This is a genomic window from Bacteroides sp. D1, from assembly GCF_000157095.2.
Lineage (GTDB): Bacteria > Bacteroidota > Bacteroidia > Bacteroidales > Bacteroidaceae > Bacteroides > Bacteroides xylanisolvens.
The window spans coordinates 259,879-346,906 of sequence record NZ_JH114339.1 but is presented as its reverse complement, the minus strand read 5'-3'; the positions used below and the strand labels follow the sequence as shown (position 1 = coordinate 346,906).

At 43.4% G+C, this 87,028-nt stretch carries 83 protein-coding genes and 4 pseudogenes; 57 read left to right on the top strand and 30 right to left on the bottom strand.

What is annotated here, in order from left to right:
• The 14 genes and pseudogenes from BSAG_RS24235 to BSAG_RS13060 all read left to right on the top strand — a co-directional run.
• Nucleotides 1-181, top strand: a pseudogene (locus tag BSAG_RS24235) (TraG family conjugative transposon ATPase); the annotation flags it as partial.
• Between the two features lie 546 nt (nt 182-727).
• Complete coding sequence (locus tag BSAG_RS13000; RefSeq protein WP_004318718.1) at nt 728-2,539, top strand: reverse transcriptase/maturase family protein; 1,812 nt, start codon at nt 728-730, stop codon at nt 2,537-2,539.
• Between the two features lie 92 nt (nt 2,540-2,631).
• Nucleotides 2,632-3,162, top strand: coding sequence for a TraG family conjugative transposon ATPase (locus tag BSAG_RS13005; protein WP_255344462.1), 531 nt, complete (start codon nt 2,632-2,634; stop codon nt 3,160-3,162).
• A complete protein-coding gene (locus BSAG_RS13010) occupies nt 3,159-5,684 on the top strand; it encodes a hypothetical protein (protein WP_008771402.1) in 2,526 nt (841 codons plus the stop codon). Before BSAG_RS13005 ends, BSAG_RS13010 begins: the two co-directional genes overlap by 4 nt.
• The gene (locus BSAG_RS13015; RefSeq protein WP_008771401.1) at nt 5,681-6,412 is read left to right on the top strand and encodes a hypothetical protein; all 732 of its coding nucleotides are present in this window, start codon (nt 5,681-5,683) and stop codon (nt 6,410-6,412) included. The genes BSAG_RS13010 and BSAG_RS13015 overlap by 4 nt, the downstream gene beginning before the upstream one ends.
• 20 nt (nt 6,413-6,432) lie before the next feature.
• On the top strand, nt 6,433-7,188 hold the full coding sequence (locus tag BSAG_RS13020) for a DUF5045 domain-containing protein (RefSeq protein WP_008771400.1): 756 nt from the start codon (nt 6,433-6,435) through the stop codon (nt 7,186-7,188).
• An 18-nt stretch (nt 7,189-7,206) separates the two neighbouring features.
• A complete protein-coding gene (locus BSAG_RS13025; RefSeq protein WP_008771399.1) occupies nt 7,207-8,340 on the top strand; it encodes a membrane protein in 1,134 nt (377 codons plus the stop codon).
• Between the two features lie 27 nt (nt 8,341-8,367).
• The gene (gene traK / locus BSAG_RS13030) at nt 8,368-8,982 is read left to right on the top strand and encodes a conjugative transposon protein TraK (protein WP_008771398.1); all 615 of its coding nucleotides are present in this window, start codon (nt 8,368-8,370) and stop codon (nt 8,980-8,982) included.
• Between the two features lie 11 nt (nt 8,983-8,993).
• Nucleotides 8,994-9,359, top strand: coding sequence for a hypothetical protein (locus tag BSAG_RS13035; protein WP_008771397.1), 366 nt, complete (start codon nt 8,994-8,996; stop codon nt 9,357-9,359).
• Nucleotides 9,356-10,516 (top strand): conjugative transposon protein TraM, encoded by a 1,161-nt coding sequence (traM, locus tag BSAG_RS13040; protein WP_008771396.1) that lies wholly within the window; start codon nt 9,356-9,358, stop codon nt 10,514-10,516. The genes BSAG_RS13035 and traM overlap by 4 nt, the downstream gene beginning before the upstream one ends.
• A gap of 24 nt (nt 10,517-10,540) precedes the next feature.
• A complete protein-coding gene (gene traN / locus BSAG_RS13045; protein ID WP_008771395.1) occupies nt 10,541-11,386 on the top strand; it encodes a conjugative transposon protein TraN in 846 nt (281 codons plus the stop codon).
• Nucleotides 11,383-11,892 carry a hypothetical protein gene (locus BSAG_RS13050; RefSeq protein ID WP_008771394.1) on the top strand — a complete coding sequence of 170 codons (510 nt, stop codon included), beginning with the start codon at nt 11,383-11,385 and terminating at the stop codon, nt 11,890-11,892. The genes traN and BSAG_RS13050 overlap by 4 nt, the downstream gene beginning before the upstream one ends.
• Before the next feature lie 6 nt (nt 11,893-11,898).
• Nucleotides 11,899-12,570: a DUF1566 domain-containing protein gene (locus tag BSAG_RS13055; RefSeq protein ID WP_008771393.1), complete on the top strand. Its 672-nt coding sequence runs from the start codon at nt 11,899-11,901 to the stop codon at nt 12,568-12,570.
• A gap of 41 nt (nt 12,571-12,611) precedes the next feature.
• Complete coding sequence (locus BSAG_RS13060; RefSeq protein ID WP_008771392.1) at nt 12,612-14,792, top strand: type IV secretory system conjugative DNA transfer family protein; 2,181 nt, start codon at nt 12,612-12,614, stop codon at nt 14,790-14,792.
• A 59-nt stretch (nt 14,793-14,851) separates the two neighbouring features.
• On the opposite strand, the gene BSAG_RS13065 is transcribed toward BSAG_RS13060, so the two are convergent.
• Complete coding sequence (locus tag BSAG_RS13065) at nt 14,852-18,820, bottom strand: NACHT domain-containing protein (RefSeq protein ID WP_008775161.1); 3,969 nt, start codon at nt 18,818-18,820, stop codon at nt 14,852-14,854.
• A 189-nt stretch (nt 18,821-19,009) separates the two neighbouring features.
• Between BSAG_RS13065 and BSAG_RS13070 the strand changes: the two genes are divergently transcribed.
• From BSAG_RS13070 to BSAG_RS13115, 10 genes are read left to right on the top strand one after another with little or no spacing between them, the layout of a single operon-like run.
• The gene (locus tag BSAG_RS13070) at nt 19,010-19,252 is read left to right on the top strand and encodes a helix-turn-helix transcriptional regulator (protein ID WP_008771390.1); all 243 of its coding nucleotides are present in this window, start codon (nt 19,010-19,012) and stop codon (nt 19,250-19,252) included.
• Between the two features lie 12 nt (nt 19,253-19,264).
• Entirely contained in the window at nt 19,265-21,097 is a 1,833-nt protein-coding gene (locus tag BSAG_RS13075) for a site-specific DNA-methyltransferase (RefSeq protein WP_008771389.1), read from the top strand.
• Complete coding sequence (locus BSAG_RS13080) at nt 21,094-22,113, top strand: virulence RhuM family protein (RefSeq protein ID WP_008771388.1); 1,020 nt, start codon at nt 21,094-21,096, stop codon at nt 22,111-22,113. Before BSAG_RS13075 ends, BSAG_RS13080 begins: the two co-directional genes overlap by 4 nt.
• Nucleotides 22,114-22,123: 10 nt before the next feature.
• Nucleotides 22,124-24,484, top strand: a complete 2,361-nt coding sequence (locus tag BSAG_RS13085; protein ID WP_008771387.1) for a DEAD/DEAH box helicase — start codon at nt 22,124-22,126, stop codon at nt 24,482-24,484.
• 5 nt (nt 24,485-24,489) lie between these two features.
• The gene (locus BSAG_RS13090) at nt 24,490-24,708 is read left to right on the top strand and encodes a DNA modification system-associated small protein (protein WP_008771386.1); all 219 of its coding nucleotides are present in this window, start codon (nt 24,490-24,492) and stop codon (nt 24,706-24,708) included.
• 12 nt (nt 24,709-24,720) lie between these two features.
• Nucleotides 24,721-26,721, top strand: a complete 2,001-nt coding sequence (locus BSAG_RS13095) for an AAA family ATPase (protein WP_008771385.1) — start codon at nt 24,721-24,723, stop codon at nt 26,719-26,721.
• 7 nt (nt 26,722-26,728) lie between these two features.
• Complete coding sequence (locus BSAG_RS13100) at nt 26,729-28,315, top strand: ATP-binding protein (RefSeq protein ID WP_008771384.1); 1,587 nt, start codon at nt 26,729-26,731, stop codon at nt 28,313-28,315.
• 13 nt (nt 28,316-28,328) lie between these two features.
• The gene (locus BSAG_RS13105; protein WP_008771383.1) at nt 28,329-31,577 is read left to right on the top strand and encodes a DEAD/DEAH box helicase; all 3,249 of its coding nucleotides are present in this window, start codon (nt 28,329-28,331) and stop codon (nt 31,575-31,577) included.
• A gap of 26 nt (nt 31,578-31,603) precedes the next feature.
• The gene (locus BSAG_RS13110; RefSeq protein ID WP_008771382.1) at nt 31,604-32,002 is read left to right on the top strand and encodes a hypothetical protein; all 399 of its coding nucleotides are present in this window, start codon (nt 31,604-31,606) and stop codon (nt 32,000-32,002) included.
• Between the two features lies 1 nt (nt 32,003).
• Nucleotides 32,004-32,531, top strand: a complete 528-nt coding sequence (locus BSAG_RS13115; RefSeq protein ID WP_008997482.1) for a hypothetical protein — start codon at nt 32,004-32,006, stop codon at nt 32,529-32,531.
• A gap of 1 nt (nt 32,532) precedes the next feature.
• Here BSAG_RS13115 and BSAG_RS13120 read toward each other — a convergent pair whose 3' ends face one another.
• Entirely contained in the window at nt 32,533-33,207 is a 675-nt protein-coding gene (locus BSAG_RS13120; protein ID WP_008771380.1) for a M23 family metallopeptidase, read from the bottom strand.
• A 220-nt stretch (nt 33,208-33,427) separates the two neighbouring features.
• Here BSAG_RS13120 and BSAG_RS13125 point away from each other — a divergent pair, with 220 nt between their 5' ends.
• The 19 genes from BSAG_RS13125 to BSAG_RS13205 all read left to right on the top strand — a co-directional run bounded on the left by BSAG_RS13125 (nt 33,428) and on the right by BSAG_RS13205 (nt 51,826).
• Entirely contained in the window at nt 33,428-34,186 is a 759-nt protein-coding gene (locus BSAG_RS13125; protein WP_008771379.1) for a DUF4099 domain-containing protein, read from the top strand.
• Between the two features lie 21 nt (nt 34,187-34,207).
• Entirely contained in the window at nt 34,208-34,432 is a 225-nt protein-coding gene (locus tag BSAG_RS13130; protein ID WP_008771378.1) for a hypothetical protein, read from the top strand.
• A 9-nt stretch (nt 34,433-34,441) separates the two neighbouring features.
• The gene (locus BSAG_RS13135; RefSeq protein ID WP_008997480.1) at nt 34,442-36,061 is read left to right on the top strand and encodes a hypothetical protein; all 1,620 of its coding nucleotides are present in this window, start codon (nt 34,442-34,444) and stop codon (nt 36,059-36,061) included.
• Nucleotides 36,062-36,081: 20 nt separating this feature from the next.
• A complete protein-coding gene (locus tag BSAG_RS13140) occupies nt 36,082-37,254 on the top strand; it encodes a toprim domain-containing protein (RefSeq protein WP_008771376.1) in 1,173 nt (390 codons plus the stop codon).
• A gap of 5 nt (nt 37,255-37,259) precedes the next feature.
• Nucleotides 37,260-37,745 carry a PH domain-containing protein gene (locus tag BSAG_RS13145; protein WP_008771375.1) on the top strand — a complete coding sequence of 162 codons (486 nt, stop codon included), beginning with the start codon at nt 37,260-37,262 and terminating at the stop codon, nt 37,743-37,745.
• Nucleotides 37,726-38,415, top strand: a complete 690-nt coding sequence (locus BSAG_RS13150; protein WP_008771374.1) for a hypothetical protein — start codon at nt 37,726-37,728, stop codon at nt 38,413-38,415. Before BSAG_RS13145 ends, BSAG_RS13150 begins: the two co-directional genes overlap by 20 nt.
• A gap of 20 nt (nt 38,416-38,435) precedes the next feature.
• Entirely contained in the window at nt 38,436-39,116 is a 681-nt protein-coding gene (locus tag BSAG_RS13155) for a hypothetical protein (protein ID WP_008771373.1), read from the top strand.
• Between the two features lie 28 nt (nt 39,117-39,144).
• The gene (locus BSAG_RS13160) at nt 39,145-39,801 is read left to right on the top strand and encodes a hypothetical protein (protein WP_008771372.1); all 657 of its coding nucleotides are present in this window, start codon (nt 39,145-39,147) and stop codon (nt 39,799-39,801) included.
• 29 nt (nt 39,802-39,830) lie between these two features.
• A complete protein-coding gene (locus BSAG_RS13165) occupies nt 39,831-40,661 on the top strand; it encodes a M23 family metallopeptidase (RefSeq protein WP_008771371.1) in 831 nt (276 codons plus the stop codon).
• Between the two features lie 23 nt (nt 40,662-40,684).
• Nucleotides 40,685-40,966 (top strand): hypothetical protein, encoded by a 282-nt coding sequence (locus BSAG_RS0223140; RefSeq protein ID WP_008771370.1) that lies wholly within the window; start codon nt 40,685-40,687, stop codon nt 40,964-40,966.
• A 3-nt stretch (nt 40,967-40,969) separates the two neighbouring features.
• The gene (locus BSAG_RS13170; protein WP_008771369.1) at nt 40,970-42,802 is read left to right on the top strand and encodes a hypothetical protein; all 1,833 of its coding nucleotides are present in this window, start codon (nt 40,970-40,972) and stop codon (nt 42,800-42,802) included.
• Between the two features lie 13 nt (nt 42,803-42,815).
• Nucleotides 42,816-44,816, top strand: a complete 2,001-nt coding sequence (locus BSAG_RS13175; protein WP_008771368.1) for a zincin-like metallopeptidase domain-containing protein — start codon at nt 42,816-42,818, stop codon at nt 44,814-44,816.
• A gap of 12 nt (nt 44,817-44,828) precedes the next feature.
• Complete coding sequence (locus BSAG_RS26055) at nt 44,829-46,367, top strand: glucosaminidase domain-containing protein (RefSeq protein ID WP_008771367.1); 1,539 nt, start codon at nt 44,829-44,831, stop codon at nt 46,365-46,367.
• Entirely contained in the window at nt 46,367-46,540 is a 174-nt protein-coding gene (locus BSAG_RS25250; RefSeq protein ID WP_008771366.1) for a hypothetical protein, read from the top strand. The genes BSAG_RS26055 and BSAG_RS25250 overlap by 1 nt, the downstream gene beginning before the upstream one ends.
• 83 nt (nt 46,541-46,623) lie before the next feature.
• Nucleotides 46,624-47,235 (top strand): hypothetical protein, encoded by a 612-nt coding sequence (locus BSAG_RS13185; protein WP_008771365.1) that lies wholly within the window; start codon nt 46,624-46,626, stop codon nt 47,233-47,235.
• 5 nt (nt 47,236-47,240) lie between these two features.
• Nucleotides 47,241-48,953, top strand: coding sequence for a zincin-like metallopeptidase domain-containing protein (locus tag BSAG_RS13190; protein ID WP_008771364.1), 1,713 nt, complete (start codon nt 47,241-47,243; stop codon nt 48,951-48,953).
• A gap of 200 nt (nt 48,954-49,153) precedes the next feature.
• Nucleotides 49,154-49,876, top strand: a complete 723-nt coding sequence (locus BSAG_RS13195) for a DUF6577 family protein (protein WP_008771363.1) — start codon at nt 49,154-49,156, stop codon at nt 49,874-49,876.
• Entirely contained in the window at nt 49,873-50,946 is a 1,074-nt protein-coding gene (locus tag BSAG_RS13200) for a nucleotidyl transferase AbiEii/AbiGii toxin family protein (RefSeq protein ID WP_008771362.1), read from the top strand. The genes BSAG_RS13195 and BSAG_RS13200 overlap by 4 nt, the downstream gene beginning before the upstream one ends.
• Before the next feature lie 49 nt (nt 50,947-50,995).
• Nucleotides 50,996-51,826: a phosphoribosyltransferase gene (locus BSAG_RS13205; protein WP_008771361.1), complete on the top strand. Its 831-nt coding sequence runs from the start codon at nt 50,996-50,998 to the stop codon at nt 51,824-51,826.
• Nucleotides 51,827-51,863: 37 nt separating this feature from the next.
• Here the strand turns inward: BSAG_RS13205 and BSAG_RS13210 are convergent, their stop codons facing one another.
• From BSAG_RS13210 to BSAG_RS0223135, 7 genes and pseudogenes are all read right to left on the bottom strand, one after another.
• Complete coding sequence (locus tag BSAG_RS13210) at nt 51,864-52,490, bottom strand: hypothetical protein (protein WP_008771360.1); 627 nt, start codon at nt 52,488-52,490, stop codon at nt 51,864-51,866.
• A gap of 8 nt (nt 52,491-52,498) precedes the next feature.
• Entirely contained in the window at nt 52,499-52,726 is a 228-nt protein-coding gene (locus tag BSAG_RS13215; protein ID WP_008771359.1) for a hypothetical protein, read from the bottom strand.
• Nucleotides 52,720-52,971 (bottom strand): hypothetical protein, encoded by a 252-nt coding sequence (locus BSAG_RS13220; protein ID WP_008997478.1) that lies wholly within the window; start codon nt 52,969-52,971, stop codon nt 52,720-52,722. The genes BSAG_RS13215 and BSAG_RS13220 overlap by 7 nt, the downstream gene beginning before the upstream one ends.
• Nucleotides 52,972-52,982: 11 nt before the next feature.
• The gene (locus BSAG_RS13225) at nt 52,983-53,345 is read right to left on the bottom strand and encodes a hypothetical protein (RefSeq protein WP_008771357.1); all 363 of its coding nucleotides are present in this window, start codon (nt 53,343-53,345) and stop codon (nt 52,983-52,985) included.
• Between the two features lie 48 nt (nt 53,346-53,393).
• On the bottom strand, nt 53,394-53,726 hold the full coding sequence (locus tag BSAG_RS13230) for a hypothetical protein (protein WP_008771356.1): 333 nt from the start codon (nt 53,724-53,726) through the stop codon (nt 53,394-53,396).
• Between the two features lie 5 nt (nt 53,727-53,731).
• Nucleotides 53,732-54,043: a hypothetical protein gene (locus tag BSAG_RS13235; protein WP_007850547.1), complete on the bottom strand. Its 312-nt coding sequence runs from the start codon at nt 54,041-54,043 to the stop codon at nt 53,732-53,734.
• A gap of 837 nt (nt 54,044-54,880) precedes the next feature.
• Nucleotides 54,881-55,772: pseudogene (locus BSAG_RS0223135) on the bottom strand (IS982 family transposase).
• Between the two features lie 106 nt (nt 55,773-55,878).
• On the opposite strand from BSAG_RS0223135, the gene erm reads away from it, so the two are divergent.
• Nucleotides 55,879-56,679 (top strand): 23S ribosomal RNA methyltransferase Erm, encoded by an 801-nt coding sequence (gene erm, locus BSAG_RS13245; RefSeq protein WP_008771354.1) that lies wholly within the window; start codon nt 55,879-55,881, stop codon nt 56,677-56,679.
• Between the two features lie 191 nt (nt 56,680-56,870).
• On the opposite strand, the gene BSAG_RS13250 is transcribed toward erm, so the two are convergent.
• From BSAG_RS13250 to BSAG_RS13265, 6 genes are all read right to left on the bottom strand, one after another.
• On the bottom strand, nt 56,871-58,136 hold the full coding sequence (locus BSAG_RS13250) for a PcfJ domain-containing protein (RefSeq protein WP_008771353.1): 1,266 nt from the start codon (nt 58,134-58,136) through the stop codon (nt 56,871-56,873).
• Nucleotides 58,133-58,573 carry a PcfK-like family protein gene (locus tag BSAG_RS13255; RefSeq protein ID WP_008771352.1) on the bottom strand — a complete coding sequence of 147 codons (441 nt, stop codon included), beginning with the start codon at nt 58,571-58,573 and terminating at the stop codon, nt 58,133-58,135. Before BSAG_RS13255 ends, BSAG_RS13250 begins: the two co-directional genes overlap by 4 nt.
• 8 nt (nt 58,574-58,581) lie before the next feature.
• A complete protein-coding gene (locus tag BSAG_RS25630; RefSeq protein WP_008771351.1) occupies nt 58,582-58,773 on the bottom strand; it encodes a hypothetical protein in 192 nt (63 codons plus the stop codon).
• A 5-nt stretch (nt 58,774-58,778) separates the two neighbouring features.
• Nucleotides 58,779-59,264, bottom strand: coding sequence for a hypothetical protein (locus BSAG_RS13260; RefSeq protein ID WP_008771350.1), 486 nt, complete (start codon nt 59,262-59,264; stop codon nt 58,779-58,781).
• Nucleotides 59,265-59,309: 45 nt separating this feature from the next.
• Nucleotides 59,310-59,663 (bottom strand): hypothetical protein, encoded by a 354-nt coding sequence (locus BSAG_RS24950; protein ID WP_008997476.1) that lies wholly within the window; start codon nt 59,661-59,663, stop codon nt 59,310-59,312.
• 104 nt (nt 59,664-59,767) lie between these two features.
• Complete coding sequence (locus BSAG_RS13265; RefSeq protein WP_008771349.1) at nt 59,768-60,052, bottom strand: LPD11 domain-containing protein; 285 nt, start codon at nt 60,050-60,052, stop codon at nt 59,768-59,770.
• Nucleotides 60,053-60,651: 599 nt separating this feature from the next.
• Here BSAG_RS13265 and BSAG_RS13270 point away from each other — a divergent pair.
• On the top strand, nt 60,652-61,290 hold the full coding sequence (locus BSAG_RS13270; protein ID WP_227035359.1) for a DUF6577 family protein: 639 nt from the start codon (nt 60,652-60,654) through the stop codon (nt 61,288-61,290).
• Nucleotides 61,287-62,351, top strand: coding sequence for a nucleotidyl transferase AbiEii/AbiGii toxin family protein (locus tag BSAG_RS13275; protein WP_008771346.1), 1,065 nt, complete (start codon nt 61,287-61,289; stop codon nt 62,349-62,351). The genes BSAG_RS13270 and BSAG_RS13275 overlap by 4 nt, the downstream gene beginning before the upstream one ends.
• A 106-nt stretch (nt 62,352-62,457) precedes the next feature.
• On the opposite strand, the gene BSAG_RS13280 is transcribed toward BSAG_RS13275, so the two are convergent.
• The 7 genes from BSAG_RS13280 to BSAG_RS13310 form a co-directional block, all read right to left on the bottom strand.
• A complete protein-coding gene (locus BSAG_RS13280; protein ID WP_008771345.1) occupies nt 62,458-63,954 on the bottom strand; it encodes an OmpA family protein in 1,497 nt (498 codons plus the stop codon).
• Between the two features lie 54 nt (nt 63,955-64,008).
• Nucleotides 64,009-65,472: a MobV family relaxase gene (gene mobV / locus BSAG_RS13285; RefSeq protein WP_008771344.1), complete on the bottom strand. Its 1,464-nt coding sequence runs from the start codon at nt 65,470-65,472 to the stop codon at nt 64,009-64,011.
• Between the two features lie 227 nt (nt 65,473-65,699).
• On the bottom strand, nt 65,700-66,551 hold the full coding sequence (locus tag BSAG_RS13290) for a MarR family transcriptional regulator (RefSeq protein WP_008771343.1): 852 nt from the start codon (nt 66,549-66,551) through the stop codon (nt 65,700-65,702).
• Nucleotides 66,552-66,634: 83 nt separating this feature from the next.
• The gene (locus BSAG_RS13295; RefSeq protein WP_008775664.1) at nt 66,635-67,129 is read right to left on the bottom strand and encodes a hypothetical protein; all 495 of its coding nucleotides are present in this window, start codon (nt 67,127-67,129) and stop codon (nt 66,635-66,637) included.
• A gap of 20 nt (nt 67,130-67,149) precedes the next feature.
• Nucleotides 67,150-67,530 carry a hypothetical protein gene (locus BSAG_RS13300; protein ID WP_008771341.1) on the bottom strand — a complete coding sequence of 127 codons (381 nt, stop codon included), beginning with the start codon at nt 67,528-67,530 and terminating at the stop codon, nt 67,150-67,152.
• On the bottom strand, nt 67,527-67,973 hold the full coding sequence (locus BSAG_RS13305) for a hypothetical protein (RefSeq protein ID WP_008775663.1): 447 nt from the start codon (nt 67,971-67,973) through the stop codon (nt 67,527-67,529). The genes BSAG_RS13300 and BSAG_RS13305 overlap by 4 nt, the downstream gene beginning before the upstream one ends.
• A 29-nt stretch (nt 67,974-68,002) precedes the next feature.
• On the bottom strand, nt 68,003-69,067 hold the full coding sequence (locus BSAG_RS13310) for a hypothetical protein (protein WP_227035318.1): 1,065 nt from the start codon (nt 69,065-69,067) through the stop codon (nt 68,003-68,005).
• A gap of 270 nt (nt 69,068-69,337) precedes the next feature.
• Here BSAG_RS13310 and BSAG_RS13315 point away from each other — a divergent pair, with 270 nt between their 5' ends.
• From BSAG_RS13315 to BSAG_RS13340, 6 genes are read left to right on the top strand one after another with little or no spacing between them, the layout of a single operon-like run.
• Nucleotides 69,338-69,964: a recombinase family protein gene (locus BSAG_RS13315; RefSeq protein WP_008775662.1), complete on the top strand. Its 627-nt coding sequence runs from the start codon at nt 69,338-69,340 to the stop codon at nt 69,962-69,964.
• A 2-nt stretch (nt 69,965-69,966) separates the two neighbouring features.
• Nucleotides 69,967-70,725: a hypothetical protein gene (locus BSAG_RS13320; RefSeq protein WP_008771337.1), complete on the top strand. Its 759-nt coding sequence runs from the start codon at nt 69,967-69,969 to the stop codon at nt 70,723-70,725.
• Nucleotides 70,726-70,770: 45 nt separating this feature from the next.
• Complete coding sequence (locus tag BSAG_RS13325) at nt 70,771-72,075, top strand: DUF262 domain-containing protein (protein WP_008771336.1); 1,305 nt, start codon at nt 70,771-70,773, stop codon at nt 72,073-72,075.
• A 1-nt stretch (nt 72,076) separates the two neighbouring features.
• Nucleotides 72,077-73,966 carry a DUF262 domain-containing protein gene (locus tag BSAG_RS13330; RefSeq protein WP_008771335.1) on the top strand — a complete coding sequence of 630 codons (1,890 nt, stop codon included), beginning with the start codon at nt 72,077-72,079 and terminating at the stop codon, nt 73,964-73,966.
• A 10-nt stretch (nt 73,967-73,976) separates the two neighbouring features.
• Nucleotides 73,977-74,519, top strand: a complete 543-nt coding sequence (locus BSAG_RS13335) for a GNAT family N-acetyltransferase (RefSeq protein ID WP_008771334.1) — start codon at nt 73,977-73,979, stop codon at nt 74,517-74,519.
• Nucleotide 74,520: 1 nt separating this feature from the next.
• Nucleotides 74,521-74,919, top strand: coding sequence for an FKBP-type peptidyl-prolyl cis-trans isomerase (locus BSAG_RS13340; RefSeq protein ID WP_008771333.1), 399 nt, complete (start codon nt 74,521-74,523; stop codon nt 74,917-74,919).
• Nucleotides 74,920-75,572: 653 nt separating this feature from the next.
• Here the strand turns inward: BSAG_RS13340 and BSAG_RS13345 are convergent.
• From BSAG_RS13345 to BSAG_RS13365, 6 genes are all read right to left on the bottom strand, one after another.
• Nucleotides 75,573-75,953 carry a single-stranded DNA-binding protein gene (locus BSAG_RS13345; protein WP_008771331.1) on the bottom strand — a complete coding sequence of 127 codons (381 nt, stop codon included), beginning with the start codon at nt 75,951-75,953 and terminating at the stop codon, nt 75,573-75,575.
• 107 nt (nt 75,954-76,060) lie between these two features.
• On the bottom strand, nt 76,061-76,303 hold the full coding sequence (locus BSAG_RS24945) for a hypothetical protein (RefSeq protein WP_139016494.1): 243 nt from the start codon (nt 76,301-76,303) through the stop codon (nt 76,061-76,063).
• A gap of 441 nt (nt 76,304-76,744) precedes the next feature.
• Nucleotides 76,745-77,032: an LPD28 domain-containing protein gene (locus BSAG_RS13350; protein WP_008771330.1), complete on the bottom strand. Its 288-nt coding sequence runs from the start codon at nt 77,030-77,032 to the stop codon at nt 76,745-76,747.
• A gap of 10 nt (nt 77,033-77,042) precedes the next feature.
• On the bottom strand, nt 77,043-77,375 hold the full coding sequence (locus BSAG_RS13355; RefSeq protein WP_008771329.1) for a hypothetical protein: 333 nt from the start codon (nt 77,373-77,375) through the stop codon (nt 77,043-77,045).
• 17 nt (nt 77,376-77,392) lie between these two features.
• Nucleotides 77,393-77,572 (bottom strand): hypothetical protein, encoded by a 180-nt coding sequence (locus BSAG_RS13360; protein ID WP_008771328.1) that lies wholly within the window; start codon nt 77,570-77,572, stop codon nt 77,393-77,395.
• A 20-nt stretch (nt 77,573-77,592) separates the two neighbouring features.
• Entirely contained in the window at nt 77,593-77,886 is a 294-nt protein-coding gene (locus tag BSAG_RS13365) for a hypothetical protein (RefSeq protein ID WP_008771327.1), read from the bottom strand.
• A 951-nt stretch (nt 77,887-78,837) separates the two neighbouring features.
• On the opposite strand from BSAG_RS13365, the gene BSAG_RS13370 reads away from it, so the two are divergent.
• The gene (locus BSAG_RS13370; protein ID WP_004316532.1) at nt 78,838-79,641 is read left to right on the top strand and encodes a TrmH family RNA methyltransferase; all 804 of its coding nucleotides are present in this window, start codon (nt 78,838-78,840) and stop codon (nt 79,639-79,641) included.
• Nucleotides 79,642-79,694: 53 nt separating this feature from the next.
• Here the strand turns inward: BSAG_RS13370 and BSAG_RS13375 are convergent, their stop codons facing one another.
• Nucleotides 79,695-80,171: a low molecular weight phosphatase family protein gene (locus tag BSAG_RS13375; protein WP_004316534.1), complete on the bottom strand. Its 477-nt coding sequence runs from the start codon at nt 80,169-80,171 to the stop codon at nt 79,695-79,697.
• 20 nt (nt 80,172-80,191) lie between these two features.
• Entirely contained in the window at nt 80,192-81,232 is a 1,041-nt protein-coding gene (locus BSAG_RS13380; protein ID WP_085929036.1) for an alcohol dehydrogenase, read from the bottom strand.
• A gap of 249 nt (nt 81,233-81,481) precedes the next feature.
• On the opposite strand from BSAG_RS13380, the gene BSAG_RS13385 reads away from it, so the two are divergent.
• The 4 genes and pseudogenes from BSAG_RS13385 to BSAG_RS25625 form a co-directional block, all read left to right on the top strand.
• Nucleotides 81,482-84,259 (top strand): AAA domain-containing protein, encoded by a 2,778-nt coding sequence (locus BSAG_RS13385; protein WP_004316537.1) that lies wholly within the window; start codon nt 81,482-81,484, stop codon nt 84,257-84,259.
• Between the two features lie 465 nt (nt 84,260-84,724).
• Nucleotides 84,725-85,801, top strand: a complete 1,077-nt coding sequence (locus BSAG_RS13395; RefSeq protein WP_004316539.1) for a YhcG family protein — start codon at nt 84,725-84,727, stop codon at nt 85,799-85,801.
• Nucleotides 85,802-85,833: 32 nt separating this feature from the next.
• A pseudogene (locus BSAG_RS13400) lies at nt 85,834-86,118 on the top strand (type I restriction enzyme endonuclease domain-containing protein); the annotation flags it as partial.
• Nucleotides 86,115-87,028 (top strand): annotated as a pseudogene (locus tag BSAG_RS25625) (restriction endonuclease); the annotation flags it as partial. The pseudogenes BSAG_RS13400 and BSAG_RS25625, both read left to right, overlap by 4 nt.

Genomic DNA, 87,028 nt, shown 5'->3' with positions numbered 1-87,028 from the left:
GCATAAAATTCTTTTTCCGGTAGTCACTGTCATCATTATGGAGGCTTTCATAAACAAAATGAGACGTTTGCATGGGGTGCGAAAGATGATAGTTGTAGAGGAGGCTTGGAAGGCAATCGCACGTGAAGGCATGGCTGACTATATAAAGTTTTTATGTGCGCCCGTAAAGGTTGCATCGTAAATATCTCTTTGGCAAGAGATTAGGAAAGTGTTCTTTGAAAATGACCTATCATCAGCCGACTTATCTGTTTCGGGAAAACTTAACCGAGCAGGGAGTGTAGCATGTCGGAAAAGTCATAAGTCAGTTAGTTACCAAACTGCGACTGAATGGCGAGATGAAAAGATAGATATGAGGATAAAGTCCGAATTGATTGAACGATAGTCCGAATGGTCCCCCTTGAGGCTATGGCGTAAGGTAACTATCAATCGCCATATCGTGATACTACTTCAGTGTATAGGAATGAAGGTAGCAAGAACTTATCACGACACAACCGCAGTAAGCGAGTAAAGGACGGAAGTCGTATCCGACAATCTATCATGCCAACAGTTACGATGTAATAAACGGGGATTACCTATCCCGAAGTGCCGAAAGGCTATTAGGTTCGACCTATGAAAATTCGGAGTGGTAACGGAGCTTCCATAGTAGTTTGAGCAAGGTAACGCCTTGTACATGGCGAAGGGAAGCAGCTAATTATTAATACAATTAACGGAAAATGTGAGAGACATTATGAGAAGTCCAGAAAGAGTATTAAACAGTCTATCAGAACACAGTAAGGATGCAAGCTATAAGTTTGAACGTCTTTACAGAATTTTGTTCAATGAGGAAATGTTCTACGTTGCCTATCAGCGTATCTACGCTAAAGAGGGTAACATGACTAAAGGTTCAGACGGTCAGACCATTGACAACATGAGCCTGAAACGAATTGAAAAGTTGATTGATACGTTAAAAGATGAAACGTACCAGCCCCAACCGTCAAAGAGGGTGTACATACCGAAGAAAAACGGTAAGAAAAGACCTCTTGGCGTGCCGACTTTCAATGACAAGTTGATACAAGAAGTAGTAAGAATGGTACTGGAAGCCATATACGAGGGAAATTTTGAATACACCTCGCATGGTTTCCGTCCCAATCGAAGCTGCCATACTGCATTAACTCATATCCAAAAGGAGTTTAATGGTGCAAAATGGTTTGTGGAGGGAGACATAAAAGGCTTCTTTGATAATATAAACCATGATGTATTGATAAACATTCTCTTGGAGCGTATTGCGGATGAACGCTTCATCCGATTGATACGCAAGTTTATGAAAGCGGGATATATCGAAGACTGGCAATTCCACAATACTTACAGTGGCACACCGCAAGGGGGTATCATCAGCCCGATATTGGCTAATATATACCTTGACAAGCTGGATAAGTATATAAAGGAATACACAGCCAAATTCGACAAAGGGAAGAAACGAAAATTCAGTAGAGAAAGTATGGACTTTGGCAATGCAAGAAAACGTATTGTGCGAAGATTGAAGTTCGTAAAAGACGAAAGGCAAAGGACAAAGCTAATCCTTGAACTGAAAGCAATAGAACAAGGACGGGCTAAATATCCCAACGGCGAAGAAATGGATGCCGATTACAGAAGAATGAAATATGCAAGATATGCAGATGATTTTCTTGTGGGAATTATCGGAAGCAAGCAGGATGCGCAACAGATAAAAGAAGATATTAAAAACTTCCTTGCTGACAGACTGGCATTGGAGCTGTCCGATGAAAAGACACTTGTCACTCACACGGAAAGACCGGCCAAGTTTCTCGGATATGAAATCACTGTAAGAAAGTCCAATGACCAAAGACGGGATAAACGGGGTAGATTGAGAAGAACCTATGGTAAAAGGGTCTGCTTGAATGTCAGTACGGAAACAGTCCGTAAAAAACTTTTCGATTGGGGAGTATTGGAACTGACAAACCGTAACGGAAAGGAAATATGGAAACCGAAATGTAAATCGGGACTGATATTCAATGACGACCTTGAAATCCTTGATAGTTATAATCGGGAAATCGTGGGGTTCTATAATTACTACTCCATAGCCAACAACTGCGCCCATGCCTTGAATAATTTCAAGTACATCATGGAATACAGCATGTACAAAACGTTTGCAGGCAAATATAAGTGCCGAACACGTAAGGTAAACAAGAAATATCGTAAGAACGGTAGGTTTATCGTAACGCACATGACTAAAACTGGTGTAAAGGAAAGATACTTTTACGACGGTGGCTTCAAACGAAAGAAGCCCACCTATAAATCGGAATGTGACATTATGCCACGAACAATTTATACTGCGGGGCGGACAAGCCTTGTTGAAAGGCTGAAAGCCCGTGAGTGTGAATTATGTGGAGCGACAGACGACCTTGTTATGCACCATGTAAGGAAACTAAAGAACTTGCAGGGAAAGGAAAGCTGGGAACGACACATGATTGCCCGTAAACGCAAGACGATTGCCGTGTGCAGGAGTTGTCACAAGAAGATACATGACGGAAAGATAGACTGAAATTAGTGGAGAGCCGGATACGCTGAGAGGTGTAAGTCCGGTTCGGGGGCGAGCATTTGGAAACCTACCATAGAAATATGATAAGGCGCTGGGTGCTTAGCCTACATAAGACCGCCCGAAAGTTCTGGGCTTCAGTGGGCGTGGTCACACAAGAGATTCAGGACATCATCGGGTCTGAGATTGTAAAGGAGGCTATCATCAACAACTCCGATGTGGTAATGCTGCTTGACCAAAGCAAGTTCCGTGAACGCTTTGATACCATCAAGGCTATTCTCGGTCTGACAGACGTGGACTGCAAGAAAATCTTTACCATCAACCGGCTGGAGAATAAAGAGGGGCGTTCGTTCTTTCGTGAGGTCTTTATCCGCCGTGGCACTACCAGCGGTGTGTATGGTGTGGAGGAACCGCATGAGTGTTACATGACCTATACCACGGAACGGGCCGAGAAAGAAGCCTTGAAACTCTACAAGGCTGAACTGCAATGCAGCCACAAGGAAGCCATCGAGCGTTATTGCGCTGACTGGGATGCTTCCGGAATAAGCAAGTCCCTGCCGTTTGCCCAAAAAGTGAATGCTGCCGGGAAGGTATTGAATCTTCATCAACCAAAGACAAAACAACAATGAAACGATTCGCTCTCATAATAATGACAATAGCCACGATTTTCGCCCAACAAGTTCATGCCCAGTATTACAGCGTGAACTTCGATGCGAAAACCGTTGCCGCTATGGTTGCCGCCTACGGTACTGGAACCGTTGCAGAAGCGTATTATGACGAGCAGGTGCAGAATATACTGAAACACTACAAGGCTTCGGAAGTGGCCACTGCCGGAATATTTGCCAGCAAGTTCCTGGAGAGGAAGGCACTCACTGATTTGGGCATCTGGAGCAGTGCCACCGAAAATTACTACTACCGCAGGATTTATCACTTGGTGGCGCACAAGATTATCCCGAAGACATGGATTGTCGCCAAGCTGATGCTCCGTTCTCCACAAACCGCACTCCATTGGTGCAGTTATCTGATGAAAGTGTGCGATGACACCAAATCCCTCTGTATGCAGTTCGAGAGCGTTGTCACCAACAGCACACTGTCTTTCTCCGATATCGCCTTTCTGGAAATCAATGAGGAAATCGCCTCCATCTTAAAACTTTCCGAGATTGGCAACGTGGACTGGCAACGGCTCTTTGATGACATATCCAAAATACCGGGCAACTTCACCAAGGAAAACCTGAAAGCCGATTTGGACAAACTTTACCGGATGGGAGCCGGTCTTGCCACTTCGGGAATCACCAATATCGGGAACGCCTTGTTGCAACAGAACTCGTTTCACGAGCTGATGAACGGGAAGGTCAGCAAGGTCATTGACATCTACGAGCATTACAACGGACTTTTCGAGCAACTGGAGAACAATGCCGGACAGACCATACTGGGTATCGTGGGTAGTGAAGAAAATGTGGCAGGATTGTTCAAGTTCAGCGACTACAACCTCACTTCGTGGATTACCGATTATTTGGACGAAACAGCCGGGAATTACTACACCCAGCGATGGTACATCGCGAGGCGTGACCGTGGCAGTGTCTCCCTCTGCGACTATTATCCCCCGACAGATGACAAGAGCATCCTTGAAGGTGGTGAATGGACCCGCTTCAAGACAAGCTATCCGAACTTCTATCCCAACGCATCGCAAAAGGAACAGGCCCTTTCCAATTCGGAACGCTACGCCGGATGGTCAAGGAACAGAGTGCAACAGCTTAACAACGCCAATGACGGCTTCAGTTACACCATCAATTATTACCAGTCCAGCTATATCATTAAAAAAGGAAAGAAGCAGACCAAGAAGGCATACGCCTACGAAATCCATGTCACGAAAAGCTGGAACAACGAGGAAATAGTCTATGAAGACGTGTTCGATTCCTATTCGATGGATTTGAACACATTCAAGGCACAACTTAATGCACATCTGTCTGAGTTTAACGACAACGAAGACGGCTATGTCTATTATATCGCTTCCGACAGCCGGAACTATTACCAGGCAACCAATGAAGAGAAACTGAAAGGATGCGAAACGGTAACAATCAGTGTCACCTGTTCGGACGGTGCGACACTTGGGCAGGGAACAACCCAGTACAAGTGCCGGAAATGCGGAAGTACGCTCAACGCACATTCCAAAGAGTGCGCGATGAAGACTACAGCTGAAAGCGAGGAACTGGATTTGTCTGAACTCGATGCCATGCAGCGGGAAGCGGACAACAAGGTTTACGCGCTCCAGTCACAAATATCCGCATTGGAAACGGAAAACGAATCGCTTATCAAACAGATTGCCAATGCCAGTGTGGAGGATGCCGTTCCTCTCCGTCAGAAATACAATGAGAACAAAGCGGAGATAGACAGGTTGAAACCTGAACTTGCCGCCTGGCAGCAGAAGCAAGAGGAAATCGCACAGGCAAAAGAAGAAGCCAAAAGCGACAACGATGTGCAGACCGATGACTATTACCGGATACCGGCTATCATGCAAGACTGCAAGACGGCTTACAATATCACCTGGCAGGACAACGGTTCCTGGAACGGCTACACCTATGTCCGAAAAGGCACAATCCCGAATATCAACGGCATCATCACATTCAAGGCGACACTGAAAATCGCCCGAAAGCCCAAATACTTCCTTGGCATCAAGATACACAGGGCTATCCTGCAAATCTCCTGGGACTTGGCAACGGAGTATTCGGATACCCATGTGGTGGAAGTGATTACGCTTGACCCCGATATGAGCGACAAGGAAAAGACAAAACTGGTCAATGACCGCATAGCGGAAATCGCGAAAGAATATCCGAAGTGCAAGATAACGACTGAATACGCCCGTACTGCACCGCAGGAGGACACGAAAACAAACGATATGTATCACCTGCTTTGGTCAAGCGACCGGCTGGAGATAGCCCGTGAAGTGGATTCCCGGCTCACGAAGATTTACGCCGACTTGGTATCATTGGAAAAGATGATGCACTACAGGCGCAGTATCATTGACGTGCTGAAAGATGTTCTGCCACCCGTTGACGATGATCAGGGGCGCAGACTTTCCCTTGTGGAGGAATGTCACGACCGTTGGATGGAAAACGCACGAAACAGAAAGACTAAGGAGGGCAAGCGATGAAAAGAGGCAGGACATATATACTCGGACTGTTGATAATGCTGCTGGCACCCCTGTCCGCAAATGCGCAATGGAGTTTTGATGTGGGGACGGTTGAAGCCTATATCAATGACCACAAGCAACAGCGAAGCCTCTTGCTGGCTCGCTCCACCTTGGAACACAGCAATAAACTGTTGCATGAGTACAGCCGCAAGGAAATGGTGGGTTATAAGGAACTGAACGTGGATCTGGACAAGTACACCAGAGCTTTCGATGTAATTGACGTGATGTACCAGTCCCTGCGCACGGCATTGAATGTACATTCCACCTACAAAGGGGTCAGCGAAAGAATATCCGACTACAAGGCGATGCTTGAAGATTTCAGTGAGAAGGTCATCAAGCGAAAGCACATAGAGTTGGCGGACACGCTGATATTATCCATCAATGCCGGAGCCATACGGATGATAGCCCAGGAAGGAGAATACCTATATAAATCCGTGAGCGATTTGGTTCTGTACGCCACAGGTGCGGCGGCCTGTTCCACTTCGGACTTGCTGATGGTGCTGAACAGCATCAACTGTTCTCTTGACAATATCGAGAAGCATTTGAACCGTGCCTATTTCGAGACCTGGCGGTACATACAGGTTCGTATCGGCTATTGGAAAGAGAAAGTCTATCGTACCAAAACCAAACGGGAACTTATTGACGATGCTTTCGGACGGTGGAGACAATCAGGTAAACAGGATTATTGATAACTAAAAATAGAGAAATTATGAAATGGATTTTTACAACGATGCTGTTCGTGGCAACCATTGCGGCAAACGCCCAATATGTCACCTACAACCACGATTCGCCCAAGATGAACCAAATCACGGTGGAAGAAACCGGAGCCGGTGCGCTCAAACCGGAACTTTATTACACGTTGCTGCACAACAAATACAAGAAAACGGCAGCGGTCAAGAACAAACTCACATTCCGCACGGCGGCAGGCGTGGCTTCCTATCAGCAGGTAGATGAAGCGGAAGCCATAGATTCCGCACTCACAAGCAGAGCCAAGATTGAAGCCTTGAATGTGGCAGACCGACAAGTGGATCTGGCCTGGCTTGCGGAAAAGGACAAGATAGAATCCCAGATGCGGCAGTTTCAGAAGAACATTGACCGCATAATGATGACAGGCGGCTCGCCAAAAGAAAAAGAACGGTGGAACGACTATTACCGTGTCTATCAATGCGCAATCAAGGCAACAAGGGATGCCTATATGCCCAATGCGCAGCGTAAGAAAGAGTATCTGCAAATCTATGCCGATGTCTCCCGGCAAAACGATGTACTGGTGAAATATCTCGTCCAGTTGAGCAACCGCAATGCCACGAAGAATCTCCTTTCGGCAACGGAGAACCGCCAGATAGACAAAAGAAGCATTATCAGCAATGCCATGAGTCGCTGGAACGAATCCCGGTCAGCAGTGCGAGGGTCGCAGAATGATGACGGAAGCGAAGACGGAGACGGTAATGAGAGTGTGAACAGATAAAATTAAATGGAAAAATAGATGGCAAGCGGAGATATACTTTCAGATTTCGGCATCAATCTGCTTGAAGAAGAGATTGATGATGTGATTTTTCAGACCAACGAGTTCCTGACGGATGCCACCTTCACAGGTTCACAAGGCCCGTTTTGGTGGATTCTCCAGATGTGTATGGCACTCGCGGCCTTGTTTGCAATCGTCATGGCAGCAGGTATGGCGTACAAGATGATGGTCAAGAATGAACCGCTGGATATCATGAAGTTGTTCAAGCCATTGGCAATTTCAATTATCCTATGCTGGTGGTATCCTCCGGCTGACACGGGTATGGTAAACAGCGGAAGCAACTGGTGTGTGTTGGATTTCCTATCCTATATCCCAAACTGTATCGGCTCTTACACTCATGACCTGTACCAGGCAGAAGCCACACAGATAGAGGATAAATTTCAGGAGGTGCAGCAACTCATCTATGCAAGAGATACGATGTACACCAGCCTGCAAGCACAGGCGGATGTGGCACACAGCGGAACTTCCGACCCTAATCTGATAGAAGCCACTATGGAACAGACCGGGGTGGACGAAGTGACCAATATGGAAAAGGATGCAGCCAAACTTTGGTTCACTTCACTTACTTCCGGGATTGTTGTAGGAATAGATAAAATCGTGATGCTCATAGCTTTAATTGTATTTCGCATAGGCTGGTGGGCTACGATTTACTGCCAGCAAATCCTGCTCGGAATGCTCACGATTTTCGGACCGATACAATGGGCTTTCAGCCTCTTGCCCAAATGGGAAGGAGCTTGGGCCAAATGGCTGACAAGGTATCTGACGGTACATTTTTATGGTGCGATGCTCTACTTCGTCGGATTTTATGTCCTGCTTCTGTTCGACATTGTGCTTTGCATACAGGTGGAAAACCTGACGGCAATCACGGTAAGTGAGCAGACAATGGCTGCTTATCTGCAAAACTCCTTTTTCTCGGCAGGCTACCTTATGGCTGCAAGTATCGTGGCATTGAAATGCCTGAACCTTGTTCCGGACTTGGCGGCATGGATGATTCCAGAAGGCGACACGGCATTCTCAACCCGAAACTTCGGTGAAGGTGTGGCTCAACAGGCGAAAATGACAGCGACCGGTGCAATCGGCACCATGATGCGATAATCGTAAACTCATAATCAAGAATATACAATGGTAATCAGAAATTTAGAAAACAAAATCAAGTTAGTGGGAATCATCTGCTCGTTCTTCCTTGTCGGCTGCATCATCATCAGCGTAAGCAGCATTTGGACGGCACGGACAATGGTGACAGATGCACAGAAGAAAGTCTATGTGCTGGACGGCAACGTGCCAATATTGGTCAACCGTACCACGATGGACGAAACCCTTGATGTGGAAGCCAAAAGTCATGTGGAAATGTTCCACCACTTCTTTTTCACGCTTCCTCCCGATGACAAGTACATCAAATACACGATGGAAAAGGCGATGTACCTGGTGGACGAGACCGGACTTGCACAGTACAACACGCTCAAAGAGAAAGGCTTTTACTCCAACATCTTGGGAACGAGTGCCGTATTCTCCATTTACTGCGACAGTGTGCGGTTTGACAAAAGCAATATGGAGTTCACTTATTACGGACGGCAGCGTATCGAGCGCAGAAGCAATATCCTGATGCGTGAACTGGTGACGGCAGGGCAACTTAAACGAGTACCGAGAACCGAGAACAATCCGCACGGACTGCTTATCGTAAATTGGCGTACCCTCCTCAATAAAGACATCGAACAGAAAACGAAAGCAACCTATTAAAATTTACAGATATGAACACCAAAGGATTCCGCAGGATGCTGTTCGGCGAAAAGATGCCGGACAAGAACGATCCACAATACAAAGAGAGATACGAGCGTGATGTGAATGCCGGTCGCAAATTCGCCCAGGCGACACGTCTTGACAAACTGGCCGCCAAGATACAGGGCTTTGCCAACAGGAACAAGATACTGTTCCTTGTCATGGTATTCGGTTTCGTAATCGGCACATTCACCTTCAACATTTATCGGCTGACCAAAGCTTATCGGCATGGTCAGGAGATAAGAAGTGCTACAGAAATGCAGGACAGCCTGCTCAGAGAACGCCACAAGGAGCCGGTTGCTCCCATTGTTGAACCCACCCAAACCAGACAACAATGAAAAGGATATTCGAGAAAATCAATTTCAGGCAGCCCAAATATATGCTTCCTGCCATATTGTATATTCCGCTGTTGGGCGCGTCCTATTTCATCTTTGACCTCTTCAATGCAGAAAAGGCAGAGATAGCCGACAAGACACTCCAGACCACGGAGTTCCTGAATCCCGACCTGCCCGATGCCACCATCAAGGGCGGCGACGGCATAGGAAGCAAATACGAGAACATGGCAAAGTCGTGGGGCAAGATTGCCGACTACACGGCTGTGGATAACATAGAACGAGACGAACCCGATGATGACAAGGAAAAATACGAATCACAGTACAGCCAGGACGAAGTTGCCTTCTTGGGTGAACTGGAACAGCAGAAATTACAGGCAGAGGACGCTGCCGATGCCAAAGCGAGAGAGCAGGAAGCCCTCAAAGAACTGGAGCGTGCCCTCGCGGAAGCACGACTAAAGGCGCAGGCACAGGTGGAACCTGTTGAACCGCTTGCAGAAGACAGTCTCGAACAACGCACGGAAACCGGAGTGTCCGCAAGCGGAACAATCAATGAAGACAGCCGGGCGGTAAACGCTCCTTCCGAAAACGAAGAACCGGGTGAAATGATCAAGAAAGTAAAAGTGACCTCCGACTATTTCAACACCATTGCCCAAAACGAGCATGAGCCTAATCTGATCAAGGCGATTATAGACGAGGATGTCAAGGCCGTGAACGGAAGCCGTGTCAGGCTTCGGCTTTTGGATGATGTGGAAATCAATGAGACGGTGGTCAAAAGCGGTTCTTATCTCTATGCCATCATGAGCGGTTTTTCCTCGCAGCGGGTCAAGGGAACCATTAACAGCGTACTGGTGAATGATGAAATCATCAAGGTCAGCCTTTCGCTCTATGATACCGACGGACTGGAGGGACTGTATGTGCCGTCAAGTTCATTCAGGGAAACCGCCAAAGATGTGGCAAGCGGAGCGTTCAACAGCAACATGAACATGAATACCGGCAGTAATGGCAACAGCCTTACCCAATGGGGAATGCAGGCTATTCAGGATGCCTACCAGAAGACGAGCAACGCCATCAGCAAGAACATCAAAAAGAACAAGGTCAACCTGAAATACGGTACGTTTGTCTATATCATCAACAGCAAGGAAAAAAGAAATGCAAAGTAAATAACCATTCAAAGAATCATAGATATGAAGATTATCAAGACTATCTGTATCGGAGTAACGGCGGCATTGTCGAGCCTGCCTACATTCGCCCAGCAGACTTACGAGGAACTGGAGCAACTGACCGTCAACGAGCAAGTGACCACGGTCATTACCGCTTCCGAACCTATACGCTTCGTGGATATTTCCACGGACAAAGTAGTCGGTGACCAACCGATAAACAACACGATCCGTCTGAAACCAAAGGAGACGGGATACGAGGACGGTGAGATACTGGCCATCGTCACCATTGTCACGGAACGCTATCGTACCCAGTATGCGTTGCTCTATACCACAAGGATGCAGGAAGCCGTGACGGACAAGGAAATCGAGTTCCGGGAACGTAACGCCTATAACAATCCTGCCGTGAGTATGTCACAGGCGGATATGACACAGTTTGCGAGGCGTATATGGAACTCTCCTGCCAAATACCGCAACGTGAGAAGCCGGGAACACCGCATGACGATGAGATTGAACAACATCTACGCGGTCGGTGATTATTTTTTCATTGACTTCTCCATTGAGAACAAGACAAACATCCGTTTTGACATTGACGAGATCCGGGTAAAACTCGCGGACAAGAAGTTGTCCAAGGCGACCAACGCCCAAATCATAGAGCTGGCTCCCGCATTGGTACTTGAACAGGCAAAGTCATTCCGTCATGGCTACCGCAATGTCATCGTGTTGAAGAAGATGACCTTCCCCAACGACAAGGTACTGACCATTGAAATGACCGAGAAACAGATAAGCGGCAGGAACATACATCTGAATATAGACTACGAGGATGTGCTTTCAGCCGATTCGTTTAACCGTGTATTATTGGAGGAGGAATGATGAAAAAGATATTATTGGTATTGGTCACGGTAATGACATTTGCCATGAACGGTAAAGCGCAAAGCAACAGCGACCGTCTTTCGTTGGGTGTCGGTTGCCTGTATCAAAACGGGCTGGACATCACCCTCTCATACGAACATGAGGGCAAGTACCACCACACATGGGAGTTTTTTGCCAATGGTTATCTCAAATGGGACGAATGCGCATCCTGCGGTCATATCTGTCCGGAATCATTCTGGAGGAATTACAGGAGTTACGGATTCGGAGTAGCCTACAAGCCTTGTGTGGCGCGTGGTCGCAACCATTACGGCAATGTCCGTATCGGGGCATCGGCCGGGAGTGACACAAAACGGTTCTTGGGCGGCATCCACCTCGGCTATGAACACAATTACGTACTTCGAGGTGGCTGGAGACTTTTCTGCCAGGTGAAAACCGATTTGATGATAAAAGGAGAAGACCTGTTCCGCACGGGCATTGTCTTAGGTGTAAAATTACCTCTAAACTAAGGGAAAATGAAAAAGAAATTATACATAAACGCTTGCAGGCTATTCAGTCTGTCGGCCATCGTCATGTTATTCGTGGCCTGTGACGCACACCGGGATTTCCCGGACACGGCAATGAAGCCCTGTCATATCCTGTGTACGGACGGCAAAGTGTTGTCGGTATCAGACTTCAAGCAATCCGAAAAACAGCCCATTGCCGTGGTGTTCCATGTCAATCACGATGAAGCCATTGAAGGCAACGGCTATGCGGTTTACCTGTGGGACTTGGCTCCGGAGGCTTTTGCAGATAGCATAGGGGTAAACCAACGCACATCTACTGACATCACGGCACTGGACGGCAACGAAAACACCTTTGCAATCTACGACACCAGAGAAACCACCTCGCCTATGGCAGAAGCAGTCTTCGCCCTGTGGCGGTACGGACAGTCGTCCTATATCCCATCCGTGGCACAGATGCGGATGCTCTATAATGCCAAGAGCCAGATAAACCCCATCATCAGGATGTGCGGTGGCGACGAACTGCCCGATGCAGCCGATGACTGCTGGTACTGGACGAGTACGGAAGTGGCCGGGCAGGAAAAGGCGAAAGCGTGGCTCTATTCCATGGGAAGCGGCTCGATGCAGGAAACACCCAAGACACAGGCGCACAAGGTACGAGCAATCATTACCTTGAGAGATTAAGAATCAGAATATACAAGAATTAGCGAATAACTGGAAACGAAATGGAAGAAAGCAAAGAGTTACAAGGTTTTTACAAGATATTCCGTTCGATCATCTATGTCTCCATTCTGCTGGAGTTTTTCGAGTATGCCATTGACCCGGCCATGCTTGACCATTGGGGCGGCATACTCTGCGACATACACGGGCGTATCAAGCGGTGGGTAATCTACAATGACGGGAATCTCGCGTATAGCAAGTTAGCCACATTCCTGCTTATATGCATCACCTGTATAGGGACAAGGAACAAGAAGAAACTGGAGTTCAATGCACGGAAACAAGTTCTTTATCCTATTATAATAGGTATGGGGCTGGTTGTATTGTCTGTTTGGTTGTTCGGATATCCGATGGAAACAAGGCTTTACACTTTACGGTTGAACATCTGGCTTTATATGCTTGCCTCAATAATCGGTGTGGTACTGGTACACATTGCCCTTGACAACATTTCCAAGTTCCTCAAAGAGGGATTACTGAAAGACCGTTTCAATTTTGAGAATGAGAGTTTTGAGCAGTGCCGGGAGTTGCAGGAGAACAAGTATTCGGTCAATATCCCCATGCGCTACTATTACAAGGGGAAGTTCCGCAAAGGTTGGGTGAACATCAGCAATCCTTTCCGAGGCACATGGGTGGTCGGCACACCGGGTTCCGGCAAGACTTTCTCCATTATCGAACCGTTTATCCGGCAACACTCGGCAAAAGGCTTTGCCTTAGTCGTTTACGATTATAAGTTTCCGACCTTGGCTACCAAATTATACTATCATTACAAGAAAAACCAGAAGCTCGGAAATCTGCCCAAGGGGTGCAAGTTCAACATCATCAATTTCGTTGATGTGGAGTATTCGAGGAGGGTGAACCCTATCCAGTTGAAATACATCAACAACCTTGCTGCCGCATCTGAAACCGCAGAAACCCTGCTTGAGTCCTTACAAAAAGGCAAGAAAGAAGGAGGCGGTGGCAGTGACCAGTTCTTTCAGACATCCGCTGTCAACTTCCTTGCAGCCTGCATCTATTTCTTCTGCAACTGGGGCAAAGAGCCATACGACAAGGACGGCAATATGCTCACGGCAGAGAAGGTACAGGACAAACAGACCAAACGGATGATACCCACCGGACGGGTGTTCAATTCCGCAGGCGAGGAAGTGGAACCGGCTTATTGGCTCGGAAAGTATTCCGATATGCCACATATCCTGTCATTCCTCAATGAGAGTTACCAGACCATTTTCGAGGTGTTGGAGACCGACAACGAGGTGACGCCGTTGCTCGGTCCGTTTCAAACCGCTTTGAAGAACAAGGCAATGGAACAGTTGGAAGGTATGATTGGTACGCTACGTGTCTATACCTCACGCCTTGCCACCAAGGAAAGTTACTGGATATTCCACAAGGACGGTGACGACTTCGACTTGAAAGTTTCTGACCCGAAAAGTCCTTCTTATCTCTTGATTGCCAATGACCCGGAAATGGAGAGCATCATCGGTGCGCTGAACGCCCTTATCCTCAATCGTCTGGTTACACGAGTGAACACGGGACAAGGCAAAAATATCCCGGTAAGCATCATCGTTGATGAGCTGCCGACTTTGTATTTTCACAAGATAGACCGCCTTATCGGTACGGCTCGAAGCAACAAGGTGTCAGTGGCGTTGGGATTCCAGGAACTTCCGCAGCTCGAAGCGGATTATGGCAAGGTAGGTATGCAGAAGATTATCACCACTGTCGGCAATGTGGTCAGCGGTTCTGCCCGTTCCAAAGAGACCTTGGAATGGCTGTCTTCCGACATCTTCGGCAAGGTGGTACAACTCAAAAAGGGCGTGACCATCGACCGGGACAAAACCAGCATCAACCTCAATGAGAACATGGACAGTCTTGTTCCTGCATCCAAAATCTCCGATATGCCGACCGGATGGATATGCGGTCAGACAGCCCGTGATTTTGTGAAGACAAAAACAGGAAGCGGTGGAAGCATGAACATTCAGGAAAGCGAGGAGTTCAAGACCTCCAAGTTTTACTGCAAGACAGACTTCGACATGAAAGAAATAAAAAAGGAAGAAGCCGGCTATGTACCGCTTCCCAAGTTCTACACCTTCAAATCAAGGGATGAACGGGAACGCATCCTTTACAAGAACTTCGTACAGGTTGGAGAAGATGTCAAGGAAATGATACAAGAGATTCAGAAATATAAAGTGAAATAGCTTTTCTAATGGGGGCAAATCATCAGGCATTGCCCCCATATTCCAACCCCAATAATGCTTTATTTTTTTCTATTTTGAGTTTTCTTGATTTTAGGCCTCGTTCCATTTTTTGATACGCCAGTGTCAATACAACTACTACATTTACAATCTGTTAGCAATACTAAGGTATGTGGTAAATCAGTGTATTCATTTTTCAAATCATCAAAATTAGAACAATTACCACCTTTTTTATGAACATCAAATATCCAAAATACAGACAAGCAAGCACCTGTTGCATTAGTGTATTGTATGAACTTTTTCTTATACTCCTGACGTTCTTTTTTATTTTTAAGTTCTTTATTGTGAAGCAGTTTAAGCTCTACCATAATAGGATTACATAAACCATATCGAATAAGAAGATCTGTACGCTTATTATCTTGTAGAGTAACCTCCCGATCTACACGAACAGCCTCTAATCCCATTTGGCAGCATTTATTGATGACGGTATTTTTCAACTCCCTCTGAATAAAATCTTCACTTAAAGCCTCTTGTCGTACTAAAGAATATATACCTTGGTCTTGTATTTCTTTTTGAACCTCAGAATAAATATAATTAAAATATCGTCTTAAATCGTTATCGTTCCGGATTTCCAAATGTGATTCTTTGACGCATTTATTGTATTGCTTAATAGCTTTACCAATTGTAATTTTTTCTTTTTTCAAATACATTATTTCAGCATTATCCATAATGTTGTTTACGAGAAAACTCGCATTTGTATCATTAAAATACGCCACCTTTTTTCTTAATTCTAATATATAAAAAATATTATTGGTATTTATAAAGAAAAAGCATATCTGATTAAGAAGATAGCTTGAGTATTCCTGTGTCTCTGAAGTTATACATAATGATAAGCCAAAATCAAACAAATCAAACATTTGTTCAATCAGTCTCTCATTATTTTTTATGCTCATAAAGCATTTGAACATCTGTGGATGTGTCATTTCTGATTCTTCCTTAGAAACCGCATATACATACCCAGTTTTACGACAAAGAGACTTTACAACATGATTTTTTAAATATTCAATCCTCCATGTCATTGCCTCTGGATCTTGATATTTTTCAATCATTATGTCATTACACTGCATTTTTATGCTTCCAATACTATCATCAGCAAGAGAATCGAACAATGCTCTGTAATTATTTATATTCCAATTACAGTACCCTTCAGATACAAGAGCTAAAGCTTTAGATGCAGCAATACTGTGACTAAAGTCTTGATTGGCTTTATATTGTTCGATATACTCTTCCACTTTATAGGACAAAGCATCAATTCCATAATCGGTAATACAGGTTAAAACATCCTCCGTACTAATATTCATAAAATCATCTTCCCTTGACTTCCACCATTCGACAAGTTGCTTCTTCTCATCATCACTAATACTACAAATAATAGACTTGTATATTTCCTTTATCTCGTTGGCCCCAGCATTCAAAGTACAGCAGACAACAGGTAAAGTCTTTATCAAAACAGTTCTATTTTCTTCCAACACTTTACGGAATCCTAACCGATAAATTGCATTAACAAAATACGGTATTTTAATTAAAGATGTAGATAGATTAAAAGAATTTTCGGATGTCTTCTTTAATGTCATTTCATCCAAATTTAGTTCTGTGAAAAATTTTGCAATAACATCCACAAAAGGTTGAATAAATTCCTGTTGTTGTATAAATTCTACATTTTTAGATACTTCAAATGCAGCTTCATACTTGTAGAATTCGTGTACATTTAGTTTTGAAAGGATTTGATAAGAATCAATAAGTCGCTGATATTCATGTGAATTTGTTTGACTTTCTACTTTTTTCTTTGAGTTTTCATCCCATCGTTCAAATGTCTCTGCATAACGTTTTATGTATTCGGATATAGAAATGCTCTTAACTTCATCATTTCTGATTTTACTAATAAGAGCAGTTAGAATATTGTCTATATGCCATTCTCCTATCTTTATTTCATGTAAAAGTTTGTCTAAAGAAGATATAAGTTCAGCATCAACAATTTCTGCATCAAAATGTCGAAATAAATCTTCTAAATCCCATACTCTATCAAAACTATCAATAAACAAGGATCCTGTTGTTTTCTCAAGCAGTATTTGTTTAATAATAGGATTGATCTCTGTATAGCTCATATACAGATGATTATTAATGAAACTCACAATAACTTTTGTCATGAGTTTTTTACTTTCTAAATCTATATCCCACGCAATATGAAATTGTTTCGTTAAATGCCACTCATAATGGATATGTAAAGTCCTATTATGATTAAAAAAATCACCAAGTTTATTAGCTTCTGTAATCTTATTATACGCATAAATAATTGTAGGACCATCCATTATAAATAGTACTGCATTTATTGCATATGAATCACTTGCATAGCAACTATCCAACCAGCAATCTACAACATTATTATTTGTAAATTTTCCATAGCCGGTCACTTCACAGTATTTTTCTTTCACTCTTTCAGTAAAACGACTGTATGAACCAGATAATTTGACAAGTTCGTCTTCATTTTTTAGTGCATTATACAAACTTAAAGCCACCAGTTGTTTTTCCTCATCGCCTGTTTGCATGAGAATATTTGCTGCATTATTCCAATGGTCGAAAACTTCTTTGCTCAGTTTGTCATCTTCGGCAATTACTTCCAATATAGTACAGATATTCGTTATTTGAATCTTATTAAGCCGTTCTACAGCCAATATTATTTTATTATTACAACTTGAAGTATAGCATTCTTGTAATAATCCGCAAATTGCCCCTCTCCAGTTAATATATACAGGTACACGTTGATAGTGGTCAAAAATGATGAAGAATAACTCTTCTTTCTGTTGAAGAGAAAGAAGAGAAGAATCTATATATTTCAGCAAAGTTTCAAATGGCTCATTTTCAAGATTAGATTCATATGCCACAATAAGTTTTAGCACATTAACAAATGTATGTATTTTATCTTCCGCATATGAAATATGAGGAATAACATCGTACCAGTTTATGTAAATACGTTTCAATTCTTTATGCACAGCAACATCATAAAGTACACTTTCAATATTGTCCTGCCTACATAATTCTTTAGCAGCAAGATATTCCTGTAGTTCAGTATTTTCAAATTGCAATATCCCATTTGTTTCTTTTAATATACGACTCTCAAAGAATAACAAATCAAAATTAGCAATAAGCATCTGTGTCATATTGCCTTCTACTTCATCTAAGACCGTATATAATTCATCTTTTGAAATTTGATCCTTTCTGCTTATTTCCATAATGAAAGCCACTTTTTCCAATACTCGTTGTATAAGAACTTTAACACTTTCATTATTCGTAGTGTTCGGATAAACATCTATGGCTGTTTGTATTGAACGGACAATCATATACTCAAAAAGTTCTCCGACATTTAAACATCCTCCTTTTTTCTCATCATACTCCAATAAAAATGTCAAATATCTAGGAACTGTTAGAAGCTCTTTTAACTTTGCGCTTTTACTGATATTTTCGTTTGTTATATTCGAACATCTACAATTAACAACATCACTTACAATATGCTCACTCAACCTGCATAATTCAATAAAAATTAAATCACTGCAAACTGAGAAATGCTTTTTATAAGATGCCACATAATGCTTTCTACAAGTAAATAGCACCTTTGTTTCGGGATTATTTTCCCTATATTGTCTTATTGAAAGTAAAACAGTATGGAATATATTTCCCTCAACCTCGTCCAAGGCATCTATTATGCAGAAATCCTCATTGGTCGGAGCGGATTCTAAATTAAATTTAGATGCAGGACATAAATACAAATGACCAGAAATTTGCTTCTTTATTTCATCAACAAGCCGACTCTTTCCAATACCAGGTTCACCCACTATACAAACAAATTTTTCTTGAAGCAATTTGTCTATTGACAAATTTTCTTCGACACCAAACAACGAAGTGGTTCTGTTATTCTCTAACAGATCATACACATTTTGATACCTGACTATTTGAGGTGTAATATAATTTTCCATTCTTTATGTACCAGTCTTATCATAAAATAACTATAGAGCAAAGATAACCCTTTTTCCTGATCTAATAATCATAGATAAGCAGGAATATTGAACTAATTCGCAATTTCAATGGAAAATCATATAACTTGAATGATGTCTGAATAAAATAAATTCATTACTTTTGCATGGTAAGGTAAATAATAAACCAAAATGGAAGAGACGAAAGATATAAATCGAATCAAAGTCGTTCTTGTTGAAAAGAAGCGAACCAACAAATGGCTGGCAGAACAATTGGGCAAGGATCCGGCAACAGTGTCTAAATGGTGCACGAACACCTCACAGCCCGGATTGGAAACTCTGTTGCAGATTGCCAATGTGCTGAATGTTGATGTGAAAGAGTTGTTGAACTCCTCGTTGGAGGAAAGCATCCAGACTGTCAGACTCGTTAAATGATAATACGTGGATATGAACAAAACGGAATTATACAATAAGATAGTGCAGCTCGATGGACTGACAAACGAAGAAAAGTCGGAACTGTTGGGCCTGCTGCGCAAGCAAAAGAAGTATGGGCTTGTGTGGGAGGATAAGCCGGAGGATGTGGAGGAGCGTTTGCGGGATGAGTTGCCGGTATTGATAGAGGATGCCATGAAAGCCATAATCAGCGATGATGCCAATGCACCGAACCATATCCTTATCGAGGGTGATAACTTGGAAGCCCTGACCTCACTTGCCTACACGCATGAGGGAAAGATTGATGTTATCTATATCGATCCACCGTACAATACGGGAAACAAGGATTTTGTCTATAACGACTGTATTGTTGACAAGGAAGACAGCTACCGTCATTCCAAATGGCTGTCGTTTATGAACAAGCGGTTGCGTATTGCAAAACAACTGCTGTCTGACCGTGGCGTTATCTTTATCTCAATTGATGATAACGAACAAGCGCAATTGAAATTGCTGTGTGATGAAGTGTTCGGAAATAATAATTTTATAACCAATATTATATGGCAGTCAACAGCAGGCTCTAATACAGGGAATGAAATTGTAACAACAACAGAATATGTTTTAGTCTATACTGCAAATCGTTCAAAAGCTCATTTTGACGGACAGCCACCTTCAGATGATACATTTAAACTAACGGATGAACATATCAAAGAGAGAGGACATTATACTTTGGATAAACTTGATCGAAGACGAGTAGGGGGACATTATTCAGAAGCACTTAATTTTCCAATTAAAATGCCAGATGGAACTTTACGATACCCGGGTGGAGGACAACAACAGAATGAAGGATGGAACTATTTATGGAGTAAAACAAAAGTTCAATGGGGGTTAGATAATGATTTTATCGTTTTTAAGAAAAACAAAAATGAATGGGCAGTATATTGTAAGCGTTACCAAAAAGTAGATAACTCTAACAGACAGGTAGATAGGACAACACCTTATAGGAATCTAATCACATCAGATTTGTTCAACACAGCCCAAGGTACAGCAGAAATAGCTAATATTTTTGCTATTAGACCTTTTGCTTTTCCAAAGCCATCAACCTTTGTGAAATTCTTACTATCCTCAGCAGTTGTAACATCACCTAACGCTATGGTTCTTGACTTCTTTGCCGGCTCCGGTACCACCCTTCACGCCACTATGCAACTCAATGCTGAAGATGGCGGGCACCGCAAGTGCATCCTCGTCACCAACAATGAGAATAACATCTGCGAAGAAGTGACCTACGAACGAAACAAACGGGTAATCAATGGCTACACCACACCTAAAGGTGAAGAAGTCACCGGCTTAAAGAACAACACACTGCGCTACTATCGTACAAGTTTTGTCGGCAGAAGCCGGAGCATGAAGAATATGCGTCAACTGATGAACCTCTCCACCGATATGCTCTGCATTAAGGAAGACCTCTATACCGAACAGACAAAATTCGGTGAACAACCGACCTACAAGAATGTGTTCCGCTATTTCGACAATGGCAAGAAGCGTATGATGATTATATATAAGGAAGAGGCCGTGCCGCTGTTGGCAGACCTTATCCGAAAGACTGATTACGAGGGGAAGATGCGCGTGTATGTGTTCTCGCCAAGCGAAGACCCGTGGGAAGGTGAATTTGAAGAGGTACAGGACAAAGTGCAGCTTTGCGCTCTTCCGCAGGCCATATACAACGCCTACAAGCGCATCCTGCCAAAGAAAAAAGACATCACTCTTGAACAAGAAAACGATGCTGCCAGCAATGACGACAAAGCATTCAACGGTATGCTTAATTTTGATGAAAAGGAGGACGAGCAATGAACGAGCAGCAGGATAAAGGAAACATCATACTCTACCAAACCCCAGATGGGCAATCGAAGATAGAAGTAACCCTGTCGGGCGATACGGTGTGGCTCACTGCCGACCAAATGGCAGAACTGTTTCAGAGAAATAAGTCCACCATCTCACGGCACATAAAAAACGTGTTTGAAGAGGGTGAGTTGCAGGCAGATATGGTTGTTGCGTTTTTTGCAACAACCACTCAACACGGAGCTATCATAGGTAAGCAACAAACGCATCAAACAGCCTTTTACAACCTTGACATGATAATCAGCATAGGCTATCGTGTAAAGTCACATCGTGGCGTCCAGTTTCGTATATGGGCTACAAATGTACTGCGCGAATATATCGTGAAAGGATTTGCCCTGAACGATGAACTGCTGAAACGTGCCGGAGGTGGCAACTATTTTGACGAATTGCTTGCACGTATTCGCGACATCCGCTCATCCGAAAAAGTGTTCTACCGAAAGGTTTTGGCAATCTATGCGTTAAGCATAGACTATGACCCACGGGCAGAAGCCACACAACTCTTTTTCAAGACCGTACAGAACAAGATGCACTTTTCCGCTCACGGACACACTGCCGCTGAAGTAATATATGAACGTGCCGATGCAGAAAAGGATTTCATGGGATTGACCTCGTGGACAGGCGCAATGCCTAAACGTACTGATGCAGAGGTAGCGAAAAACTATCTTTCGGCTGATGAATTGGATACGCTCAATAGAATAGTCAGCCTATACCTTGATTTTGCTGAACTGCAAGCCAAGTCGCACCAGCCCATGTATATGAAAGACTGGATTCAGAAGTTGGACGACTTTCTCAAACTATCCGGGAAAGAACTACTTACCCATGCTGGCAGAATATCGGCAGAAATAGCCAAACAGAAAGCCGATATGGAATATGATAAGTTTAAGGAACGGACCATGTATGAACTATCGCCTGTGGAAATTCATTTCTTGGAGAATTTTGAAAAGGAACAGAAAAAATTAAAGGAATAGACGGAAAACAATGAAGAATTTAGCATATCAACAGAAAGCCGTAACCGAATTGGTAGATAAAACTATCCGCCTGTTAAACCTTGGAGGGCAGCGCAATAAATTAGTGTTCGAGGCGACTACCGGAGCCGGAAAGACCGTGATGGCTTGCCAGATGCTGGCAGGACTGATGGACGAATTGCACGACCGTGGTGACAGCCGTTACCAGGAAGTGGCATTTATATGGTTTGCCCCACGCAAACTGCACATACAGAGTTATGAAAAATTGAAAGGCGCATTCGAGGAGACACGCACGCTTCGCCCGGTAATGTTCGATGAACTGGACCAGAATGAAGGTATCCGTCCCGGTGAAATACTCTTTGTAAACTGGGAAAGCGTGAATAAGGAGAATAATGTAATGGTACGTGAGGGTGATTGTTCACTTTCGCTTTACGAAATAACCGACAGGACGAAAGAGGAATTCGGCCTACCTATTGTAGCCATCATTGATGAGGAACACATGTTCTGGTCGAAGACAGCGGACAAGTCGGCTGCCGTGCTCGATAGAATCAATCCGACTGTGGAGATTCGTATTTCTGCCACTCCCAAAACTGCCAATCCAAAGGAAAAGGTCACGGTCTATCGTCAGGATGTGATTGCTGCAGAAATGATAAAAAAGGAAGTGGTGCTCAATCCGGAAATAGAGCTGAATTTCAGTGATGAACTGGAACTCAATGCCAACCTTATCAAAGCGGCATTGGACAAGCGTAACCAGATAGCCGAAGCGTATAAAGCGGTAGGTTCCAACGTCAATCCCCTGCTGTTGATTCAGTTGCCTAACGACACCAAAGAGAGTATGACAGCCGAAGATACAGCCATCGCCGACCAAGTAAAGAAATATCTTGAAGTGATGTGTGGCATCACAACAGACAATCATCGGCTGGCAGTATGGCTTGCCGGCGAGAAAGAGAATCTGACAGACCTTGAAAAGCCGGATAACCTGACAGAGGTATTGCTTTTCAAAGAGGCGATTGCCTTGGGTTGGGACTGCCCTCGCGCAGCGGTATTGCTCATCTTCCGCAAATTGCAAAGCGACCAGTTTACCATACAGACAGTGGGGCGTATCATGCGTATGCCGGAGCAGAAACATTATCAAAAGGAGATACTGAACTCCGGCTATGTGTTTACCGACATCGCAAAGGACAAGATACAGATTGTTACGGCGGATGCCGGATATATCTTGAACAATACCATTACCGCGCATCGCCGTGAGAATCTGAAAAATGTAAACTTACCGTCAAGCTATACAGAACGCCCCAATGTAGAACGTAACTATTTAGGCCCGGACTTCCGTAAGGTGTTACACGAAGAAGCCCGCAGGTTTTGGGACTTTGTGGAAGGCAACTTGCTGTTCTCGTTGGAGGAGTTGGCCAAGTTGGATAATGATGAAGAAAGCAATACATTGCCGGATAGCGATGACCTTCAAATCAATGAAAACAGGAAAAAGGTGGCTAACTCCTTGCGCCTTGATGTAAAGAACATCAATATCGAGATACCGCAAGATGTACACTTCCAAAATGAAGAACAGGTGCTGGAAGTTGATACTGTAAAATACGCGAGAAAAGCCACGGAGATAGACCGTGTGTTTATGGCATACATTGCCACTAAAGGCCATCAGTTCGAGAGCAAAGGAAGAACTGACAAAATAGCAAGTTACCTGTTAGAGATACTTGCCGATTTCTTTGGAATCTATGAGACGGAAGCCAAAAAAGTGGTACTCTACCATTCGAACCGCCCCAAATTCGACCGTATCATCGACTCCGCTTTGGAAAGGTATGCCCGTATCCGTGACAAGGCCCGCAAAGAATCGGCAGCAAAAAGAGTATTCAGGAAATACGGCTGGGAAGTGCCGGAAGAACGGACATACGATAACGAAACAAGTCACATAGAAGAAACCGGTAATCATGCGCTACTGCCATTTGTGCAACTCAATCAGGCTTCGAATCCGGAAAAAGATTTTGTTGCCTATTTAGAACAGAACAGCCAATACATAGACTGGTGGTATAAGAACGGGGATAAAGGCAAACAGCATTACGCCATAGAATATACCACCGGAGACGAACAGGCAAAATCACTCTTCTACGTGGATTTTGTAATCCGGATGAAGAACGGACATATCTATCTGTTCGATACCAAAAGTATAGGCAGCGATGTGTTTGCGTCCGACAAGCATAACGCCTTGTTGCAATACATAAAAGAAAACACAACGGAAGAACAGCCGCTCTACGGTGGTGTCATTCTTCGGAAGGATGAAAACTGGTTGTTCTCGCCGCTTCCCATAAAGAACACTACCGACACATTGAACTGGAATTGTTTCTATCCTCAAAACGCATGATGATTATGGCAAAAGGAATAGACCCCAAATTTGTACACTATGGCATCCGAAAGGATGACTTGGCTATGATAGAGGCAATCTGTGAAAAAGAAGAGATTGACTTTGATTGGCTTAGTGAAGACATACTTAAAGCGTATCACGCTAAGAAAGTAGATGTGATAGAAATGAGTGACAACGATACGGAAGAGATTATCCGTAACGCCATTCAGAAAATTCGTCAATAAAATTTAGATGCCATGCTCATACAGAAAATAAAAATAAGCAACTATAAAACCTATCTGGCCCTCGACCTTGATTTGACGGTGGATGATGACAGGCCAATCATCCTTATCGGAGGATCGAATGGTGGTGGTAAAACGACTCTATTTGAAGCCATCAGTGGGGCTTTGTACGGGTTGAAAATAGAGAGCAAAGAACATTTCATTGAATTGCTCAATCAAGGTGCTATAAATACAGCGAAGCCGGAGATAAGTCTGCAAATAACATTTGTAGGCAAAGTATTAGGACAACAGCAAAAATACATCTTGAAAAGAACCTACGTGCTTAATCCACAAGGAAGACCTCTCGAAAGTGTCTCTCTCAACATGAATGGCAATATGTATGTGTATGGTACCATGACAGCCGCCAAAGACAGACTACGTGCCGAACAGGAGATAAACAAAATCATCAAGGCTAATCTTCCCCAGGAACTCAGCCAATATTTCTTGTTTGATGCCATGCAATCGAGCGAACTACTGAAAAAGAACGTCTTTCAGCAAACCATTCGAGATAACTTTGAAAACGTGCTCGGTTTCAAAAAATATCTACAACTAAAACACGCATCAGAAAAACTCCAGCAGGAATGGGCGCAACAACGTTTAGAAGCAGAAAAGGAAGCAAAGGAATACAATGCCTTATGCGGTCAAAAGGAACAGTTGATAAGTGAGTTGAATGAATGTCTTGCCGAACAAGACAGGCTGTACAAATATATGACTTCGGTAGAAGAAGAGTATCAACGTGCAAAAGAAGGTGCGCAACAAACAGCCAACCTGAACAAACGCATACAAGACATTGACGGCAAAATAAAAAACATCACTGACGAAGCTGCAAATTATGCAGAGGTCTTGAAGTCGTTTGTAGAGAACATTGAAATCAATGTGTTCCTGCCCAAACTGGCATCAAACCTGTCGCAGGAAATCAACAATCTTCTCCGTGTAAAAGAGCAGCTACAAAAACAGAATACCGGTGCCTATCCGATAGAAACGTTACGTGATGTAACCTCCAAAATTATAGAATATCTAAAAGAACTGTCCCTATGTAGTCATGCGGTGGATGAAGAAAATGTAGTAGCACATATGGTAGCTTTACAGAATGCTACCAATACAGAAGATCCATATGATTATTTAGACGATTCGGAAGTAACTGCTCTTCGTGAACTGCCCGGCAAAGGCGGTCATAACCAGTTCGTTTCTATCGACAGAAAAAGACAAGAATTAGAGGTTCAATTAGCGAACATAGATAATTTGAAATCAGAAAAGCGCACATTGGAACAGACTCGTTCCGGTGGAAATAGTATGCTGATAGCCAATTATGAGGAAGCCAAACATAATATAGAAAAGCAAAAATCGCTGGAAGGCAACTTGAAAGGCGAAATCCAACGTTTGGAGAAACGCATTCATCAATACGATGTACAGATACAGCAAGAGCCGGATTTGAAGTATGACACATTGATGAAACTTCGTCCATTCTTCGACAAAGTGGCAGATATGCTTTTGAAAAAGAAAAAAGCACAGATAGAAACGGAAATGCAAGAGCAACTAAACAAGTTGCTTGTTTCCTATAAAGGACATGTTGGGCGTGTTGAGTTATCCGATAGTATGGAAAAATTCAATATTAAGCTATACCATACAGCCGGAAATGAAATCTCATTGAATCAACTCAACGCTGCATCCAAGCAGATATTCATTCAAGTTCTTTTGAAAGTGCTTCGTAACTTAGGCGACTATAATCCACCGGTGATGATAGACACGGTGATGGGCGTACTTGATAATGAAAGCCGTGATGCACTTATGGAAGAGTATTTCCCGCAGTTGGCAGAACAGACAATTCTGTTGTGTACCACTTCGGAAATCAGAACGGACAGCGACTATATAAAGTTAGAGCCATTTATCTCAAAGACCTATACCCTACATAGGAATGTGGAAGAGCAACGGACAACCATAGATGAAGGCTATTTTGGTATCACGCTTAATCAGTAGTAACGACATGAGTATCATCAATTTTTCAAATACACGTCAAATGGAAGGTCTGCTGGATGAAATCAGTCCTGTCAAAGATCTGATGGAGAATAAAATCAATCTGTCTCGTATTGTGGACAGAGAAAAGCGTGTGAGTCTTACCCTCAATAAGGTAATGAGAATCTGTTTCATTGTGGGACTGAGTATTCCTGCCGAGCGAAAAGAGGAAGAATTTAAGGACATTCAGCTTTCAACAAGTTCTGCACGTATTGTCCCCAGTTTCTTTACCATGCACGACTTGTCAACCCTATATGCAGCTCTTTTGAAATTACGATATTCAAGTTTGAATATTGACTGGACCCAGAACGCCACCCTTTCACGTATCATAGCAGCGGAAATGCTTCGTGGTCGTGATTATCTGATAAAAGAAAACAATTTGGATACATATTTGTATTCTATGGGCAGCAAGGTGGCTATGACAAAAGACATTCCAGTGCTTAATCTACTTGTGGGTAACTATGGAGACGAGGAAATGGAAGCGAACCTTGACATCAACAGCCGCAACATTACCAACTCTCAAATTATCATAGCTGGAGCTACCGGATCTGGAAAAACAAACTTGTTAGCTGTATTGATGCAGCAATTTAGAGCGTTGTCTTCCGAATCGCAATATCCTGTAAATTTTCTGTTATTCGATTATAAAGGAGAATTTAGCGATATCCAAAACAATCATTGGCTCTCTCACTTTGATGTGGATCGCAGTTGCATACTTGACCCCATCGAGCATCCGCTTCCATTCACTCCGTTCAAAGACTTTACAGGGCGACCTATCAACGAAATCAATCTCTATTCGTCTGAAATGGCATCAGCTCTCTGTTCCATTGACAGAGTTTCGGCAAGTGCCAATATGAATAACCGGCTGAGTGAGGCTATTGTTGAAGCATATAAGAAAACCAGCGGATCGCCTATCACATTCACAATGATGTTGAAGGAATATCAAGCTAAAATGACCGACCCTGCAAAAGACGACAGTATTTCGTCTGTACTTAAACAGTTGGTACGAGCCAATATATTTGAGGAAGAGGACAAAGCTGATTTGATTGGTGATTGCTATATCATCAAGATGGATGGTTATCCGAAGGACGGGCCTATTGCCAAGGCAATCGTGTACTTCTTAATCTCTAAGCTGAATAACATCTATGAACAGTTAGAAAAGCAAGCAACAAACGACGATGTGGTTCAGATACGCCATTTCTCCATTATAGACGAAGCTCACTATATGCTTGACTTTGACAATCGTCCTCTGCGTAATCTGATTGCCGTAGGTCGAAATAAGGGATTAAGCATCATTCTTGCCACACAAAATATGAGTAGTTTCAAGAGCAAAGGATTTGACTTTTATGCCAATGCTCAATATCCGCTCATTATGAAGCAGCAAACTATTGATGACAAGGTTATCAAGGATTTATTTGGTGTAAGTGGCAATGAACTTCAAGAAATTCGCACTGCCATTGCTGGGCTTCAAAAGGGAGAGCTGATAATCAAAGACCAAATGGCTTTTGCACTGAGTATGGGCAAAAAGTACAAGAAAATCAATGTAACGCACTTGATATAAGCAAGATTAGATTATGATAAAATTACCTTTCGAAATAATCCAACTTTTGTGGAGTTGTGGAAACAATCGAGTTGAGCATCTTAACGGATTTGCTACTGAATTTAGTGAAGCTACATTTGATATTGTTTCCACCTCACCCTTTGTTATACGCGCAAATAATACAGAAATACTTCTTACGCGAGATGAAAATGATCATAGTATTGATGGTTATCAATATGTCGTATTAACAAACAAGATACCTCGCAAAAGTGAATTTCTTAGAGGAAATATTTTATCTATCAGATGGATTAAACACCCCAAAATAGACACCTTACGTCCTGAGGAAATAACAGCTTCTTGGAGAGGTAAATTCCTTTATAAGAAGGAAAATATTCAAGAATCCATTTTAGGGCTTCGTGCTCCGCAACTTGGAGCTATATATGCGTTTATGTCAAAGGCTCAAATTCATCATGGCAGAAATATAATAGTCATGCCAACTGGGACAGGAAAGACAGAAACCATGTTAAGTATCCTCATTGCGAATCAATGTGCCAAAGTACTTGTAACTGTTCCATCTGATGCGTTAAGAGACCAATTAGCAAATAAATTTTTTACTTTGGGCGTACTTCACAAATTTGGAATAGTTACAAGTGATTGCTCTTATCCGAATGTTGGTATTGTTAAGGAAGGTATGGATTATAATGGTTGGTACACTTTAATTGAAAAATCAAATGTTATAATCACGACTATGCCTCTTATTACAAATTGCGAATCGGAGATTATAAATTTATTAAAGGAAAACATAAGTCATCTATTTGTTGATGAAGCACATCACTCCGAAGCTAAAACATGGAGCGAGTTCATCGACTCTTTTGATGATGAAAAAGTCACACTATTTACCGCAACTCCATTCAGAAATGATAGCCGAAGATTAAAAGGAGATTTTATATATAACTTTTCCTTAAAAGATGCACAATCGCAGGGATATTACAAACCTATAAAATTTATTCCAATAAGGGAGTATGATTTAATTCAAGCTGATAAACATATAGCCGAGGTAGCTGTTAAGCAACTCCGTTCTGATATGGAGAATGGATACGACCATATTCTTATGGCTAGATGCAGTACAAAACAAAGAGCCAAGGAAGTAATGGAGATATATCAGCAATACTCTGATTTAAATCCGGTGATGGTATTTAGTTCAATGCCAAACCAAAAATCAATTTTAAACAACATAAAAGACAAAAAACATAAAATTATTGTCTGCGTAAATATGTTGGGAGAAGGATTTGATATGCCTGAATTAAAGATTGCAGCAATTCACGACGCAAAGCAGAGTTTACCAATCACCTTACAATTCATAGGTCGATTTACACGTACATCATATGATTCTAACCTTGGAAATGCAAGTTTTATTACGAACATTGCATATCCTCCAATATTGGAAGAGCTAGAAGAACTATATGCTAAGGATGCAGATTGGAACAGCTTGTTGCCACTCCTAAATGATGGAACGACTGAACAAGAAAAAGATTTTAATCAATTCATCCAGTCATTTAACAATTTGGAATTATCAAAAATTCCATTCCAAAGTATAAATATTCCATTAAGTGCAGTCATATATCGAACTTCAAACACGTGGAATCCCAAAGCTTGGGAAAATATACTATCTCCTGAGATTTATGATTATCGTTTCGGAAGTAGCACCACAGATGGAGATACATTAGTTGTAATCGGAGGCAGCATTGAAAATGTTGATTGGGGTAATGTCGAATGTGTACAGAATTTACTTTGGAATATTCTTGTCATTCATAGATATTGTACACCCAAATATAACCACGCCTACGTATATAGTACTTTAAGTGAAACGGATGAGATAGTAAAGGCGATTTTTGGCGAAGATGATACCTGTAAAATTTCAGGGCACTGTGTATTTCGTGTCTTCCACGATATAAGACGTTTTGCCATTGTTAATTTTGGAGGAAGAAAAGCTCGAATGGGTAATGTTTCGTTTAAGTCTTACTATGGGAAAGATGTTCAAGAAGGTATTTCCATGACTGAGCAAAAACAATTAACGGCGAATAATTTGTTTGGTAACGGCTATAGACGTGGAGAAAGGGTTAGTGTAGGTTGTTCTGTAAAGGGGAAAATATGGAGTCATACAAGAGGTAATCTACTTGAATACACAAAATGGGCTAGAATGATTGGGAAGTTAGTTGAAAATGAGAAAATAGATCCTAATTCTTTTATCAATAACACTTTAAGAGTTCAAGCAATTTCTGAATTACCCCAAATTGCACCTATTGCAATTGATTGGGACCCGGAATTATACAGAGATTACCCAGAGCATGGAATATTCTTATCTCATAACCTTGTTGACTATCAATTATGGTATGCTACTATTGAATTAGCGGATTACGAGATAAAGAGCACAATTACGTTTAATATACTTATTGAGGATTCTAAATTCACCTATATAATCGAGTATTCCGAACAGGATAGCCGCCCAATATATCGCGTTAAACAGATACGGGGAAATAAACTAAAAATGAGATATGGTACTCGTCTCTATGATGATATTTGTGATTATTTTAATAATGACGATGCAGCACCTGTTATATATTTTGCTGATGGTTCATGTCTTTATGCTAATAATTTAGTGCGTGTAAATTCCGATATTATCCCATTCCCTCAAGAAAAATTGATAGGTATAGATTGGGCGGATACTAAAATTGAAAATGAATCACAACATGTAGTACCTTATGAGACGGACTCTATTCAATACTATTTTTCAAGATACATCTCGGAAAAATTCGATCTGATTTACGATGATGACGGTAGCGGAGAAATTGCAGATTTAATAGGATTCAAAAATGAAAATAATGCAATACACATGCATTTATTTCATCTCAAATACGCACATGGAGGAAAAATAAGCAATATGATTTCAAATTTTTATGAGGTTTGCGGACAAGCTCAAAAATGCTTAAAATGGAACGATAGAGATAAAAGTCGCCAATTATTTAATCGTCTTTTTGCTCGGAAGATAAAAAAATATCAAGGAAGAGAATGTTCTAGAATACTCAAAGGGACTGAAGAAGAACTCGAACAATTAAGCTCACAGGTGAACTGGAAAAAAGATCTGATTATGCACATCAATATTGTGCAACCAGGATTAAGCTGTTCAAATCCAAGCCCAGACATACTTAATTTGTTGGGTTGTGTCTCTTCATATATTAAGGATGTATCAAATATTGATTTGAACGTATATTGCAATCTATAAAAACATTGTTTTAACAACTATAGGATATGAAGCCAATACGAGTATTTTTATTAAAAGGGAAAGAAAGCATGATTGACCACGTAAAGAGCATCCAAACTTTAGGATGTGCTTACTGGAAAAAGTCTCGCAATAAAAAATTGGAAGTTGGGGATATATGCTATTTATATCTTATCGGTAAGGGGCATTATCAAGTACGCTATCGTCTTGAAGTCGTTGATACAAGTTGTGTTCGTGAAGATAGTTCTTGTTGGATTACGCCATTTCAGGCTGATGAAAATTGTTATAAACTAATACCGACTTTTACAATGTACGAAGGCAAGGAATTGTCATTAGATACATTGGAAGAGATCGGTATCAATCGACACACGCAATTCAAAGAGCTCAATGAATTTCAGGAAGATTTTTTAAACAAGTATTTTGAATGATATGAGTATGCCCAATGATACAAGACCACAAATTATCAACGTGACACGCAAGCCATCAAAATGTCCGGTTTGTGGCAGTGAAGTCGTTGATATTGTGTATGGCACCGGGGATATGACGGAAATGGATTTCATGCTTGAATATCGCAAGACCGCCATTATGGGTGGCGACAATATACCTCTCCGTCCACCTATTTGGTGCTGTTCGTGTGGATGCAAACGATTCAGAAAAGTAAACGAAGACGGAACGGATGCTCCTGTAAAGGTGAAAATGTTGAAAAACATCCGCAAGGCACCGGTGTCTAAAATCATCTGGACATCCCAAATGACAGAAAGAGCATTAGAAAACGATTGCATTTCTGTGATACATCAATACCAGTTAGAGATTACCACCGAACTTGACGAGCATGAGACCTTGAAAGTCTCAGCAGTGAGCGGCAGTGATGCAGAAGACCTTGCAATGGAATTGGTTACTAAAGGAATGATAGGACTTAAAGGTCGTAAGTGCGTAAAAATAGACACCCACGTATGATTCATCCAAAAGATGGGACAGCGTCCCACTTATTGGATTGGGACTGAATATAATCAAGGACTATACAAGGATTGATATAATCTCCTTTATGACGAATGGTCAGATGCAGATGTTCCCCGGTGCTGCGGCCTGTACTGCCGGTTATGCCTACCACTTCCCCTGCCTTGACTATTTTCCCTTTCGACACAGAAACCTGCGACAGGTGACAATAGCTGACGGTGAAGTTGCCATGTTGTAACGTGACATACTTTCCGGAGACTTTATCCTGTCCTACCTTCAGCACTCTCCCCTGCATCATGGCAAACACCTTGGCACTCCGGGCATGGAGGTCAATACCGTTGTGAAACTTCCTTTTTCCGGTGAACGGATCCTTGCGATAGCCATATGGTGAATTGATCTTGACATACGAGAGCGGATAGCATACGCTGAGATAGCGTGCTACCTGCTCTTTCTTTTTTGAGTCCGCACTTGACAAAGCAACCTTGTCGGGTACGGACTTCTCGTTTTCAGAGGTGATGCTTTCGGGTGTCGCCTCTGTTCCGTTTGACGTCCGGGATGGGGTTTCCACAGCGACTTTATAGTGATTGCCCGGACAGGAAACCGTGTTGAACTGCGCTTTCACATGGTTCCCGGATAATAACAAAAGAAGGGCTATAACGATTCGTGTATTACTCATAGATGCAAATGTAGGAACAGTTCTCCGACCGTGCCAAAAGATGTCTTGATTTACCTCCAAAATATAACATTAAATAAGTTCAGAGTATGAATACTGCATTATAATCATACTTAAAGCATAAATAAACACAAATAATTAGGCTATTTAGAACTACACTAATTGAAGTATGAACAATAGTATATACCTTTGCCAAAGTATAATCAAAATATCATATTAAAGTATGAAACAAGTACGATTTGAATTTGAAGAACTGCCTTACGAAACTCTCTCGCAGTTCGGACTCACACAGGAAATGATTGAAGACCTTCCTATGCGCATTTTGGAAGAACTCAGTCACGGCAGGCACTCGCCTGTGCTTCCCATCAAGGTAAACGATGATAACGGAAACACGGTCACCGACCATAGCCGATTCGCTTTCGTGCGCAAGGAGAACGGAGAAGCCGATGTCGTGTTCTACCCGGTGCTGAAGAAATCCTCCTTGGAGAAGTACAGCGAGGAACAACAGAAGCAGCTCCGTTCCGGCAAAGTCATTCTTGCCGACACGGTAACGGCTGACGGGCGAAAGACAAAAGCCTTCGTACAGATCGATACCGAGACCAATCAGGTCATGTCCGTCCCCACGCAGGTCATCGCCCGGAACCTTCAGGTGATGGCAGAAGAACTGAAACTCAGCAATGCCGAAATCAAGGTGATGCAGCAGGGCGAACCGCTGACCTTTGTGATGCAAGACGAGCCTGTAACAGTCGGCATCAGCCTGCACGAGAAGGACGGCATCCGCTTCTGTCAGGGAGACGCCAAGAAATGGAACGAGCAGACCAAAAGAGAATGGGACAAATACACCTTCGGCTGTTACGGTTGCTGGATGATGGACGATGACGGCAATCTCGACTATATTCCGGAAGAGCAATACACGGAAGAACTCTGGAACGAACAGAAAAAGAGTGCCCAACGCAATATGGGTGCTGGACTTCACAAGTAAAACCTTTCAAACACTGTAATTATGGCACAAAACACCTATTATCCCGAAGAAGTGCTCATCGAGAAGATGGAGCGCGGAGAATACGGCTGGCTGGATTACGTCAACCACTTTTCTGCCGAATGGCAGGAAGAACTGGTGGAATACTGCAAGGCGCACTCGCTCACGATTGACGATACGGCAGCCGAGCAATTCGTCCACTACAAGAGTGAACAATTAGAAGCCGCCATGGAAAGCGGTGAAGCATAAACACGGACTATGGCAATACGAACCAACACAAACCCGATGAGACCGGACTTGCAACCCGAAATGCGTGCTCTTTTGATGCGCAACGGTATGCAAGCCCATGTCGTACCTGTGGGTGACAGCTACCAGCTGGTAGTACAGGGGCACGATTCCCCACTGTTACGATACCCCATCAGCAGGCAGCAGATGCAGGCCCTGACCGACTGGGGAACGAACCATGCCAACAAGAAAGCCTACGAGACCTTCACGGACATCGTAAAGGAGGATTTTGATATGCCCCGCAACTTCGTCCACGCACGCAACGCCAACGGTCGTGTGGCAATGGGACTTCACGGCTACCGTATCGGCATCGGTGAGTATGGCAGGGTCGGCAGGTACGGTATGCCGCCCCCTTTCCTCGGATGGACTCCCAGACAGCAGGAAGGCTATCACTTGCGCAGAGTCGGCGGCCGGCTTTTCTATGCAGGTACACCTATGGTGGCAGAACGCCCGGACGGGCGCATGAAACCCGGCGAATTGCAATCGGGCGGTTACGGATTCTACTACAAAGGGCATCGGCAACCGCAAGAGCAGGTACAGCCATTCCAGCAGGATGTCTTGCAGGATTTGCAGGCAGTCATCACCCCGATGGTAAACAAGCCAAGAAGCGAAGAACCGGCAAAGCCTTACAAGGAGCTGATTACCTCACCCGTCTATTTCTCCAATGAGAAATGGCAAGAATGCCTTTCGTCACACGGCATCATCGTGGATACGGAAGCCGGAACACTGACCATCCAGTCGGAGAAAGTCAGTGCCGATATGGTCTATGACCTGACAGAAGAGGAATTATCCGCACTGACCTCCAATTCCATTGAAGAGCATCCGGTTGAAAAACGCCTGGAGATTCTGAACAATGTCATTCAAAATGACTATTCCGATAAGGTCACATTGGAATCTCTGAACAGCAAGGAGCGCATCAGCATTGCCCTGCATCCCGAAGTGGAGCAGGATCTGGCTATGCGGAACCGGCAGGAACAGGACTTGCTCCTGCCATTGGAATCCGATAACAGCCTTGCACCGCACTCTACCGAACAGACCGTACTGCAAGAAGACGAACATATCATCAGAGAACCACAAGAAGGAGCCTTGATTGACGGACGGGACTTGTCATACATCAACGAAAACAAAGGCTGGTACCGGGAAGGAGAACACGGACGTGAAGTGGAAGTGGAAGCCATCGCCGTACAACCAGCAGAAACAGAGGGCAAATACAAGATGACCGCCATTATCAACGGAGAACCCATCACCCATGAAATCAGCCAGAAACAGTACGACAAGTTCCTGGCAGTCGATGACTACCACCGCATGAAGCTCTTTTCCAAGATATTCAACGAAGTGGATATGAAGACCCGTCCCGAAATGAGCAGCGGATTGGGGACGAAGATATTCGCCGCACTTGCCGCAGGTGCGGTTGTGTTGTCGGATGTCGCCCACGGGCTGCACCATCCCTGTCCGGAATTTTACGGAGAGCGTTTCAGTTCCGCACCTCGTCCTTATTTCAAGCCGGGAGTGGACTCGCCGATGGATGTGGCAGCAAGGAACTTTGAAGCGCAGATGAACAAGGAGGTGGCAGAGATGCGCAGAGGATTTTAAGGAATAAAAGGAACACGGAAATGGCAAACGGAGAACTGACATACGATGACTTCCTGCAACGGCTAGACATTCAGGATATACTGATGGACGCAGGCTATCACCTGAACAAGCGTGACGGCTTGCGTTATCCGTCCTATATCCGCACGGACAGCAACGGCACACGCATCCGGGGTGACAAGTTCATCGTCACACCGAACGGCAAATGCTGTTTCCAGCCACCACAGCAAAAGCTCTATAATATCATATCCTTTATCAAGGCATTCCCTGAGAAGTTTGCGGAACACCGGAACGGCGTCTCTCCAGACAGGTTGGTCAACCTTGTCTGCAACAGGCTGTTGAACCAGCCCATCAATGACAGACCTTTGCGTATCATCCAACCCAGACAGGAGAACACTCCGTTCAGGCTGGATGATTACGACATCCACCGTTTTGACGTAAACGACAGGGAGACTCACAAGCGTTTTTATCCCTACTTCAAGAACCGTGGCATCGACATCTTCACACAACGGGCTTTTGCCGACCATTTCTTTCTGGCTACCAGACACCGTTCAGACGGTTTGGCGTATGCCAACCTTGCCTTTCCGCTGGTACTTCCCAAAGAGCCGGACAAGATTGCAGGACTGGAGGAACGCGGCCGTCCCAAGATGGACGGTAGCGGAAGTTACAAAGGCAAAGCCGAGGGCAGCAACAGCAGCGAGGGCTTGTGGATAGCCAATTTCAGCGGTGAGCCTTTGCAAAAGGCAGGCGGCGTTGCGTGGTTTGAAAGTGCCTACGATGCAATGGCTTTCTACCAGATACACAGGAATGGTTTTCGGGACAACCCTGACCTTTCCAAGAAAAGCGTGTTCGTCTCCACGGGTGGCACTCCCACCGATATGCAGATTCGCGGTATGCTTTCCGTCACTCCGGATATAAACCACTACTTGTGTTTCGACAACGACAGTGCCGGGCGTGAGTTCGTGAAGAAGTTCCAAGCCATAGCGGAATCCATGCACATCAATTCCGACCGTATAAAAGTCTTTCCCTTGATGCCCTGTTACAAGGACTGGAACGATGCCCTGCTTGGCAAGACAAGCGAGGAATACCTTGACAGCATCAAGGACGCGATTATCCCATTGGGGGCAGCACTCGGTACAACGGGGTGTGCAACTGACAAGGAAGAAGAACACCGACAACCAAATATACACAGATAAGAGCCATGCAACAACCGATATACAGAGAGATTTCACTACGACCGCAAACGGCACAGTTCTTCATCGACGAACTGCCCTTGCTGTTGCTTTGTCCCGTGGGACTGGTCTATGGAGGAATGGAGAACGCCCCTCTTGCATCTATCGCCACCCTCCTTGCCGTTCTCCTTTCCCTCATTTTGATTTACCGGCTTATATACCTGAAACGCATACGCTATCACATCGGTAGCGAACAGCTGACTGCCGAGCATGGCGTGTTCCAACGCAGTATCGGTTACATCGAATTGTACCGTGTGGTGGACTTCCACGAACAGCAGAGCTTATTGCAGCAGATTTTCGGGCTAAAGACTGTCACGGTGTTGTCAATGGACAGGACCACGCCCAAGCTGGAATTGACAGGTCTGCCCAAACGAATCAATATCGTGGATATTATCAGAGAGCGTGTAGAGTTTAACAAACGACGAAAAGGAATCTATGAGATCACCAATCACTAAAATAACGATGCTCCTATTCGGCATCATCTTGTCTGTCACGGCGAAGGCGCAGATTGTCACGACCAATCCGTTGGAATATGTGGCATTGGCAGAAGGCAACGAATTGATTCTCGGCAAAGTAAAAGACCAGATGGACGGGCAGAAGAAAACCGCCCTTTTGCAGAATACCATTGCCGCAGAGTTCGAGCAGATGCGCCAGTGGGAGAAGAAATACAACAGCTACCTTAAAACGGCAAGCGGTTTCGCATCCTCGCTGAAAGCCTGTACCCACCTGTACAATGACGGTGTGAGGATTTTTATCTCGCTATGCAAGTTGAAGAAAGCCATCAGCGACAATCCACAGGGTATTGTCGCCGCAATGAGCATGAACAACCTGTATATCGAGACCGCAACCGAACTGGTAACGGTATTCTCCCTGCTCCGTGATGCCGTGGCAAAGGGAGGCAAGGAGAATATGCTTACGGGAGCGGAACGGAGCCAGACCCTATGGGCATTGAACGACCAACTGTCCGCATTCCAAAAGAAACTCAACCTGCTTTACCTGAGCATCAGGACTTACACGATGACTGACGTGTGGAACAACGTGACGGCAGGAATGCTGGACAGGAACAATGGTGAAGTGGCACGAATGGCAATGAACAGGTGGCGCAGGGCGGCAACGGTAAGATAAAAAGATGGAGGAAAGAGAAAATGAGACGGGCAATCTTTATCATAATCACACTGCTGTGCATAGGCGTGAAAGTCCACGCGCAGATAGACCCCACCCTTGCCGGAATGGTTCTCATCTATACCGAAAAGTCCAAGAAGACCTTGAAGAACCAAGAGAAAATCATGCTCCTGCAAACCACCGGACACATCTGGACGAAAGAGGAGGTGGAAGCCGTCACCGACCTGCAACGGGAGTTCAATGATTATCTGGATTCATTCCGTTCGGTCATCAGTTACGCCGCACAGATATACGGCTTCTATCACGAGATAACCCATCTCACGGAAAACATGGGAGAGTTCACCGGGCAACTCAGGAAAAGTCCTGCCAATGCCGTGGCAGTAGCACTCTCCACGAACCGGAACAAGATATACCGGGAACTGATATACAACTCCATGGAAATTGTCAATGACATACGCACGGTCTGCCTGTCAGACAACAAGATGACGGAGAAACAGCGGATGGAAATCGTGTTCGGAATCCGTCCCAAGCTGCAACTGATGAACAAAAAGCTGCGACGGCTGACCATGGCGGTGAAATACACCTCGATGGGTGACGTGTGGGCAGAAATCACGGAACGGGAACAACCCAAAGCCAACAAAGCAGAGATAGCCAGGTCTGCCATGAAACGGTGGAAACGAAGCGGAAAGGCCGGTGCTTTTTAACATAACGGGAATATAAAAACAAAAAGATATGGGATTCTGGAGTTCATTATTAAAGACAGGCGGTAAAGCCGCAGGAGCGACAGGCAAAGCCGTTGGTGGAGCCGTATTGCACCCATCACAGACCTTGCGAGGGGCAGGAAGCGCATTGAAGACGGCAACCGTAGGAGCCGCGGCCGGATATGTCGGCTGGGAGAAACTGACCACCGACAAGAGCGTGGTGCGCATCGTGAGCGATGCCGTCATAGGAGAAGACACCACCAACGCCATCAGCGGCACGGCGAAAGCGGCTACCGAAACGGTAAACAAACTTACCGGCAAAGCCGAACAGACTTTTGACAGCGTGAGCCAAGCGTCAAGTTCGCTCTCTTCCACGCTCGATGGAGCGTCCAATTTTTTAAGTGGTGTTTCCAACGGGAATGCCGGGAATATGTTAGGCAACTTTTTCAGCAACCTCGCGCATGGCAAAGTATCGGGATTAAGCATAGTCGGATTGATTGCTGGGGCATTCCTCGTGTTCGGACGTACAGGCTGGCTCGGCAAGATAGCCGGTATCTTCTTGACCATGATGATGATTGGCAACAACACCCAACGCCAGCAAGAAGCGTCCGTTACCGGCAATCAGCGTCAAGCCCGTCCACAGCAGGAACAGGAGGAACAGACCCATAGCGGAGGAATGAGAAGATAAGACAGTCATAACACAATAATATTCTACAAATGAAATACACGGAAGAAATGATTCTACAGTCCCCAAGCGGCTATTGTATGCCCTTTGAGGAAGAAAAGAATAAAGAAGTAACCTTGTCAAAAGGCTACGGGGAACAGAAAGATGCCGTCACCAGAGAGACATCCTTTCATCACGGCATAAACTTCCATGCCAGTCACCGCCCTTTGGCGGCAGTGGCAAGCGGTGTCGTGTCAAGTATCGGTACGGACAAAGAGCATGGTGTATATATTGTCATACGCTATGGCAAATACGAAGTGACCTATGCGCATCTTGCTAATATATTCATCCGTTTCGGACAAAAGGTAAAAGCAGGTCAGACGGTAGCCATCAGTGGAAATGATCTTCACATGGAAGTGGCGTTTGACGGCGAGGAACTGAATCCGATAGAGTTCCTGACCATGCTTTACGGTAATATCCAGGCACTCGGCAAATCGGGACACAGTGCGGCACACGAGTTCACTCCGTTTGACGGTGAGATTAAAACCAGGTACGACCGTGACAAGGAGGAAATCGAGGAACTGATGCTCCGCTTCCTTCCCGTCTATATGGAAGACCTGTTCCGTGGCGAGTACATCGTACCCGAATATACAGAACAGTCCCTGCGTAATGTGTTCACCGTGGGAGCGGCCAAGAACTACTTCTTTGAGTCGATGCCGAGCATGGCAAACCCTTTGGGCATAGGCAGCCGTGCCTTGCCTTTGGCCGGCAAGGTACAGAATCTCCTGATAGCGGACTTTCTCAATTATCTCGCTCTCAGGCACAATGTCTATCTCTCTACCATGAGCGAGGAAGTAAAAAAAAACTTCAATCCGAGGCAGTAGCCAGCAGTGGCATTATCGACCCGTTGTCGGAACTGGAGATAGACGTACAGAGCTTCGATATTCCGAGAATGGTGTCCGTCTATCCCGACCGTGCCGGAGTCCGATGGTGGACGAAAGCATGGTTCAATAACCGGGAGGAAGGCGAACATTCCGTAGAAATCGACCGGATGGCCGCCATCCGTTTCATTCAGGACCGGATAGAAAAGGATGAATGGCTGGAAGAGTTCTTCCCCAAGCAGATGGAGATATACCACAACGCCATAGAACAAACCAAGGAACAACTGTTGAACCAATTGAATTATTAGAACATGGGCGAAATCAAGCATACAGCACGCTTTGCGGAGATAGAAAGGATATTCGGTGACTACTTCAATAGTCACCTTGCCCCTGTCATGCGAGACACGCAGAACTATCTCAACCGCAAACAAACGGAAGAAATGGCTGCATATTCCACCAGTACAGCCGGTATCCTCGGTTCTATGGCGGCAGCCGGTAATCCGATGATGGATCCGTACCAGACACTGAGAGTGACCGGGGAATGGAACTCCAAGACCACGGAGGACTATCTGGAAATGTGCAGGGAGAAGATTGCAAACAATAAGGAGATACAGGCAGACCTCGCATTGTTGGCAAACGAGTGGCGCACAACCGTGGTGGATGAAATCGGCAGGGAAAGATATGATGAACTGTCCGGGCAATTAGGGTGCGACCTCGCTTACGCATATACGGAATACCGTATCGGAGAGTTGATGATGGGCAAGATGGTCAAAGACAATATGCCCAAGTCTTCCGCTGAATACATCATGCGCAAGGCGGCACAGAACACACTTTTCGGGCTGTCATACACATTGAACCAGTCACCGCTTGCCGCAGAAATCGAGCGATGTGGGGAAGCAGCCTACAAACCGTCCAAACTGGAAAAAGGGACAGGCAAAGTCATCGGTGCAAGCATCGATGCCATATCACTCGGCGGTGCGGGAAGCTGGGCGAGCTTCGCCAAATTTGTCGGGGCTGACCTGGCATTTTCAGCACTGACTTCCTCCAAGGACAAAACAGGAAACACAGCATCCGTTGAAGATTGCATCAGCAAGGGCGTATTCGGAAGTGAGAGGAATGTCTTTGACAGATTCCGTAAAGAAGCCAAGGAAATTCGAGCCAATGACAATCCTTATATCATCGCCACCAATGAACGGCTGACCAAGAAGATTCCCGTACAGAGTTTTGATTTCAGGGACTGGATGAGCCATAACGCCCAAGCGAAAATGCCGTTTGATTTTATTGCCGGCCAAAAGATAAAAGATGAGCGATACAAGGATATTCCGATGGTCATCGCTCCGGAATACATGGAAACTTATTTGCAGGATATGGAGAAGAAAGAAGAGGTTAAAGGTCAATCCGCGCTTGCAAGCAATCCGGGACAATCGGGAAACACCCATACCGCACAATCCGTCCAACAAGCCAATGAAACGGAAACGACGGAAGAATCAAGGGAAGAAACAGCCATTGAATCAGGACAGAACCGACAGGCAGGACAGCAAACCGCCAATGCCAACGAAAACGGCTGGGGCGATTTTTTCTCAACCTTGGGATTGAGTGGCATGGGAGACATAAGCAAAAATTTGGGTTATGTGCTTGCCATGTTGCCGGATATTCTGGTGGGTATGTTTACGGGCAGGACAAAATCATTGGATTTGGGAGACAATGTACTGCCTATCGCCAGCATCGTCGCCGGCATATTCATTAAGAATCCTATTCTCAAAATGATGATGATCGGACTGGGCGGTGCCAATTTGTTGAACAAGGCAGGACACGAGGCATTAGGATGGAAACGGAATGAAGATAACGGTTTGAATACGGGAAACCGTTCCGTCCGATACCGGGTCTATGCAGACGAACCGCTGAATCCACGGATTTCCGGTCCGATACTGCAAGGGAACAACCTTATCGCAACCATAGACCATGTACCCTGCACCATCCAGTTGCCTGAAAAAGTGGTGTCAGCTTACAATGCCGGGGCATTGCCGCTTAATACCCTTGCCAATGCCATCCTTGTCAAGAGCGACCATACCCAGCAACTGATGTCGCAGAATTACGAAGAGAACGACAGGGAAACGATTGTGCGTACCAGAGGAATACAATAAAACAGCAACAGATATGAAAGAGAAATCACAGTTTGAGAAAAATGCCGCCGACAAACAAGTGGAACTGCTCTCCGGAGCGTTAAACGGGGCGGTCAGTGCGGGCGGCCACTGGCTCAATGCCACAGGAAAGGGCTATCCCAAGTTTTATCCGGCAGGCGTGGCGGTCAGTCCGTTCAACGCCCTGTTCATGGCTCTGCACTCGGACAAGAACGGATGTAAGAGCAACCTCTTCACCTTATATAGCGAAGCAAAGGCAAGAGGCGAATCCGTCAAGGAACACGAAAAAGGAGTACCGTTCCTGTTCTATAATTGGAACAAGTACGTGAACAGGAACAATCCCAACGAGGTCATATCAAGGGATGACTACCAAAAACTTTCTCCCGAAGAGAAGAACCGATACAAAGGCGTACACAACAGGGAGATACGCACATTGTTCAATATCGACCAGACTTTGCTGCCCCACGTTGACAGGAAAGCATACGATGACGCATTGGCAAAATACGGCAACAGTGTCGAGCAAGGATTCGGGGAAAAGGAATTGCGTGAGCTCAGGCCGAAATTCAATGCCTTCGTACAGTCTATTTCGAGAAATCTGGCACCGGTTCGCACGGATGGCAGCGGTGTGGCGCATTATGACAGCCAGAAAGACGCGATATATATTCCACGGCAAAAGGATTTCGCACATTACATCGATTACGCGCAGGAGACCCTTCGGCAAATCATAGCAGCCACCGGACACCAGCAACGCCTTGCCCGTGAGGGAATGGTGATGAAAAACGGGATTCCCCCAACAGAGGATGCCGTCAAGCAGGAACGGCTGATTGCCGAAATCGCTTCGGGTATCAAGATGCTGGAAATGGGACTTCCGGCCCGGTTGTCGGACGAGAGTGTCAAACTGGTGGATTATTGGAACCGTGAACTGAAAGAGAACCCTTGTCTGATAGATGCCATCGAGAGCGATGTGAACAATGCGCTGGAAGTGATACGCAAAGCGGAACGGGGCGAAAAAATCGAGTATGCCACCTATCGTAACTACCGCCAGACAGAACAGATGCGGGAGCAAATGCCCAAGCATTTCTTCGTGGCTGACGAAATCAAGAAGCATCCCGACAAGGAAAACAAGACCATTGTCCTGGTCATCGACAAACAAGGCAAGAGTGCCGATGTGATACTCCCTGCCGGTGCATCCTTGGAGGTGAACAACGAAATCAAGGGAATGAGCAAACAGCGCATACAAAGCGCATTGGAGAAAAGCGGCATTGAAAAAGTGCGTTTCTATAATCCGGACGGTGCGTTGGGCTACCGTCCCGATGACCGTTACTTCGCCGAAAAGCAGATAGAGGTGGCGCGTCTGAAAAACTGGGCATTGGAAACACTCTCCACCATCGATGCGCACCCTGCGGTGAAGCATGCTGACAAACCCTGGTTTGAGAAGATACAGATGGTACAGGATGACAAAAACCGCTGGGCTTTATTCATCAAGCCGGAAGGAAAAGCCGGTTACAGCGTCTATCCCGAAAAGGATGACCTGAACCGTTTCTTCATCACGCTGAAACAGTCATTGGATAATATAGACAAGGTGCGTGGAGAATTGGCCAGAAAATACTATGCCCTTGCCGAGAGCAAGCCGGATCTAAAAGTGGACCTGTTCCACACGGCAGATGAAAGCATTGACTTGAACCGCATACAACGAGTGGCCGTGTTCAAGACAAAGAACGGGGCGATACTCTGCGCTCCCACCATTGACAACCAGAAACCGCAGCCCCGAAGCGTCACACCACAGCAATGGCAACGGATGTGGGTCGCCGAGGACAGGAACAGTTTCAAACAACATCTGGCGGCAACGCTTTTCGCGGACGTGCTGAACAAGAGCCAGGCACAGGAACAGACCTCTTCCGAAAAACAGGAGTCGGAAGTGGAAACGAAAATCAGCCGTGACGAGGAAATCAAGCACGACCAGCCTAAAGAGGAAGTTGAAGAAGAGGAAGAGGTATCAAAAGGAATGCACCGATAAACAGACAAAGCAATGAGCAAGAATAAAGAATATGTGGAGAAATACGCCGAGTTTGCGATGGAACAGATGCGCAAATACGGCATCCCGGCTTCAGTGACCTTGGCACAGGGCATACTGGAGAGCAGCAACGGGCAAAGCCATATGGCCCTGAACGAGAACAACCATTTTGGTATCAAAGCCACTCCGGGGTGGATTGCGCAAGGTGGCAAATACGGCATTTACACCGATGACAAGCCCAACGAGAAGTTTTGCAGCTACGACAGCGTGGGCGATTCTTACGAGCATCATTCCAAATTCCTTGTAGAGAACAAACGGTACGCGGAATGTTTTGACCTGTCTCCTGACGATTACAAGGGTTGGACGAAAGGACTTGCCAAGGCCGGGTATGCAAGTGGCGGCAATTATGCCCAAAGTCTGCAAAAAATCATTGAAGCAAACGGGCTACAGCAGTATGACCGGATGGTCATGGCAGAAATGAAGGCAAAAGGATTGGAAACAGAAACCGGGCAAGCGGTTACGACAAACACCTATTCATTCCCGGTCGAGCGCGAAGAGTTCCTGTTTGTCACTTCACCGTTCGGAATGCGTACCGACCCCATGAATGCTGACAAGCTGCAAATGCACAAGGGTATAGACATCCGCTGTAAGGGCGATGCGGTGTTGGCTACCGAGAATAACGGCAAAGTGGTGGCAGTAAACCAAAATGCCAAAACCGCCGGAGGCAAGTCCGTAACCATTGAATACGAGAGGGCTGACGGAAGCAAGATACAGAACACTTATATGCACCTGTCCTCTGTTGATGTCAAGGTGGGTGATATGGTGCAAGCCGGACAGAGACTCGGTGTTTCAGGGAATACCGGGACACGGACTACCGGCGAACACCTGCATTTCGGAGTGGCACAGATTACCGCTGACGGACAAAAACGAGACATTGATCCCGCAATCTATCTGGCAGACATTGCCCAAAAGGGAAACATCAAGTTGCAAGCCTTGCATAATGGCAACGACCTGTTGGCTAAATACAAAACGGAGGTTACTGCCACTCCCCAGGAAACAAAATCACAAAGTCCTGAAGAGTGGATGAAGAAACTGTTATCCTCGGAAGACAGCGGTGTCGGACTTTCAGGAACGAATGACCCGATTATGGATATGGTGGTCAAAGCCTTTTCCTCGCTGATGATGCTGGCGGTAGTCATTGACAACAAGAACGAAGAGGAACAGAAAGAAGCCATTTCTGAAATGGCAGGTAGCCGGAAGGTGGAACTGACTTCATTGTTGCCCCACATGAAAAGTTGTGCCCTTGTCATCGGAGAGAACAACAAAGCCGTATTGCAGGCAGACAACGGTATCGTGCAAGTCTCACGGGAACTCAGTACCGTTGAATTGAGCCGGCTGTCCGCCACCTTGAACAATCCGGGACTTACGGAGGAAAGCAAGCGTATGCGAGTGGCAGGAATGGTCAATGCCATTGTGTTGTCACAACAGGCATCCCAGAACTTCGAGCAGGGAATGTCAGAGCAACAGGGCCAGAACGAGCAAATCAGAAGATAATGAAAAGCGTGATGATGGAAATAGGATTGTTGTTTGTCGGACTGTCCCTTGCAGGACTGCATACCCTTGTATGCTACCGGCTGTTCGGTCTGGTGGTGACACTCGTGATTGTGGGTGTGCAGGTTGTCATTGCGTCAGGGATAGTCTGGATTAAAATCCGTGCGCCCGATTAAAGACGGAACGTATATGCGGGTAGTTCACATTTAATAGGATATTCCGGTCAAATGGTCTTGGTTAAAATAAAACTACAAGCAATATGATTAAGTGTAACGTAACAGTGTGCGGAACCATCAGCAAGGCGGCTGTAGTGCGCACCAACAATGAGAACAAGGCTTTCACGGCATTTGCCGTAAATTGCGTGATTCCAGCAAGAAACGGTATCGACAAAACAGTGGAAATCTCTGTCGCCAAGGATGGAGAGGAGTACAATCGGGCTGACTATACCGTAGGCAAGAGAGTGGAAATTTCCGGTGTGTTGACTTTCAAGAAGCGTGGAGACAACCTCTATTTCAATCTGTCGGCTTCATCGGTTAACCTTACCGTGGCTTCAAACGAGGATTCCATCAAGGGCGAAATGCTCTTCCGTGGAAAGACAGGCAAGAACATCGAAGAGAAGACAGACAAGAAAGGCAAGAATTTCTTGCAGTTCTCCGCATTTTCTGCGGAAAAGGTCAATGACGGCTTCGAGTACCTGTGGGTACGCTTCTTAGGCTTTGACCGTAAACGTGAGGAGTGGCTGCAACCGCAGACCGGCATCGAGGCCAAAGGTGAACTGGAACTGTCCGTCTATAACGACAAGCTGAACATTACCTGCAAGGTATCGGAAATGTCGGAATATGTGAAACAGCCGTATAACCCTAACAACTGACAGCCATGGCCGGTTACAGGAAAAACAGCAATGACGGCCCGTCCGCGGAGGACAAGGCTCTTGACCTCTTTGCGGAAATGATGATCGAGCGTATCGAGACCATCAGCAAGGACTGGACGAAACCGTGGATTACCGAGGGTAGCCTGGGGTGGCCGAAGAATCTGTCCGGACGTGAGTATAATGGGATGAACGCGCTGATGTTGCTTCTTCATTGCGAGAACGAGGGCTACAAGATACCGCGTTTCTGCACCTTTGACTGCGTGCAACGGATGAACAAACCGTCCGAAAAGCAGGCAAAGGAGGGCGTGGAACTGCCGAGGGTGTCAGTGAACAAGGGCGAAAAATCCTTCCCCGTGATGCTCACTACCTTTACCTGCATCCACAAGGAGACCAAGGAGAAGATCAAGTATGACGATTTTAAGAAACTCTCCGATGAAGAGAAGAAGATGTACAATGTATATCCGAAGATGCAGGTCTTCCGGGTATTCAATGTAGCCCAAACCAATCTTCAGGAAGCCCGTCCGGAACTTTGGAGCAAGTTGGCGAATGGGGATGCCGTAAAGTTGGATGAAAGCGAGAAGATGTCTTTTGAACCGATGGATGTGATGATCCGTGATAACCGCTGGATTTGCCCGATAAAGCCGATGCACCAGGACAAGGCATACTTTTCCATTTCCAAGAACGAGATTGTGGTTCCCGAAAAATCCCAGTTCAAGGACGGCGAATCCTATTATGGTACTCTTTGGCATGAGATGACCCACAGTACGGGCATCGAGGGGCAACTCGACCGTATCAAACCGTCCGGTTTCGGTTCGGACGAATACGCACGTGAGGAACTGGTGGCAGAATTAGGCAGCGCATTGGTGGCACAGCGTTACGGCATGAGCAAGGCATTGAAAGAAGAGAGCTGCGCTTATCTGAAATCCTGGCTGGACCACTTGAAGGAATCGCCCCAGTTTATCAAGACCACACTTCTGGATGTAAAAAGGGCTACCTCGCTCGTTACGCAGAATGTGGATAAAATAGTGCAGGAACTGGAACAGAAAAGCAAGGTGCAGCATGATAACGGACAGCGGAATGAGATCAAACAGTCCGTACCCGAAGGAAAGGTGTTCTACTCTTCCGTAGCCTATCTGCAATCCACCGATGACACCTCACGACTGGATGCGCTTCGGGAGAAAGGCGATTATGAGGGATTACTCCGGCTTGCCAAGGAGTATTATGACGGCAATGGAATCAACGAGCAATATACCTTTGTCTCTCCTCGCCAGAACAAGGGTGATGATCTGCTGATAGAAGACAAGGATTTTGCCGTGATCTATAACAACAGCGTGGGAGGAACTTACGAGGTGATGCTGAAATACTCTGAGCAGGAAATCCGTGACCATATCACACGGTATGGTGTCCGGCTGGCAAGCAGTGACATAAAAGAGGTTGCCAAAGACATGGCGGCCGAGCAGTTCTCTGCGATGACAAGGCAGCGTACTCCTGTCCTTGAAATGCCAAACGGAGATATTCTCCATATCGGGTATAACAGGGATGCCGACACCCTTGATGTCGGCACGGCGACCAATGCCGGGATTGCCGTCAGTCACAGTTTTCCATACGACCACGACAATTCGCTCGATTCCAATCTCCAATCCGTCAATGAAAAGCTGAATGAAATGGAGCAATATCAAAAAGAGGAGGTGGAATACAGTGGCGGGATGCACCGCTGAGTATAAAGTCTGCTATCTGTTCTGTTCAGCCGTAGAGAGTCGCCCTCTCTGCGGCTGAATTGGTTTAGTCCCACTGATAAGTCCTACTTACACAAAAAAGAGAGATTTTTCACCTTAATTAGTCGCAAAATATCGGCACTATTCTGAATTAGTGCCGAAAATTTGTTACCTTTGCAGTCGAAGAAAGGAATAATAATCACATGAGCAACGAGACGACAACATTCATACTTGACTATGCTGAAGTTCATCATGACTTTAGTTTAGGAGATTTGTTTGCTTATCTACAAGAGAAGACAGGCATCAAAAAGTCTTCTTTGTCCTGGTATCTGTTCAAGCTCGTGAATGAAAATGTACTGGTCAGAACTGGGCGGGGAACGTATGCCAAAGTGATGAAACAGGTCTTTTCACCCCAACCGATAGAGGAAGTGAAGGAGGTTTACGGTTTGTTGCAATCGGATTTTCCGTTTGCGAAATTCTGTGTTTATCAAGGGGACATCATAGCCCCTTTGCAACATCACCTTTCATCCAACCGCATCATCTACGTGGAAACGGACAGGGACTCGGCAGAAACCGTTTTCAATTTTCTGAAAGACAAGAACCACAATGTTTACCTACGACCGGACAAAAATATGATATACCGATATGTGGATATGGACAGCCGTGTCATTTTCGTGAAAAACCTTGTTTCGGAAGCTCCCTTGCAAGAAGTATCCGGCGTGCCTATGCCCACGTTGGAAAAACTGTTAGTGGATATATTGAGAGATACGGACTTTTTCTACCTGCAAGGCAGTGAGAGTGACCGTATCATAGAAAACGCCTTTAACCTGTACACAATCAACAGGAACAGGCTTTTCAGGTATGCCGACAGGCGTAAAGTGAAGAAAGAATTATCGTCGATTTTAGAAAACTTAAACATACAATGATAAAGAAAGAGTGTTTTACGACAGAATGGATTGAACAGGTTGCATCCGAACTGCACTACAATGACAAGAACCTCATAGAGAAAGTAATCCGTGCCTTATCCCTGCTTGAAATGTTGGTTAAAGCCGGGTGTCCTCTCGTCTTCAAGGGTGGCACAGCACTTATGCTCATCCTTGGGAAATCTGCCCATCGTCTGTCAATCGACATTGATGTCATCTGTCCTCCCGGAACCAATATAGAGGACTATCTGAAATCGTTTGCCGATTTTGGCTTTATCAATCTGGAACTCGTAGAGCGCAAGCAAAGGGACGATGCGGACATACCTAAAAGCCATTCCAAGTTTTTCTATCAGATAGCTTACCGGAACGACACGGACGCCCAATCCTATATCCTGCTGGATGTACTGTACGAGGACATTCATTATTTCCAAACCCGGCAAATAGCCATTGATTGCCCGTTCATACGGCTGGAGGGAGAACCATTAATGGTGACTGTTCCGTCCGCAGAAGATATTTTAGGGGATAAACTGACAGCTTTCGCTCCCAACACTACCGGAATACCTTATTACAAGAACGGCAGATCTTGTTCGATGGAGATAGCCAAGCAACTTTATGACGTGGGGCGGTTGTTTGAAAATGTTTCAGGATTGCAGATTACCGCAGAGGCTTTCCGCAAGATTGCGGTAGTCGAACTCTCGTACCGGTCTTTGGGAACGGATATCGGACAGGTCTTCAATGACATCCGTCAAACGGCACTCTGTATCTCCACACGGGGTAAATTCGGAGAAGGTGATTTCAACTTGATACAAGACGGAATCATCCGTGTAAAGTCATTTATGTACAAACAACGGTATCTGATAGACAATGCTATTATTGATGCGGCACGGGCGGCTTATTTAGCCACGCTGATTGAAAAGGGAGTCACAGAAGTGGAACGCTATTCAAACAATCCGGTTGACATCAAGGATTTGGTTATTCGACCTTCGCTGACCAACAAACTGAACAAGTTGAAAAGCAATCTACCGGAAGCCTTCTATTATTGGGCAAAGACGAGTGAACTGTTGGAAGTATGATTTTTTGCAAACAGCACGAAGGCTATTCCGCGCATAATTCACGGTCAAGATGCACGAAAGGCTGGTATTTGTAATCCTGCTCGGTGTTATCAGTGTCCTATGGTATATCGTTGGATATTGGCGGCGGAAAGCCGGAGAAACGGCGTTTTTAGCTGCGCAAAAGACCGAGAAGGAGGATGAACGTGACCGTTTATGCCGTTTGGCGGTAAGAGCCGGTCATCGGGATGCTTGTCGTATGTTCTATTGTTTACATCCGGATTTATTCAAAGAACAGCCACCACTCAAACCATTCAAATTGCACGGTACAAGAGTAGTATTCTATGGGCAATATTATCCATCCCGGTACAAACCGTTTCTCAACGATGATCAGCAGGCGTTCTGCCATTCCATCTATGAGTTTAAGGAGGGAAAAATACACGGCATTGAGTTTTTCAAATCTTGCATGAACGCCTTACAAATGGATGACCACCATTTTCATATCATGTTCATGCCTTGTAGCGATGAGTTCAAATATATCCAGCGATTCAAGCGTTTGAACTGGTATGTCTGTACCCATTGTCCGAATCTGACATCAGGACTATATGATGTTGATGTGTTCGAGCCACGTGAAAGTTTGCATGAAGCCAAAGGTTATGAGAATCGAATACTTGAACGGAATTACCGAATCACAGGAGATATAAAAGGGAAAGATGTTATTATTGTTGACGATGTACTGACTACCGGGCAAAGTATGACCGACTACAAGGAGGAGATAGAACGGTGCGGTGGCAAGGTGGTAGCTGCCATTTTCTATGGCAAGACTATCACTATGCCGCATCCGCTGATTGTCAAATTGGAGGTGTGGGGTGACTATATTACCCGCTTTTCCAAATCAAATTAGTCTCTTTCTTTGCGGTTGGATTGTTGTAGCTATATAGTCAGTCAATATCATAGCCTATCACGTATTCATCGTTGATAAGCAGATAGTAATAGCCGTTGCCACAATTCCGGTATTCTTTGCTGAAGCCTGCCGACATATCGCCATTGTCCCGTGGCTCACACCAAAGCGTTCCGTCATAACCGCAAAAATCAAAGCGACAAGTGGAAAAACTCTCTTTGTTCTTCATTGCCTCTCTGAAACGCTGCATAGATGCCGTTCCACAATATTTTTCGATAGTGGCAAGCCCGATACATTTGCCGTCAATGCGTGTTCCTGTCGTGATATGGTTCTCGTAAAGGGATTTATCCAAATCCGCATTTGCGATGTCACGAAGCCAGGCGTTTGTATGTGTGGCAAGCCGGGCAAGTTTCTGATATTTCAGAATGAGTTTCCTGTCCGTATTCGCCTCCTGTTCTTGCGAGGGATAGTATATCTGCTCGATGCTTGACCAATCTGTGAATGCATAATCTTTTGTCCTTTTGCCGGGCGCGATAATGCCAATAACACCCCTGTCCCGATTAATGAACAAGCGTCTGCGTTTTCCTGCAATCCTCACATATAGAGACGAAGGATTGGTTTCGTTGCGAAGATAGCTCTCCGCAGGATGAATAGTTGTCGTTCCCATATCCGTATCTATTTTTCAATATTTATTTTACCAGTCCTTACCAGTGTACCATTGCGGTAAAGCATGATTTCTCCGGGCTTGAAACCCATTTCTCCGAAGGCTATGTATCTGATATAATCCCGGTACTTCTCGCCTGAAATTTTTTTGCCGCACAAGTTGTTGAAAAACATAGGTATTGAAAACCCATCCTCTCCTGACAACACTGTTTTGCCGTTTTGTCTGATTTCGTCTAACATACCAATTTCCAATTTTCATCATCAATCGTAAGTTTGTTCATTTCCCAATCATACTCCACTTCCGGTGCATTGGTATAGGGGAAATTGATGGTGTAGCCGATTTGTCCGTAGGAACAATGAAGCGGTGTTACACAAATTTCCCTGCCAAAATAAAGGCTCGGTGTGCAGTATTTTCGCCAGTTAAAGCGGTCTGCAAGGATGTTCCTGCAAAGTCTTCTGTAATATGATTTGTCCGATAAAGTCATAGTTGTAGCCATTAGATAAATTCAACTTCAAGTGCTTGTAGCAACTCGTATATCTTTTCTTCGACTTCTTCCATATCCGCTACAATATCCTTAATGTGATAAGGTGCGCCATTCTTGCCGTGCCCGTCATCGCCAATCCATAAATAGGCTTCATAATCCGGGTCAAAGTCCTCGTAATATCGCTTCATACCGGCAATAAGCGTGTCGATGTCTTCATCCTGCATATCGGCATTGAAATTGAAGTCCTGCCCGTATTTGGTATAGCGTTGAAACTCAAATTGTATGCTTGTCTTGTTTTCGTCTTCAACGCTTATGCTCCAGCCTTTTTCTTGGGCAATGTCCGTTACTTTCCGTATCTGTTCTTGGGTAGTCATACTCTTTGTTTTTGTGGGGAGACCTCTCCAATCTCCCCACTGGTTGATTTAATCCGTTATCTCAAAATAATATTCCTGTTCCTCGTCCGACCATTCAGCGGTCATTGCATCCGCTTCCCTCCACAGTTTGTCATAGAGAATGGCTCTTTGATTGTCTCGCTCGTGCCACTGCCATATCTTGTGATTGAGGACAAGGCAAAGTTCCGTCCAATACTTGTAGTTGTCTTTCCATTCGGACTTGGCTCGCCTGTATGTGTCGGCTATGGCATTGTTCCCGAACTTGTCGGCAATGGAGAAATCCTGCCAAAAGGTGGTTATCGGCTCATAACCGTTCAACTCTGTTATGTTCCATCTTGGGATGGCGATTTGAAGTGCTTGCATATTCATTATTGTTTATGGTTTTCGTAATACTCTTCGGGCAAATGATAGAGGTCGTTCTCTGCCAAATGGTCTATGGCTTCCGCTGCCAGACGGCACGCCCATTCGTTACGCTGGTCATATCTTCCCTTGTGCCAGTTCTCCGCCAACTGCTCCATAAAGTAGAACATCAGTTTGGCTTTCTCGTTTACCAAATAGCGGTGGTCGTCTGCCAATGCCTTGCCCACCTTTCGGGGTGAAGCCATTTTGCCGTTCACATAGTTTGAGAACTCGTCCGCAAATCGTTTGTCATTCTCCGATAATTGATTGTTGTACTCCATTTCTAATGAATTTTGATGTTGAACATTTTTTCTTTTCCCTTTGCTTGAAGCTGTTAAACTTCGCCACCGGGATATGTTTTATGTGCGTTAAAGACTATGGGGTAAGGGAGATAAGACAAGTAAATAAACAGGGAGTTAATGAAATACCACTAATGGCACATTCGTGGAAAGCTGTCGTTAAGTCCACTGAATTGTTAGCGCAGGCGGTACTTGGCATTCTACCTCCATAGTACCTTTGCACGATAAAACAATGCCGTGTGGCGTGATGGCCGGCTCTAAGGAGAATCCTCCGATGACTATAATGGGAGATTATCCTATAAAGGTTTTAGGATATAAATTCGGCAATAGTTTTTATTTGTTGCCGACATTATACAAAAGGATATATATGCAGTACATTATAACGGTCAAGTGTATGAGCAGTAGCGGATTTTATGCACTTACTGTTCGGTTAGGCACAAAGATAGCTAAAAGGAAGAAACTTTGAGTTTGGCACTTTCCCCGCTATTGCTTATACACCTTGTTGTGCATTCGGCTTTCTTTTTTTACTAATTTATCAGATAAAGTTAATATCTTTGCAGTCAAGCAATTTCAATTTTTGAATTATGTATTTCAGCAGACCTTGGACTTCTATCTAAGTGATAGGCAGTCCTGAATAAATTCCAATCAATCTTTTAGGTCAAGACAATCAGTCTATGCTTTGTGTGTGCTGTCTTTTTTTTGATAGCATTGCTTTGTCGTAGTTGCTCTGTCGGGTAATACTGCCTATTCACTTCTCCACGATTTGAATTCAAGTATTCACCTGTAAGAAGTAATTAACGTGAGTTCGATGAATTATAACTAAAAGAGTGACAGCTGAATAAGTCCGTTTTCTTCTGATTCAACCCTCTCTACTGCAATCATCGGCTTCTTTGGGAAGAATGAGTATGCCGCAAGCCCGGCCATAAGGTTGACAGTGAATCCGGTAACGGATCGGTGACGCGAATGTTCAATCTGGGCTATGTTCTTAAGTTCGTCATTGATGGTCTCGATGATGGCCCTTTTACGGAGAAGTATCTTGTCACTAAGCGTCATTATCTGTCCCTTCATATTATTTCTCAGTTTTGTAATAAGCTGAATACCATCGACAAACAACTTTGAGAAGATGTCCTTGGATATGTACCCTTTGTCGCCGGCCAACTTTCCAAACAACTGTTCAACGAAAGTCTTGTTCTTTAAAGCTTAACAGTTCCCCCATCTCATTGCATATCAGATGAAGTTTGAAGCCATAGAACCATCCCATCGAACACAGCCCCCGTTGAGCTATACCTTTAAAGACCTTGTGCATATGAATACGTTGGTTCCTGCATACGCGAAGCAATGTGCTGTCGACAAAGCTGATCCCGGTGCATTTCCCCATACAGCATCTCTTCACAAAGAGAATGAACGGGATTACAACTGTCCTTTCAAGTTCAGTAAATCGATTGTATGCCACTGTCTTTGGAAACATGTCAGTCATATGTTCTTTAACTTCATTGATATAGAAATGCTTGAAACATTTATATCCGCTCAGGTGGAACAAAATCATTATGGTTATGATCTCCGCAGAGGACATTCTCGAGTCGCGATGATACTTGCGTTTGGACTTGTCTCGCTTAGGTGCAAGACCGTTTGCCTTGATGAATCGGTCATAAAGTTTGCAAAAGTCATCGGCCATACAGAAAATTTCAGTAATTTTGTCTCTTGAGATCATAGCAATGTATTTTGTGAAGTTGATTTGTAGTGATTTCAAATTTACAAAATATATTGCTATTTTACTAATAATCAACAACTTAATTTCACCGAACTGACGTTAATTAATGACAAAAAAGAAATTGCCCGTTCGTTTCACGGGTCAGCACTTTACTATTGACAAAGTGCTAATAAAAGATGCAATAAAACAAGCAAATATAACTCAACAAGATACAGTTTTGGATATTGGTGCGGGCAAAGGTTTTATTACTGTCCACCTGCTGAAAAATGTGAACAAAGTTGTTGCCATTGAAAACGACTTGGTCTTATACAAGCATTTGTGTAAGAGGTTTAATAATGCCCAAAACGTTCAGGTTGTTGGGTGTGATTTTAGAAAATTTACAGTTCCGCTGTTACCTTTTAAGGTAGTGTCAAATATTCCTTATGGCATTACTTCCGATATTTTCAGGATTTTGATGTTTGATAATGTCGAACTTTTTTTGGGAGGTTCCATTGTCCTTCAGTCAGAGCCTGCAAAAAAGTTGGTTTCAAGTAAGGTTTATAATCCATATACGGTGTTTTATCATACTTTTTATGATTTGGAGTTCCTGTACGAGATAAGTCCCGGAAGTTTTTTGCCACCGCCAACTGTCAAGTCAGCTCTGTTAAAAATTAAAAGAAAACAGTCGTCTATTGATTTTGAACTTAAAGTCAAATATTTAGCGTTTATTTCCTGTCTTTTACAGAAACCTGATTTATCTGTTAGAACAGCCCTAAAGTCAATTTTCAGAAAAAGTCAGGTCAGGTCAATTTCGGAAAAGTTCGGAATAAACCTTAATGCACAAATTGTATGTTTGTCGCCAAGTCAATGGAAAAACTGTTTTTTGGAAATGCTGGAAGTTGTCCCCGAAAAATTTCATCCGTCATAACCTAATCCTATCTTGTTAAAGTTAGATTTTCTAGTTCGGAGTTCGTTCTTCAAGCTGATGCACAACAGTTAGCATTTAAGTCTTGTATAACAGAAATCACTACGGTAAACAGCAAGTTACCGTAGCCACGCATAAAGCCACCTGCTACAATGTGTGTCGTAACAAGTGGCTGACGAAAAGAACAGAACAGATTATGCGGTCATTCGCTTACGGATTTGCCGGGCGTTCTTCTGAACAAGCCGAATAATTCGGTCGTGGTATTCCGTAGCCTTATTGCAAAGCCCTCTTGACTGCAATACCTTGAATGTTTCAAGGCTCAATTCAATGGTTTCAATACGCTGGTTTTCAATTCGGACTGAAAATACCAACGACTGCGGTTTGAGATAATATTCGCATTGTCCGACACAATGATGCAGGGCGTTCCCCTCCTTGTAATAATCATCCACGCTTTCCAACACGCTGACTACAATCAGTCCGTCCGTGAATGACAGTCCGAAGAATTTGCTTTTCAATTCTTTAAAACGCTCCTCGTTCTCCTTTGCCTTTTTCCTTTGTTTCTCACGCTCCTCCCGTTCTTGAATAATCCTTGCCCGTTCCTGATAGCGGTCGTGTTCAGCTTTCAAGTCTAATGGACAGACATAGTGGGCATTGTGAATATCCTTGCCACACCTTTCAAGTAAGCGGATGTAATCTGTCCAAAGAGAAATATCTGCTATATGATAGCCATTGCGTAAAACTATCTTGTAAGTGTTCCAATACAAATCAAAGTACATTGAATGTTGCAGGAAGTAGTTCAAATCGGTTTTCCTGCCTGCCTTGAACATCGTTTCGGCTCTGCTGTCTGTCAACAAGGCTTCGATAAGCCGTGTCGGTTCGATGTCAGCCAATGAGCCTTGCAATCCGTTGCGTCTTAACTTTGGAGTGGCAGAATAATATGGATAGACCTTGCAATCGGCAATCCGTCTATACACATAGTTGTCTCTCCGTAACTCCAGACAGCCGTCCAAAACAAAAGTGTCCGCATAATGTCCGAGTGTGCGTTTCAATGCCGTTATCTCCGTCTTGCCGTTATCGTCCACCCAATAGCGTGCAATCTCCATAGAATAATACTCCGCTTTCTTGCCTTTACGGAAGTTTGCGTTCATAAGAAATACACGCTGTACCTGTAAACCGTCCTGTGTGGCAAGCGTGGAATAATACGCTTTGTCCTTGAATGTCCTGCACTTGGTGTCCAGTATCTCCAGTCTTGCACCGCAATGTGGGCAACGGCACACCTTTTTGTTACTCTCGTTCCATTGATAACCGCAATCCATACAGGTCGTTCCTCCGTTTTTTGTGCGGTATGCGTAATGGCTGATACATTGACGAAATGCCCATAACTCCTGCTTCTTTGTCTGTGGCAGTAACCGTCCGTTGGCGGTTACTACCTTATGCTGTAATCTCGTTTTCGCTCTCATAGTCCTAAATCAAATAATGTTGGTTGTTCGGGTTCTTGTCTGACCGCTTTCGGGGTCGGTTTCGGTTTGCTGTTTCGCTGTTGGATTTTACGCAGTTCCTCGTTTTGGTAGGCTTTGAGTGCATTCTCCCTCGCTTCGGCTTGTTCTTCGGGAGATAGTTCTACTCTATGGTTGACTATCACTCCGCAGTTGACCGCCTTACCCACTTCTATATCATCTTCATCATAGTAATGTACTCCAAGCGAATAAACCTCGTCATCGGTCATACCGCAACCGCCCTCTTTACAGATTGCCATTGCCTGGTTGAGTATGAATGTCACGCAATCGTCCAAATTCTTGTTCTCTTTGGCATACGACACTGCAAAGAGTTCATCGGTCTTGGCTCTTTCGTCCAGATATGCCTTAATTGCCTGCTTGAAATGTTCTGTTCCTTTCATAATGTCTGTTATTTTGCTTGATAATAGATACTTGGTTCACTTGAAACATTGTATATGTACGCTCCGCACCTTACCAAAAGTGCTTGGTTTCCGTAGTACATCCGTTTCATTCCTTTGATACTGCCTGTGTGGTGGAAATTGGGAAATCGGCTGATATTGCACCGCTGTCCTTGTTCCTTTGTCATTCGTCTTGTCCTCATAGTGTTTAGAAATGATAGTCAATAACTCCACCGATGTAAAGTAGTTTTCCCGGCTCAAACTGGCTGACCGTCTGTAAAAACGAGTACGATTGTTCGGCATAGCCATTAACGCCATACTCGTCCATATAGAACTGATAACCGAGGTCAAGTGGATTTTTGAGAAATTTTTCAAGCTGGTACACCGCTCCAATCCACATCATGCAGTTTTCAACGGTAACGGCTTGTGCCTTTTCTTGGATGGCTGTAACAAATTCCTTTTTCCACTTGTCCGCACCGCCATTGTATCGGATTGTGTTTTCTGCCACAAGAGTGAACATCCCTTTTGGCAATGCCTTTTCTATCAGATTGGCAATATGGAATTTGCGTTCTTCCTCGTCTATCTCCGAACAATAGTCGTAATAGTGTCCGTCCCCTTGTTCAAGGGTGTCCTCGTTCAAGTAGTTGTCCCTGTCAACTCTTGTTTCCGTGATTTGAAAAATCTTGCTGTGCATAATCAGTCTGTTTTAATCGTTGAACTTTTGTCTTTTTCTTTTCCCTTATTTTGAAGTCTTTATCGGCTTTCTTGTCGGGATCTGAATTTTACGTGCAACCAAGAGACTGTGGAAACAGAGGGATAAGACAAGTAAATGGCTGAGGAGTTGATGAAATACCCAATTTACGCCTGCCGGAAATTGCGGAAAGCTGTCGTCAAATCCATAAGGCATTAGTGGAGCCGATCGGTGGAACGGTACTTGGCGTTCCCTCGCCGCAGTACCTTTGCAGAGGAAAATAGAGCTGACAAGATGAGCCGGGGAAAGTTCATAATTCTCAATAAATATAAAAGTCAAAGGCACACTATTAAAAAGGTAACGACAATTATCTTCCGGATAAAAAAGGATATTAGGTTCCATTTAGGTTATACTTAAACGGACTATAAAAGGCATTGCCATCAAAGAAGGAAACGATGATAACGGACTGAAGCCAAATACCAGCTCAGTCCGTTAATACATCAATTTTATTCTTCCTCTGCCATTGCTTTTCCGTATGCAATAATTTCATCCATTGTAAGCCATTGAGGTTTTTCGTCTTCCTTGAAACTATTATAAAGTTCAGCCATCAGTTTAATTTGCAGATTTACATTGCCTGCCCACAAGCGTTTGATATTCCGATTGCCGTAATTAAGGTAGTATTCGCAATCAGCTTGTAAACGACCTAATAATTGGTACCTGAATACCATATCACGATGTAAAACTCTGTCTATTATCTTTCTCTCATCTGAATTTGTTTCCATATTTACCATAATCTTTTTTATTTTGATTTTTTCTTCTCCCTTATTTTGAAGCTTTTATCGGCTTTCTTGTCGGAATCTGAATTTTACGTGCAACCAAGAGACTGTGGAAACAGAAGGATAAGACAAGTAAATGGCTGAGGAGTTGATGAAATACCCAATTAACACTTGGTGGAAATTGAGGAAAGTTGTCGTCAAGTCCACCAAGCCATTAGCGGAACGACCTGCATAGCGGTACTTGGCATTCCCTCACCGCAGTACCTTTGCAAAGGAAAATAGAGCCAGCAAGATGAGCCGGAGGTGTTCATTATATGTGACAAGTAAAACTGCTATAATTGGCAGATAGATAGTAGGAATTGTAAAACAGGAAAAGCATAACAACTCCGGCAAATTCTTTCGATATTTGACGAAGTTGTTATATAGTTCATGCTTTTTTCTTATTAAAAGCATAACAAAATCGGCAAGACGCATTGATATTTGCCAAATTTGTTATAACTTCGCAACATAATTGAAGAACAATAATGACTGCCGTAAATCAGATAATAGATATTGCCAGAAAACAGGACGGGCAATTCACACGAAAAGACCTGCTGAATGCGGTGCGCTCTGGTATGAAAAACATATCAGAAGGTTCTCTTGTTGTGCTTTTGAATAGGATGCTTGCAGAGAACAAAATCATCAGAGTTTCATACGGGAAATACAAATTAAATGAAGATTTGAAATATGATTTTTTGTATGAGCCAAGCGAATTTATGCTTTCACTCAACAGACATATAAAAGAAAAATTCCCTTTCATAGATTATTGTATATGGCAACCATCTATATTCGCTTCTATGATGTTACATATACCTGCGGTAAGAACTACATTGGTAGATGTTGAAAGGGTGGCAATGGAATCCGTTTTCATGTCATTACAAAACATGGAATCTGCAATCCCTGTTTTTTTGAATCCGAACCAAGAAGATGCGGATCGATATATTACAAATCGTGATATGATTATTGTTCGTCCTCTTGTCAAAGAGGCTCCAATAGATATTATTGATGGCTGTCCCGTTCCTACATTGGAGAAAATGCTTGTTGATGCCATATCCGACAAGGAACTACAACATCTTCAGGGTAATGAATTATATACTATATATTCAAACGCCTTCTCGGACTATGAAATCAAAATGCCACGGCTGTTGAGATATGCGGCACGCCGTAACAGAAAACAAAAAGTCGAACAAATTATCAATACAATCAATATATGATACATCCCGATAGCAGGACATTATCTTGGATAGAACAAGTAGCCAAAGACAACAAGATAAAAGATATAGCCCTCGTTGAAAAAACAATCCGTGCATTCTCGTTGTTGGAAGCATTAGCCCGGTCCGGTTGTCCCTTTTTATTCAAGGGAGGATCTTCCTTAATGCTTCATCTTGATACCGGCAAACGACTTTCAATCGACATTGATATAATTTGTCCTCCAGGAACAAGGATTGAAGATTATCTGGAAAAGTATTCCGAAGAATATGGTTTTGGAGAGGTTAAATTGGTGGAACGTATCTCTCGTACCGATATACCAAAACAACATGCCAAATTCTTTTACCAGGTGGCATATCCGGCAGGAGGACGTCAGGACAAGATTCTGTTGGATGTATTATTCGAGGAAATTCATTATGCAAATGTGGTGGAACTTCCCATTAAAAGTCGTTTGTTAAAGACAGAAGGAGATCCCGTAATGGTAAAATTGCCAAGTAAAGAAGATCTGCTCGGTGATAAATTAACCGCGTTTGCTCCTCACACGACCGGAATCCCATTTTTCAAAGGAGAAAAGAATTGTTCAATGGAAATCTGTAAACAGTTATTTGACGTTGCATCGCTTTTCGACATAGTTGGTGACTTATCTGTTACAGCGGAAACATTCAATAAGTTTGCGATGGTTGAACTTCAATACAGAGGTGAGAATCCTGATGCAATTCAAAAAGTTTTGGATGACATTTATGATACAGCCAAATGTATAGTAATGCGCGGGCAGGACAATCAGGAGGAATTTGACCTGATTCAAGATGGAATTAAAAAAGTGCGTGGCTTTATTCATAGTGAAGTCTATACTTTGGAAAGTGCTATTACAAATGCTTCAAAGGCAGCTTATCTTGCCAAACTTATCAGTAATGGCATAAATGAGATAAAGCACTATAATCCATCCGAAGCAAATCTATTGGTCAACGTAACGATACACTCTCCACTCTCAACCAAATTGAATAAATTAAAGAAGACGAATGCAGAAGCGTTCTTCTATTGGAGCGAAATACAAAAGTTATTATAACGAGATTTTTATAATGCAGAAGAGCCGATCCATCACGGACAGGCTCTCCTTTCAAAAGAATTGACATTTAACTAATCAATTTGAACAAAAAGAATCTTACACTTTCCTATTTCATATATAGCATGACTTTGGTATGTCTGTTAGCTTCAGTGGGTACATAATTGGAAATACCTCCTTGACAGACCTTTGTTATATTTTCAACAGTCACTCCGCGCCTGCGCAACTCCGTGGCAATATAATCGGCTCTCGATGCGCTCAACTTATTGTTTATATCGGCAGTTCCGGTGGCAGCGTCAGCCGCACCTGCAACAGTCACGGATAATCCGTATTTCTTTGTCACACGCGCCAGTTCATCCAGATTGACCAACTGGGATTTATCAGTCAGTTGAGCCGTGCCGAGTTCAAAGAAGAAATAGACAGGTGAACCGATGCACTCGTTGCCGGAACCTATAAAGGAGAGATAATCCGAATGGCTATAAATGGAAATGCTGTCATTATTCATATCTGGAGACAGCAGGGAATCGGCACCTGTGACATAGAAGCCGTTTACAACGCTACCGTCATTATTGGGTATGGCATTGACAAATTCAGACTTACTGAACAAACTGTCATTGGACAATGGAGACTTACCATCCCAATGCCTGTTTTTCAATCTTGCTCGGAGCGAGTTCAGTCCGCTGTAATCGTTTCTCGGATAGACATTGCCCAAACTCTCCCGGTCATCAAACATCTTGCTATATTTATCAAGCAAGCCCTCAATTTCCAGAATCTTCTTCAATTCGTTGATCGTTCTCATCGCCCTGTCATGTTGCCCGGTGTATCTGCGATTACTCTCCGATAGCTGTGAAGCGTAACCAATCAGCCACTCGTTCTGCCGGATGTAAGGACTCGCATCAACGGCACGTTTCCAGCCGGTCTTTCCAATCGTAAACGACAAGCCGGCTGACACGGAGAGCATATTATCTCCGAAACGATTGGATTTGCCATAGCCATCAAAGTCCTGGAATGTGGAAACATTGCCAATTTCCAACAATGCAGACAGCCGTTTACAGATACGGTATTGTCCCTGTATTCCGTATGAAATGGCAAACGGATTATGTCCGTTCTGCGGATTGTGCATCAGTCCAAATCCTATGTATGGAATGATTCCCCAACGAGGATTCTCAACCTTGCCATACCGATATCCAAGCACATTCCACATCAAGTCAGCATGAAAGTGATGGTAGTCATTTGTGACCAGTTCGCAATCTTTGAACTGCCAACCTCCATAACCGATTCTTGCTCCGATCTGCGGAGTGAACCACTTGCCAAGCGATGCGAAAATAGTAGGCTTTATCCTGTCAAATAAGTCGGCACAACCAACAGGTTTGCCAATGAACGCACTTGCACCACCTTGAAGACTGACAAACCAGTTGCCGTTCCAAGGCGATGTCACGAATACACCCTTATGGTAAGTCGGATCCAAAGGCCGGAGCATCTGTTCGATATCCGTGTACGACTCCAGCTGTACAGTGTCCTTTGTCACAGGTGGTACAGCCGCTTTCATGTGCAGTGAACAGCCCATACCTGCCACTGCCAGAATTAAAAATATTTTCTTTGTCATATTCAACGCATTATTTTGTTTTGTTATCCATTGCAGAAAAACATATTCTGCCGATTACCTCTTTTGCTTCTTGCCGGAAGCCGGTCGCATCATTCTGCTTGCCATCATCATGCAACGCCTTGCCCACGCACGGTTATCCTCGTCATCATCCTTTCCCCATTTAAGGTTGCTTTTACTTCCTCCACCGCCATGCGTTTCGGCAAATGTAGTGGCATCGTTGACCATACCAAGGAAGAGGAGCGTGGCGCAGTGCATCACTTCCGCCCCTTGCTCGGTCAGGCTCTGCAACAAAGAACCGTCAAAGACGGATTGCTCCGCAGCTCCCATTTCAGCCACTCTTGCCGAATGCTCTCCAACCAATGTTTCCAGCATCACATCTTTGAGCAGTACATCCACGTTGGAATGGATTTCACGACTGTATTTATAGGCTTCGCCTTTCAGTTCCTCCGTGCGCTCGCCAATGGCATCCATGTCCCTTTTAAGGGCTTCAAGCTGTTGGTCAGCCGTCCGTAGCTTATCCTGCTTGTCTTCCAATTTCGTTTGGATAGAAGCCAGTTCTTTTTCCAACCGTTCCCTCTCGGCTATAATGGTAGCCGTATCTCCCTGATGGGATTGAAGGGTGCGTTCCAATGCCGATAGTTGGGATTCCTTTTCCGCTTTCGCTTTTCGGAGGTTATCCACCATAGAGGTCAAGCCTTTCACCCTGCGCTCTGCCAGACTTATTTCCACTTTAAGGTCTGCCAATGCTTTTTTGTGTTGGACAACCTGTTCCTCTATATTGGTACATTCTTCCGAAAGGTATCGGCGGTATTCCTCCGTGCTTCGATGTCTTGCCCCAGTTTCGGAAACATTACGTCCCCGTTCCAGTTGCCATTTTTCGTTCACTTGCGAGAGTTCATCGTGTAACATTTTCATTCTTGCAGAAAACTCATATTTGTCCTTTCCTGCAAACATCTTTTTGAACGCAAACTTACCGTCTTGGATTGGCAATAAGGTAAGGTGCATATGCGGGGTCGTTTCATCAAGATGTACATAACACCCGACAATATTCTCCTCACCGAATCTTTCACTCATGAATCGGTACATATCCTTTGCCCATTCTTCTATTTCCGGCTTTCGTTGAAGCGAAGCATTGGCGGTATTGTTACCGGAACCATACACAACAGCCTGGTCTCCAAAAGCAAGCTGCCGCATTTGAAACTTCGATCCGCCCAGTATAAAATCCACGACCGTGCGAAATTTCGGTTCTGCCAAATCCGAATTGGGATCTTTTATCCCACGCCCGGCAAGGTTTTCAGCCATGCGTTCAGGAATAGACTTGTCCTTGTTTATAGGTCGCACCTTACCGCCCTTTACAATCTCGAAATTCAACCGTTCCCTTTGGCGGTCATAAGTTCCCTTGTCTATGGCGTGTTTCCAGCCGCTTTCCGTCCAGTTACGCTGGTGTTCGTTGCTTTGCGCGGTGGTTATGCCTTTCATCACGTTCATGTGCATCACCTGCCATGATTTTTCAGCCATATCATCCGTTTTTATCGGACAACCGATTTGCCCCAGCTTGCTGCTTGTCCGGCAACCACTCCCACCGACCGTAGTCGTGTGGGGTATTGAGTTACCCATACTTCCCTCTGTTTGGTCAACGTGCAAGCACCGCTGCACGCTTAAAATGGCAAGCCTACAAATGTAGGGCATCACGGTTCATCCGTGGTTATACAATAGTTTTTGACTTACAACATCGGTTGTGGAGTCTATAAAAGGGTGGAATCACGCTCCTGGTACTTTGCCCACAACGCCCTGAACGGCTGTCGGAGCGTGGCAAGCATATCCGTTTCGCTCGAACTATTGGGCGCGCCGTCGTTTCCAGCGTCCAGAATCATCTTGGCGATTATCTTGGATGCCTCCAAAAGTGAAGTCCAGTCACCTCCCAGTTCCCCGTGAAAAAACTCCAAGAAATCGGTCGGATCATCGAAGCGCGAATTTCGTATGGCGCGTTTCAGTCCGGCTACGGCTACACGTTCGACAATCTCTTGGGCTAACTCCGTTTCTGCACCTGCCTTTATTGCCGGCTTGTCGCCCGAATGATCTTTGCCGGATTCATCGGCAAGCCGTTTCAGTCCGGCTTCATGATACTGTCCACAAATCTCTCCCATATCTTCGTCAGACAGACTGCCATTTATCCATTCGGACAAAGCCTTGTCCAAATCATCGGCAAGTCCGGCCCCTGTATGACCGGTATAAGAGGCAGGAGTTTCGCCACTGGAGAATGGCGCAAAAGTCACGGTAATGACCACACTCTTTGCGAACCTTGTCCGACGAATATATCCCATCTCCTCCAGTTTGTCAAGGAACGCCCTGACGGTAGCCCTGTGCCAGTGCCATTCCACCGCAAGGTCTGAAATGGTCACATGACACTGGTCAGCCTGCAACACATACTCGTGGTTCTTCAAAAAGGGAGCGATAAAACCTGCCGTTGCTTTCTCCAACAGGTCGTAGTAGGCACCGGTCTTTGTCTTCCGTTCACCGACTTTCTCTTTGAGGTAGTCGAAAAACATCATATCTGCCAATACCTGATTGGCGGCTCTATTCTTGTCTTTCATCATTTCATTTGATTTTTATTTGACTATATGTGGATTCTATTAACCTGCCACTATCCACTTATTCGTGGCAGGTTCGCGTGATGATGTCAGCAGTAATGTTCGGACATTGTTTTTGGATTTTCTTTCAAATGCTTGCGCGTGTCGTCATCCTTCCATTCGGCTAACACACGGCAAGAGGGATAGAACATGGCAGCCAAAAGAAGAAAGGCGAGTGTGAACGCCGTGGTGTGCAGATGTGGTACAGCGCAGATGACCAATGTGATGAAGGCTGCCATAACGAACCTTTTTTTATCCTCGTGGAGTCTGTGCATCCACCTGTCGGCACGTCTGAACGAGAACAGAACGGCACAAGGTATGGTGGATATCAGAACTCCCCACTCTCCGAAGTGTCTGCCGGCATAGACATAGTGATATAGCAGGAGGAAGATAAGCATACACTGCACATAGAGTTTCCTTGCACTCTCACTACCCGCCATCCTAAGGTAAAACTTTGCCATAAAAAGCCGGTTGCTCCTGTACAATGACATGGGCAGTATAATGAGCAATGCCGGAAATGACATTTCGATGATAATCCAAATCATAATCGTAATCCTTTGTGTAATCAGTATTGTTTGAATAATGGCAGTTCGGTCAGTTCCAGTTTGACCAGCCCATAGGTGGCAATCTCTATAATGGCTTCCACATCCTTGGCTTCAAGATATGACGCTCCTTTTTTAAGCCGTGCCTTTAACTCGTGATTCTTTTGACGATACCTTGCCAATGCCTTGTCCAGCTCGTATTCGGATATGCTCCATTTCGTGCCACGCTCATAGCCATTGTGCTTATAAGTGGAACGGAGCCGGAGCATACGGCACACGCAGGAAACCGGCCTGCCCCGTCTGAACACGACACTTTGCCTGTATCCATATCCGTCATCCACGACTATCCAACTCCTGTACATATTGATAATGTATAGCATTTGCAGGTATATCGTCCGTCTCATATAAATTCGGCAAGCAACTCCTCCTTGGTCTTGCGGTACTTGAAATGACCGGTCTTTTCGTGAAGTTTCAAGTCAAGGCAGATGTCAGAACACATGAACTCCAGGGATTCATAGATGGTCACGTCAATGCGGTCAACCTTGCCGGTATCAGAAACTCTCGCGTTCATCTTGAACATCTGTCCGAAAGCCGGATTGGAATAGGCACAGGTGCTGCTGCCGAATGTCGTTGCGCTTGAAGGAATATGATGATAAAGGGTTATCAGCTCCATGTCGTCCTCGAAGATGTCCATTACTTCTTCCAGATCGTATGGGTCGGCAAGCGGAAACGAAAGGAGGACGTAATCGTCATAGAACCGCGGCTGTTCCATTGTGGTTACATCCAGCAACTGCGGAAGCTGGAGCGGCACAAAGGAGAGAAAGTCATCGTAAAAAAGTTGTAGCATAACTGTTGTATTTATTTGTTTCTGGTTCGTCAAATGGATGTGAGCATTATCTTGATCAGTACTCCGGGCAATACCCGCCATTGGTCGTTGTCCGTTCCGGCAGTCTTGTTGAGTTTGGCTATCATCTGAGGTGTCCGGTCAGCGACTGCATGAAGTGTTGTCCTTTCCATATCGGACAGGATAGCCACGCTGAAACCATCCAAGGCAACATACGGCTGCAACAACATCCAAACGTAAGCCCTTGCCTGCGCTTCGGTCTTTACATTGTCTTGGTTGATGTCATCACGGCAAGCCAAAGCGTTGAGTATGATTCTCCGGTTGGTTCGCCTGGCTGTATATACCAAGGCATCCCGGTAAGAGAGCCTGCCATTCTCCGCAGACTGGAATATCGACAGGCAGCATTTCTCCGTGTCGCACGTAATGACAGAAAGGTCGGCATCGGCAAGTTCAGTCAAATGGTCAAGGAACGAACGGAACAGCCTGTCCTCTTCCTTTATGAAAGCAAGCATTTCACTCTTGCCGCTTATTCCGGATTTCAAGGTCTTGGAAAGGAACATTCGGTATTTTTCAACGACAGCATTGGCACTGCCTTTATATGTCGGGACGGAATCCAATGGTTTGAAAAACGGCTCCGCTTCCGCTGCCGACTGCATCAGCTCCGTGTCTTGCCGGTATTGGGAAGTCTGCTCTCTGAGGAGCAACACATCCGCAAAAGTTCTCGGCTTCTCCAGAGCCAGACGGGTAAATTCAATGCGCAACGAATCGTGCAATCCACGAATTTCGCTTTCGTAATTGGCGTGAATACGGTTTGCCGTGTCTTTGGCGACACAGGCAGATACCGAATCTCGAAGCGACTGCCAGTCGTTGACTTTTTCAATCAGACGGTCTGTTGGCAGGTTTGCTTCCTTTCGCACCTCGGACAGGTATGACCTGTAAGCATCGGCAGCATTTTTAACGGTCTGAAACATACTGTTGCCGGTCTTTTCTCCGCATGATGCCAATGTGACAATGGCAAAACATACGGCAAAAGATTTGGCATACGAAGCACATTTCTTTGAGTATGATTTCAAGTTTCCTCTCTTCGGTTTTTGCATTGATTCTACTTTAAACAAGCCTTTATACATGATATTTTTATTGGTTTATGGCGGCAAAGTTAAGTATAAAAGTTTGTATGATAATACTCTAAAATAAAACTTTAATCTATTTTCTTTTTCATACTTACGAGTATAATCCGCGAAATAAACAAGAGCGTAACAAGTGAAAATACAAAGTATAATAATTGAAAAATATTTTATTGAGTATGATTTTAACCGAATTAAACTTTGTATCTTTGCACTTGGTATCATTTAGCATTGAACAGCACTATGGCAAAAGTAGGTTACATATTCAAGGCAGCCGGTTATGACGGCTTCGACACTGACAAGAAGTGGATGGAGCAATACGGCTGTGTACAAGTGATAGAGGAAGAGAACGGACACGAGAAACTGCGCCCTCAATGGAAACAACTGATGGCAAGTCTGGAGCGTGGGGACGAGCTGGTTGTCTCAAAATTCAGCAATGCCCTGCGTGGCTCCCGTGAGCTGGCGACATTCATCGAGTTCTGCCGGGTAAAGGTGGTTCGGATTGTCTCCATTCACGACAAGATTGACAGCCGTGGGGATTTGTTTCCGGAAACCAAAGCCTCCGATGTACTGGAGATGTTCGGTTCTTTGCCGGAGGAATGTGCCATGCTGCGCAAGGCTTCAGCCCACATCATCCATCTGAAACAGAATATCAACCAGCCGACCAAAGAGAAAAACATCAGCAGGGCGGAACGTGAAAAAACTATCGTGGCGATGTACAATAACGGGCATTCCATTGATGACATCTGGAAAGTGAGTGGATTCAACAGCCGCAGTTCGGTGTTCCGCATTCTTAATAAATACGGTGTTTCACTCAATCGAGGCAAGTTCAGCGGGCCGCTTGGGAAAAGAAAGAATAAAGAAAACTAATTATGGGACATAGTAAAATTTACAATAACGACTCAAAATATGTTATCGCCAACGTCATGGACGATGTAGAAAACGTTAATGTGAGAGAATATTTAATTGATTTTCATGCAAAATCAATCTATCCGGCAATAGAAGCAATGGTTCTAAAAGAACAGAATTTAGACACGATATGCAAAGATCCAATAGCAATAATGTTGGCATCAAAAAAAATAGCTGAAAAAGAAATTGCTAGAGCTACTTCTCTCGAAATTCCCGAAAATATTAAATTGCTATTTCAAGAAGAACTATCCAAAAAAGAACAAATTTCTCTATTAAGGGGTATTTCAATAAAACCAGAACAACTCGCTACAATCTTTTTATATGCCAATGATAAAGGGTACAAATTCAGCAATTACAGATTTGAAGATACACCAAAAAAATATATAGGTGCAGATTTACCATCATTTATTTATCTATGCGATGAAAATACCATTGAACACTATGGAGAGACATCATTAACAGATGGTCAAATGAAAGAAATAATAACTGTTTCACAATTTGTTTTAGCACGAATCCTTAACAATGGGAAACATTGGCATTGCTTTTATCAAACCAGAAGGGGGTTATTAGGCAATGAACCAGGAGAATATGGAAACAAATCGCACATTCACTATATATCTGACTCGTTTAGCATCTCATTAAAAGATGTGATTAAGGGATTTAAAGCTGGAATTTGCCCACATTCTAAAGTTCACATAACACTTGATGAATCAAAAGAATAAAGTTTATTGTGTAACTATTGTAACAATCAAATTCGTTTTTAAATAATGAATAGCAAACCACACATATGGTCTATTGACAAGTTATTAGGGAAGAATCTAATCATTCCAGATTATCAACGGCCATATAAATGGACGGACAAAAACATAACAGAACTCATTCTCGATACTCAAAAAAGTATTGAAGAAAGCCGTAAGTACGCTAATTTCAAATATCGTATAGGTACAGTAATTCTTCATAGAAATGAAAACAATGAGTATGAGATTGTTGACGGACAGCAGCGCATACTATCATTCCTTTTATTGAAATTACATTTAGATTCTGATTTTACGTGTAATCTGCTAAAGAACAAGTTTCTAAATAAAATTACACAGAAGAATCTACATGACAACTATACAACTATCCGAGAGTGGTTTTCTTCTGTTGATGATACAGTGAAGGCCATTTTTAACGATGCCCTAAAAAACATTCTAGAAGTTGTCGTGATTACAGTAAATAGAATAGATGAAGCATTCCAATTATTCGATTCTCAAAACACACGTGGTCGTGCGCTATATCCGCATGATTTACTTAAAGCTTATCATCTTAGAGAGATTCACGATAAGTATGAGATGCAGAATGCCGTAGTGAAATGGGAATCGAAAGATCCAAAGGCTATCAGAGAGTTATTCGACTTGTACCTTTTCCCGATATGGAATTGGGCAAAATGTCGAAAGTGTGGTAATTTCACTTCTGCTGATATAGACATCTATAAAGGTATTGAAGAGAAGTATGGTTACACTTACGCGCGCAGAGCCAACAAAGCCATGCCTTATTTCCTACTCACAGAGCCATTCATTTCAGGAAGTGACTTTTTTGAAATGGTTGATCACTATATGAAGATGTTGCATAATATAAAAGAAGAAATTGTAACGAATCCAGCATTTCATGATATCGAACTGATTATTACAAACGGAAAAGATGTGGATTCAGCAGAAGAATTAGATAAATCTTTCAAATCGTCATCAGTTGGACTTAACCATGCACGAAACCTCTTTTTCTGCGCCTTGCTTTGCTATTACGACCGTTTTCACAACTTTGATGTCATGGCCGTGAAAAAACTATTTACTTGGGCTATGATGATTAGAATTGATATGCAGCATTTAGGCTTTGATACTATTAATAGATATGCCATAGGTATAGAAGATGACAAATACAGCAATGTAAAACCCGTAATATCCATGATTGCTTATGCGCGTAGACATACTGAAATCTCAGGAATGAGACTTGACATGAGAAATGATGACAAAGCAGCCAGTGAAAATTGGAACAATTTATATGCACAACTTCGTCAACTTAATGGATACAATTAATATGGTAGAAGAATTAAAAATATTGGATGAAGTAACAATATTCGATACAAATACTCACTATGTAATTCCGCGCTATCAGCGAGCCTATGCGTGGGAAGACAAAGAGATAGCGCAATTAATTGATGATATTAACGATATTGATTCATCCGAGAACTATTACATCGGTTCACTTGTTGTTTCCAAGGTACAAGATAAACCTAAAACGTATGAAGTTGTTGATGGACAGCAACGTCTTACAACACTTTTTCTTTTATTGCAATACCTTGTATCAGAAGGAGCATTGGAAGGAGAATTAGGACAGACTCTCTCTTTTGATTGTCGCTCTAAATCTAAATATACCCTTTCTAATATCCAACAAATACTAGCAGACAAAAAGCCTTCTGCCGATTATGAGGAAAATATAGATCAGTCTATCCTTAATGGTATAAAAGCAATCCGTCAAAAGTTTACGAGTGACAAAGGATTAAACAAGGATGAATTTGTTTCCCGTTTGCAACATGTGATTCTCTATAAGATAGAAGTGCCTGAACATACAGACTTAAACCGTTACTTCGAGATAATGAACACCCGTGGAGAGCAATTAGAACAGCATGATATCCTTAAAGCCCGGCTCATGAGATTTCTCAACAATAGAAAGGAACAAGAACTATTTTCACGGATATGGAATGCTTGTAGCGATATGACAGGCTATGTTCAAATGCACTTCTCACGAACAGAAAGAGAAAACATTTTCGGTGGAGAGTGGAATGGCTGGCCTGCTAATGAATGGAGTGAATATAGTGACTGTTTAGAAATTACAGAGGATTCGGAGAATAATGCAACCATAAACGAAATCATTAAGCCAAGATTCAAAGTTGACAATGTAGATGGCATACTTGACGATGATACTCATATACGCTTTGAAAGCATCATTGAATTCCCGTACTTCTTGCTTCATGCACTCAGGGTTTTTGTGGATTTCTACGATGTGTCATTGGAAAAAGATTTGGGCGAATTACTTGATGACAAGAAATTGATTGCTGACTTTGAAAACGTGATTAAATATGGAACATTAGATAATGAACCTATCAAGAACAACAAAGAAAATTTTGCCAGAATGATAATTATTCATCTGTTGCAAACACGTTATCTTTTTGATAGTTTCATCATAAAGAGAGAATATACTGGCGAAGACAAAGAGGGCGAATGGAGTCTTAAGGAATTGCACACATCTGGACAGGCATCTAAAAAGAAAGCATATTATTCAAATACAAAGTTGAAGTATGAAAAAGAATGGGAAACGACATATGCTCCACGCAATAAAGAATGTTTAATGATTCAGTCTGCGCTTCGAGTATCGTATACATCCCCAAAAGTCATGCACTGGATAACCGAGCTTGTTCTATGGCTGTTTGAGAATGATGAAGTAGCCCTATTAACAAACGAGGCTGAAGACATAGCGGCACTGGCAACCAAGGAGAATTTCTTGGATGGAAAGGACTACAAACTTGGTGTAACGACTCCTCACATCGTGTTCAACTTTCTGGATTACTTGTTATGGAAGAATAATAAAAGCAAATACAGCGATTTTGAATTCGAATTCCGTAACTCTGTTGAACACTGGTATCCACAAAATCCATCTGACGGTTCTTTTGACTCATGGGATGACAAAGATACATTTGGAAATCTGTGTATCATTTCTCGAAGTGTCAATTCAAAGTTTTCAAACCTTTCACCAGAGTCAAAGATGAAGTCATATGGCAAAATGGTTCAAAAAGGAAGTTTGAAACTTCGCATTATGGGAGATATTATAGAAAAAAGTTCAAATGACAAATGGATTAAGGTTCAATGTCATGAACACGGGGCTGAGATGATTGACATATTAGAAACAGCATGCAGAACATTAGATTGATTTACTGAATATGAGCAAGTGTAATTACATACAAGCCGACATTATAGAAACTGAGCGATTGCTCGTCCGCAAACTTACCAATGATGATTTTGATACTTTGCTTACAATAATGGGTAAGCCGGAAGTGATGTACGCTTGGGAGCATGGCTTCAGCGAAGATGATGTACAAGACTGGATAGAAAGACAGCTCGTCCGATATGCCAAAGATGGTATCGGATATTTTGCCGTTCTACAGAAAGAAAGCGGACAACTGATAGGCCAGGCCGGACTTATGAAAACAACAATGAACGGGAATGAAGTCGTTGAGATCGGCTACATATTTGACAACACATATTGGCACAACGGTTACGCGACAGAAGCCGCCGAATCTCTCATAGCCTATGCTTTTGACAGCTTGGAATTACCGGCTGTATATTGTAGTATCCGCCCGGAAAACAAGGCTTCCATTCGAGTGGCAAAACGGCTTGGTATGGAATCTTGTAGTAGCCATATTGTTGTTTACCGAGGTAAAGAAATGCCCCATATCATATACAAATTAAAAAAGCCGAAATAAAATGAGCAAAAAAGAATACATACAAGCCAATAAGGAATGGCTGGAAGCGAAAGCCAAAGAAGAGGGAGTAAAGCCACTCCCGAAAGGTATCTATTACAAGGTCATCAGTAAGGGAAAGAACGATGGCAAGCACCCTGCACCACGCAGTATCGTCACAGCCCACTATACCGGGTGGACCATAAACGGAAAGAAATTTGACAGCAGTCGGGGTGGCACTCCGATTGCATTCCGCCTGAACGAACTGATTGAGGGTTGGATTATCGCAATGCAACAGATGTGTATCGGGGACAAATGGGAGATTTATATCCCTGCCGAAATGGGATATGGCAAGTTCTCGCAACCCGGCATACCCGGTGGCTCAACACTCATCTTCGAGATAGAACTTTTCGGAATTGCATAGGCCAAGAACAGATGACATCCTCTCAAAAAAAAATGCTTCATCATATTGATATTTAACACCATACATTCGTTTATGTCGCGTTTTTTTCGTATCTTTACAAGTAGTAATCAGAAATAAATCAGTGATATGGGAGACGTAATCATTACAGTATTGGGATTGTGGGTGTTCATCAAAATCGTGAAAGTGATATTCGGAGGCTGGAGCAAAAGCGACTACCAGCGGGACAGGTAAGATTCAACCAACAGAATGCAGCCTATGACAGTCGTTCATGTCTGGCATAGCGAGGGACTTAAAAATCAGTATTTAATTCTCCCTCTTGTCGAAAATATCAACCCAAGCAAAGGGCGGGCAGTAAACGAGTTTCTTCTGCAAGCCCGATAAATAACAAAATGTTTTGCCTACCGGGAGAAAACGAAGTCTTGGAGCGGTTGGCAAATCTTTTTGTATCGGGCGATTTCGGCAGAGTGTCTTGCGAAAGAGGAGCAACGTGCAACATTGCGCAGCCGAGCAAGTCTCTCGAAGAAAAATAGAAGAAGCCGTTGACGGGATGGGTGAAAACTTATAATGGGCAACCCATAGATGTATGACAAGTAAACATACGAGCAAAAACAAAAGCGACCGAAGCCGCTTTGTTTGTCGGAACGAGGCAGGAGTTATTTCTTGCCTTTTTTCGTTTTCTTTTCCGGCTCCGCAGGAGTTTCTTCCTTGTCGGGTGTCTGGTAGAACTTGTTAGCGACCATGACGATGCGGTTGTGTTTCACGCCGTCCTTGTCAATCCATTCTTCGGGTTTGAAGTAGCCCTCCACTGTAAGCAGGGTACCCTTGGTGATTTGGGCAAGCGAATCGGTGTTGGCGTTGTTGCGCCAGGCTTCCACGTTGATGAAAGCGGACACACGTTTTGTTTCCTCGCCACTCTTCTCCTGACGGCTTACTGCCAATGAGAAGCGTGCCACGCTTGCATTTGCGAACTGACGGATTTCTGCGTCCTTACCTACGAATCCTGATACTGCGAAATTGTTCTCAATCTGTTTCATGTTACAATGCTTTAAGTTGTTAATTAAATTATTTTTACGCTGCCAATATAAGTGAGTGCAGTTACAGGGTTGCGACAAGGTTAGCAATCAAATACTCTTTATTTTTGTCAGCGTAAGCCGTCAAAACCTCCGGCCAGATAAAGGAAGATTTGTGAAGCAACACCATTGACCAAGGCTTTCAGCCGTACCCGGCTGCATACTAACTTTGCAACGGAAAAATGAGGAATAACACGGCCAAAAGCTGTAACGATATGGATTGGTGAATAAACAAGTGAGCAAGGTTCGCAGACAAAGGACAGCATCCGTCCGCAGACACAAAGTTTCAGGTACGCTTCGGCTGTAAATCCCAAAGGAGCAGAGTGATGAGACGAGGAATCCAGTATGTCCTCTCAATGTGGATGCCGTAATACTGAATCCGTTATGACGCTGCACAGCCAAAGGTATTTTGCTATGGAAGGGATAGCCGAAGAACAGAATGGCACGAAGATCGCGGAAGCCAGAGAATAGTCGCGTTCTACCTTACCGACAGAACCGGAGAAATCAAGGCAAAGAAAACAATGGCAAGAAGTCCGGTGCTCGTTGAACAAAGCAGCCCGATCGCCATTGCGAAATATGAAATGCCATATATACAAAAGGAGACTTGACTGTCAAAGATGAATATATAAGAGGAAAAACGGCTTGCCTTGCAAGCTCCAATTATAAAAGTTGATGCCATTGGAAATGTATTTCCAAATGGCGTGGACACAACAATGTGGAGCATTGCCCCACATTGCCATTCTGCCAGATGTCGGTCAGTTCAGGTATGACCATTCTGTTATCTCCAGTTCCTCGCCACAAGGGAAATCAATGATAGGGTCACAAATGAATGTACCACAGAAATTGACCACTACACAGCCGTTTTTCAGAGAGGCTGGTTCACTCCAATCATCGTCCGTATGTCGGATATGATACCACAGTTTACCCTTGGGCAAGGTTTCGGTGGCAATCCGCAAATCAATAAATTCGCCCTCAATGGTCTTGCCATTCGCCAAAGTCAGAAGCATAGGCGATTTGCTTTCTTTTCTGTAATCGTACAGCATAATCTTTCTTTTAATCTGTTATCTCAATTATTTCATCAATCCGACCGCAAAGGAATGTCCGTAAAGCGGTCTTGTCCACAGCATAGTATTCGGCTATATGTCCGTATTGCTTGACAAAGTAGCGTTTCAGTACGTCAGAGAAGTCAAAGCGGTAGCCCATTAGCGGAATAGCCCTTTTGAAATAGGTGTTGCTGTTCACGCTGTTCGTAAGCCAATTTTTCTGTTGTCGGCTCATTGGCGTACCCTCATTGAGTTGCACTCTCAATTGATAGACCTTGCTGTCTTGCAGGGTTGAAAGTTCGGGAATATCCCAATCCACAAACCTTGTCGCTATTGGTGTCATCATAAAGCAATCCTCCATTAGTCATAGATTAGCACTTCATCCCGGTATTCCACCACCTCCTTGCCATTGGTGAGCCTTACCACTATCTCGTTGCCGTAGTCTCCAACGACTTCTCCCTCTGTATGCCCCTTGTAAGGAGTCAGTAATGTGCATAAGCACCCGATAATGTCCGTATCTTGTTCGTCCTCGTAATACATAGTCAGTGAGTTTTTTAAGGTTATCGGTATGACCATTCTCCATTAGAGAACACTTGGAAGTTCACATACTCGTTACATAGTTCGTGTGTCAGCACTCGAATGTAGATTTTGTCTTTGTCCTCCAAAAGAGAAATCATCTTGTTTATCTCTTTTTCGGGATAGTCCCATTTTGACGAAAACTCGCCCTCGATACTGTCTTCCGACCTGTCAAGGTAACAGTCGCAAAATGTGTCTTCCAAAAAGTTCTCCACCTTATCAAGGTCTTTCTCGTTCTCCGTACTTGCGTAGAAGATGTTGGTCGCATAATTTGCCATAATCGCTTTTGATTTGATTTTTTACTTTTCCCTCTGTTGGCATCAACTACTTTCGGGTTTGATTAAAATTATGTCGCTTTGCAAGGTGTCCCGGCTCTTCCTGCAAGGCTTCACAGACAAAATACGACCTCAGTTGAAAACCGAGTGTGGAGATTTTGGTTTGAACCGATAGGCTTGACCTTGCAAGGAAGAAAGACGGGATATATACCTTTGCGACACAATTCTTATCTGCCAACCCGAAAGTGATGTGAAGACGAGAAAGGATAGTAGGTGTGCAACAGGAGCACTATAAACGGCAAAACGCATTTCAAGCAATAGCGAATAAAAAGGAGGATTTGCTGACGAAAAGAAAAAGCAATCAAGAGTTTAGAAATTGAGAAAATCAAGCAGTTTAGTTTAGAACTTGATTAGATATACAAAAACCAAACTAAACCTATTCAATCATTACTTTACTCACGTTATTGGTAACTGCATCAAACCTAACTTTCGTCCGAGGGACAAGCGAGGGACAAACAACAATACAACGAGGGACAAATTATGTCCCTTGCATTTCAGCATGCTTTTTCGAGAATGGTCTTATTGCTTTTTTCTTTTGGTATGCAAGACTATGGCTTTTGGCGTTTCTGAAATAATACAGAATCTAACTCTACATCCGAGGGACGAGGAGAGGCAAAGCAAAATAATTGCGAGGGACAAACCGTGCCTCTTGCAATTCAACACGTTTTTTTGGGAAGTGGTTTTATTGTTTTTCTTTCTTTTGGTATGCGAAATTTTGTCCCCCGTTTGTCCCCCAAAAATATTCTTCAAAAATTTACATATTGATATACAATGCTTTATACAACACAAATATCGTTTGCGTGGGCAAATAAACATTCTGCGTCGGCAAGTAAAAAGTAGATGCAATCATTGGTATAATTTGATATAATAAAGTAGATAGTTGTAAGAAATCTTATGCCCATTATAGAAATACATTCCTTAACTGATCCCAGAATAGAAATATTCAGTACTCTCACTGAAGCTCAACTACGTAATCGTATCGAGTCTGATAAGGGACTGTTTATTGCAGAAAGTCCGAAAGTTATTAATGTAGCTCTAAATGCAGGTTATGAACCTTTAGCTCTTTTATGCGAACAGAAGCATATCACTGGTGATGCTGCTGATATCATTGAACGTTATGATGATATACCTGTCTATACGGGTGCAAGAGAACTGCTTGCCAGATTGACCGGATATATACTCACACGCGGCGTCCTCTGTGCCATGCACCGCCCGACACCGAAAAGTGTAGAAGAAATATGTAAAGGCGCACGGCGTATCGCAGTCATTGAAGGTGTGGTAGACACTACCAACATTGGAGCTATTTTCCGTTCTGCAGCCGCTCTTGGGATAGATGCCATATTACTGACACGCAATTCTTGTGACCCGTTGAACCGACGTGCAGTCAGAGTTTCAATGGGATCTGTTTTCCTGATACCATGGGCTTGGTTGGATGGTTCTCCCAATGAATTGCATAAACTGGGATTCCGCACAGTCGCTATGGCACTTACAGAGAAATCAATCTCTATTGATAGTCCCATCTTAGCGACCGAACCCAAGTTAGCCATTGTGATGGGAACCGAGGGTGACGGTCTTCGAAACGAAACAATTACCGAGGCGGACTATGTGGTCCGCATCCCTATGGCAAACGGGGTAGATTCACTCAATGTAGCTGCCGCATCCGCTATTGCTTTCTGGCAACTTCGTGTTAAAGATTAATCAACTTTGCCATCATCACCGGACGAGACACATATATGATTCTATTCATATTCCTACTCACACCTACAATATGTATTCGCCCCACAAGAACAGCGAGGCAAGAGTTTCTCCATTAATTCATTCCGAAAAAACTCATACAGTTCTTTATGCATAGCGTCATATAGTGCCACCACCCGTTCTTCCTGTTCATCATCGGCATGAATACCTCCCCGAAAAGGATCTGCAAAATTAAAAGAAACATATTTTCTCACTACACCCTGCATTTCCTTTTGCACTTCCTCCGCTTCTGGGCAAAGAGTAATGACGTAATCCCATGTCTGTTGGGCATACGTCGCAACATCACAAGGCTTTCTACGTGAAAAGTCATACCCATTCTGTTCCATCACCTGGCAAACAACATCAGGGACAGAATTTCCAACCAAAACACCGGCAGTACTAATCTTCATACCTCTACCGAACGAGTTTAAAATCTCTTGCGCCATACGACTGCGACACGTATCACTATTGCTCACTATCAGTATATTCTTCATATGTGATTTCTATTTAATTTTCATTTATTTCCTGATATAGCTACTTTAATAACCCCATCCAGCTTGTTTTCAAAGACACGATAAGCCTCCTCAATCTCATTCAACGGAAATCGATGTGTAATAAGAGAAGTAGTATCAATCTTCCCTTCCTCAATCAGTTTGAGAATCTCGGCACAATCACAACCATCCACTCCCCCTGTTTTAAAAATCAGATTCTTGCCATACATATCAGGTAAAGGAAGAAGCTGCGGCTGTTCATAGAGGGCTACTATGGTGACAACAGCATTAGGACGAGCACAAGCCCATGCCAAATGGAAAGAATCATCACTCCCCGCTACTTCCAAAACAACATCTGCACCACCATGATCACTGTTTTGAATCACAAAATCCTTGCAGTTTTCAGGCTCCGTTACTAACACATCAGGATAATGCTCGCGAACAAAGCGAATTCTTTCAGGAGACTTTTCACAGACAATAATACGTTTAGGGTGCTTCAACATCGCACATAACAAAGTACAAACTCCGGTAGGTCCGGCACCGATAATCAGAACAGTATCTTCCTCGGTAATTTCCGAGATACGTGCTGCCCAAAAACCTGTTGCAAGTACATCACCGACAAACAAGGCTTGCTCATCACTCACAGTATCAGGAATACGGCTCAAACCCTGATCCGCATAAGGAACTCTGACATATTCCGCCTGACCGCCATCAATTCGACAACCTAAAGCCCAACCGCCATTAGGATCAGTACAGTTATTCACATATCCATGCTTGCAGAAAAAACACTCACCACAGAAAGTTTCAACATTCACAGTCACCCTGTCACCAGGCTTCACCGAAGTGACATTAGGTCCCACTTGTTCTACCACACCTACCATCTCATGCCCAACTGTTATTCCGGGCACAGCACGCGGCACACTGCCATGTTTAATATGAAGATCACTCGTACAAATACTACCAAGTGTTACACGTACAATTGCATCCCGTGAATCCTTTATTTCCGGTCTCGCTTTCTCCTGCAGTTCAAACTTTCCGTGTTCAATATATGTGTATGCAAGCATAATATCCTCCTCGTTCATTAATATATACCTTGCAAAGATAATGATTTCATTGGCAAAACAAATCTCTTTTATCACGTTCAATACTCCCAAACCGAATCTCACTCTACATTTATAACAATACAAAGCTGAATAAAGTCATTCACTGTTTTTTCTACTTCAGCTTTGATATTCTGGAAAATATTCTTACTTTTATATCCAAAATAATAAATAAAAACAGCAGCACGACTTATTATATTTACACACAAGCCTATGATAGATACTTCCGAAAATCTGATTATTATAAAAGGTCAAATCAAGACTCCCGAAATAGAAAGCTGCCAGAATTATGATGACAGCTATAAGATAGTATTCCGAAATGTTCCTAGTACGTATACTTATAAAGAAGAAAATGTCCTTTGGCTGACTGATCCGGACAAACCGGACCCCAATAATTATCAAATAATCAGTAAAGGAAGAACTTTATCAAACATCAAAGCCTTATCTATTTTCAAGGCCGGATCACACAGCTATTGGCACATTCGTTTTCTGAATGGTAAAGAGTATGATTACAGAGAAAAGGACTTAGAAATTATCGAATCATGCTTGGGAGAGAGTCGTTCGAAAAGTATATTCGAATATTTGAAGAAAGTTGCCGATGCGAACGAATTGAAAGCTGATGACGGAACGAAGCTATTGGCAAAACAATATGAAAAGATTCATTTCATCGCAAACAACAGAGCTATTGCTGTATATCTGAATCCTCAAAAATATAAAATGCAGACCCAGACTGCCTCAACCTTGATTTTTCCTTTCGGTTGTAATGCAAGCCAGCAAAAAGCAGTCCAGGCAGCTTTTGAGAACCAAATCAGTGTTGTGCAAGGACCTCCGGGAACTGGAAAGACCCAAACGATTCTGAACATCATTGCCAATATCCTTGTGCGTGGTAAGACTGTTCAGGTAGTATCTAATAATAACTCCGCCATCGTCAATGTACTTGAGAAGTTATCCAAATACGATATGGGATTCATTGTTGCATTGCTTGGTAGCACAGCTAACAAAGAGAAATTCATCGAAACTCAAGAAGAGGAAAAACAATATCCGGAGGACTTTGAGTCATGGCATGATACGGATGCCGACCAACCTCAATTTCTCAATCAGATACATCATCAGACAGAAGAACTAAAAAGCATATTTTCCAAACAGGAACGCCTTGCCATGGCAAGACAGGAAATACAAGCTTTAAAAATAGAGTGGCAACATTATCTGCAAGAGTTCGGAACAAAAGAAATTACTCTCAAACAACGAAAGAGTTCCAGCTCGGCAGACCTTCTGAATTTATGGAATGAATGTCAGCAATTTGCAGAAAAAGAGCAATCATCAAGTCTTCGGGGAATAGCAGCTTTTATTCAACGGTTGAAATGGTTATTCTTTAAATTCAGGAGCAAAACGATTTGTAAAATCCCCGATAAAGGTTTCTATAAACGGGAGATGAGTTTGATTATCGCTGACTTCCAAATCTTATTCTACCAAACAAAGTACGCAGAGCTGGAAGTTGAAATAGACACATTAGAAAAGGAGCTTGCCAACAAAGATGCAGCAGAAATGGCTAGACAAATGGCCGATACATCAATGAAATATCTAAAGAATCAGTTATTTCATACCTATGGCAATAATCATGACAAGCCCATCTTTACGCTCCCTGATCTAAAAAATAATTGGCGAGAGGTACAGAAAGAATACCCCATTATATTAAGTACGACCTTTTCATCATTAAGCAGTCTACAACGAGATGCCGTATATGATTATATCATTATGGACGAAGCATCGCAGGTTTCCGTTGAAACCGGAGCTTTAGCCTTGTCATGTGCTAAAAATGCAATCATTGTCGGTGACACCATGCAACTTCCCAACGTGATCACAGAAGAAAATAAGAAAACGCTAAACTTTATCGCTAATGCGTGCCTGATTAAACCGGAATATGATTGTGCCAATATGAGTTTTCTGCAATCCGTCTGCAAAGTTATTCCGAATGTACCACAAACCTTGTTACGGGAACATTATCGATGCCATCCTCGAATCATCAACTTCTGTAATCAGAAATTTTACGGTGGAGATCTCGTCATCATGACACGTGATAAAGGAGAAGAGGATGTCATTTGTGCCATACGGACAGCCAAAGGTAATCACTCCCGCAGTCACATGAATCAACGGGAAATAGATGTTATCAAAGAGGAAGTACTACCGAATCTATCTTATGAAACAGATGAAATTGGCGTCATAGCTCCATATAACAAACAAGTAGATGTAGTAAAATCCGCACTTGAAGAGGATATTGATGTTGCAACAGTCCATAAATTTCAGGGAAGAGAAAAGGATGCTATCATTATGACCACTGTCAACGATGTCATCACTTCCTTTTCCGACGATCCCAACCTGCTCAATGTTGCTGTTTCGCGGGCTAAGTCACAATTCTATTTAGTCGTATCGGGAAACGAACAACCCAAAGACTGCAATATCAGCGATTTGATTGCTTATATCGAATATAACAATGGCACTGTTTCCACCAGTAAGATTCATTCTATATTCGATTATCTATATGAGCAATATACAGATGCTCGAATTGCCTATTTGAAAAAACACAAGAAAATATCCGAATACGATTCCGAGAATCTTACATTTGCCTTACTCGAAGATATCCTGAAAGAAAATATCAATATGCGTCATTTGAATATCATTTGCCATTTACCACTCTATATGTTGATTCAGGATTATTCTTTATTGAATGAAGAGGAAAGCAAATATGCTGCAAATATAAATACTCATATTGATTTTCTAATTTACAATCGTGTGAGCAAACAACCGGTATTGGCTATTGAGACGGATGGTTATGCATTCCACAAATCGGGGACGAGTCAGTCAGAACGTGATATTAAAAAGGATCGTATCTTAGAGTTGTACGGAATTCCATTGGTGAGATTGTCTACTATTGGTAGTAATGAGAAGAAAATTATTGAGGATAAGTTAAGCGAAGTATTAAACTTGCATTAGAATGTTCATTGCAAATCATTTTTTTGTTAGAATAGGAGTTTCTGCATATTCTAACAACCAAAAGAATAAATTTTACTCCAACTATAACAATCACATCAATAATAATGCCTACATTTACTTCTCATTTAAAGTACAACAGCACTATGGAAATTATTTTCTACTTTTGCATCAACCTCATTAAAAGTTTCTAAGAACTTAAAGTGAGTACATAAATAAACATTAATCACAATGACAAAAAACTATCTCATCGTAAACACATTAATTAAAATGCGGATAAGATACAATACATATAACAATAAGAATCATCTGTTTTACAAAAATAGGCAGATAAATAAATCGTATTTCGACCAAATACTAAGAAATGAACAGGAAAGTATTAGGTTAACAATTCTACGCGACACACTTCTCCCAAAGCTGATGTCAGGAGAACTAAAAATTAACGCAACTGAAGTATTATAGATTACAATGAACAAGTCAATAAACATACTTGATAAAGAATATCTGCAATGGGTGAAAGACCTTTGCGGTCGCTATCGTCAAAGCCAAATAAAGGCAGCGGTGAAAGTAAATGTGGAACAGTTGAAATTCAACTGGCTTTTAGGTCGTGACATTGTTGAATTGCACGTAGAAGAACGCTGGGGCGAAAGTGTTATCACTCAATTGAGCAAAGATTTACGTGAAGCTATACCCAATGCAGCTGGTTTGTCAAAGAGCAATATCTACTATTGTAGGAAGTTTTATTTGTTATATAAGGATGCTCTGAAAACTTTCCACCAACTTGGTGGAAAAAATGAAACGGAATTATTCCACCAAGTTGGTGGAATATTTGAAGTCCCATGGAGACACCATTGCTTGATAATGGATAAAGTGAAAGACGATATAGACAAAGCTCTGTTCTATGTTCACCAGACGGTGGAGAACGGCTGGAGTCGTAGTATGCTGCTCAATTTCATTAGCACCGACCTTTATGAGCGGCAGGGCAAGGCACTGACTAACTTTACAAAAACATTGCCCGATGCGATGAGCGACCTTGCACAGGAGTTGACCAAAGACCCCTATAATTTTGCTTTCACGGGTATAACTGGGCGTTACAATGAACGATTGCTCAAAAATGCTCTACTGAATAACATTACTCGATTCCTGATTGAACTGGGTACAGGTTTCGCTTATGTGGGCAAAGAATATCGTTTGGAAATAGGCGAAACGGAAAACTTTATCGACTTGCTCTTTTATAATCTTTCGCTTTCCTGCTATGTAGTGGTAGAGGTAAAGATCGGTAAATTTGCTTTTGCCGACATCGGTCAATTAGGTGGATATGTGGTGGCTTGCAATCATTTGCTGCGTAAGGAAGGACGGGATAACCCAACCATCGGCTTACTGATTTGCAAAGAGAAAGACCGCATACAAGCTCAGTATGCTTTGGAGTCGAGCAGCCAACCTTTGGGTATTTCCGAATATGATCTGGAGAAGTTCTATCCCGAAAAAGTGGAAGGTACCATGCCTACCATTGAAGAGATAGAAGCTAAATTAAGAGATAACTAACAATGAAACCAACGATTTAAACTGCTAAATTCTCAATCGACTGGCAGAAGAAAGAATCCGCCAGAGCAGGGATGCGTCGTATGATAAAAAGACTTCTGAAAAAATACAAATATCCACCAGAAGAAGCTGAAAATGCACTGGAAACAGTTATTCATCAATGTGAACAATGGACTGATAATGATTCTGATAATTACAACTCATTACTCAACGAAACTAGAAAATATGATTTTCATAACGAAACATATCCTCCAATGGCGGCAGATGAAAGAGTTGAATATTATACCCCAAAGAACAACAATAAAAATACCCTATTATGAATATAGACATAAATAAGTTAGAGAAGGAAATAAAAGATTATAAGACAAATTTCTTCTCCTCTTGGAATGATGAAAAGTATAAATGGGAAGCAGTAAGCTGGTTTCAATCCCATTGGGATATCAAGTCCCCAGATTTCACACAAATGCTTAAAACTTCTCTTTCGAAAACTCAAAATCTTCTAGGAGCACAACATTATTTTCCTAGACGCATGATAAAGAATTTCGCAATGGTTGCCCCTGAAGATGTAAGAAAGATGTTTATTGATTTATATAATGAACATATTCCCCTTTCCGATCGAATTTATAAATTTATTAAAGAATCAGACTTTATACTTGAGAAATACAAAAGCACTTGGAGAAATCACTTTCAAGATTATAGAACAATAAGCACCTATTTATGGCTTAGATATCCAGAACGATATTACATATTTAAACCAAGGGAATTCTCGCGAGTATCTCAAATTTTAAATACTAGTTACACCTTCAAAAAAGGTGCTACTCCCAATACTGTATTGCAAGCATACGAATTATATAATGAAATCAAATGGATTTTGCAACAAGATACAGAACTGAAAGCAATGCTTTCTGATGTCCTCACTCGCACTCCGAATTGTGATCCAGATCTCGAATTGACAACTACTACTGTAGATTTTCTATACTTCTTAGATAAGAATAATCAAAAAAGTCAAAAAACATTTCAGATAGCAGGAAAAAAGCAAGAAAAAGACATCCCTCCTTTAACTCCCCCTACTTCCAAACTTCACTACTGGTGGCTAAATGCTAATCCTCAAATGTGGAGTTTGTCCAATTGGAGCATAGGAGAAATTCAGTCTTACACTTTATATAATGACAATGGAAATAAACGTCGTGTATTCCAGAATTTCTTAGATGCAGAAGCTGGTGACATAGC

What these genes read in the sequence shown, in the direction of transcription:
- BSAG_RS13375 (WP_004316534.1), bottom strand. Translation starts at nt 80,171, where the DNA reads ATGAAGAATATACTGATAGTGAGCAATAGTGATACGTGTCGCAGTCGT.
- BSAG_RS13320 (WP_008771337.1), top strand. Translation starts at nt 69,967, where the DNA reads ATGGGACATAGTAAAATTTACAATAACGACTCAAAATATGTTATCGCC.
- BSAG_RS13215 (WP_008771359.1), bottom strand. Translation starts at nt 52,726, where the DNA reads ATGTTAGACGAAATCAGACAAAACGGCAAAACAGTGTTGTCAGGAGAG.
- mobV (WP_008771344.1), bottom strand. Translation starts at nt 65,472, where the DNA reads ATGGCTGAAAAATCATGGCAGGTGATGCACATGAACGTGATGAAAGGC.
- BSAG_RS13090 (WP_008771386.1), top strand. Translation starts at nt 24,490, where the DNA reads ATGGCAAAAGGAATAGACCCCAAATTTGTACACTATGGCATCCGAAAG.
- BSAG_RS13060 (WP_008771392.1), top strand. Translation starts at nt 12,612, where the DNA reads ATGGAAGAAAGCAAAGAGTTACAAGGTTTTTACAAGATATTCCGTTCG.
- BSAG_RS25630 (WP_008771351.1), bottom strand. Translation starts at nt 58,773, where the DNA reads ATGAGGACAAGACGAATGACAAAGGAACAAGGACAGCGGTGCAATATC.
- BSAG_RS13125 (WP_008771379.1), top strand. Translation starts at nt 33,428, where the DNA reads ATGAAACAAGTACGATTTGAATTTGAAGAACTGCCTTACGAAACTCTC.
- BSAG_RS13080 (WP_008771388.1), top strand. Translation starts at nt 21,094, where the DNA reads ATGAACGAGCAGCAGGATAAAGGAAACATCATACTCTACCAAACCCCA.
- BSAG_RS13385 (WP_004316537.1), top strand. Translation starts at nt 81,482, where the DNA reads ATGATAGATACTTCCGAAAATCTGATTATTATAAAAGGTCAAATCAAG.
- BSAG_RS13140 (WP_008771376.1), top strand. Translation starts at nt 36,082, where the DNA reads ATGGCAAACGGAGAACTGACATACGATGACTTCCTGCAACGGCTAGAC.
- BSAG_RS25250 (WP_008771366.1), top strand. Translation starts at nt 46,367, where the DNA reads ATGAAAAGCGTGATGATGGAAATAGGATTGTTGTTTGTCGGACTGTCC.
- BSAG_RS13070 (WP_008771390.1), top strand. Translation starts at nt 19,010, where the DNA reads ATGGAAGAGACGAAAGATATAAATCGAATCAAAGTCGTTCTTGTTGAA.
- BSAG_RS13110 (WP_008771382.1), top strand. Translation starts at nt 31,604, where the DNA reads ATGAAGCCAATACGAGTATTTTTATTAAAAGGGAAAGAAAGCATGATT.
- BSAG_RS13220 (WP_008997478.1), bottom strand. Translation starts at nt 52,971, where the DNA reads ATGACTTTATCGGACAAATCATATTACAGAAGACTTTGCAGGAACATC.
- BSAG_RS13380 (WP_085929036.1), bottom strand. Translation starts at nt 81,232, where the DNA reads ATGCTTGCATACACATATATTGAACACGGAAAGTTTGAACTGCAGGAG.
- BSAG_RS13340 (WP_008771333.1), top strand. Translation starts at nt 74,521, where the DNA reads ATGAGCAAAAAAGAATACATACAAGCCAATAAGGAATGGCTGGAAGCG.
- BSAG_RS13355 (WP_008771329.1), bottom strand. Translation starts at nt 77,375, where the DNA reads ATGACACCAATAGCGACAAGGTTTGTGGATTGGGATATTCCCGAACTT.
- erm (WP_008771354.1), top strand. Translation starts at nt 55,879, where the DNA reads ATGACAAAAAAGAAATTGCCCGTTCGTTTCACGGGTCAGCACTTTACT.
- BSAG_RS13325 (WP_008771336.1), top strand. Translation starts at nt 70,771, where the DNA reads ATGAATAGCAAACCACACATATGGTCTATTGACAAGTTATTAGGGAAG.
- BSAG_RS13050 (WP_008771394.1), top strand. Translation starts at nt 11,383, where the DNA reads ATGATGAAAAAGATATTATTGGTATTGGTCACGGTAATGACATTTGCC.
- BSAG_RS13225 (WP_008771357.1), bottom strand. Translation starts at nt 53,345, where the DNA reads ATGACTACCCAAGAACAGATACGGAAAGTAACGGACATTGCCCAAGAA.
- BSAG_RS13250 (WP_008771353.1), bottom strand. Translation starts at nt 58,136, where the DNA reads ATGAGAGCGAAAACGAGATTACAGCATAAGGTAGTAACCGCCAACGGA.
- BSAG_RS13130 (WP_008771378.1), top strand. Translation starts at nt 34,208, where the DNA reads ATGGCACAAAACACCTATTATCCCGAAGAAGTGCTCATCGAGAAGATG.
- BSAG_RS13055 (WP_008771393.1), top strand. Translation starts at nt 11,899, where the DNA reads ATGAAAAAGAAATTATACATAAACGCTTGCAGGCTATTCAGTCTGTCG.
- BSAG_RS13135 (WP_008997480.1), top strand. Translation starts at nt 34,442, where the DNA reads ATGGCAATACGAACCAACACAAACCCGATGAGACCGGACTTGCAACCC.
- BSAG_RS13075 (WP_008771389.1), top strand. Translation starts at nt 19,265, where the DNA reads ATGAACAAAACGGAATTATACAATAAGATAGTGCAGCTCGATGGACTG.
- BSAG_RS13035 (WP_008771397.1), top strand. Translation starts at nt 8,994, where the DNA reads ATGAACACCAAAGGATTCCGCAGGATGCTGTTCGGCGAAAAGATGCCG.
- BSAG_RS13000 (WP_004318718.1), top strand. Translation starts at nt 728, where the DNA reads ATGAGAAGTCCAGAAAGAGTATTAAACAGTCTATCAGAACACAGTAAG.
- BSAG_RS13200 (WP_008771362.1), top strand. Translation starts at nt 49,873, where the DNA reads ATGATAAAGAAAGAGTGTTTTACGACAGAATGGATTGAACAGGTTGCA.
- BSAG_RS13205 (WP_008771361.1), top strand. Translation starts at nt 50,996, where the DNA reads ATGCACGAAAGGCTGGTATTTGTAATCCTGCTCGGTGTTATCAGTGTC.
- BSAG_RS13115 (WP_008997482.1), top strand. Translation starts at nt 32,004, where the DNA reads ATGAGTATGCCCAATGATACAAGACCACAAATTATCAACGTGACACGC.
- BSAG_RS13120 (WP_008771380.1), bottom strand. Translation starts at nt 33,207, where the DNA reads ATGAGTAATACACGAATCGTTATAGCCCTTCTTTTGTTATTATCCGGG.
- BSAG_RS13290 (WP_008771343.1), bottom strand. Translation starts at nt 66,551, where the DNA reads ATGATGAAAGACAAGAATAGAGCCGCCAATCAGGTATTGGCAGATATG.
- BSAG_RS13195 (WP_008771363.1), top strand. Translation starts at nt 49,154, where the DNA reads ATGAGCAACGAGACGACAACATTCATACTTGACTATGCTGAAGTTCAT.
- BSAG_RS13155 (WP_008771373.1), top strand. Translation starts at nt 38,436, where the DNA reads ATGAGACGGGCAATCTTTATCATAATCACACTGCTGTGCATAGGCGTG.
- BSAG_RS13230 (WP_008771356.1), bottom strand. Translation starts at nt 53,726, where the DNA reads ATGCAAGCACTTCAAATCGCCATCCCAAGATGGAACATAACAGAGTTG.
- BSAG_RS13275 (WP_008771346.1), top strand. Translation starts at nt 61,287, where the DNA reads ATGATACATCCCGATAGCAGGACATTATCTTGGATAGAACAAGTAGCC.
- BSAG_RS13010 (WP_008771402.1), top strand. Translation starts at nt 3,159, where the DNA reads ATGAAACGATTCGCTCTCATAATAATGACAATAGCCACGATTTTCGCC.
- BSAG_RS13020 (WP_008771400.1), top strand. Translation starts at nt 6,433, where the DNA reads ATGAAATGGATTTTTACAACGATGCTGTTCGTGGCAACCATTGCGGCA.
- BSAG_RS24950 (WP_008997476.1), bottom strand. Translation starts at nt 59,663, where the DNA reads ATGGAACCTAATATCCTTTTTTATCCGGAAGATAATTGTCGTTACCTT.
- BSAG_RS13370 (WP_004316532.1), top strand. Translation starts at nt 78,838, where the DNA reads ATGCCCATTATAGAAATACATTCCTTAACTGATCCCAGAATAGAAATA.
- BSAG_RS26055 (WP_008771367.1), top strand. Translation starts at nt 44,829, where the DNA reads ATGAGCAAGAATAAAGAATATGTGGAGAAATACGCCGAGTTTGCGATG.
- BSAG_RS13095 (WP_008771385.1), top strand. Translation starts at nt 24,721, where the DNA reads ATGCTCATACAGAAAATAAAAATAAGCAACTATAAAACCTATCTGGCC.
- BSAG_RS13100 (WP_008771384.1), top strand. Translation starts at nt 26,729, where the DNA reads ATGAGTATCATCAATTTTTCAAATACACGTCAAATGGAAGGTCTGCTG.
- BSAG_RS13175 (WP_008771368.1), top strand. Translation starts at nt 42,816, where the DNA reads ATGAAAGAGAAATCACAGTTTGAGAAAAATGCCGCCGACAAACAAGTG.
- BSAG_RS13350 (WP_008771330.1), bottom strand. Translation starts at nt 77,032, where the DNA reads ATGCTGTACGATTACAGAAAAGAAAGCAAATCGCCTATGCTTCTGACT.
- BSAG_RS13335 (WP_008771334.1), top strand. Translation starts at nt 73,977, where the DNA reads ATGAGCAAGTGTAATTACATACAAGCCGACATTATAGAAACTGAGCGA.
- BSAG_RS13265 (WP_008771349.1), bottom strand. Translation starts at nt 60,052, where the DNA reads ATGGTAAATATGGAAACAAATTCAGATGAGAGAAAGATAATAGACAGA.
- BSAG_RS13145 (WP_008771375.1), top strand. Translation starts at nt 37,260, where the DNA reads ATGCAACAACCGATATACAGAGAGATTTCACTACGACCGCAAACGGCA.
- BSAG_RS13065 (WP_008775161.1), bottom strand. Translation starts at nt 18,820, where the DNA reads ATGGAAAATTATATTACACCTCAAATAGTCAGGTATCAAAATGTGTAT.
- BSAG_RS13105 (WP_008771383.1), top strand. Translation starts at nt 28,329, where the DNA reads ATGATAAAATTACCTTTCGAAATAATCCAACTTTTGTGGAGTTGTGGA.
- BSAG_RS13360 (WP_008771328.1), bottom strand. Translation starts at nt 77,572, where the DNA reads ATGTATTACGAGGACGAACAAGATACGGACATTATCGGGTGCTTATGC.
- traN (WP_008771395.1), top strand. Translation starts at nt 10,541, where the DNA reads ATGAAGATTATCAAGACTATCTGTATCGGAGTAACGGCGGCATTGTCG.
- BSAG_RS13270 (WP_227035359.1), top strand. Translation starts at nt 60,652, where the DNA reads ATGAAAAACATATCAGAAGGTTCTCTTGTTGTGCTTTTGAATAGGATG.
- BSAG_RS13260 (WP_008771350.1), bottom strand. Translation starts at nt 59,264, where the DNA reads ATGCACAGCAAGATTTTTCAAATCACGGAAACAAGAGTTGACAGGGAC.
- BSAG_RS13365 (WP_008771327.1), bottom strand. Translation starts at nt 77,886, where the DNA reads ATGGCAAATTATGCGACCAACATCTTCTACGCAAGTACGGAGAACGAG.
- BSAG_RS13315 (WP_008775662.1), top strand. Translation starts at nt 69,338, where the DNA reads ATGGCAAAAGTAGGTTACATATTCAAGGCAGCCGGTTATGACGGCTTC.
- BSAG_RS13280 (WP_008771345.1), bottom strand. Translation starts at nt 63,954, where the DNA reads ATGACAAAGAAAATATTTTTAATTCTGGCAGTGGCAGGTATGGGCTGT.
- BSAG_RS13025 (WP_008771399.1), top strand. Translation starts at nt 7,207, where the DNA reads ATGGCAAGCGGAGATATACTTTCAGATTTCGGCATCAATCTGCTTGAA.
- BSAG_RS13255 (WP_008771352.1), bottom strand. Translation starts at nt 58,573, where the DNA reads ATGAAAGGAACAGAACATTTCAAGCAGGCAATTAAGGCATATCTGGAC.
- BSAG_RS13150 (WP_008771374.1), top strand. Translation starts at nt 37,726, where the DNA reads ATGAGATCACCAATCACTAAAATAACGATGCTCCTATTCGGCATCATC.
- traK (WP_008771398.1), top strand. Translation starts at nt 8,368, where the DNA reads ATGGTAATCAGAAATTTAGAAAACAAAATCAAGTTAGTGGGAATCATC.
- BSAG_RS13170 (WP_008771369.1), top strand. Translation starts at nt 40,970, where the DNA reads ATGGGCGAAATCAAGCATACAGCACGCTTTGCGGAGATAGAAAGGATA.
- traM (WP_008771396.1), top strand. Translation starts at nt 9,356, where the DNA reads ATGAAAAGGATATTCGAGAAAATCAATTTCAGGCAGCCCAAATATATG.
- BSAG_RS13310 (WP_227035318.1), bottom strand. Translation starts at nt 69,067, where the DNA reads ATGCAAAAACCGAAGAGAGGAAACTTGAAATCATACTCAAAGAAATGT.
- BSAG_RS13165 (WP_008771371.1), top strand. Translation starts at nt 39,831, where the DNA reads ATGAAATACACGGAAGAAATGATTCTACAGTCCCCAAGCGGCTATTGT.
- BSAG_RS13160 (WP_008771372.1), top strand. Translation starts at nt 39,145, where the DNA reads ATGGGATTCTGGAGTTCATTATTAAAGACAGGCGGTAAAGCCGCAGGA.
- BSAG_RS13300 (WP_008771341.1), bottom strand. Translation starts at nt 67,530, where the DNA reads ATGAGACGGACGATATACCTGCAAATGCTATACATTATCAATATGTAC.
- BSAG_RS13395 (WP_004316539.1), top strand. Translation starts at nt 84,725, where the DNA reads ATGAACAAGTCAATAAACATACTTGATAAAGAATATCTGCAATGGGTG.
- BSAG_RS13235 (WP_007850547.1), bottom strand. Translation starts at nt 54,043, where the DNA reads ATGGAGTACAACAATCAATTATCGGAGAATGACAAACGATTTGCGGAC.
- BSAG_RS13085 (WP_008771387.1), top strand. Translation starts at nt 22,124, where the DNA reads ATGAAGAATTTAGCATATCAACAGAAAGCCGTAACCGAATTGGTAGAT.
- BSAG_RS13190 (WP_008771364.1), top strand. Translation starts at nt 47,241, where the DNA reads ATGGCCGGTTACAGGAAAAACAGCAATGACGGCCCGTCCGCGGAGGAC.
- BSAG_RS13330 (WP_008771335.1), top strand. Translation starts at nt 72,077, where the DNA reads ATGGTAGAAGAATTAAAAATATTGGATGAAGTAACAATATTCGATACA.
- BSAG_RS13345 (WP_008771331.1), bottom strand. Translation starts at nt 75,953, where the DNA reads ATGAAACAGATTGAGAACAATTTCGCAGTATCAGGATTCGTAGGTAAG.
- BSAG_RS13185 (WP_008771365.1), top strand. Translation starts at nt 46,624, where the DNA reads ATGATTAAGTGTAACGTAACAGTGTGCGGAACCATCAGCAAGGCGGCT.
- BSAG_RS13295 (WP_008775664.1), bottom strand. Translation starts at nt 67,129, where the DNA reads ATGATTTGGATTATCATCGAAATGTCATTTCCGGCATTGCTCATTATA.
- BSAG_RS13210 (WP_008771360.1), bottom strand. Translation starts at nt 52,490, where the DNA reads ATGGGAACGACAACTATTCATCCTGCGGAGAGCTATCTTCGCAACGAA.
- BSAG_RS13015 (WP_008771401.1), top strand. Translation starts at nt 5,681, where the DNA reads ATGAAAAGAGGCAGGACATATATACTCGGACTGTTGATAATGCTGCTG.
- BSAG_RS13305 (WP_008775663.1), bottom strand. Translation starts at nt 67,973, where the DNA reads ATGCTACAACTTTTTTACGATGACTTTCTCTCCTTTGTGCCGCTCCAG.